Genomic DNA, 115,343 nt, shown 5'->3' on the forward strand with positions numbered 1-115,343 from the left:
ACTTCCCAATTTACGATCATAAAATAAATGTTTGTCTTTTATCAATCCAAATAATGAAAAAGGTAGCCCCATAGCACCCACTGTATCCCAAACACCTATAAAACTAATTGTTCCACTATTTGGGATGGAGTTATTCATCTTCCAATTGTTAGAAAACTCCCCATTTGGTGGGTGTTTGGTGTTTTTATATAAAGCAAATGCTTCTTCTACTTTATCAGAGTGTTCCCCTTTTAAGATATGGCAATTATTTAGTAAACCACATAAGCTCCTTACAGTGTATGCACCTCTACTAAAACCAAAAAGAAATATTTGATCCCCAGGTTCATAATTATGCATTATAAATCGATATCCATCCATGACATTTTTTTCCAAACCTTTCCCGAACGCTCCGCCAAGTGCTGAGTCATGATAAGAACCGATACCCCAATCATAAAAAACGACCTGCTTTACATCGTTTTCATCCTTTGGAGCAATACCTCTTGCAAATTTTAATACGTTTGTTGGGTAAACTTTCTTATTCAATTTCTCAGGACCATTCCATGTTCCATCTGAACAAATAATAATTCTTTTCATAGCAGTGAATTTTTTATTTTTGTCAATTTAAAAGTAAACTTTTTTTTAGTAAGCTATTTGTTTTTAGTAAGTTATTTCATAATTATATTCATATCATAAATATTTAACATATCTAAATTGAGTTTTATAAAAATAAGTTGGCAAAATTATATTATTGTTAGATACATTTTCACAAGACACTCTGATTCCACAAACATCCTCCCCCTACTCTACGACTTTCAATACGGTAAAAGTGTGTTCCATTACAAAGCATAACAGAAGTTTTAGTAAAAAACTTTTGAATATAGTTTTGTCAATCTTGGAACAAACTCACTTAACAACACTATACCAAGAACATAAAAACTTTTTTCAACCACATCAAAATCCTATATCTTATTTTGTAACGAACTCAAAATTAAAAACCTAACTAAGAAATAATTCTCAGTTAGGTTTTACAATTTATTACAACATAGAATCGTGTTTGAAAACTGACTACTATGGTATTATTTCCAAGTTACAATATCTTCAAAAGTTCTTCTTGATTTTCCATGTTCTGGGTCAGCTTTTCGGTATCCAAAAGCCGCCATAAATGACAAACCATATTTGTCAGTATCGATATCAAATTTTTCTCTTAATAAAGTTTCTGCTTTTTCTTGATGAAATCCTTCTATTGGGCAAGAATCAACACCGATCAAGGCAGCTGATGTCATCATATTCCCCAAGGCTATGTACGTCTGTTTAGAAGCCCAGTCGAATAATTTTTTATCAGTATCCAAATTAAAATCCCGCTCTTGAAACTCTCTATAAAATTTAGAATACATTTCAATCACATCAGCGGGTAGCTGTTTTACATCTTTCATCATATGCATGATATAATCCGAATCATGCTTTACCATGGGTGCTTTCATGCTCAAACCTAAAATAAAATGGCTCGCGGTATCCAATTTTAAGGGAGCCCCCCATGCCACTGTTTTTAAGAGCTCTCTTAGTTCTTTGTCTTGTACTACCACAAAATGCCAAGGTTCAAAACCAAAGGAACTTGGAGAAAGATTAGCGGTTTTTAAAATAAAAGTAATTTGCTCTTTGGTTAAGGTTTTAGAAGGGTCAAATTCTTTGGTTGCATGTCTGAAACTGAAGGCTTCTAAAATGTCTTTTGAGTCAATGTTTGGAGTATTCATAGATATTTATTTTTAAATATTTAAACTATCATTAGTATAGTGACAAAAATAAATATAGTTGTTGTCATTCGCAATAACGGTCAAATAGGATAGTATAAAATAAATAGTTAAACAACTGTGAATATGAAAGAAGTATCTATTGTGTAACTGCTAAAAAAGTATGCTTGAACCAAATTATCTAGAACCCTTTAAGGGAAAATTCATAGAAGTTACAGTTACCTGTATTGAAAAACAATTTGTTATTTGATAATAGGATCGGTTAATAATACATTCTAAAATCTAGAAGTTTACACATTTTAAAATGTCTTTGATGTAATTCCTCTACCACGTCCAACATATTTTCGTCCTCATTGAATAAATTAAAGAAAGCCATGTCTAGGTTTGAACTTGGTATCTCACCCAACTGTTTTCCATAACCAGAAATCGCTTTTGCTCCGGTGATGTCCAAAAAATATTGTGCTTCCTCCCCTTCTAGATCCAATACTTTAGCATTTGAGAAGTGTAAAATTTTCCCTTTCAATCTACCTTCAAAAATTTCTGCAATTTCTTGTAAGTTGTAATAATAATTATTGATGCAAATAGAATTGGATTCCCCTTTGATTACCAAATAAATTAACTCGTAATCCTTAAAATTATGATCTTCTAACACCAAGGCATTTAAGCAATTCTCAAGCCCTTCTATCGTATCACAAGTATTATAGATGCTGGCAACACCATAATCCATGGCCAGTTGTTCCATTTTCTTTTGTGTCTCTGTTCGTTTCTCTGATGAAACATCATGAACAGCTTCTAAACAGTAAATAAAATAATCTGTATCTAAAGAAGAATTTTCAGAAAATTGATGACTCTTTTGTAACAAGGCTAAAATTTTTATGACTTAATTATAAACAACAAAAATAAGATTTCTCAGCTATATTTTTTATAAGTTTTTTTTAAGATACTTTCCTTTTGAAAAGTAAGAATCAAAGTTGAAGTTATGATTGTTCCTACATTATATTCTTTATGAAGCAAAAAAAGGAGTAAAAGAAATTGTCTTTTACTCCTATCTTTCAAAAATAAAACTAATTATCCTTTCGGAGGTGTCAACACACAACCCCTATGGTTCACAGTAATCGAATCTATATTATAATTGTTTTGTAGCATAACCTCTGTAGATCTCAAAGAACCATTTACCCAACCTTGCATATCAGACCAAGATTCATTGCAAGTAAAAACATCTTCGTTTTCGAGTGGAGTTGCCATTCTAGTAATTACGGCACGATCATCAGCATTCAATGCCCACTGATGGTATGCATGTGGAAAATCATTTTCACCATCCCACGAACGGAAACTTGTCAATACAGGTTTTGGTATGTAATGCGTTGCAAATAATTTTTTTAATTGTTTAAGAGCTTCTTCTACAACTTTTTCAGAAGCCGGAAATAAGGTCTGTGGTGTTTTATCATGTTCTCTTTGCAGCTCGCTATCAAATTTTTCACCTACATTTTGTAAACCTTGCCAAAAAATGGTATTTGTATAATCACAATAAATGGTAAGTGCGGCTGGTTTTCCTTTATTTGGCTTTCCTGGTTCAGTTTGAACGGTATAGAATGGATAAATTGAATTTATTGGTAAATCCGTAAAAGAAGGACCTGCTAAAACATCAGGCTGTCCTGTGGATCCATCTGCCCACCATGGTCGATCAAAGTACAAGTTTATTTTTAGAAGACTCATGGATTGAATAGAATTGATATCCTTCCAAAAAGTACGCGCATTTTTGTTGCCGTTAAGGATTGGTGAAGTTGCAAATAAAACTTTCATAGCTTTACTTGGGATGGCCAAAATAAGTTGTTTCGACTCAAGAACATCGGATTTCGTATCCTGTTCAAAAACAAAAGCTGAATTTCCCTTATCGGCAATACTCACTTCTGTTTTATATGCTCCTTTTTGACCGTCAATTCTGTTGACATTGATTCCTGTTGCAATCACTCCTCCTAGAGCTTTGACCTTTTGCTCTAATTTCTGAATCAACGAACTAAAACCTCTTTTTAAAGTAAAATATTGTGGGTTTGCAGGAAAATCCTCAAGAATTTGCCATGCCTCTCCCGCATTTGGTAATCCTTGAAACGGTCCTCTAAAACCAAGTACTTCACTTAACATAGTAATGCATTCTTCAGAATACCCCATGCTTTTAATCAAACCTCCTAGTTGCCATTCATTTAAAGGAATTCCATCCCATTTAAAATCAAGACGAAATTTTTGCCAAAATTCTGGTGTAGGTTTTTCTGGAGGGGTTTCAACACCATTCACATTTAAAATTCGTTGATAAATAACCGTTAAAATTGCACCAGGACTCTGCTGTTGTTCAGCGGGCTCCAGGTCGTATAATTCTCCCCAAATAGCGTTGTTATTGGCATTAGATTCCTCTTCAGTAAAACTACGACCACGTACGTAATACCTATTTGTAGTCATAGGGAAATATACTGCATCCTTACAAAGATCTAAGACAGAAAATAAAGACATTAATTCCGCCATGGAATCTTCAAATCTCATACCTCCTTCTTCTTCTTTTACAATAGAACGTTTCTCATCATAAGGATCTTTAATAGTTACCAGATCAGAGTCAAGTCTTCCGCCAGTTCTATTCAAACGGTCTAAAACAACTACTTTTCTATTGGAATCTTGTTCTAACAATCTATATGCCGCATATAAGCCAGAAACACCGGCACCAACGATTAATATATCAGCATTGTTTATTTCATTTTTCATCATTCTTGTTTTTTATAAAAAGAAAGGCCCGAAAACAAATTGTTTGTTTTGAGCCTAACTTTAAGGTACTATTATAGTTTCATTTTTAAAGCTTATGAACGACGTTTGTGTCCCATCACTGGACAAACCGGTGGGGCTACATTTTCATTACTTTTTTCATGAGCTTCCGTTGGTAATTGTATTGACGGAAGACGTCTGTTTGCTGGAATGTCTTTTTCTCTACGCAAAGTGTTCACCTGAATATGAGGCCATTTTGTAGTGCCACCTGTAGACCCAAATTGGAATTCAAAATCCACAATTTGTTCATATTGCAATTGTTCAATAATACCTCCGTACTCTTCATCTTCAATTTCTTCTAACCACATACGAAAACGCATTCTAGTAACTTTACAATAGCGATTTACCATTGGGTTATTGATGGTTGCCCCCTGTAGCCCTGTATCATGGAAAGAATCCAACTCAATCAAGTCGTATCTTTTAAACTTCAAACCTTCGTTGGCTTCTGATAACTTTAAATTAGGCTGTACTGTGTAAGGAAATTTAGCTCCGAATTGATCGTAATTAAATATTTTTTCAAAATAAGCGCGCCCACTGTTCACACCCGTATTTCCGATCCCTCCATCAGGGTTTTGTGCTTCACGAGGCAATTTGGTCCAATCCGGTTTTTTTAAGGAACCAGGGATCAAATCTGTAGCAGGGTCAATTCCCATTGTTGGAGATACTGCCAAATATTGCTGTTCCCACAGCTGTGCTATTTTTGGGGCTTCTCCTTTATTATTTTCCTGAGAATTCCCTGTAAGATGGATCGTTGTTCCATGAGGAATCACTCCAGATCGAGAAATTTGATAGGGTGGTACAAATTGTGGACCCAATTCTCCCGGTCCTATCACAGGCTCTCCCCCATCTTCTTTTACAGACTCTTCAGTAGAAGCATGACTGAACATATTTGGAGGGTTTTGATAAGGATTTTTTTCGCTCCAAGGCATATTATTATCTCCTAGCCATAGGTACATTCCATCCTCAAAATGTTGTAATTCATCATTATTATCAATAATCGCAGTTTCATATTTAACAGCAGCATTGAATTGCTCATTAGACCCCGCTCGATTTCTTACAGGAGCATTTACTTGTGTGAATTTTAACTGTTCTCTGTATTCTTGAGATTTGAAATGAAACACACCAAAAATAGTTTCTGATGTAGTTCCAGGGGAAGGCATTGGTGTAGTGTGTAAACCTGTTGGACCATCTTTCCAGTTGACCCAAGTACCATGTAATTTTGATAAAATTCCAAACTGAGCACCATCATTCTTTCCTTTAGGTAAACCTTCTTCCCAAGGTAAATAGGGTTTTACTGATGATTTTTGTGGTTCTTTTGACATTTCTTTTTCGTTTTAATTATTATTTATTGTTACTAATGCAATTTTTATTTTGGGCAGATAAAAGGGTATTCTTTATCATCAATTAATTTTTCAATATTGAAAAAGTCATTTAGAACTGATTCAGCAGTACAGAAAGCTCCTTCTACCCAAGCTTGGTCATTTGAATACGTGGAACCTATGATAAATATATTGGTATCTTTCCCTTCTACTAAAGTGGATGGTTTTCTTATTTTTTGTTGAACATCACCAATATTATAGTGAGAAAAATATGCGTGGTATCCTGCATTAAATGGAGGTAATGACCAATCCATGTATTTAGTTTCCAGAGGTTCTGGAATTGCTGTATAATTTGCTTGATCTCCATAATGCAAACTTGCCAATTGTTTACGCAACATTTTTACCATGATTGGAGTTGCTTTTCGTGGCCCTTCTAAAGGTTGAGTGTCCTGTGACTCTGGTGTTGTTCTCTCACCCTCAGGTCCAATTTCTAAAGCCTTCCAAAAAGTTGTGTATTGGATATCATCATAGCTAGCTAAAATTCCGTAAACTTTTTTCCCTTTTGTATCACGTGCATTATCTCCAAAATAAACTACTTGTCTAATAGGCATATCTGTTGCACTCGGTCCAATAGTGTCTAAATGTGCAATGCTAATAATTTGCTCCTTTTCTTTATAGGTAAAAAGTGCTTCTGTTATGGATTCTGCGGCACTTAAAAATGCTGCTTCACTAGTATAGCTTACCTCTATCAATGAAGTAACGGAATTATCGTAGGCTTTCCCTCCTTTTTCCGCCTTTTGCTTTGCTTTTGCGGCTTCTGAGGCTGCTTTTTCAATTGCTTTCAGGTATTTTGTTGGGAATTTTTCTTTCTTCAATGTTTTCATCCCTTCCTGCGTCAAAAAATAACTATTTAGCTTTGCGGGGTATTTTGCAGGTGAAGGAATATCATCTCTCCACCATGGAGTGTCGAAAAACATTCCAATTTTGTACGAAGGTTGCATTAATACTGATTCTAAATACAATTGTACTTTTTCTTCGTTTAATACATCAAAATCATCTTCATTTTTATGAGCATATCTGGTGGCTTGTGCTACCTGATCAATAGCATATCTACCCATAGCTAAAAATGCAGCATTACAGGTTTTCGAATCCAATTCTTTAGAAGGATCTTTTCTACTAGCTGTTGTAAAATGGATGGTATCCCCTTTTTCTAAGATAGATCGTAGTCGGGTATTTGGGTGATATTCAAATTTAATTCCGTTCTCTTTTGCCAATGCAACTACTTCCTGAAAAAGAGTGGAAAAGATTCCTGAGTATCCAATCGTTAATGTTTTGTATAAAGTACCTGGTGTAAACTCATTGTTTACCTCAAAAGACTGGGTGGAATTACTATTGACTACATTGGAGGAATATCCATTTCCATCGGCTAAATATGCAAAGCCTTCTTGTCCTAATACATCATACGCTAAGTTCCAATATCCTATATCCTTTAATTTTTGCCCTTTTTTAAAAATAGATTCGTCTCCCATATCTTTCGTGATCCTTCCATGCTCGTAAAAATCACACCATTGCTTTCTTGTAGGTGGTAAGGCATCTTCAGAAACATTTATCCCAACGCTTTCTATTTTAGTAAAACCATCATCTGGAGCACTATCTGCCGTATAATTATTGGCGTTATAAGGAGCTGGATTGCTCGCGTTGATATCTGACGTATACATACTTTTCGCCCTCAAAGACAACAAAGGGTCACTTGCTTCATTGAAAGGAACGGCATATTTTTCTAACCCGATTTCGCTGATGGTTTTAGTAACCAATCTATGTCCTGGATTGTTGGCGTCGTTTGGATTAGGGTTGTTCTTGGTTTTTTTATAATCCCAAGCTGAATATCGCATCCCTCCTAGTTCTAAATACGAAGCTTTTGGGTCGTCCTTATAATGCCAAGTACATACTCTAGCGCCAGCTTCACGCGTTCCTTTTTCTTCTTTTGAGAATTGATATTTCCCCCAATCATAGAGTTCAAGAATATCACCTTCTTTTAAATTTTTTGACCTGTCTTTGTCATGTGCAGGTTTCCCGTTTAATAATCTCCATGCAGTGTACAATCCTGCAGCTCCAGCTCCAAAGATTGAATAGGTTTTCTGATCCATTTTTATTTTTATTAGTTTTTACAATTCATAATTTGTGGTGTCAGATTTTTCATCTGACCTGCCAAATCCTTTCTTGGAATAACAATTTCTACCAACGTTGGTTTATCCGTTGTTGTGGTGTTTATTTTGTGAAGTACTTTTTCTAATTCCTGAACTGTATTGGCTTTATATCCATGTGCACCATATGCAGTTGCTAGTGCCATATAATCCCACTTGGCTAAATCATCAAAACTATCAAAGGTACCATTGGGACAAAATGCATTTACATCCACAAAAACTTGTTCAATAGCATATACTTGATTGCTCATTACAAAAATGACGCTGTTTACTTTATACTTAGCTAATGTTGATAAAGATTGACAAATCATCATAAAGCCGCCATCTCCAGCGATGGTCCATGATTGTTTTTTGCTTCCTAATTGAGCTCCTAAGGCCGCTCCTGTTTCATAACCAATACATTGCCAAGCTGCAGAACTTATAAAGCTATTTTGCTTCATGCCGTATATATTGGTTGCCACGTACATAGCAGAACTAACCCCAAAAGTGAGGTTGATGTCGTTCCATAGGTTATTACTTTCAATATGTTTTACGGTATGTTGAAAAAAACGATTGTAGGTTAGCATATCCGGCTTGTCATTGTATTTTGCGTCTGATTGTGACTGCCATGGTTCAGGATATGTTGGTTGTTTTGGCGCTATATGCTTTAATGGATATGCATTGCTCTGCTCAAACCGTACCAATAAAGCCTCCATAAAATCCTTCATGGTTACTTTATTATATGTAAAATACCCTGCTCTTATTTCTGAGGTTGTTGCCAAAATCATCTCTGAGAATTTATTTTCTACAAACCATAAATAATCATCGGTTATGAGTGTTCCTAAAGACAAAAAACAATCAGATTCTTGTACGTATTTGGTTACATTTTCTATAGAAGCTGCATCTGAATAGGTTCCAATAAATTTATCTCCCTCTTCGTTTAAAACTGTTTTTCCTAGAGAGGTGGTCGTATACACAAAACCACTGGCATCAATTAATTTTTGTAACAAGTCAGACAAGCCATGACGTAAAATTTCTACCCCCGCGAAAATCATAGGCTGTTTGGCTTCCGTAAGTTGTTTCCATGCTTGATCTACCGCATTTTGTAGGGCAGCTTCTTTGCTTTTTTTTACTTTGGGTTTTAGTTTTTTGGAGGAAGGTTTTTCACAAGGTTCTCCCCAAACTTCACTGAAACAAGCAATGTAAACTGGTTTTTTGTATGTAATTGCAGCTACGATCAAATTGTCAATCTTTTTGGCTGCTCCAACTGAAGTACTCAACGTTACTGAAGCAACAGTAACATGCTTGTAGATTTCTTGATCTGCTTTTAAATTCCCTGTAGAATGATGATATATGACATTGTACATATCACCAATTTGACGATCGTTAGAACCAGGTGTTGCACTGATCACTACCATTGGACTCGATTCAACATAAGCTCCAGCAACCGCGTTTAAAGCACTAAATGTACTCACACCATATTGCAATGAAACCGCAGACAATCCTCTGGTTCTACCATAGGCATCTGCTGCATAGGAAGCATCTAATTCGTTGGTGGTTCCAATGGTTTTAATGCCTTCGAAATGCTCTAAAGCCTGTGTGAAATTTTTAACATAATCACCAGGAATTTGAAACAATTCTGTGACATCCAATTGTTGCAAGCGTGTTAAAAGATAATCTGCAACTGTAAAGGTTTTCTTTTCCATAATTTTGACTTAAGCTTTCTTTGAATTTAGATATCAGTGATACCCATTTCAATGAAATTATTTACAATCAAAGTTGTGGAAATATTAGATTTGGTTTTTATAAAAATCCATAAGCGTTGGAATATTAGTTACAAAAGTGTCTAATATTTTATAAATTAAAAATTCACTTTATTAGATTAAAAAAAATCAAGTCATAAAACTTAAGGCGTTTTATGGAAATACGCTGTTGTTTCCAACAAGAAAATTGATTTAAAGATGAAACAAAGTGGTCACTTAACCATTCTAGTTTTTCTCTAACAATTATCCTACAAATATTTTTTGAAATATTTTAGCACAATAACAGGGGCTAATATGAGGTCTACTGCTAAAGTTATCAATACAATCAAGCCTACTAAAACACCTAGGGTGTATATTTCTAAAGAAATAGATTGCATTAAAATAAAAAAGCCCCCCATTAAAATAACACTCGTAGCTAGAATGGCTTTGCCACATTCCGCAACTGCATTTTTAATAGATTGCTCTATGGTGTTGCCTTTTTTTCGTTCCCATTGAAGTTTACTTAATAAATGGATCGTATCATCTACAGCGATTACAAATCCTACTGTAAAAATAAGTGCAATTTCAGCACGAAGTTCAACACCAAAATAGCCCATTATCCCGGCTGTTATAATCAATGGAATCATATTTAACACAATTGCCAAAAAACCTAAAGCCATATTTTTAAAGACTAAACTAAGTGTTATGGAAACAATAATAATGGCAATCAACAAACCTATAAAAGTGTTTTTAATACTTTTCTCTTGAGAGATACCTATCAATAAATCAATGCCAGATAACTTCGGTTTTATTGGGTGTGTAGCAAGAATTCCAGAAACATTTTTTAAAATTTCTTTTTCTAATTCAGCTACTTTTTCTGAGCCCAAATCTTTCATTTGAGCACTAAATTTAAAACGAGTTCTATTGGCATTCGCTAAATAATCTTTGCTCATAAACAAAGCCAATTGCTTGTCATTCTTTTTTAAAGACTGTAGGTTTAATGTGGAGTTTGTGTTTTGCAGAAGTCTGTAATAATTTACCGGAGACTTTAATTCGTTCAGTTCCTTTTTTGAGGATAAGTATTTTTCAACTTTTAATACTTGTACAAACAAAGTACTGTCCAATAAACTTTGATTTTCTGTGCTACTTAAAATTAATTCAAAGGTTCTAGAGCCTCCAAATTTAGTTTCAAAGAACTGATAGCTATTATGTAGATCTGTGTTTTTTGGAATGGAATAGTGGCTACGATTGGTGCTTATAAATTGAATTCCAAAAAGGCTTATAAAAATAAGCACCCCAAAAACCATCATAACTTGACGTTCTTTTTTATAGACTACATTCAACCAGTTATTTAATATTGTCGCTAGACTTGTAAAATTTTCCCTAATCTGAAATAAATGAATATCTCTAATTTTGCTAAAATATATCGGTAGAAATATCAAAGTAAGTATAAAGGTTAATACAACTAAAAACGCAGATTCTATTCCGAAATGACGAATGGCTTTGATAGGAGAAAAATACAAAACCATAAAACCAACTGCCGTTGTAAAAGAAGTAATAAAAGTTGTAAAACCTATTTCAGACAAGGTATGCTGAATTGCTTTTTTTATGGGAAGCCCTTTTTGAGATTCTGAATCAAACTTAATGCATAAGTGGATTACATCTGACACTGCCACAATGAGTATGATAGTGGGTAACAGATTAGACATTGTGGTTAACGGCCTATTTAGGATTGCCATTCCACCTAAAAATAAAATAACTACCACTATAACTAACAGGATAGGAAACAAGATCGCAATAGGCCTTTTAAAAATTAAAAGTAAGCTGATGCATAGGAATAGAATCACCCAAAATAAAAACCTACCTATTTCCAGTACTAGAATATTTTTAAAGGTAACATCTACTACTTCCCTACCCCAAAGAAAAGTTTTTTGTGTTGTTTGATCACGTATGTTATTGATATCTGCAATTAGTTTCTCTAGCGAAAGAGGGTCTAAGTTTGGTGTAATTTCCATCCAAATAAACAATGCATCGTCTGCAACAAAACTTTTCATCAATGGATCATTGTGTATCTTTTTAGGATTGTATTGATACTCACCTTGTTTGTTTTTTGAAATATAAGGTGTAGGAATCAATCCAAAACTAGTTTTAATAGGATAAGAAACTGTAAGAATACTGCTTACCTTTTCAATAGATGGCAGTTCTTTTATTTTTTGGGAGATGTTGTGTAAAGCTACTAAGGAACTATGTTCCAAACATGAATCATTTGGTTGGAATCCTAATAGAATTACATCTTCCTGATTGGCGAATTCTGATTTTAGTTCTTGGTAAAATTCAAAATCCTTATCATCCTCATGAAAAAACTGAGCAATATCTGCATCTATTTTTATGGCAGGTATGTTTAATAGAGAACCTATCAACAAAACAAATAGAATTATAAAACTTATGTTTTTAAGATGCAGTAATTTATGAATCATTGTAGTTAGGTTGCATTTTTATGGAAAGATACGAACAGAATAAAAGGTTAGAAAGCGTTTGTATTAAAATTTGCAGCCTTTTGTTATCAGTATTTATTAGACGCAAAAAAAAGCCCAATCAATAAATGATTGGGCTTTTATATTTTATAGGTACTTTAGAATTAGTAATCTCCTAAAGTAGCAGGGTTTTGAGCTAATGCTTCTTCTAATTGAGCATCATTTGGCGCTTTACCGTGCCAAGCATGCGTGTTCATCATAAAATCAACACCATTCCCCATTTCAGTTTCTAATAAAATACAAACAGGTTTACCATTACCAGATAAGTCTTTTGCTTTTGCTAGTACCGCTTGAATGGCCTCAATATCATTCCCTTCTTTTTCTTCTAAAACGATCCATCCGAAAGCTTCGAATTTATCTTTAACAGAACCCATTGCTAATACGTGATCTGTAGTACCATCAATTTGTTTACCGTTTAAATCTACTGTTGCGATTAAGTTGTCTACTTTTTTAGCAGATGCATACATAATTGCCTCCCAGTTTTGACCTTCTTGCAACTCACCATCTCCATGTAAAGAGTATACCAATTTATCTTCACCGTTTAATTTTTTAGCCTGTGCTGCTCCAATAGCATTTGACATTCCTTGTCCTAATGAACCAGAAGCCATACGGATACCCTCTAAACCTTCGTGTGTAGTTGGGTGTCCTTGTAAACGAGAATTTAATAATCTGAAAGTTGCTAATTCTGATACTGAGAAATAACCACTTCTAGCTAAAACACTGTAAAAAACAGGAGAAATATGACCATTAGATAAAAAGAATAAATCTTCATTTAAACCATCCATGTCAAAACTCTCAGAATTGTAAGACATTACATCTTGATACAAAACTGTTAAAAACTCTGTACATCCTAAAGATCCACCTGGGTGACCAGAATTCACTGCGTGTACCATACGTAATATATCTCTTCTAACTTGTTGAGAAAAATCTTTCAATTCTTGCGTTGTAGCCATTCTAATAAATTTGTTGGCAAAAGTACATTATTTTATATGATGTTACAAAAATAAAATCTTATTAAATGATGATTATTTTTTGTTGTTTTTTTCTGCTATATCTGTCCCCCACATTTTGTCACCCCTGACTAAATTTAGTTGTTCGTATAATTCTTTTTCCTTTTGAAGTGCCGCCTTTGTGGGATCATTGTTGTCGTTGGGGTTATTGGGATCATCCACCAATAAATTATTTCTCTCCCCTGGGTCTTTTTTGAGATTAAATAACTGGCGCGGTTGTTCTCTTAGCACGCCCAATTTGAGGATTCTATTATTATCAGCATCAACAGTCGTAGCGTTCCCACCACCTCCTGTTCCATCAATTAATTTATAGGTGCCTTTTTTATCAACAAAAGCAAACTGTCCACGACTCGAATGTTCAATGATTCCGGCACGTGAATTTTTAGGTTTTCTTTTTCCTTTTAAAATTGGTAATAAGCTTTCTGAATCTGGTGCTTGGTTCGGTTTTAACTCATATTTTAAATAGGAAGCCATGGTTGCCAAGATATCTCCTTGCAAACAAATTTCATTAGTAACTTTAGGCTTTGCAACTGTTGGCCATCTGATCATAAAGGGTACTCTAGTGCCACCTTCATAATTATCTCTTTTGATACCTGCCCAAGGACCGTTGGCATCATGATTTTGCGCTAAACTTTTATAAAATGCCCTTTGTTCTGGGCCATTGTCACTGGTAATAAGGACCACTGTATTTGATGCTAAGCTGTTTGGATCTTTAGGATCGCCTAAAGCATCAATAATTTGACCGGCATAGTAGTCTGTTTGTACCAGATAGTCGCCGTATTCGTAGCCAGTGGTTCCTTTAAACTTATTTTGTACCGCATGAGGTTCGTGTGGGGCTGGCATTGGAATATACATCATAAATGGTGTTTTTTCTTTTTTATAATTGGCAATCAGATCTGTTACTTTTTGAGCTTGTATTTGCAAATAATCTTCAAAAATAAAACTAGGATCTTTTGCGCCACCTCGAGCATGGACTCCATCATTCTTTTTAAAATTCACAAAATCTTTATTAGAAGCGGGTTTTGCTAGAGAGAAATCAACTTGATCATTTTTTACAACAGCCCCTTTGTAAAGTACCTGTACAGTTCCGTTTTTAGATTCTAACCAGGCATAAGGAGGCATATCTAAAGAAGCTGGGGTACCAAACCAATAATCAAACCCTCTATGAGCCGGTGTATCAGTAACAGGTTTTGAAAAATCAACAAAACCACGTTCCATAACGTTCGGATCGTTTCCTTTTTTGCTATAGGGTTTTCCGTGTACATCATAAAAAGTCATTCCGATATGCCATTTACCTACCATGGCAGTTTGGTAACCATTATTTTGAAATAAGGTACCAATTGTAAAACAATCTTTTTGCATAAATGTAGGACTGTATCCACCGGTAACCCCTTTTTTAAGTTTTGTTCTCCATGAATACTTACCTGTTACAAGTGAGTAACGCGAAGGAGAACAGACACCATCAGAAGAATGTCCGTTAGTAAAACGTACACTTTGACTAGCAAATTTATCGAGATTGGGTGTCAATGTTTTTTTGTTTGGGTCGAGAAATTTACAATCTTTTGGTATTTGCAGTCCTGTTTTGCCATTGGCTCCTAAATCACCATACCCCATGTCATCAAAATATAGAATAATCACATTGGGTTTATCACTATTTAAATGAGTTGTTAATTGGGCAGTTACTTTTACTGTGAAGCATAAGATTAGAAGGGTCTGATATATTTTAATCATCATCAAATAAATTTTGTTTCTAGGTTTCAAGAAATAAAATTTATTCCAAAAATTCTTTTCTATGGGATTTTTTTGGGTATTTGAAACGGAGCTCCCCTGAGATTAGGAACATACCCCCTGTTGTGATGATTGAAGCAGATATTGTTACGGGTTTTATGCATAGGTAATCGTATAAAAACCACCAGATTTAAACCCACTCACCCCGTTTAAGTCGTCTTTTTTTCTTATCTTATAGTGATGAAAAAAAATAAAAAAACCGTAACAGTTAGCATCACAAATCATAGAAAAGAGCGAGTTTATTCTTTAAAATTTAGCTATGATCGTGATTTAATAGAAATCTGTAAAGACTCAAAAGCTAGGTGGAGTGCTACGAAAGAATTTTGGTATTATCCCACAAGTCTTATGGATATGGATAGGCTACGGCATTTGTTTGAAAACGAAGCACATTTAGATATAAATTCAAACGATGGATCTCTAAAATTAGGCTCCAAAGAAGTGCGCTTAAAAGATAAATTGAGTGCCAGTCAAAGAGATCATTTGAATCAATTTTATATATTCTTAAAAGGCAAACGTTTTAGTGAAAGTACCTTAAAGACTTATACTCATTTAATTGCGGAGTTTATATTGCTAAAAAGAAAGGATCAGCCGATTGACGCCAAAGCGATAGAAGCGCATTCTGAAACGGTAATGGCTGCTAAGAAAAGGGCTATAAGTACACACAGGCAATTTATTAGTGCCATGAAGCACTATTTGTATTTTATTGGGTCTGATATAGCGTTGGAATTTCAAGAATTTGCTCCACGAAAAGACAAACGTTTACCACAAGTATTGTCTCATAATGAGGTGATTGAATTGATACGAGTAACCAAAAATTTAAAACACAGAATTTGCATTGCGCTTATATATTCTTCAGGGTTACGTATTGGGGAGTTGATTAGTTTACAATTGAAGGATTTAGATTTTGATCGAAAAATGCTAAAAGTTCAGAAGGGAAAAGGACGAAAGGATAGGTATGTTCCTATAGCGGAAGTGATGTTACCGTTATTACATAATTACATGAACACTTATGAACCTTTGAATTATTTGATAGAAGGCACAGAGAAAGGCAGTCCATATTCTCCTGTTTCTATACGTAGTTTTTTAAAAAGGAGTTGTGCCGCAGCAGGGATTATTAAAAAAGTTACACCGCATACGTTACGACATAGTTATGCCACTCATTTATTAGAAAACGGAACTGACATTAGGTATATACAAGTATTATTAGGCCACAGCAGACCAGAAACTACGATGATTTATACCCATGTACAAAGTCAAGATTTAAAAAAGATTACAAATCCATTAGATTTAATTGTAAAACAGTTAGAGCAGCGAAAAAAAATTAATTAGTTTTACCAAAAAGAACACATCATATACATCGTTATCCCGTTACTGAAACTGATAAACGATGTATTTATGAAACATATAACTAGTTGGGCAAAACGGGGGACTTTATACAAAAGTCCTACTCACAGTTTATTAGAAGTTGTTTAGTTGCATTCCCCAGTACCGAAAATTTACTCTGAAAATATTTAGGAATTTTAATCATGTGAACTTATTAAATTCTCTCGATTTTAGTTTCTTACGTTGTGAATCTTTTACAAAAGAATATTCCTTATGAAATAGTACGAATTATCATTTCTTGTAAAAAAATCATGAATTATGGAATAGTGTGAATGCTCAACACGAATGAGAATTTTTACGCAAGAAAATACTCAGACTTTTAGCTACTTGCGGAATGAAAATATGTATCTGGAAATATTTTTTATCATGAAAACGAAAATTATGTAAACACGAAAGAATTCTTACTCAGTACGAAACTAAGCTGTGTGCCCGCAATGCCCAACACCGCATAAAGCCAATGTGGGCATTTCAATAAAACTGAAAATTTATTCTTATTTAAAACGTCCGCTTAAACTTATTCCCTATTTTTAAACTCAAATTAAAAAATGAAAAAGTTTAAGCTCAGTGCTCGGCTGAAAATCCGCGGATTTTAATCCTCCCACACTGCCCTTATACAAAACCGTTGTAAGCAAGGTCGTGAAAAAAAAAAAAAAAAATGAAAAAATCTAAAGAACAAATTCTAAGAAAACATAAATCTAATCCTGAATTTATAAAGAAGTTTAGTTCATTATTTTCAATTAAAATACTTCTTGGAAAATGTCTAATTAATAAAAACTATAAACCGAATAAAAAATTCGAAGATTTAATAGTACTTTCAGAATCAGGGCAAAATATTTTTGATGCTATTCATAAAAAAAATATTAATTCTCAATATATAGAAAACCTTAAATTAATAATATTTTTAGAGTTTTACCACTTTGAATTATTCATTGATATTGAGAAAACAGATTTGACTTCAATAGAGGAACTAATAAATGAAGAAGTAAAATCTGAAAAATTAAGATATCCTTGGATATATGGTAGAACACTATACAACAAGTACTTCAATGATTTCAAAAATCAGGCTAGTTACTTAAGTGATGAGGAAACGACTAAATTAATAAAAGACACTCCACAAGGAGTTTTTCAGGTAGGTAAATATATAGTTGGTCCAATTGGCTTACTCAAATCTGAATTTTCAAGACGAAATTTCCCTATAAGAAATATTAAAATTTATCACTGTTCCGACTCTTCATGTTCAGCGTTTCATAAAACACACCTAAATACAGAAAATATATTTGAAGATATACAAAATGAAATTATTAAGTTATTACCTAAAAAAGAGCCATCTGAATGGATTAAAATTTTTAGAGAAACAATAGAAAATGAAGATAGATATTTCGATTTTGATTTACTTGAGGAAATAAATTTATTAGTAGTAAATACATTTGGTGAAGATGAAATAAGACTACTTCTCTCTAATATTATATCAGATTCGACAAACTTTCGTGAAAAACTTCCTGAAGAGAAAAAGTATAAAGGCTCGGCTAACACAATTGTTAAAAAACTTTCTAAAGCTGAAATGTACCAACTTCTATTATTAGAGGAGGGGTCTGTAATCGTCGAATATTTAGAGAAAATGATTTCTGCAAATGAGATAGTTATTCCTGCTACGGAAATCAGAGAAGTAAAACATTTGAGACTCTCTGGTTTTTATAATATTTCTCATCAGTGTAATAAACTAGGTGTTCGCTCAATCAGCAGCAGTAACTTGGCAATTAATCGTCTTAACAAACTGATATTGGATGTAAACATTGATGAATCAGCCAAACAACTTTTGGATTGGAAACTCAGGTTTTATGAATATGATACTTTAAAAGAAAAAATTGAGAGTTATACCAGAGTAACTGAACCTGTTAAAGTTATTAAAGAAACTATTTTATCTGGCCCCTTACAGATAAATAAAGTATTTGAAAAATTATATGGACACTTTTCACTTCCATCCAATGAAGAAAGTGAAAATGAGTTAATTAATAAAATATTGTGGAAATTAGGTTTTGACATAAATATATATCCCGATACAATTAATGACTTTTGGAAGAAACTTGAAGACTTTAAAAATACCGTTAGAAGTGTTAAAAATTTAAATACATTAGAAAAAGACCAAATTCGTAGTTCTTCCGTAAACCTCTTTGTTGCACTAGAAGACATATTAGAACAATCATTAGCATTTACAACTTGGCTTTTACTTTCTGATCATTACTATGGAACAAAATTCAAATATGATTATGAAACGTCTCGACATTTTATGTGTTCAAAACTTGAAGGACAAATAGTTGGTTCCAATGAACCATTACGCTTCGATAAAAGTGGAAAAAACACTCTTTTCCCTCTTACAGAAGGATTTTCTGCATTAATTCAAATATGTGATAATTTACTTTCATCTAATAGAGACGAATATTTGCGTTCAAAAGATGAACTTCCTAGCTTTAATGGAAAAGCTAATTATACGACATTTCCGTTTTTACATAAAATTATGTTATTTGATTTAAAGAATAATAATTACAAAAATATAAAGGAAAATATTGTTAATATTTCAAGTGAATTTAATAAAAATTCTGTTTTATCTATTAGAAATAAATTACAACACAAAAGAGATGACTTCCCTAATACGGATGAGATATTACAAGCATGTTACTCAATAGAAGATGTTGTAAACAAACTTGAAATTAATAGCTTGTGGCCAAATGTTTATCTCTTCAAAACACTTAATTTTGATAAATACAAACGTCAAAATTTCGCATTTGAAGATTACAAGGGAAGGTCAATAAATTTAACTCCAACTTCTGAATTCATTGGCAGTAAGCTAATAGGAGTATATGAACCGCAGATTATACTACCTAATGTACATATCGGAAATTCTCTTGAAGTTCTTAGATTTAAATACAATGAACCATCCGAATATTTAAACTATTGGAAGGATTATCCATTAAAAAAAGCTAAGAATAAAATTGAAAACTCTGCTAAAGAAGACTAAACCCAGCTTACAACACCGTATAAAATTAATGTGGGTTTTTCGTTTTGCCCAAAGTTTTGTGTTTGTTTACTATGTCACTTATACTTATTTGAGTATTTTTCGGTCGACAAGATAAAAACATAAAATAAGTATAAGCTTGTGGCTCGGCTGACAATTCTTCGATTGCCTACCTCCCACACTAATCTTATACAAAACCGTTAGCATACATTATGAAAAAAAATATCGTATTTGTACTAATAGCCCTACTCTATTTACAGACAAATGCTCAATCCGAATTTGATGAAATTAGTGATTGTTATTTCTCCAATTGGGAAAATGGTTCAGAATTGATAACTGAAATACAAAAATTTGAAAGCTTTCTTATTTCCAAGAAAGTTCTAAAAGACAATTCAGCTGACTCCTATTACAATTTATTTAAAATCACATCATACAATAATGTACCTACTGAATTCGAATATAATTTCCAGGATTCAATTAAAAACATCAAATTGGAACCAATTGCAAAATGCGATAGAATTAACCAAAATCTATTAAATGATAATAATTCTAAGTCGTTTAAATTAAATGTCAGTATTTCTTCTCTACAAAGTGAATCTAATTTATCACCAGAGAAAGTTGCAGATAAATTGTTTTTAATTTTAGAACCTAGTGATTTCAATAACTTCTTGCAGAAACTAAAAACACTACTTTTGGTTAATAATTTCAATCTTAATTCATCTGATATTATAACAAAAAACTCTAATGAAAAATTTAACATGGATGAAAACACCAAAATTTTATTAGTTGAGATTGATGAAAAAAACAACGTATATATTCAAGGTAAATTGACTAAAATTGATATCTATTTTGACAAAATGATAATGGACGTTATTAACACTCAAAATCAAATCGTTGAATTAAAAACATCTAGAAAAACATTATATTCTGCTTATATTAAAATGGTTGAGAGATTAGAAGGATTAGACTTAATTGTTAAAAATAATTTTTCAAAAAAACAATTTGGAAAAAAAACAAACAAGTTAACTCCATTAGAAAAGAAAGAATTCGACAAATTATATGGGGTGAGAATAAAAACGTAAGCTAACACCGTATAAAATTAATGTGGGTTATTATGGTTTGCCAAAAGTTTTGGTTTATTTATAAAGTCCGCTTAAACTTATTTATCTATTTTTAGGTCGACAAGATAAAAACACAAAATAAGTATAAGCTCAGTGCCTCGGCTGACAAAATAAAGTTTGTCTACCTCCCACACTAATCTTATACAAAAACGTTACATGCTATTACCCGAAAAAAAATAAAAATGAATAATTTTAAGGAAACATTTCAGATAAAAACAGACCTCGAATTAAAAGAAATAATTACTGAAAAAGAAAAATATACAGAGGAAGCATTAAGTGCTGCTTTAGAGATTCTAGAGAATAGAAATGGTAGTTCACATGATTTAACAAAAGAAAAGGAAGAAATATTTCTATTTAAGAAAGAACAAAAACATAACGAAGAAGAAGAGAATAAGTCTCTCAGGAAAAAAGAAAAAAAATATATAACTGAAGATATTTCTCATCCTGAATTATATACTAAAACTGTTATCAGAGGATTTTCTCTGTTTTTTTCTACAATTTTTGGTGCTGTATTATTAATGCACAATTTGAAAAAAACTGAGAATTTGAGAGCAAGAACTATAGTTTTATTGTTCGGAATATTATATACAATTTCCGCTATATCGTTAATAATATATTTTGAGATTGAGCAGAATATAGGATTAATGATAAATTTAATTGGAGGAGTTATTCTAACAGAGATTTTATGGAATAAATACATTGGAGAGGAATACTTACATCGGAAAAAAAAATGGACGAAGCCCGCATTAATTTCAACCTTTATAATCGGTCCTATTATATTTTTAATAATATACCTACAAACCAACAGCATGTAACACCGTATATAAAAAATTGCTACACTCCTATTCTGTTGAATAATTCATTACTTTTATAAAAAAAGAAAATACTATGAAAAATCATGTTTCAAAAAACGCAACTTTTCATATACAAAAACGTTGTATAAAACGGGTGAATTCACACTGAATTCACAACACGCAATTTATTCCTGAAAATGTAAGCGAGACTCCAAGCATACAAAAAAACAGTTTGAAAGGAATTTTAAAGCTCCAAACGAACCGAAAAATCATTTTGAAAGTCTTACTCAAACCTGAAAGAAAACTCTTGGAGAAAAGCCTCGTGTCGAATTCTCACTCTGAACTGAATAGAAACGCTGAATGGAAAGCTAGTTACCGAGTTTACACTAAAAATAATTCTCGAAAATCGGAAAAATGAAAATACTCAGAATTCAAAATGAAAGGAAATTGAACGAATTAAAATGAGATGCAAATAATCTGAAAAATTAGAGTTTATAACGGCGAGAATATAAGCTGAATGGTAAAACTCATGCGTGTCCGCATTATACAACACCGTTTATAAAAAATTGCTAGAATTTTAGTTTTAATCAAAAATTCAACTAATTTTAAAACTTGAAAAAGAAAATGAAAATTGCGTAATGTTAAACCGCACCTTTTCATAAACAAAAACGTTGGGCAACACGGCGGACTTTACACAAAAGTCCTACTCACAGTTTATTAGAAGTTGTTTAGTTGCATTCCCCAGTACCGAAATTTACTCTGAAAATATCTGGAATTTAAATAGTTTAGAATTTTTAATTCCTCTTAGATCTTAGTTTCTTACATAGATAATCTTTGAAAAAAACTCTAACAAAATTGTACGAATAATCACTTCTTGTGAAAAAATCATGAATTATGGAATTGTGTGAATCCTCAGCACGAATGAGAATTTTTACGCAGGAAAATACTCAGACTTTTAGCTACTTTCGGAATGAAAATATGTATTTGGAAAAATTTTTCATCATGAAAACTAAAATTATGTAAATGCGAAAGAATTCTTACTCAGTCCGAAACTCGGCTGTGTGTCCGCAATGCCCAACACCGCATAAAGCCAATATGGAAAATAGAAAAAAATTGAAAATTATTTATTATTTAAAAACGTTCGCTTAAACTTATTCCCTATTTTTAATCACAAATTAAAAAATAAAAAAGTTTAAGCTAAGTGCTAGGTTGAAAATTCACGGATTTTAAAACCCACACTGCCCTTATGCAAAAACGTTGTAAAGCATAAAAACTAACGACAAAAACTATATTCAATTCGAAATTTCTTATTTTTGTTTTAAATATTTTAAGTATGGATATACAAGCTGAAAAATTAGAATTAATGAAGTTGTTACTTAATACAGACAACCCTACAATTCTTGAGTCTATAAAGAATGTTTTTAGAAGAGATAAAACATCAGATTTTTGGGATGAACTTAGTCAAGAACAAAAAGAAGAAATCAACATTGCTGATTTAGAAATAAGTCGTGGTGAAACAGTTAACTATGATTCTTTTATTGCTTCTCATAGATAATGGAGAAAACAGTTATTATATCAAAAACAGCAAAGAAAAAACTTGAAAAACAATTTGAGTATCTTCTTGAAAACTGGAATCCTAAAGTTAAGTCCGACTTTATTAAAAAGTTAGATCGAAATATAAACCTAATAAAGTCTAATCCTGAAAGCTTTCCTGAATCTGAAAAGAAAAAAGGAATGCATAAATGTGTAATTACGAAACACACCTCTCTTTTTTATAGATATTCAATTAAGACTATAACAATTGTTACACTTTTTGATACTAGACAAAACCCTAAAAAATTAAAAGGCGAATTATAAATACAAAAAACGCATTACAACACCGGCTATAATAAATTGCTACACTCCTATTCGCAGTCAAAATTATTTTTCTAAATTACGGTCTTATAAAAGCTATGAAACTCTAGGTACGCAGTTTTAAAACACTCATAATGTTTTGGCTCAAGTACTGGTCGGTTCGGTTCGCCAAAACAGGTCGTTTTAAAAATGCCAACCGCAACTTATCATAGCCAAAAACGTTAGCCACAATATGAAAAATTGTAAAATCCTGAAATAGGTTGACTAAAAATTAAACACTTTTAGTTAAACTATGGAGACAAACAAAAAACCACCCTGCCGAAAAAAGAGCTACAATAAAGTAGGCTTCGAACTCAAACTTTTCATCATTGATCAAATTCATAATGGTAGAATTTCTATCAATTATGCAGCTAAGAAATATGATATTTCTAGACCAACTATTCAGTACTGGATTAAAAAATATAGTACTTTAGAGCAAAAGAAATTAGGCATGAGTAAACAGGATGAAATTAAAAGACTTAAAGAGAAAATTGAGGAACTGGAATTTGTAAAAGACTTTCAACAAGATATAATTGCTGACATGGAACTTATTACAGGAGTCGATATGTCAAAAAAGTCATTGCCCAAAACATTAGCAGACGAGATTCAGAAAAAGAAGCAAAACCGTTTAAAAGAAAATGGTTAATACAATGTTTTGGGATTAGTAAACAAGCCTTCTATAAACGCTTAAAATCTCATCAAATTAAACAAAATAACGAGCTTATTTTAATTCAAATGGTAAAGCAATGTCGTAACCAGATTGGACAGAGATTAGGCGCTAAAAAACTATATCATGAACTTAAAGAAGATATCAAAAAACAAGGTATCAAAATAGGTAGAGATAAATTCTATGCATTCCTTAAAGTCAATAGACTACTGGTTCCTAGAACAAAAAGGTTCCATATAACAACCAACTCTAATCATCACTTTTATAAATACAAAAACCTAGTAACTAATAAAGTTCCAACCAGAGCAGAACAATTTTGGGTAACCGATATAACCTACATTAAAACGCAAAAAGGACACAGTTATTTGGCTTTAGTAACAGACGCTTATTCTAAGAAAATAATGGGTTATAAATTAGACGACAATATGAGAACATCTCTTTGTATAGATGCTTTAAAAATGGCTCTTAAAAATCGTAAATACCCAGGTAAAAAATTGATTCATCATTCGGATAGAGGAATACAATATTGCAATCCAACCTATACCCTATTTGCAGAATCAAACGGATTAACAATGAGTATGACAGAGAAATATGACCCGTATGAAAATGCTATTGCTGAGAGAATAAACAGAACTTTAAAATATGAATACGGACTAAAACTTACAATTAAAAACACTAAATTAGCACAGAAGATTACAAAAAGAGCTATTAATATTTATAACAATATTCGACCACATTTAAGTCTTGATTTAAATACTCCTAAACAGGTTCATCTAAATCAAAATATTGACTACAAATCGTATCGGAAAAATAAAAACAAACTGGAATTATTAACCATTTAATCATTAAAAAAAGGTCAACCTATTTCAGGACAATACAAATTGAGAATATGCCAAAAAAACAATTAGAAACTCAAATAAAAAAAAATATTACAACTTTTCTAGAAATAGATTTTGACATATTATATTCCGCAGAGCCTCCAAGAATTGCCCACGCAAACAATGATATAAAAGACATCAAACAATTAGTTGAAGATGATTTAAGAATGCTAGGACAATTAAACGAGAAACCTGAATTATTTAAACAATTCAATTTCACACATCTTAATGGTTTAAATACACATTTAAATAATTTTATTGCTCAATTCAATTCGATAAGTAAAATAGCAAAAGGCCAAATACGGAATCAGCACCACAATGTAATTAATCAATTAGAAAACATTAATAATTCACTTCGACAATCTGGTGTTTATAGTATTTTAACACCTAGCCTTGATATACCTCAATTGGAATCCGAACTTACCAAATTAAGAGATGAAGCAAGTGTAATTGTAAAACAAGCCGAAGACAATGCAGAAATAATTAGAGGTCTAATTCCTGAAGCCACAGCCACTTCTTTGTCTGTTGCAATAGACGACAGAGCAAAATCTTTAAAGTTGAGAGTTGATATATGGTTATCTGTCGTAATAATAGTTCTTATATCAACATCCATATTTTCATGGAATTTTTTAAATGCTAATAGCAGTAGTGAGAAAGAAACAGGTATAATTACGAAAATAGATAGTTTAAAAACGGTAGATTCTTTAAATATAAAATCAGATGTTAACAATAAATCGAAACCTAAAAAAACGAAAAATTCAGCGAAAAATTTAAATTCGAATGAATCGTATACCCTAGTTTATTGGATTAAGAGGCTTGTTGTTTTTCTCCCTCTTTTTTATCTAATTGTATTTTGTATCCGTCAATATAACAAGGAAAGGAAATTATTAGAAATTTATATTCATAAGAAAACAATTAGTCAAACACTTCCAGCATATATGAAACAGGCACAAAATGTTGACATTATGGATGAAATATTATTAAGAGGCTCTTCAATGATATTTACTCTGCCTGAAAATCCGGACTCTCCAATACAAGGGAGTGATGGAATTGCAATGAATGAACTTAAAAGTTTTTTAGACATAAAGGATAAATTAAAATAAACAGTGGCTAACAACGTATAAGGTTAATGTGGGTTTTTATGGTTTAGCCCAAAGTTTTGGTTTATTTATAAAGTCCGCTTAAACTTATTTATCTATTTTTAGATCGACAAGATAAAAACACAAAATAAGTATAAGCTTGTGGCTCGGCTGACAAAATAAAGTTTGTCTACCTCCCACACTAATCTTATACAAAAACGTTGTACACAAGCAGAAAAAATCATGAAATTCAAAAGTAGAAAAGATATTTATTTTAAAGTTTTTATAACAGTAATATTATGCTTATTGCTTTCGTTACTATTCCTCCAAATATTTTTTGTTGGGTTTGAAAAACCTATTAGCATATTTATGGTTATACTTATGTCTTCAGCAATTGGACTATTACTTTGGACATTTTTTTCTACGGAATATGAACTTACTGAGAATATACTGTCATATAAAAGTGGGCCAATAAAAGGAGAAATAACAATTAAGAAAATTAACGAAATAATAATCGGAAAAACTCTTTTTTCAGGAACAAGACCAGCAACAGCGATGAATGGATTGATTCTTAAAATCGGAAAATACGAAGAGCTTTATATATCTCCTGAATCAAATAAGTCTTTTATAGAGAAAATATTAGAATATAATGACAAAATTAAAATCACGAAATAGAACCTGAAGAAAAAAGCCAGTGCACAACACCGTATATAAAAAATTGCTGTACTCCTACTCTGTAAAAAAAATCAGTACTTTTATAAAAAACAAAATAGCATGAAAAATCGCGGTTCAAAAAACGCAACTTTTCATATACAAAAACGTTGCCAACAATAAGGAAAATTTGCAGATGATTCATAATTGGTGTATTTTTACATCAAAACTAAAATTATGGCAAGACAAAGTATTTCATTCACACAACCGAACGACGAATGGTTAAAATCTCAAGTAGATAATCATGAGTATTCCAGTAAAAGTGAGCTTGTGAACGACTTAATAAGACAAGCGCGAAAACAACAAAAACAAATTGATTGGATAAGTTCTAAGCTGGAAAAAGCTGAGAATAGTGGCTTTACGAATGACAGCAAAGAACAGATCTTAGCTCAATCAAAATCTTTACTTAATGGCTAAATATAAGCTGAGTAATTCTGCGAAAGAAGACCTTATAAGAATTCACCATTTTGGAGTTAAGAAATTTGGAATGGCACAAGCCGACAAATATTTCGAATCATTTTTTGAATATTTTGAAATCATAGCTGAACGACCATTCTCTTTTGAATCGGTTGACTTTATAAAAGAAAATTATAGACGTTGTCCATGTGGTTCTGACAATATATATTACAGAGTTAATAATGAAATTGTGGAAATTATGAGTATTGTTGGACGTCAAGATTTGAAAAATATATTTTAAATTCCAAAATTACTGTAGGCAACACCGTATAAAATTAATGTGGGTTTTTATGGTTTATTCAAAGTTTCTGGCTTATTTATTAAGTCCGCTTAAACTTATTTAGCTATTTTTAGGTCGACAAAGATAAAAACACAAAATAAGTATAAGCTCAGTGGCTCGGCTGACAAAATAAAGTTTGTCTACCTCCCACACTAATCTTATACAAAACCGTTGCCTAACATTCAAAATGAAAAGATTCGCTTCAATTATTATTTTTCTATTTATATCAAAATTTACTTATTCACAAATTGAAAAATATGACGGAATTGAAATAAGATTTGAATTTAATATTGGTGAATATCAAAAAGTAATATTAAAGAAAGATAGTAATCAAATTTTTAAAGGAAAAATAATTAATCATATAGAAATGTATGAACCTCAAAAAAAAAATATCTATGAAAAATTTCGAATAAAAAAAACACTTGTGAAAAAACTCTTCCTTAAACTTGATTCATTAAAAATTGAGACCATAAAAAAAATGACATTTAAAGATTGTCAAAACATATATTACTCGGAAAATTCAATAATTAAGGACAGTGTTACTACCTATAATAATTACTGTAAGTGTATTGATGAGAATGAATGGTCATGTCTTGATGGAAATAGTTCTAGGTTTAAACTAAAAATTGGAGATATTGATAATACTTTTGATTTCGAATGTTTAGAAATAAATGAAAAAATTTCATTAGAGAAACCTAAATCAAGAATACAAGCTATTAAAATCATCAATATTTTAGATAAGGAATTAAATTTAACGGAATTAAAAAACATATTCAACAAATCATTACGTAAAGGAAGATATAGTGGATATGGAACAAATATTATGATAAAACGTTAGGCAACACCGTATAAAATTAATGTGGGTTTTTATGGTTTAGCCTAAAGTTTTGGTTTATTTATAAAGTCCGCTTAAACTTATTTATCTATTTTTAGGTAGACAAAAATAAAAACATAAAATAAGTATAAGCTCAGTGGCTCGGCTGACAATCCACGGATTGTCTACCTCCCACACTAATCTTATACAAAAACGTTGTGCCACATTAAGAAAAAATAGATGGACTTAAATAAATTTCCTAGTTACAAGGATACTCTCGAAAAAATAGAAAATCTAAAAAAAATTGAATGGCCAAAATTCAATAATTCAATTACTATTGAAGAGCATTTAAAAAAAGTTGAAAATTTAGTATTTAATGAATTCGAATTATTTCCTAATCTTTTTAAAATTATAGAACATAAAAATTTTGAGATGCCTTTTTATAGGGTTCGAGAATTAAGCACATTTACAAATATAAATCTATTTACAGAACACAGTTATCCTCCTTTACATATGACTGGACTTGGGAGGTGTAATTTCCCTAAACATCCTGTTTTTTATTGTTCAGACAATCCTATGGTTGCTCTTTCGGAAGTAGTTAGAAATAACAATTTTCGTGATAAGACATTCTGTATTTCAAAATGGGAACCAATTAAGTCCGACAAAAAATTTACTTTTCAAACTTTTATACAAACAGACTTACATCCAGAAAACAATATTAATTTTCTTAAAAATAATGAAACAGAGGAATTAAAGAAGCCGATAGATAAAAGACTTAATTTAGACAAACAAGCAGGCCTCGTTGCATTATATAATTATTTACAAACTATTTTTCTTAATGATCACGAATATGGTTTTTCAGCTAGCTTAGCACATCGCTCACTATACGCTAACCATAATTTGGCAACTGACATCTTAATGTACCCAAGTATTCAAACAAATTATATGGGAACAAATATGGCAATGCATCCAAATTTTGTTGAAAACAATTTACAAGCAAAAAGATTTTATCAAATTAATATAGAAGACGTAAATAAAAAATCAGGAACGTTTAATATTAAAATATCCAAATATGGTTTTATTGATAAAAACGTAATAATTTGGAGAGGACTCAAACCAGATGATATGTTTTACAGAGAATTACTAATGGAAGATTTCAAATCATACTTAACTCCTGATTTTGAATGGGAGTTTAATCCAATTCCAAAATAACATGGCACAACACCGTATAAAATTAATGTGGGTTTTTATGGTTTTCCTAAAGTTTTGGTTTATTTATAAAGTCCGCTTAAACTTATTTATCTATTTTTAGGTCGACAAAAATAAAAACATAAAATAAGTATAAGCTCAGTGGCTCGGCTGACAAAATAAAGTTTGTCTTCCTTCCACACTAATCTTATACAAAAACGTTGTAGCACATACCTGTAAAAAATGAACGAAAATAGATTTATTGAAAAATTTAAGACAAAGTCTGATTCTGACTTAAAAAATATCATTAATCAAAAAGAAAAATATGAAAGTATTGCAGTAGATGCTGCAAATAAAATATTAAAAGAAAGAGGAGTAAATATTCAAATTGAGAAAAACGAAGAATTATTAGATGTTAGCACTAATGTTACTAATAATGAAAATATAGAAATTAAGTCTAAGACCGAGACTGAGACTGAGACTGAGACTGAGACTGAGACTGAGACTGAGACTGAGACTGAGACTGAGACTGAGAATATAAATCAAAAATATCTTCCTGAGATGTATTCAAAGAAAACTATATTTATATTTTCAACTTTATTTACTCCACTGAGTGGAAGTTTATTAATGTATAATAATCTAAAAAAAATACAGAATACAAATGGGCAAGCCATCGTTTTAATTTTTGGTATATTATTTAACAAGCTATGTTTTGAAGCTTTAGATTATTTAAATCTTGGTTTTAGTCTTTGGATATTTATTAATATTATTGGAGCAATTATTCTAACCAAATACTTTTGGAATTTATTAATCGGAGTTGACTTTGAATACTCAAAAAAAAGTAATAAAAATCCATTTTTAATTATCTTAGGAACAATTTCTGCGTTAATAATATTAGTTATTCTTGCAGTTGCTTTTAGTTAAATAATAACGTGCTACAACACCGTATATAAAAAATTGCTGCACTCCTATTCCATTGAAAATTTATTACTTTTATCAAAAAAGAAAATAGTATGAATAATTACGTTCCAAAAAACGCAACTTTTCATATACAAAAACGTTGTGTATCACGGTGGAATTTCCGCTGAAATTCTAACTCACAGTATATTTCAGAAAATCATTATGCGCTTCCGAGTTCGGAAAATTTTGGTTGAAAAATTATTTTTTATTCTAAATTCCATTTGGACTTTCTTTCGGAATTCACAATATGAATCGACATTGGAATCTGGAAAGAAATACTCTGAATTATCACTCAACTCTAAAAAGTTATACTCCGAATGTTTACTCAATTCTGAATACTTTTACTTTGAATTATTTTACAAGACAAAGCGACTCTCCTACTCTGAAAATTTACTTGGAACTTAAAGTTTTATGCACAACCTAAAAATATTTTTAATAAGAATCTAATGCAAGTAATACACGGAAAAAAATTGTACGAACGAATTGCCACTCAGACGAAAACTCACTGTGAGTCCGCAAAACACAACACCGCATAAAGCCAATGTGGGAAATCTCAAAAAGTTAAAAATTTATTTTTATTTACACCATACGCTTAAACTTATTCCTTATTTTTAAACTGAATTAAAAAATAAAAAAGTTTAAGCTAAGTGCTAGGTTGAAAATTTACGGATTTTAAAACCCCACACTGCCCTTATGCAAAAACGTTGTGTATCACGGTGGAATTTCCACTGAAATTCTAACTCACAGTATATTTCAGGAATTCATAATGCGCTTCCAAGTTCGGAAAATTTTGGTTGAAATATTATTTTTTATTCCAAATTCCATTTGGACTTTCTTTCGGAATTCACAATATGAATCGACACTCAGATCTTGAAAAACACTCTGAATTATCACTCAACTCTTAAAAGTTATACTCCGAATGTTTACTCAATTCTGAATAATTTTAATTATCCTACAAAACAGTGCGACTCTCCTACTCCGAATATTTACTTGCGACTTAAAGTTTTATGCGAAATCGAGAAATATTTTTAACGAGAATTAGTTCTACAATTCATAAAAAGAAAAAAAATGTACGAAGGAATTGCCACTCAGACGAAAACTCACTGTGAGTCCGCAAAACACAACACCGCATAAAGCCAATGTGGGAAATAGAAAAAAATTGAAAATTATTTATTATTTAAAAACGTTCACTTAAACTTATTCCCTATTTTTAATCACAAATTAAAAAATAAAAAAGTTTAAGCTAAGTGCTAGGTTGAAAATTTACGAATTTTAAAACCCCACACTGCCCTTATGCAAAAACGTTGCAAATAATTATGAAAAAACTAATTCTTTTATTAATTACACTTTCAACAATATATTCATTTGGTCAAAAAATACAATTTGTGAATGCTCCTAATGGATTAATCATTAGAAAAGAACCTAATAAAACATCCGAACGTATTGGAAAATTACAATATGGTGACAGAGTAGACATAATTAGAAAAACGGAGTTATCAATAAGTATAGTAGATGAAGGTTCAATTATAAACGGATATTGGACAGAGATTAAAGAAAATAATTATACTCCGACAGGTTTTATCTTTAATGGCTACCTTTCTACAAGTGTCATTAATAAAGGGAAAGAAACAAAGAATTTTTATCTAACAAAAATCCCACCCGTAATGATAAAAAATTACTGGTATAATATGATGAATTCAAAAGAGGCAAAAGCCGCAATTATATATCTAAGAAATAAGGAAAATGAAAGTATTTTTGACTTTTCAATTTCTAATCTTGAATCTTTCGAAAGTACAGATCTTTATGAATTAGGTAATAAGGGGTTGCTCAATGTCAAAAAAATAATCTCTGTAGCAATTAATTACAACTCTTGTTGCTCGAATCATTACTATACGCATTTATTACAAACTAATGAGAACAAAATAATCCAGCTGCCTGATTTTGATTATGTGCATTGCGACGGACCTGAACCTTACAAAGGTTATTTGTTTCCAGATGACACACACGGGAAAAAAGATAAAATATTATACGTAAAAATAAACCCATCAAATGATAGCATTCCTGAAAACGTTGAGATTTTAAAAACCTTTTCATGGAATGGGAAAAAACTAGTTCAAGAATAACTATTTACAACACCGTATAAAATTAATGTGGGTTTTTATGGTTTTCCTAAAGTTTTGGTTTATTTATAAAGTCCGCTTAAACTTATTTATCTATTTTTAGGTCGACAAGATAAAAACATAAAATAAGTATAAGCTCAGTGGCTCGGTCGACAATTCATGAATTGTCAAACTCCCACACTAATCTTATACAAAAACGTTGTACGCAATTCACGAAAAATGAAACAAGAAAAAGAAAATTTAATGGATTCTTTTATAAAAAAAAGCATTTCATTCTCTATTGATTCTATAAAACATTTAGGTGAAGAAAATGCCTATAAAACTTCCTTAGAAAATTCATTAATTAATAATTGTATATCTACTAGTGTTAAAAAAGACAGATACATAATTAAATTTATAATAGATGAGAAAATTGATAATCGTCTAATTAAAGAGGTTCGGGAAAAAACAATAAAAGAAAAAATTTCATTGTTAAAAAGTGACCAACAATTTATTATCAATGCAAATAGTACTAAAAGTATTAAAGAAACTTTAAGTACCCCTAGAATAATAGAAATTGAGGTTGAGAATTTTCAAAATGCTGATAATTCATTTTTTGACGATAAACAGCTAAGAATAATCATTCCAACAAGTAAAGAACCAGACTTTGATGTATTTGAAACTAAAGAATTAATTATTGAAAACACTACTATTTTCAGGGGATTAATTCAACTAAATATAAATAACAAATCATACGAATTATTCAAATATACAAATGAAGACACTAAAGAATCATTTTTGATAATTGATAGTATTGAAGAAAATGATTTTAACGAATTTAAAGATAATACTTCTTCAATATTATTAGCCTTCGGCTTCATTACGGGAAACTTATTTCAAGATGAATATTATTACCAAGTTATTGAGCACGACAATGTAACAATATCAAAAGCAACAGCATATTTCAAGAAAGAACCATCAATTCTTTCAAACGCTTCATTATTTGATCCACATGAATTTATTCAATACGTGGAACATATAAAACCTGAGCAGTCAATTGACCCAAAAAAATTATATTTAAGTTTTACTGGATTTTCAGAAATAGCAGAATTAATTAGTAGAAACTCGGAATTAAAAAGAAGTATTCAATTAATTTTAGAAGGACATCAAACAAAATTATTACTATTAAGAGCAGGAATATACTCAATCGCTTTAGAAACAATTACCGGTTTTATTTACGAAGAAAACAAGGAAAAATTAAAACCAATTAATGACAAAAAATTGGCAAAAAAAATTGTTTCAAAATTAAAAGAGTCTTTAGATGAATACGAAAGTTTTATTTCAGAGTATGGAAATAATGTTTTAAAATCCAAAATTGATAATTTAAACACTCCCACTAATGCAAAAAAATTATCAAAACCATTTGAATTATATGGGTTGAAACTATCTCCTGAAGAGTTAAAAATACTTAATCATCGTAATAAATTCTTACATGGTACATCGCCATTTGAGGAAACAGAATTGGCTGATAAAGAAAATGAAATTGCTTACATCACAAAAAAACTTCTTACTCTTAATAACTCTTTAATTTTAAAGTACTGTAACTATAAAGGACATTTGATAGATTACGGTGGATACCACCAATTAAATTGGGAAAACGAAGTAAAAGAACACCTTTTCAAAATAATATAAAACTGCGTACAACACCGTATAAAATTAATGTGGGTTTTTATTGTTTACTCCAAAGTTTTGGTTTATTTATAAAGTCCGCTTAAACTTATTTATCTATTTTTAGGTCGACAAGATAAAAACACAAAATAAGTATAAGCTCAGTGGCTCGGGTGACAATTCACGAATTGTCTACCTCCCACACTAATCTTATACAAAAACGTTGTAAAACATTGCGAAAAAAAATAGAATGTTAGAATTAATACTTTCAACTTTAGCGGAATTTGGCCTACTTCGTGAGGATTTTAAACATCATAAAAATATCACAAAGAAGGAAAAGGAAGATGGGATAAAAAGACCTGTACAAAGATATTTTTTACAACCCAGCTCTATTATAACAATTGCTGTATTTATTATAGGAATAATATCCGCAGCTATATTTGTACGATATCAACAAACATCAATTTTCCCGAAAAAGACTAAAAAAGAAATTGCAGAAATCTGTGAACGAATGGAAAGTTGGAATGAAAACCTTGGAAAATATCCAACTGAGATGAAAGAATTAATAGGAAACAATCCATTAAGACAAAATTGGAATAAAGACTCCTGGAATAGAGAGTATAAATTTATAGTTTCAGAAAACGGAAAAGAATTTTTAATAGCCTCCTCTGGCTCTGATGGAATATTTGGAACTGAGGATGATATAAAATCAGAAAAAATAAATTAAGAATAAAACCATAAGAAATTGGAAATCATAAAAAAAATTGTAACAATTATATTACTAGTAATTATTATATTCCTGTGGAATAAATATATTGTAACGTATATAGTATCTGGAGTAGTCAAATTTCATAAAAAGAATAATTCTCATAATCTGAATAAACAGCCTTTGAAAATTTTTGTAGACAACGAATCTGGAATAATAAAGTTCATGAGAATATTCTATTGGATAGGAGGAGTTTTAATAATATATGGAATAGCTAACGACTAAAACATTTTACAACACCGGCTATAATAAATTGCTTCGCTCCTATTCGCATTCAAAATTATTTTTCTAAATTACGGTCTTATAAAAGCTATGAAACTCAAGGTACGCAGTTTTAAAACACTCTGCATTGTTTTGGCTCAGCCCGGTTGCGGTTCGATTTCGCCAAAACGGTTCGTTTCAAAACCGCCAAACGCAACTAACCATAGCCAAAACCGTTGGGTGTAATTAAAAAAAAAGCTAACTAAATGACAGGAGAAAGAATAAACGAAAATTTACAGATATTTATTAAACACATTGATGCTATAAGAGATTCCCTTCCAATGACATTGCTTTTGTTAGAACCATATAATAAAAAAGCAAATGATGATTTTGAAGAATTTTTAAAAACAAACGTGAAAGAAATTGAGGATGACAACGGAGAGAAAAAATTAGTCGTCAAAGTTGAGGATTCACGAATTCTAGATAAATTAGAGAATAACGCTTCGACTTCTTCATTAGCTTATAAAATCATTCCTGAAAGTTTATTTGTTTCTCTTATTTCTCAATATGATGCTTTTCTAAATCGATTATTAAGGACTATTTATGAAATTAAACCTGAGCTACTAAACAATTCAGAAAGAAATCTAACTTTCTCACAATTAGTTGAGTTCAAAACAATAGAAAACGCAAGAGATTATATTATCGAAAAAGAAATAGACACAGTTCTTAGAAAAAGTCATTCTGAGCAATTTGATTACTTAGAGAATCGAATTGGTTTAAAATTAAGAGTTAATTTACCTATCTGGAAAACATTCATCGAAATTACAGAAAGGAGAAATCTTTTTGTACATTGTGATGGAGTAATATCAAATCAATACCTTAAAAATTGTTATGAACATAAGTGTAAAATTGAGAAACTAAAAGTTGGAGATAGATTAAGAGTTAGTCCTGAGTATTTTTCAGAAGCATACAAAGCTCTTTATGAATTATCTGTAAAACTTGCACATACAATTTGGAGAAAACTACTACTATCTGATTTAAAACAAGCTGATTTAAGACTAAACGATATATGTTATGAATTGCTTAATTCAAAATCGTTCAAATTAGCTGACATATTACTTACTTTTGGTTGCAAACAAAAAAGTCACTTTAATGAAACTATGAAAAATGTTTTAACAATAAATGCTGCTTTGTCAAAATATCTACAAAAAGAATTTAAAGAATGTAAAAAAATATTGGAATCAAAAGATTGGAGTGCTAGTAGCGATGATTTTAAAATTGCTAATGAGGTCTTATCAGACAACTATGACAATGTTTATGATCTAATGAAAAAAATAGGTAAAAACGGAGATATTGACAAGACAGATTATCGTGAATGGCCAGTTTTTTCAATCATTAGAAAAGAAGATGAATTTCAAAAAGTTTATAAAGAAATATTTGAAGAAGAATATGCAGTTTTAGAAACTCCTAAAAAACCAGTTCAAGAACTAGTTGAGAAAGAATTAAAGAAAAATAAAGAGCTTAAGGGTAAGACTATAAAAAAAGAAAAATCAGAAAAAGAGAAAAAAGCTGAAATGGAATAGTCAACTACACCCAACACCGTATAAAGTTAATGTGGGTTTTTATTTCTTGCCCAAAGTTTTAGGCTTATTTACTGTGTCACTTATACTTATTTAAGTATTTTTAGGTCGACAAGATAAAAACATAAAATAAGTATAAGCTTAGTGCTAGGCTGATAATCCTTCGATTATCAACTCCCACACTAACCTTATACAAAAACGTTGTATACAATTAAAAAAATGAGCTACACGAAAGAAATTTCTGATATTATTCAACATCGACTAATACGTAATGATGAAATTTTCGACTACTCGGAATTACCACTCGAAAGTCATTGCGATAAGCTTTATTTATATTATAAAAAATTAATTGAAAACAATTCAGATTTATATAATATTGAGCCTAATTTCTTTTTTTACAGAAATAAAAGAACAATTAATGCTAGGTAATATATCAAAGGGGAAAACACTTTAATAGGCATCAATATTGGAACAATAAATATGCTGAAAAATACATTTTTAGACAACGAAGAACGGACAGAAGAAATCTTCGGAAAACCAATTCAAAAGCTGAACGAAATTCTTATTGAAAAAAACAGTTCTGTTATGGAATTCATGTATTATTCTGCTATTATCTTTTTGATAAATCATGAAATCGGTCATTTAATTCAAAACAATGGAGAAAAAGATAAAAATTTTGATGAATCAATTAAAGATATAGAAGACTTTAATATTGAAAATCATATTTATGAAATTGACTCGGATGCATTCGCTTCTATGAAACTTACTCAAGACATTCATAATGTTTGGCTAAAGTTTGAAGATGAATATAAGACAGATGGATTTCTTTGTGACTTAATTTCTTTAGCGACTTCTGCAATTGGAATATTTAAGTTTTTCAATCTTAATGCAGAGAACGAAATTTACTATAAAGAAAAATCTCATCCACATGTTGCTATTAGATATATTTTAATACATGAAAATATCGTAAATTATATTTCCCATATTAGAAATTCGGAAATATCAGAGGAATTTAAAGATTCTATGATGTCTAATTCATTTTCTATGATAGATATTTTTAACAAATTTCATAAAGATTCATTTTTTGATAATTTCGCAAAAATATGTACTCAAAACTCAGATGATATATTTGAATATGGAATGTTTTTATTTAACGAAATAGCTAAAAACGAAAAAAGTGCATATTATAAAATGAAAGCTTTAGAAAAAAACTGTATACAACACCGGCTATAATAAATTGCTACACTCCTATAAGCATTTAAAATTATTTTTCTAAATTACGGTCTTATAAAAGCTATGAAACTCAAGGTACGCGATTTTAAAACACTCATAATGTTTTGGCTCAAGTACTGGACGGTTCGGTTCGCCAAAACGGGTCGTTTTAAAACCGCCAATCGCAACTTATCATAGCCAAAAACGTTGGGCAACACGGCGGACTTTACACAAAAGTCCTACTCACAGTTTATTAGAAGTTGTTTAGTTGCATTCCCCAGTACCGAAATTTACTCTGAAAATATCTGGAATTTAAATAGTTTAGAATTTTTAATTCCTCTTAGATCTTAGTTTCTTACATAGATAATCTTTGAAAAAAACTCTAACAAAATTGTACGAATAATCACTTCTTGTGAAAAAATCATGAATTATGGAATTGTGTGAATCCTCAGCACGAATGAGAATTTTTACGCAGGAAAATACTCAGACTTTTAGCTACTTTCGGAATGAAAATATGTATTTGGAAAAATTTTTCATCATGAAAACTAAAATTATGTAAATGCGAAAGAATTCTTACTCAGTCCGAAACTCGGCTGTGTGTCCGCAATGCCCAACACCGCATAAAGCCAATATGGAAAATAGAAAAAAATTGAAAATTATTTATTATTTAAAAACGTTCGCTTAAACTTATTCCCTATTTTTAATCACAAATTAAAAAATAAAAAAGTTTAAGCTAAGTGCTAGGTTGAAAATTCACGGATTTTAAAACCCACACTGCCCTTATGCAAAAACGTTGTGTGTAATTTTCAAACAAAATAAAGTTTCAATAATTTCTGAAAGTTTAAAAAGTTTTATCTATATTTGAATCATGGAATTTGAAGAGGCAAAAAATAAATACATACAAACCTGGGGTGCTTTAGGCTCACAATGGGGTATCAATAAAACTATGGCTCAAATTCATGCACTTTTAATGATTTCTGATGAACCATTGTCTATTGAAGAAATAATGGGAGAGTTACAGATTTCACGAGGAAACACATCAATGAATATTAGAGCATTAATTGATTGGGGAATTGTATTTAAAGAGTCAAAATCCGGTGAAAGAAAAGAGTTTTTTTCAGCTGAAAAAGACCTTGACAAATTAGCTGTTACAATTGCTCAAGAAAGAAGCAAACGAGAGATAAAACCTGCTTTGAGAATCTTAAAAGAAGTTTCAAGTATAAATACAAATCAAACGAAGTCGGAAAAACAATTCATTGAACAAACCGAACGATTATATAATTTCGTTTTAAAAGCTGATAATATGTTAGATAAAATAACTCAATATAAAGAAAATTGGTTGAGCAAATTATTTATTAAAATTTTGAAATAAAAAAAATTTAAAACAAAGTTTCAATAATTTCTGAAACTTCAAAAATAAAAAAAATGAATTATAACATTATAGGTTACATAATATATTTAATTCTTACTTCTGTAATAATTATCTATGTAGGAAATAGCTGTTATAAAAACGGTAATATTTTTATTAGAAACTTAATCAAAGAGGAAGTTGAATTGTCACTACAGATAAACAAAACCTTATTAATTGGATACTATTTGTTAAATATTGGTTACTCAGCAATAACTATAATTTCTTGGAATAATATTGATTCTTTCCATTACTTAATAGAAATAATATCTAAAAAAATATCAGTCATTATCTTAACGATAGCGGTATTACACTACTCAAATATATATTTGATCAAAAAATTCATTCACAAATTAATATAAACACAAAAAATATAAAATTATGGACACTACAAAAATTTTAATCGGTTATTCAGTTTATTTACCAATTGTAATATTTTTAACTCTTTATGTTTCTAGAACCCTTTTTAAAAATGGAAAAATTTATATGCTTGACATATTTAACGGTAGAGAAGAAATTGCAATGGCAACGAATAAATTATTTGAAACAGGGTTTTATCTTTTAAATATAGGATATGCTCTTCTTATACTCGAAATACAAATGACATCTAATAATTATCAAACACTCATAGAAAAATTAAGTTATAAAATAGGAGGTTTTTCAATATATCTTGGAATAATGCTTTTTATTAATCTATTTTTATTTTTTAGAGGTAAAAAGAAAACTTCTGAAAAAAGACAACAAACTACACACAACAACGTATAAAATTAATGTGGGTTTTTATTGTTTTCCCAAAGTTTTGGTTTATTTATAAAGTCCGCTTAAACTTATTTATCTATTTTTAGGTCGACAAGAATAAAAACATAAAATAAGTATAAGCTTGTGGCTCGGGTGACAATTCTTCGATTGTCTACCTCCCACACTAATCTTATACAAAAACGTTAGCATACATAAGAATTCAAAATATTATAATGACAAGAAATCTAATTTTTATTTTAAGCATATTTTTTTCGTATCAAAGTGTATTAGCCGACGATGCTCCAATTTGTTTTACTCATGGTGGAAATGTTAAACCTATTGAAAATAAGGACATACAAATGTATAGTGAGACTATAGATATAACATTATTCCCTACATATTATGAAGTTGAAGTAAATTATGTTTTTAAAAATAAAGGGAATGAACAAAAAGTAATTTTAGGTTTTCCTAGCAGTTCTAATTTTGACATGGATTTTAAAGCTTTCGATGGAGATGCAGAGCTCGAAATAACTAAAAGGAATTCAGATTGGGAATTTAAACCTAAAAACGGTCTGAGCTGTCAATATTTATCGAATCCTATAGACCAATTTGAATGCCATACAGTATTCTTTAAAAAAGGAGAAACAAAGTATATTAAGAATACATACCAACAAAGTTATGACCCTACATATCACAATGAACAAAAGAGCTCATTTTATTATATAGTAACGACTGGTGCATTTTGGAAAGATAAAATAACATCTATCGAACTCCGTGTAAATACAGAAAACGCTCCAAGAGATTTTGATTTGGAGAATGCTTTTATTAATCAATCTAAAACTTCAATTAAAAATTATTACAAAAAAATTGAGAATGTCGAACCTACAGAAGATTTTTATTTTGGAATAAAATACACAAGTAAATTAACAGCATACAATAGAACATCAACACTTTTTTCATCTGGTAATATCAATTATGGTATTGAAAACTTAGAAGATCAAGATGTAAGAACAGCATGGATTGAAGGTGAAAACGACTCCGGAATTGGTTCCGTTGTTAAATTTAAGAACTTTAACAAATCATCAAATTTAATAAATGGTATTGAAATAATTAATGGTTATGCAAAAAGCTATAATTCATTCATCGAAAACAATCGAGTTTCCATAATAAAAGTTACCGTAATTAATAAGTTTTATCATGAAGAATATGAGGTCATACAGGATTTTTATAATGGAAAATATAAAACAAAAGAAGAATACATATTTGCACTAAACGACACACCGTATATTCAATATCTTGAATTTGATTCACCTATTCAAGCAACAGAAGTGATATTTGAAATAATAGAAGTTTATAAAGGAACTAAATATGACGACACTGCTATTTCGGAAATTCACTTTTGTGAGAATGGAATTCGATACCAAGGAAAAACAAGTAATATTCCAATGCATATGTTTAAACAGAAGAAATAACGTATGCTAACACCGTATAAAATTAATGTGGGTTTTTATGGTTTCACCAAAGTTTTGGTTTATTTATAAAGTCCGCTTAAACTTATTTATCTATTTTTAGGTCCGACAAGATAAAAACACAAAATAAGTATAAGCTCAGTGGCTCGGCTGACAAAATAAAGTTTGTCTACCTCCCACACTAATCTTATACAAAAACGTTGGCAGTAATTAGGTGTGCCTAGCGTGTCCTCGGTATAAATCCCAACCAAAGTGCTTTTTTGCTTCCTCTACTGCAACGTCAATATCTTTATAATACCAAGGTTGGTCGTCTATCCCCGAAACAGCTTCAATATGTTTCCAGTATTTCTTGCCATACCAAGTTTTAAACTGTCTTTCAACAACCCAACCTTTACTATGTTTCTTTACCCTAACTTTAGGCATATTTACTAAGTGCATAATCAAAAATTAACTACCGCCAACACTATATAAAAATAATAGCTAAGGCAGTGTTTAACTATTATTTGTTTTCTATTTACTTACCATATTCCCGACGTCAGGCAAATGGTCTATTTATACGCTACTATTCTTATATTTTAACGTTGCCAACAATTATGAAAAAAAGCTGCATTTCATTTTTGACATTCTTGAGCCTAATTTTAATGAGTGGAACTTGTCCCAAAATTAAAAATACGGAAACAGGTTGGGCTGGATTCGAGCATATGATGACTGTCTCAACATATACTTTGCTTGTTGAGAAAATTGAAACAAAATCGGATAGAGTAATTTTTAGAGTTGTTAGAGATTATAAGGAAAATTACAACCGTAATCAATTAACAATTTTAGACGGAGATCCTTCGTATACTACAAATCATGCAATAGAAAGGCTGAGAAGCGGCGATAAGTGGTTATTGAACATAATTTCAATTGACAAAACTCAGGCAGAATTTTATTTATCTATATGTTGGGAAGATGCTATAAATGTATCGCATGAATTTACTACAGCTGTTGTAAACTCAAATAAACCAGATGATTTAAAAAAGTGGAGTATTAACGAATTAGAAAAAGAACTAAACATTACAATTATTAAAAATGATAATAATCTATATTTTTGGCTAATATTATTATTTGTAGGACTATTCACTATAGGAAAACGATTTTTATACCGAAAATAATCTGGACGTAAAAAACTGTAGGCAACACCGTATAAAATTAATGTGGGTTTTTATGGTTTTCCAAAAGTTTTGGTTTATTTACAAAGTCCGCTTAAACTTATTTATCTATTTTTAGGTCGACAAAAATAAAAACACAAAATAAGTATAAGCTCAGTGGCTCGGCTGACAAAATAAAGTTTGTCTACCTCCCACACTAATCTTATACAAAAACGTTGGGGTATATTAGAAAAAATGAATATAAAAATCACATCCATACTATTAATCTTAACCTTATTATTTCTTGGATTAATATATGGACTCCCCATTGAAGTAAGAATTCAGCCAGCATATAGAATTTTTCATTTAGGAGCCTCAATACTAATCGGAGTAACATTTTTTATATTAATTCTGATTGGATCGAAAATAAAACAAAAAAAATTAAAAGCTATATTACTTAGTCTTATAGGAATTACAGCTTTCCCCTTTGTTTGGGTAGGAATTTGGAATTTATCAAACTCTGCAAAAGACTTAGCTTTGCGAGATATATCCGAATATAAAAATGAAAACGGAGAAATTATAGTTAAACAATATCTAGAATTAAGTGGTTCAATTCATCATTATCAAAATAGAAAAATATTACATGACTTTAAAAACGGTATCCGGATTTCATATTTATACCCTGACAAAAACATAAATGGTATTTGGGAATATCACTCTTATGATTTTGAAAACGGATTTATTTCACAAAGAGACACTACTTATATTTCGGAATTTAAGAATGGGCGCGAGATAAAATAAACATACCCCAACACCGGCTATAATAAATTGCTTCGCTCCTATTCGCATTCAAAATTATTTTTCTAAATTACCGTCTTATAAAAGCTATGAAATTCAAGGTATGCAGTTTTAAAACACTCATAATGTTTTGGCTCAAGTACTGGTCGGTTCGGTTCGCCAAAACGGGTCGTTTTAAAAATGCCAACCGCAACTTATCATAGCCAAAACCGTTGTACAATATTACGAAAATGAATAAAAATCCTGAAATCGAATTACGTGGAAAAATCATTGCTTCTAGTTTGAATGTCGAAGATTCAATGACTCGAATTATTCATAATTTTTTATATCCTAAATCAAAGGACAAAGAAAGTCAAATGATTTATTTCAGTGAAATAATAATTCCATTAGGATTTAGCAAAAAGAAAGAAATTTTAAAAAAGATATTGAATACTGAACGGTATAAAACATTAATCACCCCTATTTTAGAAAACGAGAAATTAATTGGAAAAACAAAACAATTTAAAGATTACAATAGTTATACCTCATACATTATAAAAACCCTAGATAATGTCATCAAAGACCGAAATATAATTGCTCATGGATATGATTTTACTTTGGGTTTTCCATATTTAGCTTCAAAAGGAAATATAGTTTTAGCTAATAAAGCAAAGATGTATAAATACTCAGAAGAAAATATATCTGAGTTCTATGATAAAGCTGAAAAGCTTGTTTACTTTTTAAACTTATTACATATTGAAATATGAGTACAATTATACCAATTGATGAAAGGTTAATTAGGCATAGCCAACTAACTGAAAAAATATCCGAAAGCTTACTACTAATATTAGTTGAAAACTATAATTCTGATAATTTATCATTAGGCCATAACAACGGAGAAATAATTTCAGAAATTGAAATTTATTATACTTGTGTAGGTAGTGAGTTTGAAAATGAATTTTTAACTCTAAGATATAAAGACGTTGAATTTGGTTCACCATATGACATTATTTTTGAATGCCGAGGGAACGATTCAACTTCTGAATTAATTGTTAATTTATCTGACGATATGGTAAATCAACTTCCCGAAACAATGAAACTAAAAATGTCTGATAAAGTATTTGAAATCTTAACAGAATAAACATTGTACAACAACGTATAAAATTAATGTGGGTTTTAGGTTAACTCCAAAGTTTTGGTTTATTTATAAAGTCCGCTTAAACTTATTTCTCTATTTTTAGGTCGACAAAGAAAAAAACATAAAATAAGTATAAGCTCAGTGGTTCGGCTGACAAAATAAAGTTTGTTTACCTCCCACACTAATCTTATACAAAAACGTTACCTGCAAGCACCCTAAAAAATAAAAATGTCTACAGAAAATATTTTAAATGAAATGGACTTACCAGCATCTAGTCCAAACGTAGAATTAGAGACTATTTCTAGAGACAAATTAAGACCTCTTTTTGATTCTAAAAAATTCATTCTTAGAGATGAAGATGTTAGAGATAACGGAATTGACTTGTCAGGTGAAATTATTTACAAAAGTAGAGTGACTAACTTCAGGTTTGTAATCCAATTAAAAGCAACAGAAAGTATAAATTTTAATGTAGATAGTAGTTTTAGTCTGTCATTAAACACTTCGAATATAAATTATTTACTTAACAATGGTATGCCAGCATACTATATACTTTATTCAACAGAAAAGGATTTATTCTATTACGAGAATGTTGACTCTTTTGTAAAAGAATTAAACGAAAAAAAAAATAATTGGAAAGAACAAAAATCGCATGTACTAAGATTTAAAAAGATTTTAAATTATGAATCAATAGATGAAATATTTGAAACGACTAGGAAAAGAGGAGTTGCGCAAAGAAAAATAACTGAAAAAAACATACAATTATCAACAGCTATTGGTGAAAAAGGTAAAATTCATATCGATAAAAACTTAAACATCTATGATGATTCTGAAATTAGAGAATTAATTGAAAATGGTGGTTTTCAACTTATTAATCAAGGTAGGTGGCTAGATGTAATTAAACTTCACAATAGAGCATCTAACACCGTCAATTCCACTTCTATTTATAATGTTATTTTAGGCGTAAGCTATTATAATTCAGGTGATTTAATTAATGCCTATTCATTTTTAAAAAAAGCAAAAAAAATAAATACTGGTTTAAAGGAAGAAGTCAAACAATACTTAGAATATTACACTCATTCATCGAGATACTCATTGGGTCTAATAACTGAAGAAGAATACAATCAAGAAGTTAACAAGGTTGACTCTGAAAGCTTTTTCTATCCATATACAAAATTAGAAAATCTAAAATATAAATTCTCTCTAAAGGACCAACAATCGGAAGAAGAATACCAAAATTTATTAAAGGATATTGACTTAATAATTAACGACCCAAAGAATGATGATAATGTAAAAATATGTGCCTCGATTGAATATATATCTTATTTAGGCTCTTTTCTAAATATGTCGTTTTTTAAAAAAATTTGTCTCATGAATGCAAATCCTCTTATATACACAAACGAGCATAGAATAAGCGAAGCGAATAAGTTTATTGAAAATTATAATATAATTAATAGACAATATAGTCAGATTCAAAAAGAAGCTCTAGAATGTGATAATCTTTTTAATTATTTCATTTCTAAAAATAATTGTATCAAATTTAATTATGAATTAGACTACATGTCGAGTTATCTTATTCATAAAACAACTGAAAAACTTTATAAACCAGATTCAGATAAAAAAAACCAATTTACCGAATATCTAGAACAATTAGATAAAGCTTGTCAATTTTACGAAAGAGTTGGTCATATCCAAAATTTAAATGTTTCTTTATCTATCAAATTTGAATTATTAAAATACATTGGACAAGATAAACAAGCAACTATCATTAAGGAGAACATCAAAGATAACATAGAAGTCTACGAGTTAAACGAACAGAAGAAACGATTTGAATCCTTAATCAATGACGGTACGAGCCATGAGATATTTGCGAAATTTATAAACGATATTGATACTAAGAATCAAGCCAACAAAATAAAGTTAAAAAAAATGAGAAAGGAATTAGAATCATTCGATATTAGCGAAACTAATTCTGAAAAATTAGTGTATGAAAACACATATCAAATTCAATTGTTTCCAATTGGCTTTTTTAAGTTTCCTAAAAACAAAATGGATTTAGTATTTGAAATTTTAAATATTGCTGATACAGCTAAATCAAACTTTATATTTATGTTTGAAAACTCGATCATACCAATCGCAAATACATATTACAAACTTATAAAACATGAAGGCTCTCAAAATGGAAAACTAGCTTTAAAAGGATTCGAAAATTTTGAAAACATGTATCGAATTAGAAAAGCTTTTTTTGAAAACAAGTTTTACAGAATAGAAACAAAATAGCCAGCAGGTAACACCGTATATAAAAAATTGCTACACTCCTCTTCTGTTGAAAAATTCAGTACTTTTATAAAAAACAAAACAGCTTGAAAAATTACGTTTCAAAAAACGCAACTTTTCATATACAAAACCGTTGGCATTAATACTGAAAAAATGAAAATTAAAACGTCCGCAAAAACAATTAACGGTAAGCTTAGAGATAGCATTTTGAAAGGTTGGAGTGAGAAAGAGTCTAACTCATATGATTCAAACCTCACTAATAAAAATTATTATAAGAAACTGAGTTTACCTATACAAATTATGATTAAAGGACATAAAATAAATATTAGGTTCCCTTCAAAATTAGTTATTAATGAAAAAAATAATCAAATTATAATTAATCTTTACACCGATTTGAACAAGGCCTTTTTTATTGCTCTGCTAATAGGAGTAATTCCGTCATATTTATTTATGTATCTATATCAAGAAATTTTTTATTTCATTATATCTGGAATACTAATTTCAATATTTATTTTTGGAATAATGTATGCGAGAATTATGAAAATAAGTAAGAATTATATCAATAAGTTCTCGTTTTGAACTGATTGAAAATATATAGGTAGAATAACTAAAAATAATCGTACGAATAAAAGGTAAATTATAAAAAAGCACTAAATGCCAACACCGTATAAAATTAATGTGGGTTTTTAGTTTTTGTCCAAAGTTTTGGTTTATTTATAAAGTCCGCTTAAACTTATTTATCTATTTTTAGGTCGATAAGAATAAAAACACAAAATAAGCATAAGCTCAGTGGCTCGGCTGACAAAATAAAGTTTGTCTACCTCCCACACTAATCTTATACAAAAACGTTGTACTTAATTTACCAACTCTGCTGTAAAAATGACACCTAATGAATATAAAAATATTGCTCAGCATGAAATCATTTTTAAATTACGTTCTTTTTTTAACCTTAAATTTTGCAAAAAAAAGAGCAAATAAAATGCTGCATAACACATATGAGAAAAATGTTCAACTTGCATTTATATATAGACTTGCATTCATCATCTTTTTTTCTGCAATTTTTATCATTCTTAATTTTGCGTCTATTTTTAATTTTAAGTCGAATTACCTTGGTTACATCTGCGTATTCTTGTTTCTTATGACCATGATAGCAGTAGTGTTCGAGCCTTTCATAAACTTTAAAAAGATTGAGAATATCACTTTTGAAAATGAAGAAATACGAAAGAACCGAATTATCCTATGGACAATAATAACATTAGTCGCTATAAGATGTACTTTGCTTTTTATTAGTAAATAGTATTATGCACGAATAAGAACTACCGAATGAAATTATACTTTGACAAGAATAACATTAAAAGTTACATAAGAATATCCATTAGAAATAAGAACACTAAATGAGATCAAAAAACTAAGTACAACACCGTATAAAATTAATGTGGGTTTTTATGGTTTTTCCAAAGTTTTGGTTTATTTATAAAGTCCACTTAAACTTATTTATCTATTTTTAGGTCGACAAGATAAAAACACAAAATAAGTATAAGCTCAGTGGCTCGGCTGACAAAATAAAGTTTGTCTACCTCCCACACTAATCTTATACAAAAACGTTGTACACAATTAAATACCAAAAATGGACTATTCATTAATAATATCGATAATTGCAATCATCATCGCCGCGATATCTTTATATCAAACTTTTATTAAAAATACTTCAGACCGAAATATTGAAACTCATCTATTAAGGAACAGTCTTAGAGAAAACGTATTGCAATCAAGTTATCAAGTACGAAATCTTTTAAAAGAAATTTTAAATTCGGAAAACTTTAAAGAAAAAAATGAAATAATGTCTGAACTCATGAAAACTAGCAAAGGACTTGAAAAAATTCATAAGACTCTGAGTGAAGAAATAAATTCTAATACGAAACTAAATGCTAAAATTTTAATTGGATTAAATAGTATTTCTTCTTCTATGAATGAATTTAACATTGTGCTTTCACAAGCGCAAATAAATAATAAGAATAAAGATTATAAAATTTTATTGAGCTCAAGTAAAACATTAAGAGAAAGACTTTGGAATTCAACTAAGGACAAATAACAGTGTACAACATCGTATATAAAAAATTGCTACACTCTTAGTCTGTTGAAAAATTCGTTACTTTTATAAAAAACAAAATAGCATGAAAAATTGCGTTTCAAAAACCGCAACTTTTCATATACAAAAACGTTGGCGGTCAGCGAAAAACTACAGAGATATTGTTTATAAAACATAAAAATTGATATTGTCATGAATAAATTATTGATTCCATTTATTGTAATCTGTATTTCAATGTCTAATATTTACTCTCAGAAAAAAACTATTAGAGGAAAACTGATTTCTGAGAGTTTTGAAACTTTGCCAGGAGTTTCAATTATGATTGATAATGCTGTTGAAATTGGTAAAACAGATTTAAACGGATTTTTTCAAATAGACATCCCTATTTCCACGAAAAAAATATTATTTGAATTTGTTGGAATGGAATCAGAAACCATACAACTCGTGGATAAGTGTCATGAAATTGAGTTTGTAATGATGTACACCTATACTTATGATTTTATAACTTTAAAAAGAGCTGAAAGGAAGAGAAAAAAAAGATTTAAAAAACTTCCTAAAATTCATAAACAGGCATTTGAAAAAAATATATTCAAAACTGAGAAAGCATGTTATATTCGAGAGTTTGAATCATATTAGTTGAATTAGAATTCTCAAGAAAAATATGAAATCTCTTATTTGAGAGAATCAAATATATAAGCCAAGTAAGAAAAAACGCCGAACCGCCAACAACGTATAAAATTAATGTGGGTTTTTATGGTTTAGCCTAAAGTTTTGGTTTATTTATAAAGTCCGCTTAAACTTATTTATCTATTTTTAGGTCGACAAAGAAAAAAACACAAAATAAGTATAAGCTTGTGGCTCGGCTGACAAAATAAAGTTTGTCTACCCCCACACTAATCTTATACAAAAACGTTGTAGTTCATAAACTCAAATGTAAAATCCTGAAATAGGTTGACTAAAAATTAAACACTTTTAGTTAAACTATGGAGACAAACAAAAAACCACCCTGCCGAAAAAAGAGCTACAATAAAGTAGGCTTCGAACTCAAACTTTTCATCATTGATCAAATTCATAATGGTAGAATTTCTATCAATTATGCAGCTAAGAAATATGATATTTCTAGACCAACTATTCAGTACTGGATTAAAAAATATAGTACTTTAGAGCAAAAGAAATTAGGCATGAGTAAACAGGATGAAATTAAAAGACTTAAAGAGAAAATTGAGGAACTGGAATTTGTAAAAGACTTTCAACAAGATATAATTGCTGACATGGAACTTATTACAGGAGTCGATATGTCAAAAAAGTCATTGCCCAAAACATTAGCAGACGAGATTCAGAAAAAGAAGCAAAACCGTTTAAAAGAAAATGGTTAATACAATGTTTTGGGATTAGTAAACAAGCCTTCTATAAACGCTTAAAATCTCATCAAATTAAACAAAATAACGAGCTTATTTTAATTCAAATGGTAAAGCAATGTCGTAACCAGATTGGACAGAGATTAGGCGCTAAAAAACTATATCATGAACTTAAAGAAGATATCAAAAAACAAGGTATCAAAATAGGTAGAGATAAATTCTATGCATTCCTTAAAGTCAATAGACTACTGGTTCCTAGAACAAAAAGGTTCCATATAACAACCAACTCTAATCATCACTTTTATAAATACAAAAACCTAGTAACTAATAAAGTTCCAACCAGAGCAGAACAATTTTGGGTAACCGATATAACCTACATTAAAACGCAAAAAGGACACAGTTATTTGGCTTTAGTAACAGACGCTTATTCTAAGAAAATAATGGGTTATAAATTAGACGACAATATGAGAACATCTCTTTGTATAGATGCTTTAAAAATGGCTCTTAAAAATCGTAAATACCCAGGTAAAAAATTGATTCATCATTCGGATAGAGGAATACAATATTGCAATCCAACCTATACCCTATTTGCAGAATCAAACGGATTAACAATGAGTATGACAGAGAAATATGACCCGTATGAAAATGCTATTGCTGAGAGAATAAACAGAACTTTAAAATATGAATACGGACTAAAACTTACAATTAAAAACACTAAATTAGCACAGAAGATTACAAAAAGAGCTATTAATATTTATAACAATATTCGACCACATTTAAGTCTTGATTTAAATACTCCTAAACAGGTTCATCTAAATCAAAATATTGACTACAAATCGTATCGGAAAAATAAAAACAAACTGGAATTATTAACCATTTAATCATTAAAAAAAGGTCAACCTATTTCAGGACAATACACTTTACACGAAAGTCCTACACACAGTAAATTAGAAGTTGTTTAGTTGCCTTCCCGAGTACCGAAATTTACTATGAAAATATTCTGGAATTTTAATCATCTGTACTTTTAAAATTCTCTTGATTTTTAGCTTCTTACGTTGTGAATCTTTAACAAAAGAATATTCCTTATAAAATAGCACGAATTACCATTTCTTGTGAAAAAATCATGAAATATGTAATGGTGTGAATCCTCAACACGAATGAGAATTTTTACGCAGGAAAATACTCATACTTTTAAATAATTACGGTATGAATATATTTATCTGAAAATTATTTTCATCATGAAAACTAAAATAATGTAAACACGAAAGAATTCTTACTCAGTCCGAAACTCGGCTGTGTGTCCGCAATGCCCAACACCGCATAAAGCCAATGTGGGAAATAGAAAAAATTTGAAAATTATTTATTATTTAAAAACGTTCGCTTAAACTTATTCCCTATTTTTAATCACAAATTAAAAAATAAAAAAGTTTAAGCTAAGTGCTAGGTTGAAAATCCACGGATTTTAAAACCCCACACTGCCCTTATGCAAAAACGTTGGCAGCAAGTTTGACCAAATCAGAACGCGAATTGAAAAACCGAAAATGAAAAGAATTTTATCCCTAATTATTGTTTTGAGTTTAACTAGTTGCAGATATTTTAATGTTAGTCCTGTAAACGGAATAACAACTAAAAATTTGACTGATGAACCAACTCAATCGGAAATGATTGGAATTTGGGAAGTGGATAAATTCAGTTATGAATTAAATGAGCAAAAAGGATATGAAAAGAAAAAAATTGAACTAAATTTAAAGGAGAACGGAACTTTTAAAATTACCAACTTGCCGAATTATATCAATGTGTTTGACCAAACTGACGAAAAGTTTGTGAATACAAACGGAACTTGGAGAATTGGAAAAGACTTTAAAGGAGAGAAATGGGTTTTAAATATTAGATTTGACAAAAGCGATTTGTATAAAAATGGAATGACAACTTCATATGATTTATATTTACAAGACGATGGAATTATAATTTGGTATTTTATCGGAGACCCAGATTCTGGAGAAAGATTTTTGTACCGAAAAAAATAAAACCAGCTGCCAACACCGTATAAAATTAATGTGGGTTTTTATGGTTTAGCCCAAAGTTTTGGTTTATTTATAAAGTCCGCTTAAACTTATTTATCTATTTTTAGGTCGACAAAAATAAAAACATAAAATAAGTATAAGCTCAGTGGCTCGGCTGACAATCCACGGATTGTCTACCTCCCACACTAATCTTATACAAAAACGTTGGCTACTATACGAAATGAAGACAAAAATAATATTCCTTTCTATAATTCTTTGTGTTAGCATATCCTGTACAATAATGAGACAATTTAATGGATATTGGATTAATATAAAGAATGAAAGTATAGAGCACACTTTTATAGATTCAGCTCGAATGAATATTTTAAAAATTAAAGGAAATAAATATAAAATATATAGATCTGGAAAGAAAAATTCATTGACTAAAATAATGTCTAAAAATGTGTATGAAAAATTAATCTTTCATAAAAACGATAGTTTAATCATTCAAGATAAAAAATACTTGAGAACATATAGGAAACTTAATGACTCCCTTAAATTAGAGTCTTCGAAAAATTTATCATTGAAAAAAAGAGTTTTCACAATAAATAAAACATCTAACATTGACACTTTAAGGTTTTTAAATAAACGCCAAATTGAATATGTAAGTTCAAAAGGAAAATTTATTAGTGCATATAAACGAATAAAAGAAAATGGTTTCGACATCATACTTATTGATAATTTTTTTAAATCATTCGTAATAAGAAAAGTTATGGACCAAAAAATTAATATTACGACTTTATCAGATAAGAGTAAAAATTTTGAAATGAAAATAGTACAGTAGCCAACACCGTATAAAATTAATGTGGGTTTTTAGGCTAACTCCAAAGTTTTGGTTTATTTATAAAGTCCGCTTAAACTTATTTATCTATTTTTAGGTCGACAAAGATAAAAACACAAAATAAGTATAAGCTCAGTGGCTCGGTAGACAATTCACGAATTGTCAAACTCCCACACTAATCTTATACAAAAACGTTACCTGTAATTACCGTGAAAAAAGAAAAACTCATTGTTGGAATAACTGTTGGATACATGCTTAAAGTTATGAAATCCATTGAAGAAGAGATATCATACAAACGAGAATTCGCATCAATAAGACATGGGAATTTTCCTTTATTTATTTCCTATATAGAAAAGCCTATACCTGAAATGGTGATTTGGGACAAAGGTGAAATAAAAGTAAATCCAGAACCCGAAGAAAATAATTTTGATTTTATTGGATTATTTATGGCTGGTCCGTCAATGAAGGAATTTTATAATAAATGCGTGGAGCAATATGGGGTTATTATTGATAACGACATCTCAGATGAAGTTTTTTATAAACTAGCGTTATTTGAAATTTCTATTCGAATTCATGCAAATAATTTCCAAACATTAAAAATAGATGAAACGTTTCAAGATATAATTTCCAATCTTGGTAATTATATGAATTTAGAGCAAGAAGAAATAGATACTCTCCAAAAAGGAAGAAAATTATTAAATATAGTAAAACATGGTGAAAAAAATAATTATTCTTGGGAACAAGGAATAATAGATTTTGAAGAAGCTTACCAACTAACATTAGACAAAAAAATAACAACTATATAAACAAGATTAAATCTAAAAACAACTAAATTGGAATACACTAACATATTATTGTCTTTATTTCTAATTCTACATGGTCTATACTCTTTGTATGCAAGTTATAAGGGGAAAAAATCAATCCATTTCGAATTGCCTAGCACAACGTATTTATCAGAGAAAATATTTGGAAAACATTTTGACAAATGGCATAATTTTTTTTGGGGAATTGTTGAATTAATATTAGGAGTCGGATTATTGTTATTATATATCGAAACTTAAAACTACAGGTAACACCGTATAAAATTAATGTGGGTTTTTATGGTTTTCTCAAAGTTTTGGTTTATTTATAAAGTCCGCTTAAACTTATTTATCTATTTTTAGGTCGACAAAAATAAAAACACAAAATAAGTATAAGCTCAGTGACTCGGCTGACAAAATAAAGTTTGTCTACCTCCCACACTAATCTTATACAAAAACGTTACCTGCAAGCTGAAAAAATCCAACCACACAAAACAAAGAGTGCCGAAAAAGGCACACATTGTTTTTCTCCCACATAAAATTGGAAATCCAACAAAAAATCTTAAATTTGTCAAAAAATGACAAGTCTTATGAAAACCACATTTGGAGAATACATAAGGAAGTTAAGATTAGAAAACAATCTTACACTTACTCAATTAGCGGCTAAACTAAACTTAGATTCTGCAAACCTGAGTAAAATAGAGAATAACAAAAGAGATTTTGACGAAAAAAGGATTCCTTTATTGTCTGAAATATTTAAGTTAGATATTGAAGAACTTACAAATGAATATGTATCAGATAAAATCGGTAAAACAATTTATGAATATGATTGCTCTAAACAACTATTAAAAGTTGCGGAAGAAAAAGCAGAATATAGAAGAACCATTAAAGAAAAAGCATTATGAAGATAGTATCGTTTTTTGCAGGAGCAGGAGGTCTTGACCTTGGATTTGAAAAAGCAGGGTTTAATGTTATTTGGGCTAATGAATATGACAAAGAGATTTGGGAAACATATGAAAAGAACCATAAAAATACAATTTTAGACAAAAGAAGTATCGTCAACATTCCTGCCAATGAAGTACCAGAATGTGATGGTATTATTGGCGGACCTCCTTGTCAAAGTTGGAGTGAAGCTGGTGCAGCAAGAGGTATAAAAGATAAAAGAGGTCAATTATTTTACGATTTTATACGAATTTTAGAAGAAAAACAGCCAAAATTTTTTCTTGCAGAAAATGTAAGTGGAATGCTGATTTCAAAGCACACAGAAGCCTTAGAAGGAATAAAAGAAATGTTCAAGAACACAGGAATAGGATATGAACTTTCTTTTCAAATGTTAAATTCTTGTAATTATAATGTCCCACAAGACAGAAAACGTGTTTTCTTTATCGGAATAAGAAAAGATTTAGGTTTTAAATACCAATTTCCTACAGAAACATTTCCTAAAATTGATTTAGAAACAGCCATTAGTGATTTAAAAGAAGGTGTATTACCTGCACAAGAGTACAATAATACAAATGGAGATGAATGCAGTAAGCCAAATCACGAATATATGATTGGTAGTTTTTCTTCGATATATATGTCAAGAAACAGAGTAAGAGCTTGGGACGAGCAATCATTTACCATTCAAGCAGGAGGAAGACACGCTCCTATTCATCCACAAGCTCCAAAAATGAAATTTATTGAAAAAAATAAAAGAGTTTTCGTACCTGGAAAAGAAGATTTATATAGACGTCTAAGTGTAAGAGAATGTGCAAGGATTCAAACGTTTCCTGATAACTTTATTTTTCATTATAAAAAAATTGCAGCAGGTTATAAAATGATTGGAAATGCTGTTCCAGTAAATATGGCAAAGTTTTTAGCGGAAAGTATTAAAAAACAACTTAAAGCAAATGAACTTATTAAAAAAGTAAAGAAAACAGAAAAAACAATAAAAAAAGAACTTCATACAGTATGACCAATATTTTAGACGCAATATTCAATATCATTTCGTTTCCTGAAACAAAATTGAAAACATTTTATTCAGGAAGGAATAGAGCAAATAGTATGGGAGATGCTCTTGAAAATTACATAAAAGATTCATTTGCAAATACACTTCAGATAGAAGATGAAAAAGAAAGAATGAAAGTTTTTAATCAGGAATTTTCTTGGTTAGGTTCTCAAAACAACCCACCTGATATAATGATAAAAGGAGGAGATGCAATTGAAGTTAAGAAAACACAAAGTGCTGGTAGTAGTTTAGCATTAAATAGTTCTTATCCGAAAGCAAACATTCACTCAGATAGTCCAATGATTACAAAGGAATGTAAAGAATGTGAAAGCTGGACAGTAAAAGACTTGATTTATTGTGTTGGACACACAACTGATGTAGAATTAAAATCTTTGTGGTTAGTATATGGAAATATTTATGCCGCTAAACACGAGACATATCAAAGAATTAAAAATACAATTTCAGATGGAATAAAAACAATTCCTGATGTTGTATTTTCTGAGACAAAAGAGCTTGGTAGAGTTAACCAAGTCGACCCTTTAGGAATAACAAACCTAAGAATTAGAGGAATGTGGCAAATTGAAAACCCAAGAAAAGTATTTAATTATCTGCATACAACAGGAGAAAGTGAATTTGAAGTAATTTGTATAATACCGACTGAGAAATATCAATCATTTCCAGAAAAAAGTAGAATTAAAGTCGAGTCAATTAGCATTAAAGGATTTTCAATTGAAGATGTTGAAGTGAAAAACCCAAATAATCCTGCTAAATTAATAAACTGTAAACTAATAAAATATTTAAAATAGCCAACGCAAGTTCAAGCACATTTAAAGTTTGCTCGTGCCTCACAAATTTAAAAGAGCTTTCACGCCAACGCTAGCAAGTTTGTGGAAATAAAGCCAGCAGGTAACAATGTATATAAAAAATAGGGCGAAATTGCTTAAACGAAAGCTTGTGCTTATTGATGAAGTCCACCATATTTTTAATTTGTATTTTAGAAAACGAAAAGATAAAAATAAAATGAAAAATATGGCTCAGTGTATTAGTAAAAATAAGTTTTTATCAACCGCCCTACTTTTCATATACTTAACGTTGTACATAATGCAAAACGAAGCTCATCGATTCAATAAAACAATGAAAGAAAAACTAAATTATTTATTATTAACAACTTTGATTTTAATGAATATTTCGTGTAAAAATGAAAAGAAAAGCAATGTTATAAATTTAGAGAATAAAACTGAATTGATAACTGATTCTGTAGAAGCTTCTAATGAATTAGAAAATTCGGAGAATAAAAAAATAATTACAATTTCGGAATATAATACTGACAATTCAAAAATTGAAAATATTAAACGGCCAGAAAATACAATTATTCGGAATTTAACAGTTGACACAACTAAAGTATTCGGAATTTGGACTAAAGACCCAAATGGACCTCACGCAGACTTTTGGTTGACTAAAAAATCATTTTATGTAGTGGATTATGATGGAGATGGAGCAATGCCATATATTTTGGACAAAAATGAAATCACGATATTTTACAATGACTTTATTCAAAAAGGAATAATAACTTCAACCGAAAATAATATTCTGAAAATAAAGTGGTCAGATATTGATAAAGAAACTAAATATGTAAAATTTGAAAACTGAAAAAGCACTATGTACAACACCGTATAAAGTTAATGTGGGTTTTTATTTCTTTCCCAAAGTTTTAGGCTTATTTACTGTGTCACTTATGCTTATTTAAGTGTTTTTAGGTCGACTAAGATAAAAACACAAAATAAGTATAAGCTTAGTGCTAGGCCGATAATCATCCGATTATCAACTCCCACACTAATCTTATACAAAAACGTTGGCAACAATTTAAGAAATGACGAAATACATCAAAATATTAGTTCTGTTTTTAACTTTATCTGCTTGCGGACAAAATGCAACCGAAATGAAAACACCAGAAAATGCGAATGAAATGTTTGCGGAATTTCTCGCAAAGAAAAAATTTGTAGAAGAAATTTTTTATCCCGGAATTGCGGACGAAAAAATGCGACCAGTTTTTACGAAAAAAATAAATCAAATTGGAAATGATTTTAAATCTGTTGCGGAATCGGAAAAACCAACTGATAAAAAATATCAAGAAAAAATCGGAATTGGACTTTCGAGGTTTTCGAAAATTTATCTGGAATTAGATACTGAAGACCGAGAAAGAGTTTGTTCATATATTGAGGAATTAATGGACATTGTCGAATTGGAAAGTTCGAATGGACAATTAAATAAATTTATGTACGGATTTGACCCGAACAATTTCAAGAAAGAGAATTAAAATGTCTAATAAAAGAAAAGGTCAATTAACAACAGACTCTGAATGGCGAAAACATTTGAGAAAAATTGGAAAACGTTTCTTTTGGAAAGGAGAGCGTTTAGCCGAAAAGAAAATGATTGATAAGGAATTAGAAAAAAAAGAATAAAAACTGTAGCCAACACCGTATAAAATTAATGTGAGTTTTTATTGTTTAGCCTAAAGTTTTGGTTTATTTATAAAGTCCGCTTAAACTTATTTATCTATTTTTAGGTCGACAAGATAAAAACATAAAACAAGTATAAGCTCAGTGGCTCGGCTGATAATTCACGAATTATCTACCTCCCACACTAATCTTATACAAAAACGTTGCCCACAATTATGAAAAACGTCTTTTCGATAATAATTTCACTACTGATTGGACATTCTGTTTTTGGGCAGAAAACGCCAATATCATTCGTGAATAATGGAAGAGTAAAAGATAGTTCTTCAACCGGAATTGATTGGGATGAACGGATTAGCGAAATAACTCTTACATCACAAACCGAATTTGAATTTCGGAGTTTCCCAATGCCTTCAAGTTGCCTGACTTGGAGAGAATACAATGGAACTTGGAAAAAGAAAAATGACACACTTATTTTTTCTGACCATTATGAAGTTGTAGAAGAAGATGCACGATTTACATTCTCTACCAAAAATAAGAGTAAACAATTTCAACTTGATTTTAAAACAGACAAAAACTCAAAATTATCTGAAAAAAATATTGAAATTCAATTCGTTTACGATTATAATGCGAACCTAAAGGATATTAAGCGCAAAATGGAATTAGATAATAATTTTAGTTTAAAAATTCATTTCAATGACATTCCTAACCTGAAAAAATTAGCATCAATTAGATATGAATATTTTCTACCAAATGGTGAAAAAAGATATGGTTATATAACAGAAAATCAAACTGTAAATAAAAAAGAAAGTGACCTTCCAAATCAAATCGGAATTATACTAGTTGAGAAACCCGAAAAAGAAATTATTTACAGAGTTACAAAAGCGATTTTAATACATGATAAAATCAAAATAATCTCGAAAGAGAAAAGTAAATCTGATTTACTCGATTATACTGGAGAAATTAAATTTAAAGAGTTTTATGAAAAACTGAAGACAGAATAACTGCGGGCAACACCGTATAAAATTAATGTGGGTTTTTATGGTTTTCCTAAAGTTTTGGTTTAATTATAAAGTCCGCTTAAACTTATTTATCTATTTTTAGGTCGACAAAGATAAAAACACAAAATAAGTCTAAGCTTGTGGCTCGGCGGACAAAATAAAGTTTGTCTACCTCCCACACTAATCTTATACAAAAACGTTGGTAACAATGCTCTAAAAATGAAAATACCGTTTTTTAACACTAAAAACTCTACAGAATTAACTTTTGAAAAGTTGACTGAATTATTACATTCCAATAACCTGAAAAAACTTCAAAAGAAAAAGCAAAACGGAATTGACTTTAAAGTAACTGATTCTTATTACGGGAAAAACATACTCGAATACTACATCGAAAACGAGAAAGATTTAGATTATGATAAATTCGAAATTATTAATTTTTTCTCTGATTGCGGAATTGAAATAAATCATAAAGGAAATAAAAGAGCCGATGAAAATTCAGCGTTACATTTATCTGTTTATAATAAGGATTTAAATTTGATAAAAATTCTTCTAAGTCTAAATGCAGATATTGAAATCCAAGATAAATATGGAAACTCACCTTTGCTTAGAGCTGTTATGAATTATCGCGGAGAAAAAGAATTGAAAGAGATTATTATATTCTTAATTGGATTTGGAGCTTCTTTAGAACAGAAAAACTATCATGATGTTTCAGCTAAAGATCATATTTTGAATATTGGGGGTGGAATTGATGCAGGGTTTAACAATAAAGAATTGGATTTACGAGAAATAATGTAAACACAGTTACCAACACCGCATAAAGTTAATGTGGGTTTTTATGGTTTGCCCAAAGTTCTGTGTCTTTTTATTGTGTCACTTATACTTATTTAGTTATTTTTAGGTCGACTAAGATAAAAACAAAAAATAAGTATAAGCTCAGTGCTAGGCCGATAATCTAACGATTATCAACTCCCACACTAACCTTATGCAAAAACGTTGTGGCGCATAGCCGAGAACCGAAGTGCAATTGAACAATGAAAACAAGCTTGATAACATTAGGAATTATAATTGGCATAATCGGATTGATTTTTCTAATCTTTGTGTTTGGTGCCTATAATCGTAGACCAAAATTCAATAACAAGGGGTTTACTATTCTTGAGAAAACGCTTTTGAAAGTTTTTACTTCAATGTTTGACCCTAAATTGGCTGATAAGTTCAAAAAGCAGATTGACTATTTCGAGAATAAACGCAAATGGAGACAATATTGGGAAAAAAGTATGTCAATTGAACTATACGGAGACCAAGAACTATCAGCTGACTTGAAATACCCACGGAAAGACGAAAGCAAAATCGCAACGATTCGATTTAAGGTAAATGAAGAAAAATACAGCATTGAATTTGATTCTTACGATGGTCGGATTTGGGGGTGGAAAATTAGACCCAATCCTAAACAGATTCAGAAAATTGATACAGTTGAAGTAACAAGCAAGAAGATTAATAATGACCCAAATGAAAAAATTGAAATAAGGGTTAAAAAAACGGAAAGCAAACCGATTCCTGATTTTGGTGGAGTGATTGGAGAAATTGTGAAAGTAAAACCAATTGATAAAGCATATAATCCGCTGATTCCTGAACAGATTGAGATATTCAAGCAAAAAATTGACTCAAGATTACCAGATGGATATTTAAATATCATTGAGCAGGCCGAAGGGTTGGAATTCGAGGATTTTAGAATTTCTGGGATATCGGAAATTCAAAGGACAGGACTTGATGATGGAGATTATTTTCATTTGGTGGAATTCGATGATGGAGTGGTTACGACAAAAGAAAATGACATAAACGGAGAGCTTTACTTTTGCCATTATTCAGGTGGATTAATTGATGAATTAGGAACCGATTTTAATAAAGTACTGCTTGATAAAATATAAACTACGACGCCACAACACCGTATAAAATTAATGTGGGTATTTATGGCTTAATTCAAAGGTTTGTGTCTCTTTACTATGTCACTTCTACTTATTTAAGTATTTTTAGGTCGACAAATATAAAAACACATAATAAGTATAAGCTCAGTGGCTCGGTTGACAAAATAAAGCTTGTCTACCTCCCACACTAATCTTATACAAAAACGTTGGCATAAATTTAGAAATGACATTTTGACGATATGAAACTAAATAAATACTTAATACTAATAATTTTAATACTTTCTCTGTTATCCTGTGATAATCAACCTGAATGTTCTAGTAATGAAACTGTCAAGAGTGTAATAAAGTTATCTGAAAATATTTTAATTAGTAAAATAGCCTCGAACAAATATGTAGAATTAAACTCTGATATTGACCTGCATGAACACCCAGAAGAAATTTTATTTTTAATGGTTGAATCAAAAAATACTGAAATGGAAATTTTGAAGGAATTAAACGAAGGTATAAAAAAGGATTCTCAGTATGCTGAATTAATAAGTGAAGCTAAATCCGAATATAAAAATCAATACTTAAATCCAAAATTGACTAATATTAGAATCACTGAAATTCAAAAAGACATAAAAAAATGTTCATGTGAGGCGAACTTAAAAATTGAAAACGGAGATATAAAAGAGCTTCTTTATACTGTCCAGATAAACGAAAGTAATCACTCTTACATAGAAGTTCAATTCAAAAAAAACTCCTTAAACAAACAATAAAACTTATGCCAACACCGTATAAAATTAATGTGGGTTTTTATGGTTTTCCTAAAGTTTTGGTTTATTTATAAAGTCCGCTTAAACTTATTTATCTATTTTTAGGTCGACAAGATAAAAACACAAAATAAGTATAAGCTCAGTGGCTCGGCTGACAAAATAAAGTTTGTCTTCCTCCCACACTAATCTTATACAAAAACGTTGTAAAGCATAAAAACTAACGACAAAAACTATATTCAATTCGAAATTTCTTATTTTTGTTTTAAATATTTTAAGTATGGATATACAAGCTGAAAAATTAGAATTAATGAAGTTGTTACTTAATACAGACAACCCTACAATTCTTGAGTCTATAAAGAATGTTTTTAGAAGAGATAAAACATCAGATTTTTGGGATGAACTTAGTCAAGAACAAAAAGAAGAAATCAACATTGCTGATTTAGAAATAAGTCGTGGTGAAACAGTTAACTATGATTCTTTTATTGCTTCTCATAGATAATGGAGAAAACAGTTATTATATCAAAAACAGCAAAGAAAAAACTTGAAAAACAATTTGAGTATCTTCTTGAAAACTGGAATCCTAAAGTTAAGTCCGACTTTATTAAAAAGTTAGATCGAAATATAAACCTAATAAAGTCTAATCCTGAAAGCTTTCCTGAATCTGAAAAGAAAAAAGGAATGCATAAATGTGTAATTACGAAACACACCTCTCTTTTTTATAGATATTCAATTAAGACTATAACAATTGTTACACTTTTTGATACTAGACAAAACCCTAAAAAATTAAAAGGCGAATTATAAATACAAAAAACGCATTACAACACCGGCTATAATAAATTGCTACACTCCTATTCGCAGTCAAAATTATTTTTCTAAATTACGGTCTTATAAAAGCTATGAAACTCTAGGTACGCAGTTTTAAAACACTCATAATGTTTTGGCTCAAGTACTGGTCGGTTCGGTTCGCCAAAACAGGTCGTTTTAAAAATGCCAACCGCAACTTATCATAGCCAAAAACGTTGGGCAACACGGCGGACTTTATACAAAAGTCCTACTCACAGTTTATTAGAAGTTATTTAGTTGCATTCCCCAGTACCGAAAATTTACTCTGAAAATATTCTAGAATTATTAAACCCCCTTGATTTTTAGTTTCTTACGGAGTGAATATTTCACAAAAGAATATTCCTTATAAGATTGTACGAATTATCATTTCTTGTGAAAAAATCATGAATTATTGAATAGAGTGAATGCTCAACACGAATGAGAATTTTTACGCAGGAAAATAATCAGACTTTTATCTACTTGCGGAATGAAAATATGTATCTGGAAATATTTTTTATCATGAAAACGAAAACTTTGTAAACACGAAAGAATTCTTACTCAGTACGAAACTAAGCTGTGTGTCCGCAATGCCCAACACCGTATAAATCCAATGTGGGCATTTCAATAAAACTGAAAATTTATTCTTATTTAAAACGTCCGCTTAAACTTATTCCCTATTTTTAAACTCAAATTAAAAAATGAAAAAGTTTAAGCTCAGTGCTCGGCTGAAAATCCGCGGATTTTAATCCTCCCACACTGCCCTTATACAAAACCGTTGGGCAACATTAAGTGAAAATTCTGCTACAAAATATAATTCTAGGATTAATTTTAGTTTCTTGTAATAACCAAGAGATTAAAATATCTCTGCCAAAAATAAAAGATTCAATACCTCAGACGAAATCATTGATTTCTACAAAACAAATGTTAGAAGGAGGTTACTTGTTAATTGGATTTACACAAAATGGAAAAGATTTTAAAATCCAGAATTTGGATAAAAAAGATGACGAATATTTATTGAAATATTTTAAGTTTTTAGATTCAACAGAAAATAATCAAATATTAGATTTTGAGGAAATTATTGAGATAGAAGAATCTTCTAAACAGTTAGTAAAACCGAGAGTTCTTGAGGTAATTGAAAGAGAATACACTAAAAACAATAATTTAAAAATATATGTAGATACTACCCAAATTTTAAATTTACCTGACTACACAGATAACTTAAAATTAAATAGAAAAATAAAATCAGGAACGGGTGATATTATTGAATATTCTAATTCCATTAAAGAATCATACTCTAAATATTATTTACCTTCAGAAAAACAAAAACAAGCATATCCCTTATTAATTTATAACAAAACAGATTCAATTATTCCAATCGAGACAAAAGAAGGTTGGATTTATATGATACAGGAAGCTAAAGACAAACATGGAAAATGGAAACCTATTGAGTATTTTAATCCTCATACTTTCTGTGGAAATAGTTTTGGATTCAATAATTTGTTACCCAATCACTTTGTGATTTCTAAAATTTATAAATACTCGGGAGATTTTAAAACTAAGATTAGAATTAAATTCACAACTAATAAAAATGTATATTATTCTAACGAATTTATCGGTGAAATAAATTTAGAACAATTTGAATTACCTAATCAGTTAAGAAAAATTCCGATTAATAAGAGACATTATTATTTTTTCAACAACCGAAAGAAATAAACGTAGCCCAACACCGTATAAAATTAATGTGGGTTTTTATGGTTTTCCTAAAGTTTTGGTTTATTTATTAAGTCCGCTTAAACTTAATTATCTATTTTTAGGTCGACAAAGAAAAAAACACAAAGTAAGTATAAGCTCAGTGGCTCGGCTGACAAAATAAAGTTTGTCTACCTCCCACACTAATCTTATACAAAAACGTTGTGTATCACGGTGGAATTTCCGCTGAAATTCTAACTCACAGTATATTTCTGAAAATCATAATGCGCTTCCGAGCACGGAAAATTTTGGTTGAAAATTATTTTTTTATATAACTTAGATTTTCTTTCGGAATTCACAATATGAATCGCAACTCAAATCTGAAAAAAACACTCTGAATTATCACTCAACTCTGAAAAGTTATACTCCGAATGTTTACTCAATTCTGAATACATATACTTTGAATTATTTGCACAAAACAAAGCGACTCTCCTACTCTGAAAATATACTTGCGACTTAAAGTTTTATGCACAACCTAAAAATATTTTTAATAAGAATCTGTTCTACAATTAACAAAAAAGAAAAATGGTACGAACGAATTGCCACTCAGACGAAAACTCACTGTGAGTCCGCAAAACACAACACCGCATAAAGCCAATGTGGGAAATAGAAAAAAATGAAAATTATTTATTATTTAAAAACGTTCGCTTAAACTTATTCCCTATTTTTAATCACAAATTAAAAAATAAAAAAGTTTAAGCTAAGTGTTAGGTTGAAAATTCACGGATTTAAAAACCCCACACTGCCCTTATGCAAAACCGTTGGGTGCAATTAAAAATTTGACTTTTATACCAATTTTAGGTAACTTTGAATAAATTTATTTAAAATGGGAAAAAACACATCAATATCACTCGGAAATTACTTTGACGGATTTGTTCAAAATCGTGTTTCAGAAGGTCGATTCAAAAATGTTAGTGAAGTAATTAGAGCTGGTCTAAGATTACTTGAGGAAGAAGAATCTAAAGTTATCGCTTTGAGAAATTCTATCCAAGAAGGAATTAACAGCGGAATTGCCCACGATTTTAATCCTGAAAATCATCTGAAATCTTTAAAAGCTAAAAGATTATCGAATGACTAAATATTACTTAACGAACAAAGCTGTTGAGGATTTAACTAATATTTGGAATTATACTCTTGAGGAATGGTCTGAATCACAAGCTGACAATTATTACGAAATGTTGATTTCTAGTTGTCAAGAAATTGCCAAGAATCCAATGTTCGGAAAATCTTATGAAAATGTTACTCCTGACTTACTTGGAGTAAAAGCAAATAGACATATTATTTTTTATAGAAAAATCTCGGACGATAAAATTGAAATAACAAGAATATTACACGGAAGAATGGATTTAAAAAGACGGATTAAGGATTAAAAAAACTGCACCCAACACCGTATAAAATTAATGTGGGTTTTTATGGTTTTCCCAAAGTTTTTGTTTATTTATAAAGTCCGCTTAAACTTATTTATCTATTTTTAGGTCGACAAGATAAAAACACAAAATAAGTATAAGCTCAGTGGATCGGCTGACAAAATAAAGTTTGTCTACCTCCCACACTAATCTTATACAAAAACGTTGGCAGCAACTCGAGAACCGAAACTATAAAAATTTAATATTAAAAATTTTATTAATATGATTGGAGGATTAATTTTTCAAGTAATAGGAGCCACAACAGTATGGGCTTGCAAAGGTTTTAAAGGCAATTTCAATGATGAAATGGCTGGTCCAGAAGACAGAGGTTGGAAAAGATATCGAAACATTATTATTTCAATAATAATAGCATTATTAGCTATTGAATCATTCGATCATTAGCACAAACGACTTGACAAGGTTACTGAATTCTAATCTCTCTTTACATATTGAGTTTATATTATCAAAAAGCTAGAATCAGATAATTTGAATAATTCTGCAAAATTTAAAGAAAATAAACGCAGCGGCCAACACCGTATAAAATTAATGTGGGATTTTATTGTTTTCCCAAAGTTTTGGTTTATTTATAAAGTCCGCTTAAACTTATTTATCTATTTTTAGATCGACAAGATAAAAACATAAAATAAGTATAAGCTCAGTGGCTCGGCTGACAAAATAAAGTTTGTCTTCCTCCCACACTAATCTTATACAAAACCGTTGGCAAAAAGCAAAAAAAAAGATTTTACCGATAAAAAACAGTTGCAAAATTAGATTTTTGTATTTTTGAATAAATAATTTTATTATGGACATACAAGGTAGAAAGCTAGAGTTTATAGAAGAATTTATAAAAATTCAGAGTGAAGAAGCGTTAGCACGTTTTGAAAAACTTTTGAAAAAAGAAAAAACAGTTGAATTAAAACCTTTTTCTATTCAAGAATTAAACAATCGCATTGATAAATCTGAAAATGATTTTAGTAATAACAGATTCAAAACAAACTCTGAAATAATAGCTAAATATCAATAATGAATTATAAAATTATTTGGTCTAACTTTTCTGAAAAACAATTGGATGAAATTTTTATTTACTATTCCAAGAAAGTAAACAAAAGAACCGCTAAGAAAATAATAAAACAAATATTATCAGAAGCAATAATTCTTGAAACAACTCCTTTTGTCGGACAAATTGAAAATTTATTAACTGAGAGAAAAATATCATACAGATATTTAATTTGCAATAATTACAAAATTATTTATTCAATTGACGAAAATGAAAATCTGATAAAAATTTCAGACGTTTTTGACACTAGACAGAACCCGATTAAAATTACTAGAACTGAATAAAATGCCATTAGCCAACACCGGCTATAATAAATTGCTTCACTCCTATAAGCGTTTAAAATTTTATTTCTAAATTACGGTCTTATAAAAGCTATGAAACTCAAGGTACGCAGTTTTAAAACACTCACAATGTTTTGGCTCAAGTACTGGACTGTTCGGTTCGCCAAAACGGGTCGTTTTAAAAATGCCAACCGCAACTTATCATAGCCAAAAACGTTAGGCATTATTACCGCCGAAAAATCAGAATAAAACAACAATATCTTTTATTATCATAATATATACATATGTGGATTGCTAGAAAAAATGATTGGAATGAGTCACATACAGATTTAACAAAATACTTTATTGAAAAAATAAAACAGCGTGTTGATTACGAAGAAACTATATCTAATCGCCACAGAACAACAAATGGCTACACACTTGTTGCAGAAATTATCGAAGTGGCAATTCTTACTCAAAAAAGAATAAAGTCAATCCACAGGCTGCTTAGTTTAATTAACGAGGCTAATTCAGAAATATTAAGTTCTAGTTTAAAAAACGATTTTATATTACAAAAGTATCACTCAGATATTATTGAATATTACAAAAGTTTAAATATTAAAAAAATTAGAGAAAACGGTAACGCTCTTTTAGAACTAATTAACAAATCAAAAATTCATTTTTTAAGATTAAAAAAAGAGTATTATACAATCATACTCTTAGAAGTTAAAAAAATAGATTTTAAATCGGAAGAATTTAATAGGAATGCAATTCATATTGATTCTTTAATTGAGTCACTAATTCCATACCTTCTCCATATTGGATATTCCGTTACAAGTATTAGTGATATTTCATATTTAAACGTAAAAAGAGATAACGCCATTAAAAGCCCTTGGAGGATTATTAAAAAATTCTCTAATTCTGTTGGGAAATATTGTTTTTTAATTAAAGTTGAGTCCAAATACAAAGAAATAGATTCTATTTTAAATTATTTAAAATCTAGAAATATTGAATATAAAACAGTGACTAAGAAAGAAATTTCTAATTTTCTATTTAGCGACTTTCAAATTTTAGATTCAGAGGTTTTATATTTAATTAAACATTCAACTTTAGACCCCCATAATTATTTGAGAAACATATATGAAATGGGTTTGAAGAATTATGTATCTACAAAAGATAGATTTAGTTTACATTTCTTTACTGATTTCTTTGATAGAGTATATTGGAAATTTGATAATTCTACTCATATTTTTCAAAAATCGAATATAGCTTTAGACCCCATAAATGTACCTAAAAGAAAAAGCACATTATTTGAGACATTAGAAACTGTAAAACGTTCTTATGATTTTGAATTTGATTCTGAAATCGGTTTACCTAATATTAAAGAAATAAGAGATTCTTTGTATTATTATAATCTAGCTTTAGGTTCAAAATCTATTGAAAATTCATTATCGTTATTATGGACATCATTGGAAACACTATTACCTTACCGTTTAAAATCAAACGATATCGAAAATGTACAACATTTTGTATCAAAATCACTTAGTATAGGTTCATTAGGTAGAGAGATAACTTCTTTTGCTGTTCGTTATAAAGACACAAACTGGAATAACGACAACTGTTTTAAAGATTTAGAAATACTAACATCTTATATTAATTATAAGCCTGAAGGTATTGTGAAATGGATTTTATGGTTATCAACTGAGTTTGAGTCTAATAATGATCCTTATTATATTCTCAAAGAAAACTCAAATTTATTATGTCAAAAATTCTGCTTTTTAAATGATACTTTTTCAGGAAAAAACGAGAAAACAGTTGAATATTGGCTCAATAAAATTCAAAATTCACAAACATCTATCAAACATCAACTAGACAGAATTTACCTACATAGAAATCAAATTGTACACTCTGGTAAATTCATAAATGAATACTCCAATCTATGGAATCATTTAGAATGGTATGTAGGGAAATTACTTTCATTTGCAGTAATTAAGTATTTTGAAATACCAGACAAAACAAAATTTAATAAAGTGGACATATTCATGCAACTAGAAGCAAATGTAGACTCACTAACACATTTGTTGGAAAAGAATAAGGATAAAAAAATAAAAGATATTCCTTTTGCATTCACAGCAATTTGTAATGAATCTTGGCAGTTCTTTTAATAAATAACAATGCCTAACACCGTATAAAATTAATGTGGGTTTTTATGATTTTCCCAAAGTTTTGGTTTATTTATAAAGTCCGCTTAAACTTATTTAAGTATTTTTAGGTCGACAAGATAAAAACACAAAATAAGTATAAGCTTCTGGCTCGGCTGACAAAATAAAGTTTGTCTTCCTCCCACACTAATCTTATACAAAAACGTTAGGCATAATTAAAAAAAATGAGAAAATCAATTGCATTTTTATTGATAATAATATTTTCAACTACACAAATTACTTCACAAAATTCGGAGGAACAATGGGACACTTATATGGCAACATATGAAAATGAAAAACCTGGTTCTACTACATTAAGAATGGATTTAATCAATTCTACACCAATAAAAGAATATGATTTTGTTTTGGTTACTGGATTAACTTATGACACTTCAAAAGAAAACGGATTTCCAGAAAATGAGACTTTTAGTATTTTACACAAAGTTGCTGATGAACTAATTGAAATAATACAAAAAGAAACGGAATTTATTCTAGTTGGTTCGTTTATGTATAACAATGAAAGACTTGAATATTTCTATATTAAAGAACAAAAAAATATTATTTCAAAAATTGAGAATTTTTACAAAACTAATTATCCTGAATATAAATTTTACTTGAATTTAAAAGAAGATAAGGAATGGAAATATTATAGAGATTTCTTGTATCCAAACGAGGAAACCAGAAATTATATGGCTGACCAATCTGTATTACGAAATTTGGAGAATGCAGGAGACAATTTAACGAAATCAAGAAGAGTTGATTATTGGCTTTATTTTTCAAAAGAATCTGATATGAATAAATGTAAAGCGGATTTAGAAAAGTCAAATTTCAAGGTTCAAAACGCTGGAATTAATAAAGAAACGAACCTTCCATTTGAATTACAAATTTGGAGAATAGACAATGTGAATATTGATTCAATTTATCCAATTACGTCAGATTTAAGAAAAAGAGCGAAGAAATTTAATGGAGAATATGATGGATGGGAAACTTCGATTAAAAAGGAATAAAACTATGCCTAACAACGTATAAGTTTAATGTGGGTTTTATGGTTTATCCCAAAGTTTTGGTTTATTTATAAAGTCCGCTTAAACTTATTTATCTATTTTTAGGTCGACAAGATAAAAACAAGAAATAAGTATAAGCTCAGTGGCTCGGCTGACAAAATAAAGTTTGTCTACCTCCCACACTAATCTTATACAAAAACGTTGGCAAAAATTTCTTAAGAATGACAGATAGAAAAACATTATTGATAGAGGTATTAAAAACAAGATATAACTCGAAAGAAATAAGTGATTTCTTAAATTATAGATTAAATAAACACGATTTAGAATTCTTAAAAACTGTTATTACGGAAACGCTAAGAATGATTCCTCCAGACGCATACAATTGCGGAAATTTAAGCGCTCTTTTAGGCGCAATAATTATTGACAATTCTGAGATTAAAGCAAATATCATTACTGGTCATCTTGATTATAATGGAAAACGACTTTTTAATTGTAAAAATAATATCCCAACTAATAGTACTGACGAAATATGGAGTGGTCATTGCTGGATCGAATTGGCTGGTTATATTTTAGATATCTCTATTTTTAGAACGGTCTATTATACAGAAAATTTCCCTGAACTTATCAAAAATGAAATAATTAATAAATACGGTACAGGCAGAGGATCTTTAATGATACCTGTTGAATCTTGCGAGGATTATGGATTTACTTATACACCATGCTTTATATTAAGTGAGCAACAGATTAATGGTCTTGTATCAGGAACCAAAGAAAAATACTTGAGTAAAAACTAAAGCCAACATCAGCTCAAAAAAAGCTTTGCTCAGTTATAGGCTGACAATTTAATATTTGTCAAGCTCCACTTTTCTCTTAGCAAACACGTTAGAAAAACACCTATGAAAATAAGAAAATTCTTAGAAAGCCTAACACCCGAAGAAATTATAGACAAAAACGAACAACAAAATAAAGAGAACGATTTGTTTTTTTAAGAATTTAAAGATGCTCATGAAAAAAAATGTTGTGTCTTATGTGGTAATAAAATAGATTATTTTTCAGAAGATGAAACTTGTTACCATTGGTTTTTAATGCCTACTGGAATTAAAAAAAAACATTTCAAAAATTATCTATCTGAACCTATAGGTTTTGGAAAGTTAGAAAGTTATTTTAGATGGGTTGCAACATTAGAAAGTCCTTTAAAAAACATTAATGACTTATCTGACGAAAAATCGAATACCAAACTAAAAGAAATCACAATAAAATATAAGAATATAGAATGGTCTTTAAACTTTGGGAAAAGTGATTTAAACGGTCATAAAGATTCCAATCACGGAAAACTACCGCATTTTCATTTACAAATGTTAGTGGACAATAGACCATTTATAAGATTCAATGATTATCACATTCCATTTTCTAAAGAAGACCTTTTTAACTTTCAAATGATAGAAGAGGCTTCTGATTTAATTGGATTTGAACATGGAATAGCGGAAGGAATGTCTATTATTGAAGACAATGAAAATTTAATAGAACTTGATAAAGTAATGACACTTTCTGAAGATGAAAATAACGCTACTTTTAATACCACTTCCATGTTTCAAATGCCAGAAGGAAAAACCATGAATGGTGAAGACCTTGAAAATTACATTAAGGAGAGTAAGAAAACTAAAACACCTTTACGAAAAATCATAAAAGAAAAGATACCCGAAATAAAAATAGTTACAGAAATTAGACCTGGAAATTCAGTGCCAGAAATGAAAAAACGAACTTCAAGAAAATAACTTTTGCCAACACCGTATATAAAAAATTGCTGTACTTCTACTCTGTTGAAAAATTCGTTACTTTTATAAAAATAAAATACTATGAAAATTCGCGTTCCAAAAAACGCAACTTTTCATATACAAAAACGTTACCAGCAATATGAAAAATGATTAATTCTAAAAATTACAATAATTACAAAGACACGGTTTCTATTATAATTAAATTTATAAAATCAGAAAACAAACTCATTAAAGAACTGTTTGAATCTCCAGGGACTGACCCTATTGAAAATCTAAAGAAGTTAGAATTAAAGAGTGATAAAATAAAATTTAACAGTTTAAAAATAATGCTTTCTGACCTTATTATTTGGTTAAAAGATTTCCCTCAAGAAAGTATAAAAAACCTAAACACGGAATTATTAAAAAATAACTTTAACACGATTGAATTACTCACGAATGAACTAAAAAAAATTGATTTAAAAGTATTAGAAAGAGGATATATAAAAAACAATAATGAATATTATATTATCAAAAATGTCGTCGAGTATAAATCAGATTTAAAATTAAGAGAGTTATTAATCGATTACGAATTGAAATAAATAGCTGTGAAAGAAACATCAAGGAAATCCTTCATGAAAATTACCATTCCTATTTTCTCCATAGTTCTAATTCTTATTCAACTAAGCCTATCCATAAATACTCATTTAAATCATATTGAGTCTATTAATATATTGAAATCAGACAATCCTGATCTTTATGAATTAATTTGTTTTGCAACTAAATACAATTCTTTCTTTCTATTTGTACTAATAATCGGATTATAAGAAATTTCACTAAAACCAATTACTATTAAATATCTATTTAGAATATTTTTAATAATAGTCGGATTTAATTTCCCTCTATATATTCCCATAAAAGAGTTTTCATCCGGAGTATATAATACCGCTTGGTTTACAAGCATTATAATTTTAATTCTTATAAGAATACGAATAGGAAAATATAGTTATTCGAAGAAAATTGATAAACTGAATGAAAACAGCAGGTAACACCGTATAAAATTAATGTGGGTTTTTATGGTTTTCCTAAAGTTTTGGTTTATTTATAAAGTCCGCTTAAACTTATTTATCTATTTTTAGGTCGACAAAGAAAAAAACATAAAATAAGTATAAGCTCAGTGGCTCGGCTGACAAAATAAAGTTTGTCTACCTCCCACACTAATCTTATACAAAAACGTTGCCAATAATTATTAAGGAAGAATAATTTAGTACCATAATATATAATATGATAGAACACCTAAAATGTTTACTTTCCTCACTTGACACAGGAGAAACCATATCTCTAATTGCATTATTTATAAGTATTATTGCGATAATTTCTTCCTCAATTTACAATAGGAAAACCTATGATATAACAATAAAACACAATGTTTTATCTAATACCCCAATAATAGATACTAGCTACACATTTATTGAGGACAAAAAAAAAATTGAATTGAGGCTTTTAAACTTAGGATTAGGACCAGCAATTATTAAAAGTATAACTTTTGAATGCGTAGAAAAAAAATACACGAATTTCATAGATTTAATAGAAAACATAAAATTTATTCATAAAAAGCATGTTCGAATTTCAACGAATTACAGCATTGTTAATTTTAGCAAACAATTAGTAATACCAAATAATGATAATATTATTTTTTATGCAGTCACGTTAACTGATTATGAAGTTCTTGATATGGTTGAAATTTACAATTTAATAGGTAAATCAAAAATTGAGATTAATTACCTTGACATATACAATAATGAAAAAAAGTATATCGATAATATATCTGTAAATGAATTATAATTAACAAAAACTATAGGCAACACCGTATAAAATTAATGTGGGTTTTTATGGTTTCCCCAAAGTTTTAGTTTGTTTATAAAGTCCGCTTAAACTTATTTATCTATTTTTAGGTCGACAAGATAAAAACATAAAATAAGTATAAGCTCAGTGGCTCGGCTGACAAAATAAACTTTGTCTACCTCCCACACTAATCTTATACAAAAACGTTGGCAAACATATGAAAATATGTAAAATCCTGAAATAGGTTGACTAAAAATTAAACACTTTTAGTTAAACTATGGAGACAAACAAAAAACCACCCTGCCGAAAAAAGAGCTACAATAAAGTAGGCTTCGAACTCAAACTTTTCATCATTGATCAAATTCATAATGGTAGAATTTCTATCAATTATGCAGCTAAGAAATATGATATTTCTAGACCAACTATTCAGTACTGGATTAAAAAATATAGTACTTTAGAGCAAAAGAAATTAGGCATGAGTAAACAGGATGAAATTAAAAGACTTAAAGAGAAAATTGAGGAACTGGAATTTGTAAAAGACTTTCAACAAGATATAATTGCTGACATGGAACTTATTACAGGAGTCGATATGTCAAAAAAGTCATTGCCCAAAACATTAGCAGACGAGATTCAGAAAAAGAAGCAAAACCGTTTAAAAGAAAATGGTTAATACAATGTTTTGGGATTAGTAAACAAGCCTTCTATAAACGCTTAAAATCTCATCAAATTAAACAAAATAACGAGCTTATTTTAATTCAAATGGTAAAGCAATGTCGTAACCAGATTGGACAGAGATTAGGCGCTAAAAAACTATATCATGAACTTAAAGAAGATATCAAAAAACAAGGTATCAAAATAGGTAGAGATAAATTCTATGCATTCCTTAAAGTCAATAGACTACTGGTTCCTAGAACAAAAAGGTTCCATATAACAACCAACTCTAATCATCACTTTTATAAATACAAAAACCTAGTAACTAATAAAGTTCCAACCAGAGCAGAACAATTTTGGGTAACCGATATAACCTACATTAAAACGCAAAAAGGACACAGTTATTTGGCTTTAGTAACAGACGCTTATTCTAAGAAAATAATGGGTTATAAATTAGACGACAATATGAGAACATCTCTTTGTATAGATGCTTTAAAAATGGCTCTTAAAAATCGTAAATACCCAGGTAAAAAATTGATTCATCATTCGGATAGAGGAATACAATATTGCAATCCAACCTATACCCTATTTGCAGAATCAAACGGATTAACAATGAGTATGACAGAGAAATATGACCCGTATGAAAATGCTATTGCTGAGAGAATAAACAGAACTTTAAAATATGAATACGGACTAAAACTTACAATTAAAAACACTAAATTAGCACAGAAGATTACAAAAAGAGCTATTAATATTTATAACAATATTCGACCACATTTAAGTCTTGATTTAAATACTCCTAAACAGGTTCATCTAAATCAAAATATTGACTACAAATCGTATCGGAAAAATAAAAACAAACTGGAATTATTAACCATTTAATCATTAAAAAAAGGTCAACCTATTTCAGGACAATACAATACACCTAATACCTTTAATTGGTATTCTAATTTTAATGATTTCTTGTAAACAAAAAGAAATTCGAAAGATTGAAATTCCCAAACAAAATCCAACAACTGAATTAAAAGCAGAAATGGATAAAAGAGTTTCTGAAACCCCAATTTCTGAACAATATTTTGAAAGAGATAGTTTAAGAAATTTGTTAGAAACCGAATTTGGCAAACTTACTCTAAATTCGAAATTTGATTTAAAAAAAGATCCAAAAAGGAATAAACATAATGAGGCAATAATTGACACCATTAAAACATTAACTTTTGGTAACAGTAAAGTAGTTTCCTATATATCACAAAGCAAAGAGTTAATGTGTTCTGCAAAAATTAGAAGTTCTGAATTTATATTTCTGGAGTCTATCAAAATAGGAACAAAAAAACAAACACTTGAAAACATATTGAAAACGAAATTAAAATCTGATTTAATAAAGATTGGTGATTTAGAAGGTAATTCAGTTTTCATTTTTACATTTGAAAATAACATGCTGAAAGCTATTGATTATCAAGGTTACGTGGATTAAAATACGATTTGCCAACACCGTATAAAATTAATGTGGGTTTTTATGGTTTCCCCAAAGTTTCTCGCTTATTTACAAGGTCACTTATTCTTATTTGAGTATTTTTAAGTCGACAAGATAAAAACACAAAATAAGTATAAGCTTGTGGCTCGGCTGACAATTCACGAATTGTCTACCTCCCACACTAATCTTATACAAAAACGTTACCTGCAATAATAAAAGACACATTATATTTCATAAACAGAATATTTTAAGATAAATTTGTTTCATGATTAATCGCATTGAAATAAACGGATATAAATCCATAAAAGAATTACAAATAAATTTAGAGCGTATAAACGTTCTTATTGGAGCTAATGGTGTTGGTAAATCTAATTTCATTTCATTTTTTAAATTAATTAATGAAATATACGAGATGCGACTTGAAAATTATTCTATTAAAAAAGGTGCAGAAAGCATACTTCATTTTGGAAAAAAACACACTCCTGAATTATCTGGATATATTGAGTTTAATGAAACGAATGGATATAAAATATCTTTAGAACCTAATGATAAAAATGCACTTTTTATAAAAAAAGAACAAGCAACCTTTAACGGAAATAAAGGTATTTCTTTTAGAGAAAACACATGGTATGAACAAACACTAGGACATAACAATAGAGAAAGTCAGTTAAGCTCAAGTAAAGGAAGCATTCCAAGATTTGTAAGTGAATATTTATCTAGCTTTAAAATATATCATTTTCATGACACAAGCGACACCTCAAAATTAAGGACTCCCGCAATGCTAAGTGATAATATTTTCTTAAGAGAAGATGGAGATAATCTAGCGTCATTTTTATATTTTTTACAAGAAAAGCACTTTAAAAACTTTAAACAAATAGAAAGAGTTGTAAAATCTATAGCTCCCTATTTCAATAAATTCAGTTTAACACCAGATAGAATTAATGAAGAAAGAATAAATTTAGAATGGAATGAAGTAGGTAATGATGATTTCCCTTTTAATGCTAAACATTTATCTGATGGTACTATTAGATTTATTGCACTTACCACCTTGTTAATGCAACCAAACTTACCGGAAGTTATAATAATTGATGAACCTGAATTAGGCCTACATCCAGTAGCTATTAATAAATTGGCTGGCTTAATGAAAAAAGCATCTCGTCATTCACAAATTATTATTTCTACACAATCAGTAAACCTTGTAAATAATTTTGAAGCCAAAAACATTATTACTGTTGATAGACAAAATAGTCATTCTAAGTTTGAAAAATTAGATAGTGACATCCTAGAAGATTGGTTGTCTAATTTCTCACTTGGTGACTTATGGTTAAAAAATTTAATTAAAGGACAGCCTTATTAATATGAAAAGATTGCATTGTATAGTTGAAGGACAAACAGAGGTTGCTGTTTTCACCTCTTTGCTCACACCATATATTTTTGAAAAAACAGGAGCATATTGTTTATTTACTCCTATAAAACATACTGGAGGAGGAATAGTTCAGTTTTCCAAAATATTGCCTGAGTTAAGGGAACACCTAAAAGAAAAAAAAATCGTTACCACATATTTTGATTATTATGGTATCCATGAAAGCCATAATTTCAAATTCTATAATGAAGCAAAGATTGAGCAATCAAATGCTCAAATTGGGGTTGAACTACTTGAAAAAGGGATGTCCGAAACTCTAGTTGAAAATGGTATTAATACTAGATATTTTATACCATACATTCAACTTCATGAATTTGAAGCTTTACTGTTTTCATCTTCAGATAGTTTTGAGCTAGTATATGAAAATAAAAAAATAACAGAAGAAATACAAAAAGTCAACAATCGATACCCTAACCCAGAAGATATCAACGACAGTCCAAAAACGGCACCCTCGAAAAGGATAATTAAAATAGTTGAAAAGTATCATACGAGTTATGAAAAAGTTGTTGACGGAGAAGATTTAGCTACTTTAACAAGCCTTGATACGATAATGGATAAATGTCCTAGATTCAAAAATTGGGTGAATAAAATAATAATTGAACTAAACAAACTTTAAAGCAGGTAACACCGTATAAAATTAATGTGGGTTTTTATGGTTTAATCCAAAGTTTTGGTTTATTTATAAAGTCCGCTTAAACTTATTTATCTATTTTTAGGTCGACAAGATAAAAACACAAAATAAGTATAAGCTCAGTGGCTCGTCTGACAAAATAAAGTCTGTCTACCTCCCACACTAATCTTATACAAAAACGTTGTAAGCAAGCACCGAAAAAAAATAAATTAAAACAATATAATATGAGTTTTGGAGGATCTGTTGCTGGAATGCTTGCTTCGTTAAAAGCTAACAAGAGAAGTAAAAATGATAATTTATTTAAAAGAGAAAAGTCATATTATAAAGACAAAATAAATATTGACAAACTACTTGAAAAAAAAGCTACTCCTGAACAACTTGAATCTATTCGACGAAATTTAATTATAGAAAACAGAAAGAATCAAATTAAAAATATTAAGCTTGTTTCTATAGTTTCTATTCTAATCATTATTATATATATGATTAGTGAAAAATTGATTCTTAATAATTAAGATTGCGATATGAATAATGAAAATAGTTTTTATATTAAACAAGAAGAAAACTTTAAATTATATATTCCATTAAAGGATCAAATAATGTTTGAATCCGAAATGTTTAAAAACGGAATTGACTTTTATTCCAATCTAAATGAACAGCCTTTTATTGACGAAGGAATCAGATATTTTTTATTAGAAAAAGACAAAATAAGAATTGATGAAATAATTAAAGAAAATCGAATACTTTCAGGAATTGAATCAACAGGAATTGTAGACTATATTGATACTAAAAAAATGTATAATCTTAATCTCAAAATGTTTTCAATGATATTTCTCCTATTCAGTATTCTGGGAGGAGTTCTATATCTCTATGACAAATTAATAACATAACTCAAAAGCCAGCTTACAACACCGTATAAAATTAATGTGGGTTTTAGTCATAGCCGAAAGTTTTAGATTATTTATAAAGTCCGCTTAAACTTATTTATCTATTTTTAGGTCGACAAAAATAAAAACACAAAATAAGTATAAGCTTAGTGGCTCGGCTGACAAAATAAAGTTTGTCTTCCTCCCACACTAATCTTATACAAAAACGTTGTAAAATATTACCGAAAATAAAATGTTAGAATTAATACTTACTACTTTAGCAGAATTCGGTCTAATTCGTGAAAATTTTAAACATCACAGAAAAATCACAAAGAAGGAAAAAGAAGACGGTAAAAAGAGACCAGTAGAAAGGTATTTATTTCAACCAAGTTCTATCCTAACAATTGCTGTTTTTATTATAGGAATAACTATTGCTGCAATATTTGTACGTCTTCAACAAACATCTATTTTTCCTAAAAAAACTAAAAATGAAATTTCAGAAATTTGTGACAGAATGGAAAACTGCAATGAAAACTTAGGAAAGTATCCAACAGAGTTAAAAGAGTTAATTGGAAATAATCCACTAAGACAAAATTGGTATAAAGACTCGTGGAACAGAGAATATAAGTTCAATATATCAGAAAACGGGAACGAATATTTAATCACTTCTGCTGGTTCCGATGGAATATTTGGAACTGAGGATGATATAATATCAGGAAATATAAATAACCAATAAAATCACAAGAAATTGGAAATAATAAAGAAAATCGGGACAATTATTTTACTAGTGATTATTATATTATTGTGGAATAAATATATTATAAAGTATATAGTATCCGGAGTAGTCAAATTTCACAAAAAGAATAATTCTAATAATCTGAATAAACAACCTTTGAAAATTTTTGTAAACAATGAATCTAGAATAATAAAGTTTATGAGAATATTTTATTGGATCGGTGGAGTTTTAATAATATATGGAATAGCTACCGATTAAAACATTTTACAACACCGTATAAAATTAATGTGGGTTTTTATGCTTTAGCCCAAAGTTTTGGTTTATTTATAAAGTCCGCTTAAACTTATTTATCTATTTTTAGGTCGACAAAAATAAAAACATAAAATAAGTATAAGCTCAGTGGCTCGGCTGACAAAATAAAGTTTGTCTACCTCCCACACTAATCTTATACAAAAACGTTGGCAAAAATTATGAAAAACATTTATTATTCGTTTTTAATGATAGTATTAGCATCTACTTTGAATCTAAATGCTCAAATTAAGGAAGAGAATATTCTGAATGTGGAAAATCACCAACTTGATTCTTGGCAAATAGAAATATCAAAAAAAGAAACTAAAAACATACTAGACTATTATCTCTTACTTCCAAAACAATTATTCGAAACTGAAATACCAATATTTAATGACTCTGAAGAGTTTAGAAAAAAAGCTATTAGAGGAAAAGTAAATGGTGAAATCGTAACGAAATATGGATTTTTAATAGCTCAGCCATTCGATAATATTGAAATGGCATTATTTAAAGACAGAACAAATAACATCGATATAATTGGTTTTGTTTTAGGATGCGGTCAGCCTCCAATTCAGTCTTGTTCATATGGGTTTATCGAGTTTAATAACATTACTAATACATGGAGAAACCGCTATGACATATTTCCTTGGAAGGAATACTATAAAAAATGTGAAATCCTTAGAAAAGACAGTGAATCGAAATCTAAAGAAGGTTTTTGGCCTAATTTAATTTTACCAGAAAGAGGAACTACAATTGAAATAATTGATGTATATGGAATTACGAATATAAATTTCAAGGCTCTTTGGAATGGAACAAAATTTATTATTAAATAACTTTAGCCAACACCGTATAAAATTAATGTGGGTTTTTAAGGTTTAACCAAAAGTTTTGGTTTGTTTATAAAGTCCACTTAAACTTATTTATCTATTTTTAGGTCGACAAGATAAAAACACAAAATAAGTATAAGCTTGTGGCTCGGCTGACAATTCACGAATTGTCAAACTCCCACACTAATCTTATACAAAAACGTTGTACACAATTAAAAAAATCAAGTTTTTAAATAAAAATTTCGGTAAATGATTATATCTTTGATAGTATCAAAAGATAGTATCAAATGAAACCACCTTACGAAATAACAACTAAGATTTTAAATTACATTACTTCAATTTCTGAAAAAATCGGAGAAGTCAATGCCAATTATTTAAATCGTCCTTCTCCACAATTAAGAAAGCAGAATAAAATAAAAACTATACATTCTTCATTAAAAATTGAAGGGAATACTTTAACTGAAGAACAAATAACTGCATTGATAGATAATAAACATGTTTTAGGACCTCAAAAAGACGTTAAGGAGGTTTTGAACGCTATAATTATTTATGACAACTTAAAAGAGTTCAAATCAAGTAATGAAAAATCATTTTTAAAAGCTCATAAAATATTATTATCCGAATTAATCGAAAATTCAGGTAAGTATAGAACTCAAGGAGTAGGAATTGTAAAAGGATCAAAAGTTGAACATTTAGCACCTCCAGCTGAAAATGTTCCGTTTTTAATGAAAGATTTGTTCGATTATTTAAAAAACACAGAGGAAATTGAACTTATAAAAAGCTGTGTGTTTCACTATGAAATGGAGTTTATTCATCCGTTTATTGATGGAAATGGAAGAATGGGTAGATTATGGCAAACTTTAATTTTAATGGAAAAATACCCCGTTTTCGAATATCTACCTTTTGAAACTCTTATAAGTAAAGACCAAGAAGAATATTACAAAGCGTTATCGGAAAGTGATAAATCAGGAAAATCTACAAAATTCATAGAATATATGTTGAGCGTTATTGATTCCTCGATTTCAGAATTATTGAATTTTAATAATCGTACATTCACTGAAAAAGAAAGATTAGAATATTTTATTTCTTTAAACAAGTCTGAGTTTACTCGGAAAAATTATATGGATGTTTTTAAAGATATTTCTTCAGCAACAGCAAGTCGAGATTTAAAAAAAGGTGTTGAGAATGGTTTTTTCAATAAAACAGGAGAAAAAAATAAAACAAAATACATTCTAAATTAACAGTGTACAACACCGTATATAAAAAATTGCTGTACTCCTAGTCTGTTGAAAAATTCATTACTTTTATAAAAAACAAAATAGCATGAAAAATCGCGTTTCAAAAAACGCAACTTTTCATATACAAAAACGTTGGGCAACACGGCGGACTTTATACGAAAGTCCTGCACACAGTTAATTAGAAGTTGTTTAGTTGCCTTCCCCAGTACCGAAAATTTACTCTGAAAATATTCTGGAATTTTAATCATCTGTACTTTTAAAATTCTCTTGATTTTTAGCTTCTTACGTTGTGAATCTTTCACAAAAGAATATTCCTTATAAAATAGCACGAATTACCATTTCTTTTGAAAAAATCATGAAATATGTAATGGTGTGAATCCTCAACACGAATGAAAATTTTACTCAGGAAAATACTCAAACTTTTAAATACTTACGATATGAATATATTTATCTGAAAATTATTTTTCATCATGAAAACTAAAATAATATAAACACGAAAGAATTCTTACTCAGTCCGAAACTCGGCTGTGTGTCCGCAATGCCCAACACCGCATAAAGCCAATGTGGGAAATAGAAAAAATTTGAAAATTATTTAAAAACATTCGCTTAAACTTATTCCCTATTTTTAGACTCAATTAAAAAATAAAAAAGTTTAAGCTAAGTGCTAGGTTGAAAATTCACGGATTTTAAAACCCCACACTACCCTTATGCAAAAACGTTGGGCAACACGGCGGACTTTACACAAAAGTCCTACCCACAGTTAATTAGAAGTTCTTTAGTTGCCTTCCCTAGTACCGAAAATTCATTCTAAAAATATTTTGGAATTTTAATCATCTGAACTTGTTAAATTCTTTGGATTTTTAGTTTCTAACGTTGTGAATCTTTTACAAAAGAATATTCCTTATGAAATAGTACGAATTACCATTTCTTGTGAAAAAATCATGAATTATGGAATAATTTGAACCCTCAACTCGAATGAGAATTTTTACGCAAGAAAATACTCAGACTTTTAGCTTCTTTCGGAATGAAAATATGTATCTAGATTTTTTTTATCATGAAAACGAAAATTATGTAAACACGAAAGAATTCTTACTCAGTCAGAAACTAAGCTGTGTGTCCGCAATGCCCAACACCGCATAAAGCCAATGTGGGAAATCTCAAAAAATTGAAAATTTATTTTTATTTACAACGTACGCTTAAACTTATTCCCTATTTTTAAACTCAATTAAAAAATAAAAAAGTTTAAGCTAAGTGCTAGGTTGAAAATTCACGGATTTTAAAACCCCACACTGCCCTTATGCAAAAACGTTGTAAGCAAGCACCGAAAAAAAATAAATTAAAACAATATAATATGAGTTTTGGAGGATCTGTTGCTGGAATGCTTGCTTCGTTAAAAGCTAACAAGAGAAGTAAAAATGATAATTTATTTAAAAGAGAAAAGTCATATTATAAAGACAAAATAAATATTGACAAACTACTTGAAAAAAAAGCTACTCCTGAACAACTTGAATCTATTCGACGAAATTTAATTATAGAAAACAGAAAGAATCAAATTAAAAATATTAAGCTTGTTTCTATAGTTTCTATTCTAATCATTATCATATATATGATTAGTGAAAAATTGATTCTTAATAATTAAGATTGCGATATGAATAATGAAAATAGTTTTTATATTAAACAAGAAGAAAACTTTAAATTATATATTCCATTAAAGGATCAAATAATGTTTGAATCCGAAATGTTTAAAAACGGAATTGACTTTTATTCCAATCTAAATGAACAGCCTTTTATTGACGAAGGAATCAGATATTTTTTATTAGAAAAAGACAAAATAAGAATTGATGAAATAATTAAAGAAAATCGAATACTTTCAGGAATTGAATCAACAGGAATTGTAGACTATATTGATACTAAAAAAATGTATAATCTTAATCTCAAAATGTTTTCAATGATATTTCTCCTATTCAGTATTCTGGGAGGAGTTCTATATCTCTATGACAAATTAATAACATAACTCAAAAGCCAGCTTACAACACCGTATAAAATTAATGTGGGTTTTAGTCATAGCCGAAAGTTTTAGATTATTTATAAAGTCCGCTTAAACTTATTTATCTATTTTTAGGTCGACAAAAATAAAAACACAAAATAAGTATAAGCTTAGTGGCTCGGCTGACAAAATAAAGTTTGTCTTCCTCCCACACTACCCTTATGCAAAAACGTTAGGCATAATTAAAAAAAAAGCTTGCGTACTCAAGAACTTAACGCAACAAATCTAAATTGATAGATTTGTAATTATGGTACGTAAAAAAAATGGTCGACTTACACTCAAAGAAAGAATACAAATAGAGACTCTTTTAAATGAAAATAAGTCTAAAGCTTACATCGTTAAAACTCTTAAAAGAGCTCGTTCTACTATCACCAGAGAAATTAATAAATTTGGTATATCTGACAAAGTAAAGTACTCTGCTGAACTTGCTCAATGGCATGCCAAGGATGATTATTTAAACAAAAGAAATACTGATAAAATATCCAACCATAAAAGACTTCGAATCTATGTCTTTAAAGGACTTTTGTCTGAGTGGACTCCTGAACAAATTTATGGTAGACTTAAAGATGACTTCCCTAATGATCCCATTATGTCTATTTCTCACGAATCTATTTACAGATTCATTTATACACATCCTCAGGCTAGTTTAAATAAAAAACTAATCAAACTACTCGTACGTAAAAAAACAAGACGTAAACCCTCTAAAAAAAGACGTAAAACGGGAAGTAAAATCATTAACCAAGTCAGTATTGACCTAAGACCTAAGTATATTAATCTGAGACAAGAAATTGGACATTGGGAAGGGGATTTAATGATTGGTAAAAACCAAAAATCTGCAATTGGGACTATCGTAGAACGAAAATCTAGATACACTCTAATCATCAAATTAAAAGCGAGAAACTCTAAAGAAATTGCAAAAATGTTTTCTAAAGAATTAAATAAACTAAACCCTATTTTCAAAAAAACAATGACTTACGACAACGGAATTGAAATGGCCAGACATCAAGAAATAACAAACAAAACAGGAATGAAAATATACTTTGCTCACCCCTACTCGTCATGGGAAAGAGGAACCAATGAAAACACAAATGGACTCATTAGAAGATACCTCCCAAAGGGAACTGATTTTAATTTAGTAGATAAAAAAACACTCTTCGAAATTCAAGAAAAGCTAAACACTAGACCTCGAAAAATAATTGGTTTTAAAACACCTAAAGAAATTATGCAAAATGAACTTAAAATTGTAGCTTAGACTCATATTTAAAAAGCAACGTTTGTTGCGTTACAACCTTGAATGCAGCGTAAAATCCTGAAATAGGTTGACTAAAATTTAAAAACTTTTGTGAAACTATGGAGACAAACAAAAAAACACCCTGCCCAAAAAAACTACAATAAAGTAAATTTCGAACTCGAGCTTTTCATAATTAATGAAATTTGAATTAGCTGATTGATTTCTTCAGTAAGAACTTCTTCATTTTTATTACAAAAAAATGACCTTGCTATAATTGTATTCCGTTTTAGACAAAAGGATATTGTTAATGATTGGATACAACATAATTCACAAAAAAAACAGTCCTTCTAAGAACTGTTCTCTATTATTATAATCCAAGATTAATATTATTGAATCATCAAGCTGTGTAACTCTTGAGTATGTTGAGAAATAATATGTACTGTATACAGACCTGATTCAAAACCATTCACATCTACTTGATGGGATGTTGTATTTATATTATCCATGCTATAAACTGTAACCCCATTCATACTTACAATTCTCACAGAGGAATTTGTAAGACCATTTAAATTAATTGTTACGAAAGAGTTAGAAGGATTTGGATATACTGAAGTTTCATTAGAACTTTCCATATTTAATTCTAAAACTTCATTAGTACCATCAGGAATGATTTCAACTTTAAAAGCCATATCAAAATCTAAATAGTCTCTACCACAAGATGAGGGCCTTGCGCTTAAAGATCCTCTTAAACAACCGTATATTTGATTTTGGTTACTGTATTGCACTTTCCATTCTTCACCAGAATCAGAAGTAATAGAAATATAATATGTGTGTTCTCTGTCTAAAATAAGATCTTCGGCAAAAATTACTTTGTTTTCTCCTTCAACCACGGAACCTAATGTTTGACTATACATTGCAGTATCTTCAACAATACCTTCATTGTTAATAACACCTTCACAATTAGGCCCATTGTAGACAGTTAAAGTAAAAGAAGTGTTCACGGTAGAAGCTGAATAGAAAGTAAAACTAGACAATTTACCAAAATGATTAGGCTTAAAAGATTGCCCCCAACTAACAGTAGCACTAGAAGTACTCGTACCCTCAGCCTCGATGATAGTAGGAGAATTGTTTACCTCATTTAAACTCGCTGTATTTGTTTTATTAGTTAATAATTGAAAATTATCAAATACCAGATTACCATGATCTAACAGACCTTGCGGAGCAAGATGGGTTTTGTCAGCTTTTAAAAAACCAACCATTGAGGTAAACTTTATGTTTGGGTCTTCTTGAGCAATTTTCTGATGAGCTGTATGTACAATTGGATTTTCTAGAATATTTGGATGTTGTTCATCCACTCCTAAAATAACCGGTAGTTCAGGTTTGTTAGTAAAGTCACGTACGTCATTTATTAATGTAGTAAGCCTTTGGTAATACAAGTGGGGTTGGTTGTCTACTGCAGGCCTGTTACCAGTTTCTGGAGTTACTTGTGCATCTGTCTCGCCTTGAATCCATATAAAGCCTCTATAAGCAACTCTGTATCCTTGGTCTAATAATTCTCTTCGAGCAAATTTTAATTTTTCTATCATCGCATCATAGTTCCCTCCGTCACCGGGAGCACCCCATTGCACATAAATACTACTAGACCCCTCTCCAAACTTAAAAATAGCAGGATCGTATCCGTTCAAAACTAAATTTCTACTGAATGTAACTTCAAGACCAAAATGACCAATAATTTTAGAAGGATCTTCAAGTGATGTATTCCAGTAACCATCCTGTATCTGCATGGTTGTCCAACCATTTGTGGTGAAAGGAGTATCTGGGTTTCGTTTTCGCACAAGAGTTTGATTCAATCTAATTGAGCTATCCAAGTTCTCTAGATCATCAGGGTAATAATTACCATCACCTGCTAGTCCAACAGCATTAGATTGTCCTGCAACAATAAATAAATCAATTACAGGTAACTTTTGGGAGAAAGAGTGATTAAGTACTCCTACAAGCATTGTAAATAATAAAAAAGTGTTTTTTTTCATAAGGGGGTGTTTTTAGTGATTTTTTGGTTAAAAATACGGACTAAACAAAACCATATTCTGTACCGTTATTTGTTAATTTGATGCAAATAAATTTTTATTGATTAATATTCGATTAATATATCATTAAGAAGAAATCTTACCAATGACAAAACTAAAAGTAAATGAACCATTAAGGATTGAATTTCTAATACTCTATTAAATTAATTCACAGTTTAATAAAACCATATACAGCGTCATAATGGAAAATTTATTTTTATTATTCATTTATTTTTTGAGTGCCAAGATAAAAACACAAAACAAGTATAGGCTGAGTGCCTCATCAAGTAATCCTTCTAAACTAAACCGCTACTCTACGCCAAAAAAGCCTGTTTGTCAATCACAATAAACATTAAAACAACATTCTAAATCTAAAAGAAAAAAATTATCATTTTTTTCATAAAACTATTAAGGGTTTTTATAAGTCTTTGCGCTATTAGAAGTATAGAGACATATACAAACATAAAATAGAATATTATGAAAAACTTAAAAAACAACTTAATGATTGCCCTGACAGTAATCGGGATGAACCTTACAATTTTTGCTCAAAAAACAGAAATTAGCAATATAAAAATACCAAAGGTAGAAGTAAAAGGTGGTGTGTTTTATTTGGAACTGGATGCTAAAACACCTTATGAGAGAGGATATCAACATGGTGCAGCAATGAAATATGTAATAACAAAAACAATTGTACAATTTGAGAAATGGTTAGCAGATAATGCCAATGAAAAAAATCCGGAAAAACTAATTCATGATTTTGCTAAAAATACAGGTCATATAAATTCAGTTAAAAACCATCTTCCTAAATTATATGATGAAATGCATGGAATAGCAGATGGAGCAAATGTAAATTTCAATAAATTATTTGTATACCAAAGCTTTGATGAACTATTTCTTTATTTAATGAATACTGGAAAAATTTCTTTAAAAGACGGACATTGTACAACCACCGCAGTGTATGGCAGACAAAACTTGCCAAATTACATTACACATAACAACGATATACCTACTTATCATGAAGGTGCTGTTACTGTATTAAAAATTAAATACCCTAATTCTGATTTAGAAATTCTACAACAAACATTTGCTGGTCAAATTGGACAAAATGGTGTCAATAACAAAGGGGTAAGCGTAGGTGTAAATACAATCGCAAACCTACCAACAACAGACTATGGAATACCTGTATCATTTAACGTTAGAAAAATTTTAGAAACAGAAACTGCTTCAAAAGCTTATGAATATCTCCAAACTATTACTGCAGGAACAGCAATGAATTATATGATCGGAGATCGAGAAACAGTGATATCTGTAGAAACATGGGAAAATAAGGCTGAGATTGTAACAGGTTATGGTGACTACTATGCTGTTCATACCAATCACACCCTTTTAAAAGAAGCACCTATTACCTTTAAAATGGATGCAGCATCTGGTGGTGGAAGTTACGGATACACACATCAAAGATTGAATTTGGCTACTGAAATTCTAAATTCTAAAGCAAATACAATGATTTTTAATGGTGTTCGTGAAATGAAAACTAAAAAACCAATATTAGTATATCCAGGCAGTCCAACAGGAAGAACTATCATGTGTATGATCATTGAAATACCGAAAGAAGGAAGTCCAATCCTATATACTACTCCTGATTCACCAAATATATTTGAACATGTGAAATTTGAATTTTAATATAAAACTATCTTAAATAAAATCATCCATAGTCAATCTATGGATGATTTATTAGTTAATAATAATTCAAATAAAAAGATTGAATCCAATTAATATATAACGACTCCCCTACTTATTATAAAAGCTATGTCATAAAAATGAATTAGGAAATTCATCAAACTCTTCTATATTCAATTTTACAACTCTTGGTATTGATAAGTATTTATATCATTCCAATCTAAATTTTGTGATTCAGATAATTGAAATAACATAAAATTTCAAATTTATTTTAGTTTTAGTAACCGTATTATAGTTTATAAATAGTTAATTTTAAAACTAAAAGATGTTAAAAAGAGCTCTTTACATTATTATTGGATTTTATATTCTTCAAACTGCATCCTCTTGTTGTGATTGTCCAGATGAAAAAGCAACAGAAAAAGAATATTTTGGATTCGAATTAGAGGTTGTAGATACCTCCGGATTTAATTCAACAGAAATAAAAAACCCTGTTTATAAAAACGCTATCGGAATACAAATAGAAATGACAACATATGAGCATGATTATTCATTTTTATCATTTCCTGTGAAGGCATTTTCCTTCCATAAAACGTATGCAATATTATGTGAATGCCTGACTGATGTAATTATTACAAATAATATTAAAGGAATAAATATTTATGGTCAAGAGACACTACAGCATGAAAAGAAAAATATTTCAGATCTATTTAGAATTGTAACCTATAACAATGAACAATTAAAAATTGATGATTTTTTTCATGAAATTCAGCTACAAGAATTCTTTAAGCTAGAGTTAGTAGACTTTAATAACTTGCCCAACAAAATTGTATTTACCGTAGAAATTGTTTTGGAAGATGAAACGAAACTTCAACGAACCTCTGAATCTATTGAATTTATAATTTGATAGAAACATCTCGAATTATTTAAGTAATCCCATATTCAAGTAGATTTTAAAATTCTTTTTCTAAATTACATAACTATAAACAGAATGAAAATTATGATCTCGAAGAATAATTCTCAGAATACCTCTTAGATAAAATCTTTCAATAGAATTTCATATTTATTTGATAGCGACAACGTGGATCATGATCTCGTTTTAAAAACCAATCTAACAATAACAAAAAAAATCAAAGCCTTTATTTAATTATGACCAACCAAGATGAAAAAATCTCAAAAATGACATTTGCATCTATATACCCTCATTATCTATCAAAAATTTAAAAAAAAGGCAGAACAAAAGAAGAGTTATATGCAGTAATTCAATGGCTTACGGGTTATGATGATATTGCATTAATGGAGCAAATCAAAAATAATGTTACATTTGAATCCTTTTTCCAAAATGCCAATCTTAACAAAATGGCCCATCACATTACAGGAAAAATTTGTGGTTATAAAGTGGAAGAAATCGAAAACACTTTAACACAACAAGTAAGGTATTTAGATAAATTAGTAGATGAATTAGCCAAAGGATGGAAATTAGAAAGGATTTTAAAAACAATTTAAACCGCCATCAATATCATTAACAACATGATAACCATTAAAATAGGATCACATCATTTTCTTTAATTTTTAAAGCTCAACCATGAAACTAAATAAATTAACTTTGATTTTTATGATATCAATTTGTCTAACCTCGTTTATAGGTTGTGCAAAAGACAATAGTAAACCAATATTTATTCTAGTCCATGGAACCTTTCAATGGGGTGGTCAATGGAACTTATTGAAGAATGATCTTATTTCAAAAGGTTATAAAGTTTATAACCCTACACTCACTGGTTTGGGAGAAAAAAATCATTTATTATCAAAAGAAACTGGAATAACAACCCATATAAATGATATTGTAAATTTTATAGAATGGAACAATTTTGAGAATATTATCCTTGTCGGTCATTCCTATGGTGGACCTGTGATTTCTGGTGTGGTTGATAAAGTTGGAAACAGGGTTATTCATCAAGTGTATGTTGATTGTGCTCCCGCAGACCATGGAGAAAATACTTTAGATGTCTTTGGTCCAGAAGTTGCTCGAATTTCTTTAGAGTCAGCAAATAAAAATGGTGATGGTTGGTTAATCACTGCCGATGCATTAAGAGAACCCATTCCCACAATGTCTAAGCACCCTTTAAAATCATACACAGAAAGAGTGGAAATCATTAATGATGTCAAAACTAACGGAACAATTATATTGGCTACAGAAGGCATGTCAATTTTTGGATTCATGAGAACAAAAAGTGCACCGAAAAAAGCAAAGGCAAGAAACTGGAAACTTATTACAATTGAAGGCCCACATACCTTACAAGAGCAAGATCCAACTATGTCTCAATTATCCAATATACTAACTCGTATTTATAACGATTTATCATACTAAATCTACAATAAATATAATATGCTCTAGAATGGTAAATTCCTTTCATTTGTCTAGTATTCGGTATGATTTTTGCAGAAATCAAGAAAAATTAAACAATATCTAAAACCAATCAAATGAAATCAAAAACGTTAAGTGTAATCGCTCTCCTGGTTATATCTTCAATTGCTACGGCACAGAAACAAAAAAAAATTAACTCAGATCAAATCAACGTCAAAGCCAACATCTGGGAAACCAAAGAAAACGGTGTAGGCGATTTTTTTCCTAATTTTACTATTGATGGTGATCTCTCTTCTAAATCAAGTTGGAGAGGAGAAAGAATAGAAGGTACTAAGCCTTGGATTCAATACAACCTTGGAAATCCAACAAACATCTCCTTTATAAATCTAGCTTTTTTCAGCGGAAATAAACGTAATTACTTCTTTGAAATTGCTATTTCTAAAGATGGAGAGCATTGGAAAAGTGTTTTTAATGGCCAATCGAATGGTACAACCCTGGATTTTGAAAAATTCGAAATAAATGAGAAAAAGGTACGCTATCTTAAAATCACTGGCAATGGAAATAATCATGATATCTATTTTAACTGGACCAATATTACAGAAATAGAAATTTACAAATCGTAATCATTCTTAAAAAAGCTTTTCTGATTTTAAATGTTAGAAAGTGCCTAAATTATTTTTAGTGATACTAACAAAAAAAATCCGTTCCAAACTTGGAACGGATTTTTTAATTTATAGCTACTTTTAAACTATGCTTTAAAAGTAATTTTTCGCATTCTTAAACTCTCTGGAGTTACCTCAAGATATTCATCAACTCTAATATACTCCATACATTCCTCTAATGAGAAATCAATTTTCGGAGCAATTTTCATTGCATCATCCGTACCAGATTTTCTCATATTTGTCAATTGTTTACCTTTGATTAAGTTTACAGACATATCTTCTGCTTTACTGTTTTCTCCAATAACTTGACCAATGTAAATTTCTTCATTAATATCAATAAAGAATTTACCTCTATCTTGCAAACGGTCTAAAGCATAAGCAGTAGCTTTACCAGCAGCGGCAGAAACAATTGCTCCTTTTTCCTCTTCTGTAAATTCTCCTTTGTAAGGACCATATTCACTAAATCTATGATTGATAATTGCCTGTCCAGCAGTCGCTGTTAAAATCTTATTTCTTAATCCAATCAATCCTCTAGAAGGAATTGTGAATTCTAAATGTTGCAAATCACCTTTAGGCTCCATAACCATTAGATCTCCTTTTCTCAAAGAAACTAAGTTTACGGCTCTCGAAGCTACATCTTCAGGTACATCAATAGATAAAGTTTCGTATGGTTCACATTTTTTACCATCAATTTCTTTTAAAATAACCTGTGGACGTCCAACTTGTAACTCATAACCTTCACGACGCATTGTTTCAATCAATACTGATAAATGCAATACACCACGACCAAATACGTTAAACTTGTCTTCAGAATCTGTAGTTTCAACTCTAAGAGCTAAATTCTTTTCTAATTCTTTAAACAATCTATCACGTAAATGACGAGAAGTTACAAATTTACCTTCTTTACCAAAGAAAGGAGAATTATTAATCGTAAACAACATACTCATCGTAGGTTGATCAATCTCTGTTCTAGGTAATTCTTCTGGGTTTTCTAAATCAGCAATAGTATCACCAATCTCGAAACCATCAATACCTGTAATTGCACAAATATCACCACAACGTACTTTATCTACCTGGGCTTTCCCCATTCCTTCAAATACGTGTAATTCTTTAATTCTTACTTTTTTCTTTGTCCCATCAGCTTTACATAACATGTAGTCTTTTGCAACTTCTAAATCTCCACGGAAAATACGTCCGATAGCAATTCTTCCTGTAAATGAAGAAAAGTCTAATGACGTAATTTGCATCTGCGGAGTTCCTTCATTGTATGGAGATTCTGGAATAGAATCTAATACCGCATCTAATAAAGGTACAATATCTTCTGTTTGATTTTTCCAATCAGTACTCATCCAGTTGTTCTTAGCAGAACCGTAGATCGTTGTAAAGTCTAACTGCTCTTCTGTTGCTTCTAAAGCAAACATCAAGTCAAATACTTTCTCATGTACAATATCAGGAGTACAGTTTTCTTTATCAACTTTATTAACAACAACAATTGGAGTCAATCCTAACTCTAACGCTTTTCCTAATACAAAACGTGTCTGAGGCATTGGTCCTTCAAAAGCATCTACCAATAATAAAACACCATCTGCCATTTTCAATACACGCTCAACCTCACCACCAAAATCGGCATGGCCAGGAGTATCAATAACGTTAATTTTTGTTCCTTTATAATTAACAGAAACGTTTTTAGAAAGAATCGTAATTCCTCTTTCACGTTCCAAGTCATTGTTATCTAACAAAAGATCTGTTCTTTCCTTTCTTTCGTCCAATACCTTTGCTTGGTCGATTATTTTATCAACCAAGGTAGTTTTACCGTGATCGACATGGGCTATAATAGCGATATTTCTAATTTGCATACGAGAATTTTAAGGTTGCAAAAGTACTATTAATAATTGAATATAAAACAGTTATTGAGGTTATTTTATTGTTACACTCTTTTTATGCCCTAAACACATCTAGGCCAAAAATTAGTTAAATTATCATTGCATGAATTATAGTTAACCTTCTCTATTTTAAGGCGTTTTATTTTATCAATAACTTCATTTTATTATTTTTTTGTGTTATATTTAAAGTAAACTCGCTGCTATGAAAAAGAAAACCGACTTCTCCCCTAGGAGAATTAAACTCGTATTTATTCTGAGTTTATTAACCTCAACAGTCTCTTTTATTTGGGCTGGAATTGCTTATTATTTAGAAATTGGTCATTTATCTACCTATATTTTAATTGCTGCAATTACATTTTTGATCTCTGCTATTGCTTCCAAATCAAATAAACTTTTGATAGCAAGAATTCTCTATATGTTCAATTTTATCATAAGTGTATCTATGACAGCCTCATTCATAGGTAAACCTGGTAGTGTTGAATTTGTACTTATGTTTGCACTTGGACTTCCCTTTTTGATATTTTCTTATAGAACAGAACGCTTGTTGGTATACTTCTTCTCTGGTGCCACTAGCATAGTTTGGTTTAGTTTATACTTAACCGATTTCAATTTATACACCAGCACTCATATGGATCCTGTAATAGCCGCAAACATTGTCTATCCGGTCTCTATTGGAACCACCATTATTTTAACTGGATACCAACTTGTGGTTTTTTCACATTTAAATATTGGATATTATACCAAAATACACAACAAAAAAGAAGATGCTATAATTGCCTCTAATGCAAAATCACAGTTTTTAAGTACGATGAGCCATGAAATCAGAACTCCATTAAACGCAATTATTGGACTATCTCATATCTTAAATGACAACAACCCAAAACCTGACCAAGTTGAAAATATAGAAGCACTAAACTACTCAGGGAAAATATTACTAAACCTTTTAAATAACGTACTGGATTTTAGTAAAATGGAATCAACAAATATTACACTAACCCCAGTATCTACGGATATTGCCCTAGCAATAAAGCAATTAAAAAAGATTTATGAAGCAAACTGCCTTAGAAAAAACATTTCTATGCATGTTGATATTCAAGAAAACATCCCTACCGTACAAATTGATATTGTTAGATTTAACCAAGTTATCAATAACTTAATTTCAAACGCTATAAAATTCACGGATAATGGAAGTGTAACTGTTAAAATCCGTATTGACAATGAAACGGATACTAGTATTGATCTAACAACTGAAATTATAGATACAGGAATCGGACTAACTGAAGAGCAACAAGCCGTCATCTTTGATGCTTTTACACAAGCTACAGAATCAACAACAAGGTTATATGGAGGAACTGGACTTGGTTTATCGATTGTGAAAAAAATTATAAAAGCAATGGATACAGAAATTCATATTGATAGTAAAGTAGGTTTTGGAAGTAATTTTTATTTCAAAATCAATTTACAGAAGGCACAAGACACTGTCGAAAGTACTGTAAATTTAAAGCAAAGAACCAAACTTAAAGGGAAAAAAGTATTGCTTGTAGAAGATAATCAAATTAACATTATGGTTGGAAAACAAATACTAGCAAAAGAACAAATGGATATTGATATAGCTTTAAATGGTCAAATTGCAGTTGACAAAGTTAAAGAGAATACATATGATATTGTTTTGATGGATATACAAATGCCTATCATGGATGGCTATACAGCAACTCGCGAAATAAGAAAATTTAATACTAGTATTCCAATACTTGCGCTATCTGCATCCGTTTTTATGGAAGTGAAAAATAAAATTTTAGAGAGTGGTATGAATGGCTTTATCTATAAACCTTTTGAACCTGAAGATTTACTAGCAGAACTAGATAAACAAATTCATGGTCCAATTAACGAACTACAGACAAATAAAGAGGCTTCCTAACAAAAGGTTAACTGAGATTAATAAAACATACATAAAGACACCGTATAAATTACCAAAAGCAACACAGGCCAATATACCAATTTTACGATCAAATTATTTTTATATTCTAACCAATTGTATTTATCCGTTTTTACATACAATAAAATCCCTGCTGATACAAAAGCAATCACTCCATACATTACAAAATAAAAAGTTTCTAAATAAGACAAATCTGGGGTTAACAAACTCCTTCTTAATTGTATATGTGACAATAACAAAACAAAGAAGAACCCTCCAGAGGCTTGAATTACAGACAAGGCATTTCCTTCTTTCAATTCCCCATCTTGTTTTGTAACAGTAAACAACAATAAAAAAATCAAAATAGCAATAACGAATATCGGTAGTATGTTTGATATCACAGGATTAATAATCTTACGCTTTATCATCATATTGTACACCAAAACCGGTGCTTGCGTAGGCCCGCTATAAGCTGTATTTCCTAAATTTGAATTAAAATCTCTATTTGAAAAACTAAAATAGCTAGATGTTAAGTTTGCTTCTGGAATATAAATATCAGTTTGAATTCCTGGTCTGTTTCCAGGGTTTAACAAACGATAACCATCCAGGTCGGGTACTAAAATTCTGTTATCATGAATATCCGGATACATCAATTCTAAATTTAACAACCTAAAGTCTAACGGGTATTTTGTATAATCAAAATCAAATTTTAGTGTTGCTGTATAGTTATACCTATACAGCCAATAATCCTCTATATGTGTTTTTGAAACAACTGAAGTTCTTACGGAAATTCCGTTTGAAGATTTTTGAGGGAAAACGAAATTTTCATCGTGTAAAATCTTAATGGAATCATTAAATTTTTGCCAGATCTTACCGCTAAAAGAAACCTCATAAGCATTTTTGAAAGTAACATTATTGATAAAAATTCCAGTCGGTATTTCTATAGAGCTTGGGTAGCCAATCTTCTTTAATTCTTCATTTCTTTTTGAAATAAAATTTTGAAGCGCAGTATTATTAGTAATTTTTAAATGATTAATATCTTCTCGAGTAGACTTCATTTCAATATTCACATACCACATCAAAACAATATTTAATAATAAAAGAAGAGATAATCCAATTGAAAAACTCCATAGATTTTCTGTTTTAGTATTGTAAACCTTACATATTAAGGTTAACATAAATAATAACAATACTGAAAACCAAAATGCCATTCCTATTATTTTATTGTCCAATTCTTTGGTCGGTCCTACCAAATCAACAGAGTTAAAAACAACAGAAATAATCCAATCATTCTTTAGCGTAGAAAAATAAATATCAGATTCCTGAAAGGTGTAATTACTAAATATTTTAAAATGTCCCTCTTTCTCAGACTTAAAACGATTGAAATTTGGTTCCTGATTCACCGCTTTTTTAACCAACTCAGGGTGAATCAAATAAGACAAATTTGGATGTGTAACCAATTCTAGGTTTCTTGTAGCTATGTATCCAAATCCAGAGGCTCCTAAGCTAATCTTATTCACAAACTTAGACAAGCTCTCAAGCGATAAAGTATAAGACACTACTCCTAAAATTTCTGAATCACCTGAAGGACTTTTATGAAATATTGGAACTCCATAATCTGCTACAAGTTGCTTTGCTCCTTCTGCATAATACGGTGCACTCCAAACAGCTTGTTTTGATGCAACCACTTTCGTATACCATTCTGTAGAGGGAATTCCCTTTTCTTGATAATTATATAAAGCTCCAATGTCAATTACTTTCCCCAACCGTTTATCATAATACGGAGAAAATAACGGAGCATCTTTAAACTTAAATGGCTCATATGCCACCGTTACCCCTAAACCCACATCATGTAAAATCCTGAAATAGGTTGACTAAAAATTAAACACTTTTAGTTAAACTATGGAGACAAACAAAAAACCACCCTGCCGAAAAAAGAGCTACAATAAAGTAGGCTTCGAACTCAAACTTTTCATCATTGATCAAATTCATAATGGTAGAATTTCTATCAATTATGCAGCTAAGAAATATGATATTTCTAGACCAACTATTCAGTACTGGATTAAAAAATATAGTACTTTAGAGCAAAAGAAATTAGGCATGAGTAAACAGGATGAAATTAAAAGACTTAAAGAGAAAATTGAGGAACTGGAATTTGTAAAAGACTTTCAACAAGATATAATTGCTGACATGGAACTTATTACAGGAGTCGATATGTCAAAAAAGTCATTGCCCAAAACATTAGCAGACGAGATTCAGAAAAAGAAGCAAAACCGTTTAAAAGAAAATGGTTAATACAATGTTTTGGGATTAGTAAACAAGCCTTCTATAAACGCTTAAAATCTCATCAAATTAAACAAAATAACGAGCTTATTTTAATTCAAATGGTAAAGCAATGTCGTAACCAGATTGGACAGAGATTAGGCGCTAAAAAACTATATCATGAACTTAAAGAAGATATCAAAAAACAAGGTATCAAAATAGGTAGAGATAAATTCTATGCATTCCTTAAAGTCAATAGACTACTGGTTCCTAGAACAAAAAGGTTCCATATAACAACCAACTCTAATCATCACTTTTATAAATACAAAAACCTAGTAACTAATAAAGTTCCAACCAGAGCAGAACAATTTTGGGTAACCGATATAACCTACATTAAAACGCAAAAAGGACACAGTTATTTGGCTTTAGTAACAGACGCTTATTCTAAGAAAATAATGGGTTATAAATTAGACGACAATATGAGAACATCTCTTTGTATAGATGCTTTAAAAATGGCTCTTAAAAATCGTAAATACCCAGGTAAAAAATTGATTCATCATTCGGATAGAGGAATACAATATTGCAATCCAACCTATACCCTATTTGCAGAATCAAACGGATTAACAATGAGTATGACAGAGAAATATGACCCGTATGAAAATGCTATTGCTGAGAGAATAAACAGAACTTTAAAATATGAATACGGACTAAAACTTACAATTAAAAACACTAAATTAGCACAGAAGATTACAAAAAGAGCTATTAATATTTATAACAATATTCGACCACATTTAAGTCTTGATTTAAATACTCCTAAACAGGTTCATCTAAATCAAAATATTGACTACAAATCGTATCGGAAAAATAAAAACAAACTGGAATTATTAACCATTTAATCATTAAAAAAAGGTCAACCTATTTCAGGACAATACATCAGATATTTTGCTCGCCTCTATGATTAAATTCACAAGGTCTTCTTCAGAATAATTCGAGTTTGCAACTTTATCCGCTAAGTTCTGAGTTATTTCTTCAAATTTTCGAATGTGCTTATCTATCACCAAACGAACTTCGTTGTTCTTCTCTTTTCCTAACGCTTCAGCTGCATCTTTTTTACTATGCTGGTAATGATAAAAATCAAAAACTGAGTAAATAAAAACAGCAGTAGTTATAAGAATTAGAATTTTATATACTTTGGATGATTTTAAGACCGAGAACATTTATAAGAAGGTTTACTAGCTAAATTAGGAAAAACTATTGAATCTAAAAATTCAATAGTCCACACCATCAAAGGACCGAAACTAATTAAAACCGAAATAACGCAAAGGATCCACATTATCGATTGATAACTTTCTTCCGAGTTCAATACCTATTGAATCACTTGCTTCTTCAACCCATTGTCCGTAAAGTATATTATTTGATAGAATTTGATAAGTAACCATTCCTGAATACTCTATATCGTCTTGTTCATACATGAAATTCAAGGATAAAATATTATTAATAAATAGACCATATCCGGTTTGAACGTCTTCACCTTCAATCAACCAATTCGCATAAATTTTATTATCCTCATACCTTAATGTTAGCATACCAGAATATCCTTGCTCTGAATTTTCAGAATTTGCACCTATAATTTGATAAACACCTTCAATATCTGAAATACTTAAATTGGAAGTAAAACCCATTGCATCACTAACCGCCTCTCTCCTTAAATTAAGTTCCTCAATGAAATGATTAGATTTTTCACTAGAAACATCAATTCTTGCCTTTAATAACTTCGTTGATACCTCGAGCCATTTACTCAGTTTTGAATCCATTCGCTATCCTTTTTTTAGCTCAATCACTGTAATTTCAGGCCACATTCCTACTCTACCAGGAAAGCCTAAAAATCCAAAACCTCTATTTACATATAAGTACTGTTTCGCCTCTTCATACAATCCAGACCACCTCGCATATCTATATTTAACCGGACTCCATTTAAATCCTGGAATATCAACCCCAAATTGCATTCCATGCGTATGTCCAGCCAGAGTCAAATCAATATGATCGGAATGAGGTACCGTTTTTAAATCCCAATGAGTCGGATCATGTGATAATAAAATTTTAAAATCATCCTTATCAACGCCAACAAGAGCTTTGTCTAGATCCCCTTTTTGTTTGAATCCTTTACCCCAATTTTCTACTCCAACCAAGGCTATTTCTTGATTCCCTTTGGTCAAACGTATGTTTTCATTTTTTAAGAGATGAAAATTCATTTCTTTATGATATACATCCATTAAATCTGCATTCTCTTGTTTTGCTTCCTTTGATGACCACTGATTATAATCACTATAATCATGATTCCCTAAAATGGAATACACCTGCGGTTTAATATTCTTAAAAGTATTGATAAAGGGTATTATTTCTCTTGAATCACCATTGACTAAATCTCCAGTAAACATAACAACATCCGCGTTCTGCGCATTTATTAAATCGATTCCTCTTTGAACATCTGCAATACTGTCGAAACTACCAGAGTGTATGTCTGATATTTGAACCAACTTATATCCATCAAAAGATTTAGGAAGATTTGGGAACGTAAGACTTAAGTTTTTCACCTTATAATTATACTTCCCTTTAGTTATACCATAAAGCATTGAAGCAAAAGGGATACTTGCGACCCCCAAACCTAATTTCACTAAAAACTTTCTTCGTTCTTCAAAATCGGCTTCTGGTGTATATCCTAAAAACTTAGCAAATACCTGAAAGATGTAATTTAAAATTCTTAAAACATCATCAATAACCAAAAACCCGAAAAATATGATTTTAAAAATGATAAATGCAAAACTTGTACCTATCAATAAATTCCTTCCTAGAGTAGCATTCAAAGTTCGCTCTTGAAAATATTGAATCATCACATAAACTCCTATATAAGAAATCAGTGCAAACACCAAATACGCTGCTAATACATATACTTGGATTTTACTTTTATCATAAACTGATCGAAGCCCCATAAACAAATAGGCATCTAAAAATACAAGTACTGCAATAAAAATAAGTAAACGGGTCATTATTCAAACAATTTATAACTACAAAGAAAAACTAAAAACTAGTGCAACTTGCCAAGAACTTCATAAATAAATATTAAAATTATTTTATTTAGAGATCACAACTTTTTTTGACACCGTTCCTTGGTCTGTTTGAATTTGAACTATATATACTCCAGAATTTAAATAAGGAACCTCAAGATTTCCCGAATTCTTTAACCCATCAAATTTCTGACTCTGAAGTAAATCTCCTGTTAATGAAAAAATATTGGCATTTGTCACATCAGCCTCAAAAGAATTAAACATAATGGCTTCTTTGCCTTTGTGATAGTATAAATAAACACGTTTATCCAAAACCTCATCATTAGACAAACTTTTTGAATCTTTTAAAAGAATACTAAACCTACCACTATGTAAATCACCACCTAATGTTATCACAGCTTTATCCACAGACAAATCTACTATTTCGGCAGTCTCTTTATCCAAAAGATACACATCATTCGAATAATTTTGAAGGGCATCTAACAATATCGTTACTTCAGTTTCTTTTTCTAAAACAATTGCAAGTGGTATCTCAAGATTTTCTACTAAAAATGGTACACCACTTATTACATATCTCAAATTATCACCAAAATCCCAAAACATATCATTGGCATAATTATCAAACATCGGAGCATCAAAACCACGATCAACATCTAAACTCAAACCTCTCGGAGATGTCACCAATTGACGATGAAAAATACCAGTCGGCGTTTTGTATTCAAAACCTATTCTAATAATCTCCAAATCATCTTTAGAAACTTTTTTCTTTTTACCATTTGATTTAAAGAACACCGTTGATCCGGATTCACGAAATGAATTTTTAAAACTAATTTCAGCACCATTGGACTTTCCAGCAACCATAAAACCTTGCCCCACAGCAATATGTTCTGTTGGGACTTTTGTGAAATTTATAGTATTTCCATCCACTACAATAGATGCCGCTGGACTCGATAATTCCCCTGCTCTTGTCGCATACCCTCCTTCGTAAGCTGCTTTATAATGTGAATCTCCCGACGGTTGATCCCAAAAATACAGATAACCATTTGTAATGTTATTTGTCAAATGATACTCATTAAAATCGTCGGCATTTATCGTCGAAGGGTAGGGATTTCCTAATAGATAATAATTATTCTCATCTAAATCTAAATTTATATCTCCGTTGGTTGGTCGCCCTACAAAAACATAATTCGTGGCAGTTCCAGTCCCTTTCATTGTAAAACCTTCTCCTTTTGGTTTGTCTGTATTCTCATTGATCGAATTCCATCCCAAAGCATTACTAAAATCATACAACCAATAACTACTAATCGTATTTGTGCTCCCATCAACACCACCAGTATAGGTAGGAGTTGTCAAAGAAGAAAAATCATTAGGATCTGAAGCAATTGATAGATTGGTTGCTAAATTATATATACCTGCGTTACTCACCGGAGCCCCCCAGTAATTAAATCTATGGATAGAGGAAGTACCATCTTGAACCATTTTATAAATATTACCGGATCCTGTATTCAAATCTGTTCCGTCCAAAGTTTGAATCAATTGGGCATCTCCATATAAGTACATGTCGCCTTCTAATTCTAGAACATCGCTAACCGTTAAATTCTTACCATCTTCAACAGTTAAAACAGCTCCGACTACAACCTCCATACATTTACAATTAGAGGTTGTAGGTAATACAACAGACTCTCTTATTTGCACTGATTTTAATAAATCTATAGAAGAATCATCCAACACGCCGCCAGCATTTCCCCCAGTCCAAGAACTACTTTCATAAATAATTTGTGCATCTGCATTATCACGAATCAATGTAAAAACCTCACCATCAGCAATATCAATATTAGAAAAAATTAAATTATTACCTGATAAAATACCGTTGTTTACAATCCTATGAACGCCATCAGAATAATCTGCATTTCCATCTTCATCAATCAAAAGATTAAATTCACTTGGATTCGCAAAACCTGTCATGTCAAATTGAAGAGTTACTCCAGTTACATTACCAATATTTTTTACTTTCCAATCTCTATCAAAACCTATATACCCATACTCACAAACACTAATTTCTGGAATTAAAGTAGGGAATGACAATTCACTAATAATAGCGTCTGAATCATTATTACCAACAGCAAAAAAATCCAAATCATTATTGAAAGAATTCGTGTTTGCATTATTTGACACAGCAACAGCACTCCCTAAGGCAACTGTCAATATTCCATCGGCATTAGTAGATTTAGACTGCTTTTGATTCAAACTTGAACTTTCATCTTTACCTATAACAACAATATCATTCCAAAAAGTTAAATCATCCCATATAGTAATCATGGCATCAGATGCAATATATTTTAATGAGGATGTATTTAGGGTAATTCCATACTTTATTGCCAAATAAGACTCTATCTTATTGATATTTTCTGCTGTAATAATTTGATTCTCATAATAAATAACTTCAGAGATTGAACCATTATAATAACCATTGTTTGCTGCACTATCAAATGTTCCTGCCTCAGAACCATCTCCCACATACCCGAAACGTGTGGTACTACTATTAATGGGCTGATCGGTAACATCAACAGATAAATCTTCATTACCATTCACACGTAATTTGGTTTCTTCTGTTATACTAGTATCAAAAATAAAACCACCTAATTTAGCCGTACCATCATTAGTAACTTCTACACCATAATTATCTTTAATCCCACCAGAATTATATCCAAATTGCAAAGTACCATCACCGTGAATAGAGGCATTGAACCACTCACTCCTATCAAAGTCTAAGAATGCCCAATTGGAGGTGTCTAGACTTCCAGAAGTGTTAGAACTCGAAAAATCAGTATTATACACCGTCCATACATACACCTGGTTTAGATTATCTGTACTTGTATAATTTTTATCCTTTATAGGCATTCGATCACTACTTCCATCAAAAGTCAAATTGTCATTAAAGTTTGTCATAGAAGAATTAGATGGCTGGTTAGACGTATTTGTTTGAGATAAATCATAGCCTTGAAATGTTTGATCTACAACATTTGTTACAGCGCTTCCCGAAGCAGTTACACCAGTATCTGATCTAAACCATAATTCTAATCCAGGAGCAACACCTCCAGGAGCTTTTGAAGATTGCGTCATTACAAATGACACATAAGAATTATCAGGTATATCAACTTCTCTATAATAATGTGTTCCTCCTTCTGTCATAGTATACCTTGTATCACCTGAATCAAATGTTGCATTATCACTAATGATTAAATCTACAGATTCTCCCGTAAAAACAGATTTTTCCATGGCGACAAACACATCTCCAACGTTTCCATTTTTTTCTTGAAACAACCATGTTTTACCAAAAAGAAACTCACTTCCAGACGAACCAAATGGACTAAATCCATCTGGGGAATTATTATGACCAAAAATTAAAGATTTACCATCTCCTACTGATGTCCTACTGACATCGCTATTGGATGACGAAAAATCAGCATCCATAGCTACAATGAATTTCTCATAATCATTTGATCTTGATATTTTTTGGTTTAAAGCCCCAGCGTCATCTTGAACGATACCAGCAACTCCATTCCAATAACCAGATATCGTATTGTCCCACAAAGTTAAATTAGAGCTATTAACGTAAGAAGTACCGCTTACATCCATGGTTATTCCATATTTCAGAGCTAAATATGATTCAATTTTTTTAACATCTTCCGTGCTTAAATCACCTTTATCGTAAAATATTATTTCAGCAATTTCACCATCATAATAAATATTATTTTTAGAACCATTAAATTCAGTGGCTTCGGAACCATCACCAATAAAACCATATCTATTTGCACTAACTGATATATCAATGCTAGTATTATCACCTGAGTAGTCTTGAAAACCATCCAGTCGCATAATAGATTCGTTTGTAATTGCTCCAGTTATATCATCATTATTATCAAATAAATAAGTGGCCATATGCGGAATTCCATCATTAGAAACACTTGTTGCTACTAAATCTTGTGTTCCTCCTGATTGATAAGACATTGCTAAACGCCCATTTCCATGAATATAAAAGTTAAAAGATTCGCTTCTATCAAAATCTAAAAAGGACCAGTTGCCGGAATATGATGAATTGGAAAAATTTGTTGCATAAACAACAAACATGGAAAGGTCTGTCAGATTTTGACCATTGGTATAATTTAATCCTGAAATAGCAAATCTATCACTGTTACCATCAAAAGTAAAAGTTTCATTGAAATTAAATAATTTAGATTGCTGGGGTTTTTCTGATTCTGTTGGCTGCAAAGCATGATTATCATCTGAACTTCTATCATCCCAAGTTAAAGTACCTAAATCTTCCACACCATGATCACCACTATACCATAGTGACATCTTAGTTGTGGGAACCCCTCCTGGTGCTTGAGCATAACTTGCTCCCCAAACGGAGATAAGCGCTATATATACCAATAACTTCTTCATTCTTACAAATTTATGAAGAAACAACACTTAAACTCCTTAAATAATGTTTAGGATTATTGGACACAAAAAAAGCCAAAAACTTTCATTTTTGGCCCTTGGTATAAAATTTAAGTAACTTATTTTTTCAAAGTATAGTAGATACCTACATTAAACAATGGCTGCTGTGACATATTAAAATCTAAAATAAATTCTTCATCTATTTGCCCAATAGAAGCCACTCTACCTACTACCCCCCATCGATCAGCTAATGCGTAAGAAAACCCTAAATCAATAAAAAAATCAGTATAAGAAGAGGAAACACCTGCCGTGTCTGTACTTGCATATCTTATATTAGCTCCACCATACACCGAAAACTTTTCACCTAAAGGAAAGAATTTCCTTAAATAAACATGCGGCTTGAAAGTTTTTACATCAGCTCCAGCAAATTTATCACTTTCATAAGAAATTACAGCTCCTAATTGAAGAGATTCTTGAAGCCAATATCCTGCTTCAGGTGCTATTTTAAAATAGTCTTCTTTAAACCCAATGGCTCCACCTGCATAAATACTCCCTTTTTGAGCGAATAAACTTGTTGTCGCGACAAATACTACTGCAATAATCAATAATTTTTTCATAATATATTTTTTGGTTAGTATGATAAATATAAAAAAAAATCAGTACTTCATTTTTATCTCAAGGTAAAGTTAACATCCATAAAAATGATTTTAAATCCTTATTTCAAATTCGCTATTAAATATGTAATATTGCATTTCAAATAAAATCACATGAAATCCATACAATCTACTAGCTGTCAGGTCCATTTTCAAGAGAATTCTTACAAAGAATTGAATCACTATTTAGCCAATAGCAATCATTCGTTAATTTTTGTTCTTGTTGACGAAAATACAAATAGAGATTGTTTGCCTAAATTAATGGCGGAAATGGCTACGGATCTCACGATTGAGATTGTTGAAATTGAATCAGGTGAAATCAATAAAAATTTAGACACTTGTACAGGTCTTTGGAATGTTTTAACAGAGCTTGGTGCAGATAGAAAAAGTTTAATGATTAACTTAGGTGGTGGTGTTATCACAGATATGGGAGGTTTTGTTGCATCCACATTCAAAAGAGGGATTACCTTTATCAACATCCCAACTACGTTATTAAGCATGGTAGATGCTTCTGTTGGAGGAAAAACAGGTGTAGATCTAGGGGTCTTAAAAAATCAAATTGGAATTTTCTCTGATCCTGAAATGGTATTGATCGATTTAGACTTTTTAAAAACAGTACCTGAAGAAGAAATTATCTCTGGGACTGCAGAAGTTATAAAACATGGGTTGATATATGATCTTGATTTATACAATGATGTTAGAAACAATAATTTAAAAAACGTTGCTTATTTAATCCATCGTTCAGTAGAAATTAAAAATGAGGTTGTACTTGCAGATCAAAAAGAAAGTAGCCTACGTAAAATATTAAACTACGGGCATACGATTGGGCATGCTGTAGAATCATATTTTTTAGAATCTGATCATAAAAAAACACTAACACACGGACAAGCGATTTCATTAGGAATGGTTACAGAAGCTTATATCTCTAATAAGTTATTTGGTTTTCCGGAAGAAATAGTAGCAGATTTAAAATCTTATGTACTGGATTTATTTGGTAAAGTGCCGATTACAAAAGAAGACTTTACAGCAGTTTTTGAATATTTAAAACATGACAAAAAAAATGTTGGTGGACAAGTAAACTTTGTATTATTAGAGGCAATTGCCACCTATAAAATTGATTGTAAAGTTTCTATTGAACTGGTAGAGGAATCTATCAATTATTACTTAGAATCGTGATCTTTATACTCTTAGAATAACCTAAAAAGAAAATCATTATAAGATTTTCTTTTTTTTTTGAAATAAAACATGAAAAAGAAATTCCTAACATTAATTATTGTATTCATTTCGTTTATCGTTGGCTTATCGGCTCAAAGTCATTACGAGAACGGTTATTTAATTTTAAATGATAATTCAAAACTAGAATGTCTTATCTTAAACAAAGATTGGCTTGACAACCCTACAACCGTTACTTATAAAATAAAAGATAAAAAACAAACAGACTCTATTAAATTCATTAAAGAGTTTTGTATAAATGGTAAATCGAAATACATACGATTTCATGGAGATATAGAACGTTCTGATAACAATTTGTCCAATTTAACGACTCAAAGAAATCCAAAATTCAACAATGAAATAATATATTTACGAGTCCTACTCGAAGGACCTGGTTCATTATATGAATATATCGATAACGGAATAACAAAGTATTTTTTCAAGACGCCAAATAACAACATTCAACAATTGATAAAAATTGAATATCTATCAAATGATGGAGGTGTAAAAACAAACAACATGTTTAGACAACAATTATCTAATCATTTAATTTGTGAGAGCATTCATCAAAAAGATTTAAAATGGCTCGATTACAACGATCATTCTTTATCTAAAATATTTAAGAAATATAATAATTGCATAGAACCCCAATCTCAACTATCAGATGAAGCAATAAAAAACACAAATTTTATTGATGTCAAAAAAAAGCGTAGTAAAACCAGATTCACCGTTACCGCTGGACCTACCTTTAATAAACTAGAGGTTCTTACCGACGATCAATATTACATCGGTCAAACGGAACTTGAAGTTGGTTATCGAATTGGAATTGAAGCTGAATTTACAATACCGTATTTCCATAATCAGTTCAGTCTACTTTTAGAACCTGTATTTTATAGTTTTTCATATAACGGTACTTTTCCACCAAACCCAGATTATTTTTATAGATTTAGTGCTACTAACACTTTTAAAGGTAGTTATTCAAATATTGATATCAATGTTGGTATTCGATACAAATATGTTTTCAATAAAAAAACTACAGTTTTTACAAACCTAATTTTATCCAACTCCTTGCCTCAAGATGCTGAGAAACCAGGAGTTATTTTAAATGATAGTGGTAGTAGTTATTTAACTTATCACGATTCTTTTTTATCTTACTACTCCTTAGGACTAGGATACAAATTAAATGATAAATTTTCATTAGAGGCTAGGCTTTCTAGAAAAAGAAGAATTGTATATAATTATGCTATCTCCGGAGCTGACCTTAGCTCAAGTTCACTTATTTTTGGCTATACGTTTTAAGTTCAACGAATCTTTTGATTGAGATGCACTTCGTATTTTTAAAATACAAAAATCTTAAAAAAACTAATTACATAACCTTTAATTTTTTGTTCTTACCAGATAACTAAATTCTATTTGTTTTAACACGGATATTTAAAATACTATATGAGTTACATATCAATTCAAACCTCTATTTCGTAAAATCTATTTGTAATTATATCTAATAACTTGCACTCATAACAGATTAATTTATCTTTGTCATAAAAACATGGCACTTACTGCATCAAACCCTTTTGAACTCCGTAAAAAAGCACCAGATTTCAATTTATTAGATACTGTATCAAATTTGAATATTTCGTTACAAGAATCGAAAGGAAATAAGGGAACTTTGATCCTATTTATTTGTAATCATTGCCCCTATGTAATTCATATCAATCCCTTTTTAGTTTCATTAGCCAACGAATACCAAGCAAAGGGAATCAATTTTATAGCCATTAGTAGTAACGATATTGAAAACTACCCACAAGACAGTCCTGATAAAATGAAGAAACTAGCTCGTGAAATTGGGTACCCTTTTCCTTATCTATTTGATGAAACACAAAAAGTTGCCAAGGCTTATGATGCCGCTTGTACACCAGACATTTTCTTGTTTGATAAAAATTTAGAAATCTTTTATCATGGTCAATTAGACGATTCTCGTCCTGGAAACGATATTCCTGTCACCGGAAAAGATCTTATTTCTGCGATGGATATCATGCTGAAAGGAGAGGTATATTCAAGAAAGGTATTACCTAGTATGGGGTGTGGTATAAAATGGAAAGAAATTTAGACGTAAAAAAATTATAAAAACAACCTTATTAATAGTTTAAATTAAAACAATCCATTCATTTACAGAATAATTTGTTCTTATTTTTTTTTATTTTTTCGAATGTAAAACTGATTTAAACTCTGAAAGACTTTTGTCTATTTCAACCAAAGGTAATTCATCCTTTTTAACAGGCTCTACATTTACAAAATTACATTTTTTGCAAAAATCTGGGGTTTCATTAGCATACCACATGGTTCTAAATTCCTGATAACTTTCAGAATTTAACATATCAATCACTTTATGACTAAAAACATTTCCAAAATTTAATTCCTTCGGAAAAGGTTTAGCACAGCAAGGTGGAATATAACCATCCCAACTAATATAGAAATGGCTCCAAGGTAGCGGACATTTTTGAAAACTATTTTCTGTTTTGAAATTTCTTTGCAACACCTCCACCGTTTTTACTTCATCAGCGATAAGATTCAATTCCTTAACTGATTTTAAAAATGTTTCACTTTTGTACAGCTCATAATACGATGTATCAATATCTGTTACTGATGCCAAATTAAATAAGGAAAAATCCATATATTTCACTCCTGAATTCTCGGCATATAAAACAAGTTCTCCCATTTGATGATGGTTCTCTTCAGTAACAACCATATTTAACATTAACTCAGTTTTGGTACCAGCACATAAATTAGACATTAACTTTATGTTTTCATCTAGCTCGTTAAAATCAGCATTGATCCTAATAGAATCATATACTTCATTTAGTCCATCTATAGAAATTTGAATCGTATCTATTTTCCCAATAACCTTTTTAACCAATTCAATAAAGTTAGGCAATACAGCATTTGTTGAGACTGAAATAATTATTCCTTTATTTTTCGCTTTGATATAATCAACAATCTCTTCTATCTCTTTATAGATAAAAGTCTCTCCCATTCCTGTCAAACCAACGGAGTCTAAATAAGGCCACATTTCATCAATAATTTCTTTTGCCCTAGCCATATCCATTCGACCTTTATCCATGTCTTTCCCATAATCGTACTCCCTTGGACATGTAGTACAAGCTAAGTTGCAATGATTATTTAACTCTAGCATTATAGTAGAGGGATATGCCACTTTCTTTGATTTAATCAATTTCAAATAGAAGTGCTGAATTTTGTTAATTAAATAATAAATCAAATATTTATTTCTTGGTAACAATGAGATTCTTCTCAATGCCATACCAACTCTCCTTCTGTTCATTGTAATTCAATATCTATTTTTGGTAAAATTATCATTTTTATATTTAAATCGCACTATAGAGCAACAACAAGTTAATAATTAAATAAATTCTAATAACACTATTTAAAAAAGCTATCGTAAAAGCATTATATTCGTTGCCTTTCTGATACACATCAAAAAAATTCATTATGTCAAAAAACACCCAACCTACTCCAGTAAAAGACAGAATTATATTTTTAGATATATTACGCGGATTTGCTCTATCAGGAATTCTTTTTGCGAATATTCTTAGTTGGAGCGGTTATAAATTTTTGCCGCAAGAGCTTATTGATCAACTCGGAAGTACTGAAACAGATTCTAACATTTATTATTTCCTTAAGTTTTTTATTGACACCAAGTTTTATACAATTTTCTCCATTTTATTTGGTATCGGATTTTACATGCAGGTAAGTAAAAACAGAGATAACCCGCTTTTTCCTCCGTTATATTTTAGAAGAATGTGTTTGTTATTAGTCATAGGCTTATTCCATGCAACATTTTGGTCAGGAGATATTCTAACGTTATATGCATTAACGGGAATGATTCTTTTGTCTATGAGAAATGTAAACCCTAAATTGCTACTACACTATTCAGCAATATTTTACTTTACTCCAGTATTATTAGACATTATTTACATGTATAGTTTTGCTAATGCATTACCTGACTTAAGCAAAAATGCTTTGAAACAATACCCAGATATGACACCATCGGAAGTTGTTACAACATTTCAAAGCCCGTATTTCTTAGACGCCATAAAAATAAATTTGCATAATTTAATGTGGCGCTGGTATGATTTTATTCCTTCAGGAAGGCCTTTTAAAATCCTTGGACTCTTTTTTCTCGGATCTCACCTATACAATACTAAGTTTTTTACAACAGGTGCCTTAAAATTTAAAAACACGCTTCTTTTTGGTGTTATAGGAATAACTCTCACTTATCTTTCAACGTATATAAAAGGAAATGCAGCAGAGTTTTCTAAAAATTGGTATCAGGTTGGAGCCAGGTTACTACATGAAACTGCACAGATAAACCTAAGCATGTTTTATATTTGTTTTCTCGCTATATTGGTTCACAAATGGCCTACATTTTTTGTGTTTAACGGACTTAAAAAATATGGTAGAATGTCATTAACCTCATACATTGGGCAAACCGTATTGGGAATATTAATTTTTTATCCTTTTGCTCACACCTTTCAACTCTTTGGATTATTATCTTTAGAATCTATTTATTATATTGGATGCGCAATGCTAATCTTTCAGTTAGCATTTAGTAACTTATGGTTTCGTTTTTTCAAGTTTGGCCCAGTTGAATGGTTATGGAGATGTGCTACCTTAAGAAAATGGTTACCAATAAAAATAAATGCTAAAATTTAGTCTGAACCTTACGCTATGAAATACCTATCAAAGTTTTCAACCCTATTTATTTTTCTTTTCGTCTGTTCCTCACAAACTACAATTGCACAAAATGGGAGCACATCCACTTCAAAGGATTCTACATCTGTTGTAAAACCTACATTTATTGAAACTATAAATATTGTAGATAAAATTGAAAGTGAAAAAGAATCCTTAAAAAACACTCAAAACGAACTCAAAAAAAATAAAGATTTAGCGTTGATAGACTCTTTATTACCGATCTATTCTAAATTTATAAAAGACCAAAGAAAAGACACAGAAGCTTTCATAAAAGCCAACCCTAATCGTTTAAAAATAAATATTTTAATAAAAAAATGGAATGGATATATAGACTATTTAAATATCTGGCAATCTGATGTAAATAAATTCGCTAAAAACAATAATAGAATTAAGGAAAAAGTTTCCTTTGATAAAGAAACTTGGAAACTAACTTATGACAATTCTAAAGAAAATAAAATTCCATATGAAGTTTTAAAAAATGTTAAAACTGTTTTAGATGACGTAAGTAAATTAGAAAAAAACATCATCAATGAAAACAATGACTTATTAAAACTTGAATCTAAAATAAGTAAACAAATAGCAAGTTCTAAAGATGTTATTGTTCAACTAAATGACCTTAAAAATTCAAATGTTTATAACCTTTTTTACTTACGACATGAACCTTTATGGAAAGTAAGTTTTAAATCTACTAAAAATCAAAAAATACGGAGAGAAAACTCAGAATCTATTACGAAAAACATAAAAGATTTCTTACAACTTCTTAAAAACAGCGAAGAACAACTGAATCTTTTCACTTTTTTAGTGATTTTTCTATCTCTATTAATTCTATACATTAAAAGAACCTTATCCAAAAGTAAAATTTATGAAACTGGCTTTGAAATCACCAGAGCTAGAGATAATCTTAAAGATTTTACATTATCAACCATCTTGTTTGCTGCTATTGTAACAGCAAAATACACCTTTATAAATACACCAAAACTATTTGATGATTGCTTATCCATTTCGGTATTAATAGTCATTATTCCTTTGGTTAAAGCAAACCTAAACCCACACTATTACAAGGCGCTTTATTTTATTGTTGTTATCTATATATTAGATCTTTTAAAGACCTATTTATGGCTCACTATCGGTCAGTATAAATTGTATTTGTTAGCAATGAGTTTGTTAGTAATAATTGCCACTTTCATCATCAGACCTGATAAAATTACTGCAAGGAAGATGAAGATTGGATATTTTAGTCGATATCTTCAAAAACTAACCCCTACACTATATGTTATTGCCACAATAGCAATCATCTCAAATGTGTTAGGATATACTAATTTAACAGAAACCACTTTAAAAATATGTATTAGCGGAGCAGTAATCACGATGCTTTTCTACTACATACTACTCATCATCAACAGTATCTCTGTTATTGTGATTCATAGACACTACAACAGACAAGCTGGATATGATGTAAAGCTCAAAAAGAAAAGTCAAAGAAAGGCCTCTAAAATTATTAGAATCATCATGACTATTTTAGGAAGTCTTATATTCTTAAAATTGATAGATGTCCTAACCTATGTAATAGATTTTTTTGATGATATTTTGTCTGATCCCTATAAAATTGGTGACCTAACTTTTACGCTCGGTGCAGTGGTTAGCTTTATTTTAATCCTTAGCGGTTCTTTTATCATAACAAGGCTTGTTTCTTTTACCTTTGGAGAATCAGACAGGTTATTTAATATCATAAAACTACCTAAAGGTGTGCCAGCTGCGATTTCACTAGTGGTAAGATACTTTATTATCGCTTTCGGTATTATGCTTGCATTGTCTTCCTTAGGAATCGACCTAAGCAAATTCAACTTGATGGCTGGAGCACTTGGACTGGGTATTGGTTTTGGTTTACAAACGGTGATTTCTAATTTTGTTTCAGGACTTATTCTTGTTTTCGAACGTCCTATTTTCCCTGGTGATACTGTGGAAGTAGATAATCTTTTAGGAACAGTAAACAGAATTGGTGTTAGATCTTCTAGTATCACCACTTTTGATGGTGCTGAGGTTGTGGTTCCAAATAATAACTTGATTTCAAATAACCTTATCAACTGGACCCTTTCAAACAAGGTAAAAAGATTAGAAATTGTTATTGGAACTACTTATGCTGCTGATCCTAATGAGGTAATAAAAATTTTAGCGGACGCTGCCTTAAGTAGTGATAAGGTATTAAGAACCCCTGCTCCTCTTCCTTTATTAAACGACTTTGGAACAAGCTCTTTAAATTTTAAACTTAGATTCTGGGTTCAGAATGAAAATGGATTGAGTGCACGAAGTGATGTTTCTATTGCCATTTATAATAAATTCAAGGAAAACGGTATCGAAATCCCATATCCTCATCAAGATGTTTACATCAAAGATTTACCAAACAACATATTTCCTAAAAAGCAAGAGGAGTAAAACATACATACAAAATGAAAATTGTAATAGCTTACAAAAATAAAATTCCTGTTTTTTTATACGGAGGAACCGAAAGAGTTATTTGGGCATTAGGTAAAGAACTCACCAAACAAGGTCATGAGGTAACGTTTTTAGTTGGAAAAGGTTCTACTTGCGACTTTGCTAAAGTAATTCACATCAATCAAGATATCTCTATACTAGAACAGGTACCGAAAGATACTGATGTCGTACATTTTAATTTTGAACCTGAAGGATTAAGAACATTTGACATTCCATATGTGATTACCATGCATGGGAATATCAACGTGCAACATGAATTTGACAAAAACACTATTTTCGTTTCAAAGAATCATGCTGAAAGATACAATTCACATTCCTTTGTCCATAACGGAATGGACTGGGATACTTATGCAAAACCC

Annotated in this window: 108 protein-coding genes and 1 pseudogene (2 of these 109 running past the window's edge); 88 read left to right on the top strand and 21 right to left on the bottom strand. The window is 30.1% G+C overall.

Going from position 1 to position 115,343, the window contains the following annotated elements; all coding sequences use genetic code 11:
• The 10 genes from AC2DGP_RS03450 to AC2DGP_RS03495 all read right to left on the bottom strand — a co-directional run.
• Positions 1-573 carry the 5' portion of a DUF2235 domain-containing protein gene (locus AC2DGP_RS03450; RefSeq protein ID WP_484491636.1) on the bottom strand. The gene continues 459 nt to the left of window position 1, outside the view, so only the first 573 of its 1,032 coding nucleotides appear in the window; the start codon lies at positions 571-573; its stop codon lies beyond the left edge, outside the window.
• A gap of 482 nt (positions 574-1,055) precedes the next feature.
• A complete protein-coding gene (locus tag AC2DGP_RS03455) occupies positions 1,056-1,730 on the bottom strand; it encodes an NAD(P)H-dependent oxidoreductase (protein ID WP_484491637.1) in 675 nt (224 codons plus the stop codon).
• Between the two features lie 259 nt (positions 1,731-1,989).
• The gene (locus AC2DGP_RS03460; protein ID WP_484491638.1) at positions 1,990-2,589 is read right to left on the bottom strand and encodes a DUF6642 family protein; all 600 of its coding nucleotides are present in this window, start codon (positions 2,587-2,589) and stop codon (positions 1,990-1,992) included.
• A 206-nt stretch (positions 2,590-2,795) separates the two neighbouring features.
• Complete coding sequence (locus AC2DGP_RS03465) at positions 2,796-4,478, bottom strand: flavin monoamine oxidase family protein (RefSeq protein WP_484491639.1); 1,683 nt, start codon at positions 4,476-4,478, stop codon at positions 2,796-2,798.
• Between the two features lie 92 nt (positions 4,479-4,570).
• A complete protein-coding gene (locus AC2DGP_RS03470; RefSeq protein WP_484491640.1) occupies positions 4,571-5,857 on the bottom strand; it encodes a peroxidase, FMP-type in 1,287 nt (428 codons plus the stop codon).
• 44 nt (positions 5,858-5,901) lie between these two features.
• On the bottom strand, positions 5,902-8,001 hold the full coding sequence (locus AC2DGP_RS03475; RefSeq protein ID WP_484491641.1) for a flavin monoamine oxidase family protein: 2,100 nt from the start codon (positions 7,999-8,001) through the stop codon (positions 5,902-5,904).
• 11 nt (positions 8,002-8,012) lie between these two features.
• Entirely contained in the window at positions 8,013-9,743 is a 1,731-nt protein-coding gene (locus tag AC2DGP_RS03480) for an alpha-keto acid decarboxylase family protein (RefSeq protein ID WP_484491642.1), read from the bottom strand.
• A gap of 305 nt (positions 9,744-10,048) precedes the next feature.
• Complete coding sequence (locus AC2DGP_RS03485; protein ID WP_484491643.1) at positions 10,049-12,256, bottom strand: efflux RND transporter permease subunit; 2,208 nt, start codon at positions 12,254-12,256, stop codon at positions 10,049-10,051.
• A gap of 161 nt (positions 12,257-12,417) precedes the next feature.
• Entirely contained in the window at positions 12,418-13,266 is an 849-nt protein-coding gene (locus AC2DGP_RS03490; RefSeq protein ID WP_484491644.1) for a transketolase, read from the bottom strand.
• 72 nt (positions 13,267-13,338) lie between these two features.
• Positions 13,339-15,057: a sulfatase family protein gene (locus AC2DGP_RS03495; protein WP_484491645.1), complete on the bottom strand. Its 1,719-nt coding sequence runs from the start codon at positions 15,055-15,057 to the stop codon at positions 13,339-13,341.
• Positions 15,058-15,291: 234 nt separating this feature from the next.
• Between AC2DGP_RS03495 and xerA the strand changes: the two genes are divergently transcribed.
• The 24 genes from xerA (at position 15,292) to AC2DGP_RS03615 (ending at position 41,492) form a co-directional block, all read left to right on the top strand.
• Positions 15,292-16,440, top strand: coding sequence for a site-specific tyrosine recombinase/integron integrase (gene xerA, locus AC2DGP_RS03500; RefSeq protein ID WP_484491646.1), 1,149 nt, complete (start codon positions 15,292-15,294; stop codon positions 16,438-16,440).
• Between the two features lie 709 nt (positions 16,441-17,149).
• Positions 17,150-19,510, top strand: coding sequence for a hypothetical protein (locus tag AC2DGP_RS03505; protein WP_484491647.1), 2,361 nt, complete (start codon positions 17,150-17,152; stop codon positions 19,508-19,510).
• Positions 19,511-19,719: 209 nt separating this feature from the next.
• The gene (locus AC2DGP_RS03510; protein WP_484491648.1) at positions 19,720-20,589 is read left to right on the top strand and encodes a hypothetical protein; all 870 of its coding nucleotides are present in this window, start codon (positions 19,720-19,722) and stop codon (positions 20,587-20,589) included.
• A gap of 221 nt (positions 20,590-20,810) precedes the next feature.
• Positions 20,811-21,443: a hypothetical protein gene (locus tag AC2DGP_RS03515; protein WP_484491649.1), complete on the top strand. Its 633-nt coding sequence runs from the start codon at positions 20,811-20,813 to the stop codon at positions 21,441-21,443.
• Positions 21,444-22,755: 1,312 nt separating this feature from the next.
• The gene (locus AC2DGP_RS03520) at positions 22,756-22,977 is read left to right on the top strand and encodes a hypothetical protein (RefSeq protein ID WP_484491650.1); all 222 of its coding nucleotides are present in this window, start codon (positions 22,756-22,758) and stop codon (positions 22,975-22,977) included.
• Positions 22,977-23,279 carry a type II toxin-antitoxin system RelE/ParE family toxin gene (locus AC2DGP_RS03525; protein ID WP_484491651.1) on the top strand — a complete coding sequence of 101 codons (303 nt, stop codon included), beginning with the start codon at positions 22,977-22,979 and terminating at the stop codon, positions 23,277-23,279. The genes AC2DGP_RS03520 and AC2DGP_RS03525 overlap by 1 nt, the downstream gene beginning before the upstream one ends.
• A gap of 289 nt (positions 23,280-23,568) precedes the next feature.
• Positions 23,569-23,961: a transposase gene (locus tag AC2DGP_RS03530; RefSeq protein WP_484491652.1), complete on the top strand. Its 393-nt coding sequence runs from the start codon at positions 23,569-23,571 to the stop codon at positions 23,959-23,961.
• Positions 23,962-23,975: 14 nt separating this feature from the next.
• Positions 23,976-24,824, top strand: a complete 849-nt coding sequence (locus AC2DGP_RS03535; protein ID WP_484492479.1) for an IS3 family transposase — start codon at positions 23,976-23,978, stop codon at positions 24,822-24,824.
• A gap of 47 nt (positions 24,825-24,871) precedes the next feature.
• Positions 24,872-25,963, top strand: a complete 1,092-nt coding sequence (locus AC2DGP_RS03540; protein ID WP_484491653.1) for a hypothetical protein — start codon at positions 24,872-24,874, stop codon at positions 25,961-25,963.
• 345 nt (positions 25,964-26,308) lie between these two features.
• Positions 26,309-26,614, top strand: coding sequence for a PH domain-containing protein (locus AC2DGP_RS03545; protein WP_484491654.1), 306 nt, complete (start codon positions 26,309-26,311; stop codon positions 26,612-26,614).
• A gap of 213 nt (positions 26,615-26,827) precedes the next feature.
• Entirely contained in the window at positions 26,828-27,067 is a 240-nt protein-coding gene (locus tag AC2DGP_RS03550; RefSeq protein WP_484491655.1) for a ribbon-helix-helix domain-containing protein, read from the top strand.
• Positions 27,060-27,347, top strand: coding sequence for a type II toxin-antitoxin system RelE/ParE family toxin (locus AC2DGP_RS03555; RefSeq protein ID WP_484491656.1), 288 nt, complete (start codon positions 27,060-27,062; stop codon positions 27,345-27,347). Before AC2DGP_RS03550 ends, AC2DGP_RS03555 begins: the two co-directional genes overlap by 8 nt.
• 226 nt (positions 27,348-27,573) lie before the next feature.
• Positions 27,574-28,224 carry a hypothetical protein gene (locus AC2DGP_RS03560; protein ID WP_484491657.1) on the top strand — a complete coding sequence of 217 codons (651 nt, stop codon included), beginning with the start codon at positions 27,574-27,576 and terminating at the stop codon, positions 28,222-28,224.
• Positions 28,225-28,440: 216 nt separating this feature from the next.
• Positions 28,441-29,412: an RES domain-containing protein gene (locus tag AC2DGP_RS03565; RefSeq protein WP_484491658.1), complete on the top strand. Its 972-nt coding sequence runs from the start codon at positions 28,441-28,443 to the stop codon at positions 29,410-29,412.
• A 219-nt stretch (positions 29,413-29,631) separates the two neighbouring features.
• A complete protein-coding gene (locus AC2DGP_RS03570) occupies positions 29,632-30,312 on the top strand; it encodes a hypothetical protein (protein WP_484491659.1) in 681 nt (226 codons plus the stop codon).
• Positions 30,313-31,664: 1,352 nt separating this feature from the next.
• Complete coding sequence (locus tag AC2DGP_RS03575) at positions 31,665-32,471, top strand: SH3 domain-containing protein (RefSeq protein ID WP_484491660.1); 807 nt, start codon at positions 31,665-31,667, stop codon at positions 32,469-32,471.
• 216 nt (positions 32,472-32,687) lie between these two features.
• Entirely contained in the window at positions 32,688-34,139 is a 1,452-nt protein-coding gene (locus AC2DGP_RS03580) for a hypothetical protein (RefSeq protein WP_484491661.1), read from the top strand.
• A 226-nt stretch (positions 34,140-34,365) separates the two neighbouring features.
• A complete protein-coding gene (locus AC2DGP_RS03585; protein ID WP_484491662.1) occupies positions 34,366-34,842 on the top strand; it encodes a type II secretion system protein GspG in 477 nt (158 codons plus the stop codon).
• Between the two features lie 506 nt (positions 34,843-35,348).
• Positions 35,349-36,665, top strand: coding sequence for a hypothetical protein (locus AC2DGP_RS03590; protein ID WP_484491663.1), 1,317 nt, complete (start codon positions 35,349-35,351; stop codon positions 36,663-36,665).
• Between the two features lie 216 nt (positions 36,666-36,881).
• Positions 36,882-37,091 carry a hypothetical protein gene (locus AC2DGP_RS03595; RefSeq protein ID WP_484491664.1) on the top strand — a complete coding sequence of 70 codons (210 nt, stop codon included), beginning with the start codon at positions 36,882-36,884 and terminating at the stop codon, positions 37,089-37,091.
• Positions 37,092-37,142: 51 nt separating this feature from the next.
• Complete coding sequence (locus tag AC2DGP_RS03600) at positions 37,143-37,895, top strand: hypothetical protein (RefSeq protein ID WP_484491665.1); 753 nt, start codon at positions 37,143-37,145, stop codon at positions 37,893-37,895.
• Positions 37,896-38,742: 847 nt separating this feature from the next.
• Positions 38,743-39,246 carry a GbsR/MarR family transcriptional regulator gene (locus AC2DGP_RS03605; protein WP_484491666.1) on the top strand — a complete coding sequence of 168 codons (504 nt, stop codon included), beginning with the start codon at positions 38,743-38,745 and terminating at the stop codon, positions 39,244-39,246.
• 417 nt (positions 39,247-39,663) lie between these two features.
• Complete coding sequence (locus tag AC2DGP_RS03610; protein WP_484491667.1) at positions 39,664-40,047, top strand: hypothetical protein; 384 nt, start codon at positions 39,664-39,666, stop codon at positions 40,045-40,047.
• A 206-nt stretch (positions 40,048-40,253) separates the two neighbouring features.
• Positions 40,254-41,492, top strand: coding sequence for an NADase-type glycan-binding domain-containing protein (locus AC2DGP_RS03615; protein ID WP_484491668.1), 1,239 nt, complete (start codon positions 40,254-40,256; stop codon positions 41,490-41,492).
• A gap of 207 nt (positions 41,493-41,699) precedes the next feature.
• On the opposite strand, the gene AC2DGP_RS03620 is transcribed toward AC2DGP_RS03615, so the two are convergent.
• Positions 41,700-41,927, bottom strand: a complete 228-nt coding sequence (locus tag AC2DGP_RS03620) for a hypothetical protein (protein ID WP_484491669.1) — start codon at positions 41,925-41,927, stop codon at positions 41,700-41,702.
• A 203-nt stretch (positions 41,928-42,130) separates the two neighbouring features.
• Between AC2DGP_RS03620 and AC2DGP_RS03625 the strand changes: the two genes are divergently transcribed.
• The 36 genes from AC2DGP_RS03625 to AC2DGP_RS03800 all read left to right on the top strand — a co-directional run bounded on the left by AC2DGP_RS03625 (position 42,131) and on the right by AC2DGP_RS03800 (position 72,872).
• Complete coding sequence (locus AC2DGP_RS03625) at positions 42,131-42,643, top strand: hypothetical protein (RefSeq protein WP_484491670.1); 513 nt, start codon at positions 42,131-42,133, stop codon at positions 42,641-42,643.
• A gap of 231 nt (positions 42,644-42,874) precedes the next feature.
• On the top strand, positions 42,875-43,420 hold the full coding sequence (locus tag AC2DGP_RS03630) for a hypothetical protein (protein ID WP_484491671.1): 546 nt from the start codon (positions 42,875-42,877) through the stop codon (positions 43,418-43,420).
• A 227-nt stretch (positions 43,421-43,647) separates the two neighbouring features.
• Positions 43,648-44,163, top strand: coding sequence for a hypothetical protein (locus tag AC2DGP_RS03635; protein WP_484491672.1), 516 nt, complete (start codon positions 43,648-43,650; stop codon positions 44,161-44,163).
• A complete protein-coding gene (locus AC2DGP_RS03640; RefSeq protein WP_484491673.1) occupies positions 44,160-44,537 on the top strand; it encodes a hypothetical protein in 378 nt (125 codons plus the stop codon). Before AC2DGP_RS03635 ends, AC2DGP_RS03640 begins: the two co-directional genes overlap by 4 nt.
• A 225-nt stretch (positions 44,538-44,762) precedes the next feature.
• Complete coding sequence (locus tag AC2DGP_RS03645; RefSeq protein WP_484491674.1) at positions 44,763-46,811, top strand: DUF4365 domain-containing protein; 2,049 nt, start codon at positions 44,763-44,765, stop codon at positions 46,809-46,811.
• A gap of 1,624 nt (positions 46,812-48,435) precedes the next feature.
• Positions 48,436-48,900, top strand: coding sequence for a hypothetical protein (locus tag AC2DGP_RS03650; RefSeq protein ID WP_484491675.1), 465 nt, complete (start codon positions 48,436-48,438; stop codon positions 48,898-48,900).
• A 189-nt stretch (positions 48,901-49,089) separates the two neighbouring features.
• Positions 49,090-49,533, top strand: coding sequence for a carboxypeptidase-like regulatory domain-containing protein (locus tag AC2DGP_RS03655; protein ID WP_484491676.1), 444 nt, complete (start codon positions 49,090-49,092; stop codon positions 49,531-49,533).
• 347 nt (positions 49,534-49,880) lie between these two features.
• Positions 49,881-50,273 carry a transposase gene (locus AC2DGP_RS03660; RefSeq protein ID WP_484491652.1) on the top strand — a complete coding sequence of 131 codons (393 nt, stop codon included), beginning with the start codon at positions 49,881-49,883 and terminating at the stop codon, positions 50,271-50,273.
• 14 nt (positions 50,274-50,287) lie between these two features.
• Complete coding sequence (locus tag AC2DGP_RS03665) at positions 50,288-51,136, top strand: IS3 family transposase (RefSeq protein ID WP_484492479.1); 849 nt, start codon at positions 50,288-50,290, stop codon at positions 51,134-51,136.
• Between the two features lie 660 nt (positions 51,137-51,796).
• Entirely contained in the window at positions 51,797-52,282 is a 486-nt protein-coding gene (locus AC2DGP_RS03670; RefSeq protein ID WP_484491677.1) for a hypothetical protein, read from the top strand.
• Positions 52,283-52,634: 352 nt separating this feature from the next.
• On the top strand, positions 52,635-53,102 hold the full coding sequence (locus AC2DGP_RS03675; protein ID WP_484491678.1) for a hypothetical protein: 468 nt from the start codon (positions 52,635-52,637) through the stop codon (positions 53,100-53,102).
• Between the two features lie 206 nt (positions 53,103-53,308).
• Positions 53,309-53,905, top strand: a complete 597-nt coding sequence (locus AC2DGP_RS03680) for a hypothetical protein (RefSeq protein WP_484491679.1) — start codon at positions 53,309-53,311, stop codon at positions 53,903-53,905.
• A gap of 27 nt (positions 53,906-53,932) precedes the next feature.
• Positions 53,933-54,160 (top strand): hypothetical protein, encoded by a 228-nt coding sequence (locus AC2DGP_RS03685; RefSeq protein WP_484491680.1) that lies wholly within the window; start codon positions 53,933-53,935, stop codon positions 54,158-54,160.
• 329 nt (positions 54,161-54,489) lie between these two features.
• Positions 54,490-54,804 carry a helix-turn-helix domain-containing protein gene (locus AC2DGP_RS03690; RefSeq protein ID WP_484491681.1) on the top strand — a complete coding sequence of 105 codons (315 nt, stop codon included), beginning with the start codon at positions 54,490-54,492 and terminating at the stop codon, positions 54,802-54,804.
• Complete coding sequence (locus tag AC2DGP_RS03695; protein WP_484491682.1) at positions 54,801-55,853, top strand: DNA cytosine methyltransferase; 1,053 nt, start codon at positions 54,801-54,803, stop codon at positions 55,851-55,853. The genes AC2DGP_RS03690 and AC2DGP_RS03695 overlap by 4 nt, the downstream gene beginning before the upstream one ends.
• Positions 55,850-56,692: an NgoPII family restriction endonuclease gene (locus tag AC2DGP_RS03700; protein WP_484491683.1), complete on the top strand. Its 843-nt coding sequence runs from the start codon at positions 55,850-55,852 to the stop codon at positions 56,690-56,692. The genes AC2DGP_RS03695 and AC2DGP_RS03700 overlap by 4 nt, the downstream gene beginning before the upstream one ends.
• A gap of 328 nt (positions 56,693-57,020) precedes the next feature.
• Positions 57,021-57,536: a hypothetical protein gene (locus tag AC2DGP_RS03705; RefSeq protein WP_484491684.1), complete on the top strand. Its 516-nt coding sequence runs from the start codon at positions 57,021-57,023 to the stop codon at positions 57,534-57,536.
• A 220-nt stretch (positions 57,537-57,756) separates the two neighbouring features.
• Entirely contained in the window at positions 57,757-58,203 is a 447-nt protein-coding gene (locus tag AC2DGP_RS03710) for a DUF4844 domain-containing protein (protein ID WP_484491685.1), read from the top strand.
• A gap of 1 nt (position 58,204) precedes the next feature.
• Positions 58,205-58,348, top strand: coding sequence for a hypothetical protein (locus AC2DGP_RS03715; RefSeq protein ID WP_484491686.1), 144 nt, complete (start codon positions 58,205-58,207; stop codon positions 58,346-58,348).
• 212 nt (positions 58,349-58,560) lie between these two features.
• Positions 58,561-59,346 (top strand): hypothetical protein, encoded by a 786-nt coding sequence (locus AC2DGP_RS03720; protein WP_484491687.1) that lies wholly within the window; start codon positions 58,561-58,563, stop codon positions 59,344-59,346.
• A gap of 216 nt (positions 59,347-59,562) precedes the next feature.
• Entirely contained in the window at positions 59,563-60,138 is a 576-nt protein-coding gene (locus tag AC2DGP_RS03725) for an ankyrin repeat domain-containing protein (protein ID WP_484491688.1), read from the top strand.
• Between the two features lie 236 nt (positions 60,139-60,374).
• Positions 60,375-61,268, top strand: coding sequence for a hypothetical protein (locus tag AC2DGP_RS03730; RefSeq protein WP_484491689.1), 894 nt, complete (start codon positions 60,375-60,377; stop codon positions 61,266-61,268).
• Positions 61,269-61,504: 236 nt separating this feature from the next.
• Positions 61,505-62,023, top strand: coding sequence for a hypothetical protein (locus AC2DGP_RS03735; protein WP_484491690.1), 519 nt, complete (start codon positions 61,505-61,507; stop codon positions 62,021-62,023).
• A gap of 274 nt (positions 62,024-62,297) precedes the next feature.
• Positions 62,298-62,519 (top strand): hypothetical protein, encoded by a 222-nt coding sequence (locus tag AC2DGP_RS03740; protein WP_484491650.1) that lies wholly within the window; start codon positions 62,298-62,300, stop codon positions 62,517-62,519.
• The gene (locus AC2DGP_RS03745) at positions 62,519-62,821 is read left to right on the top strand and encodes a type II toxin-antitoxin system RelE/ParE family toxin (RefSeq protein ID WP_484491651.1); all 303 of its coding nucleotides are present in this window, start codon (positions 62,519-62,521) and stop codon (positions 62,819-62,821) included. The genes AC2DGP_RS03740 and AC2DGP_RS03745 overlap by 1 nt, the downstream gene beginning before the upstream one ends.
• Before the next feature lie 810 nt (positions 62,822-63,631).
• Positions 63,632-64,555, top strand: a complete 924-nt coding sequence (locus tag AC2DGP_RS03750; protein ID WP_484491691.1) for a hypothetical protein — start codon at positions 63,632-63,634, stop codon at positions 64,553-64,555.
• An 862-nt stretch (positions 64,556-65,417) separates the two neighbouring features.
• A complete protein-coding gene (locus AC2DGP_RS03755; protein WP_484491692.1) occupies positions 65,418-65,669 on the top strand; it encodes a type II toxin-antitoxin system ParD family antitoxin in 252 nt (83 codons plus the stop codon).
• On the top strand, positions 65,662-65,961 hold the full coding sequence (locus AC2DGP_RS03760; RefSeq protein ID WP_484491693.1) for a type II toxin-antitoxin system RelE/ParE family toxin: 300 nt from the start codon (positions 65,662-65,664) through the stop codon (positions 65,959-65,961). Before AC2DGP_RS03755 ends, AC2DGP_RS03760 begins: the two co-directional genes overlap by 8 nt.
• A 258-nt stretch (positions 65,962-66,219) precedes the next feature.
• Positions 66,220-66,399, top strand: a complete 180-nt coding sequence (locus AC2DGP_RS03765) for a hypothetical protein (RefSeq protein WP_484491694.1) — start codon at positions 66,220-66,222, stop codon at positions 66,397-66,399.
• Positions 66,400-66,799: 400 nt separating this feature from the next.
• On the top strand, positions 66,800-67,021 hold the full coding sequence (locus AC2DGP_RS03770) for a hypothetical protein (protein ID WP_484491695.1): 222 nt from the start codon (positions 66,800-66,802) through the stop codon (positions 67,019-67,021).
• On the top strand, positions 67,021-67,338 hold the full coding sequence (locus tag AC2DGP_RS03775) for a type II toxin-antitoxin system RelE/ParE family toxin (RefSeq protein ID WP_484491696.1): 318 nt from the start codon (positions 67,021-67,023) through the stop codon (positions 67,336-67,338). The genes AC2DGP_RS03770 and AC2DGP_RS03775 overlap by 1 nt, the downstream gene beginning before the upstream one ends.
• Before the next feature lie 281 nt (positions 67,339-67,619).
• Positions 67,620-69,479: a hypothetical protein gene (locus AC2DGP_RS03780; protein ID WP_484491697.1), complete on the top strand. Its 1,860-nt coding sequence runs from the start codon at positions 67,620-67,622 to the stop codon at positions 69,477-69,479.
• A 221-nt stretch (positions 69,480-69,700) separates the two neighbouring features.
• Positions 69,701-70,522: a DUF695 domain-containing protein gene (locus AC2DGP_RS03785; RefSeq protein WP_484491698.1), complete on the top strand. Its 822-nt coding sequence runs from the start codon at positions 69,701-69,703 to the stop codon at positions 70,520-70,522.
• A gap of 218 nt (positions 70,523-70,740) precedes the next feature.
• Complete coding sequence (locus tag AC2DGP_RS03790) at positions 70,741-71,313, top strand: hypothetical protein (RefSeq protein WP_484491699.1); 573 nt, start codon at positions 70,741-70,743, stop codon at positions 71,311-71,313.
• 291 nt (positions 71,314-71,604) lie between these two features.
• On the top strand, positions 71,605-72,294 hold the full coding sequence (locus AC2DGP_RS03795; protein WP_484491700.1) for a hypothetical protein: 690 nt from the start codon (positions 71,605-71,607) through the stop codon (positions 72,292-72,294).
• A 146-nt stretch (positions 72,295-72,440) separates the two neighbouring features.
• A complete protein-coding gene (locus AC2DGP_RS03800) occupies positions 72,441-72,872 on the top strand; it encodes a hypothetical protein (RefSeq protein WP_484491701.1) in 432 nt (143 codons plus the stop codon).
• Between the two features lie 155 nt (positions 72,873-73,027).
• On the opposite strand, the gene AC2DGP_RS03805 is transcribed toward AC2DGP_RS03800, so the two are convergent.
• Positions 73,028-73,234 (bottom strand): hypothetical protein, encoded by a 207-nt coding sequence (locus tag AC2DGP_RS03805; RefSeq protein ID WP_484491702.1) that lies wholly within the window; start codon positions 73,232-73,234, stop codon positions 73,028-73,030.
• A gap of 320 nt (positions 73,235-73,554) precedes the next feature.
• Between AC2DGP_RS03805 and AC2DGP_RS03810 the strand changes: the two genes are divergently transcribed.
• The 14 genes from AC2DGP_RS03810 to AC2DGP_RS03875 all read left to right on the top strand — a co-directional run bounded on the left by AC2DGP_RS03810 (position 73,555) and on the right by AC2DGP_RS03875 (position 85,542).
• Positions 73,555-74,115 (top strand): hypothetical protein, encoded by a 561-nt coding sequence (locus tag AC2DGP_RS03810; protein WP_484491703.1) that lies wholly within the window; start codon positions 73,555-73,557, stop codon positions 74,113-74,115.
• A gap of 277 nt (positions 74,116-74,392) precedes the next feature.
• Entirely contained in the window at positions 74,393-74,785 is a 393-nt protein-coding gene (locus tag AC2DGP_RS03815; protein ID WP_484491652.1) for a transposase, read from the top strand.
• A gap of 14 nt (positions 74,786-74,799) precedes the next feature.
• Positions 74,800-75,648, top strand: coding sequence for an IS3 family transposase (locus AC2DGP_RS03820; RefSeq protein ID WP_484492479.1), 849 nt, complete (start codon positions 74,800-74,802; stop codon positions 75,646-75,648).
• Between the two features lie 73 nt (positions 75,649-75,721).
• Positions 75,722-76,237 (top strand): hypothetical protein, encoded by a 516-nt coding sequence (locus AC2DGP_RS03825; protein WP_484491704.1) that lies wholly within the window; start codon positions 75,722-75,724, stop codon positions 76,235-76,237.
• A gap of 265 nt (positions 76,238-76,502) precedes the next feature.
• Positions 76,503-77,594 (top strand): AAA family ATPase, encoded by a 1,092-nt coding sequence (locus tag AC2DGP_RS03830; RefSeq protein ID WP_484491705.1) that lies wholly within the window; start codon positions 76,503-76,505, stop codon positions 77,592-77,594.
• Between the two features lies 1 nt (position 77,595).
• Positions 77,596-78,276, top strand: a complete 681-nt coding sequence (locus tag AC2DGP_RS03835; protein WP_484491706.1) for a DUF4276 family protein — start codon at positions 77,596-77,598, stop codon at positions 78,274-78,276.
• Between the two features lie 239 nt (positions 78,277-78,515).
• The gene (locus tag AC2DGP_RS03840) at positions 78,516-78,803 is read left to right on the top strand and encodes a hypothetical protein (protein WP_484491707.1); all 288 of its coding nucleotides are present in this window, start codon (positions 78,516-78,518) and stop codon (positions 78,801-78,803) included.
• A gap of 9 nt (positions 78,804-78,812) precedes the next feature.
• Positions 78,813-79,178, top strand: a complete 366-nt coding sequence (locus tag AC2DGP_RS03845) for a hypothetical protein (protein ID WP_484491708.1) — start codon at positions 78,813-78,815, stop codon at positions 79,176-79,178.
• Positions 79,179-79,407: 229 nt separating this feature from the next.
• Positions 79,408-79,890 (top strand): type II secretion system protein GspG, encoded by a 483-nt coding sequence (locus tag AC2DGP_RS03850; RefSeq protein ID WP_484491709.1) that lies wholly within the window; start codon positions 79,408-79,410, stop codon positions 79,888-79,890.
• A 470-nt stretch (positions 79,891-80,360) separates the two neighbouring features.
• Entirely contained in the window at positions 80,361-81,011 is a 651-nt protein-coding gene (locus tag AC2DGP_RS03855; protein ID WP_484491710.1) for a hypothetical protein, read from the top strand.
• A 281-nt stretch (positions 81,012-81,292) separates the two neighbouring features.
• Positions 81,293-82,246: a Fic family protein gene (locus AC2DGP_RS03860; protein ID WP_484491711.1), complete on the top strand. Its 954-nt coding sequence runs from the start codon at positions 81,293-81,295 to the stop codon at positions 82,244-82,246.
• Positions 82,247-83,540: 1,294 nt separating this feature from the next.
• Positions 83,541-83,882: a hypothetical protein gene (locus AC2DGP_RS03865; RefSeq protein WP_484491712.1), complete on the top strand. Its 342-nt coding sequence runs from the start codon at positions 83,541-83,543 to the stop codon at positions 83,880-83,882.
• A 9-nt stretch (positions 83,883-83,891) separates the two neighbouring features.
• The gene (locus tag AC2DGP_RS03870) at positions 83,892-84,257 is read left to right on the top strand and encodes a hypothetical protein (RefSeq protein WP_484491708.1); all 366 of its coding nucleotides are present in this window, start codon (positions 83,892-83,894) and stop codon (positions 84,255-84,257) included.
• A gap of 280 nt (positions 84,258-84,537) precedes the next feature.
• A complete protein-coding gene (locus tag AC2DGP_RS03875) occupies positions 84,538-85,542 on the top strand; it encodes an IS30 family transposase (protein ID WP_484491713.1) in 1,005 nt (334 codons plus the stop codon).
• A gap of 365 nt (positions 85,543-85,907) precedes the next feature.
• Here the strand turns inward: AC2DGP_RS03875 and AC2DGP_RS03880 are convergent, their stop codons facing one another.
• The gene (locus tag AC2DGP_RS03880) at positions 85,908-87,551 is read right to left on the bottom strand and encodes a T9SS type A sorting domain-containing protein (protein ID WP_484491714.1); all 1,644 of its coding nucleotides are present in this window, start codon (positions 87,549-87,551) and stop codon (positions 85,908-85,910) included.
• 513 nt (positions 87,552-88,064) lie between these two features.
• On the opposite strand from AC2DGP_RS03880, the gene AC2DGP_RS03885 reads away from it, so the two are divergent.
• The 5 genes and pseudogenes from AC2DGP_RS03885 to AC2DGP_RS03905 all read left to right on the top strand — a co-directional run bounded on the left by AC2DGP_RS03885 (position 88,065) and on the right by AC2DGP_RS03905 (position 92,252).
• Positions 88,065-89,270, top strand: a complete 1,206-nt coding sequence (locus tag AC2DGP_RS03885; RefSeq protein WP_484491715.1) for a C45 family autoproteolytic acyltransferase/hydrolase — start codon at positions 88,065-88,067, stop codon at positions 89,268-89,270.
• Between the two features lie 322 nt (positions 89,271-89,592).
• Positions 89,593-90,171, top strand: coding sequence for a hypothetical protein (locus AC2DGP_RS03890; protein WP_484491716.1), 579 nt, complete (start codon positions 89,593-89,595; stop codon positions 90,169-90,171).
• Positions 90,172-90,500: 329 nt separating this feature from the next.
• Positions 90,501-90,770, top strand: a pseudogene (locus tag AC2DGP_RS03895) (DUF2200 family protein); the annotation flags it as partial.
• A 109-nt stretch (positions 90,771-90,879) separates the two neighbouring features.
• Entirely contained in the window at positions 90,880-91,632 is a 753-nt protein-coding gene (locus tag AC2DGP_RS03900; protein WP_484491717.1) for an alpha/beta fold hydrolase, read from the top strand.
• A 113-nt stretch (positions 91,633-91,745) separates the two neighbouring features.
• On the top strand, positions 91,746-92,252 hold the full coding sequence (locus tag AC2DGP_RS03905) for a discoidin domain-containing protein (RefSeq protein WP_484491718.1): 507 nt from the start codon (positions 91,746-91,748) through the stop codon (positions 92,250-92,252).
• Between the two features lie 125 nt (positions 92,253-92,377).
• Here AC2DGP_RS03905 and typA read toward each other — a convergent pair whose 3' ends face one another.
• Entirely contained in the window at positions 92,378-94,147 is a 1,770-nt protein-coding gene (typA, locus tag AC2DGP_RS03910) for a translational GTPase TypA (RefSeq protein WP_484491719.1), read from the bottom strand.
• A 229-nt stretch (positions 94,148-94,376) separates the two neighbouring features.
• Here typA and AC2DGP_RS03915 point away from each other — a divergent pair, with 229 nt between their 5' ends.
• Complete coding sequence (locus AC2DGP_RS03915) at positions 94,377-96,092, top strand: response regulator (protein WP_484491720.1); 1,716 nt, start codon at positions 94,377-94,379, stop codon at positions 96,090-96,092.
• A gap of 17 nt (positions 96,093-96,109) precedes the next feature.
• Here the strand turns inward: AC2DGP_RS03915 and AC2DGP_RS03920 are convergent, their stop codons facing one another.
• Positions 96,110-97,936: a PDC sensor domain-containing protein gene (locus AC2DGP_RS03920; protein WP_484491721.1), complete on the bottom strand. Its 1,827-nt coding sequence runs from the start codon at positions 97,934-97,936 to the stop codon at positions 96,110-96,112.
• Between the two features lie 55 nt (positions 97,937-97,991).
• Between AC2DGP_RS03920 and AC2DGP_RS03925 the strand changes: the two genes are divergently transcribed.
• Together AC2DGP_RS03925 and AC2DGP_RS03930 are read left to right on the top strand one after the other, a co-directional pair.
• Positions 97,992-98,384 carry a transposase gene (locus tag AC2DGP_RS03925; RefSeq protein WP_484491652.1) on the top strand — a complete coding sequence of 131 codons (393 nt, stop codon included), beginning with the start codon at positions 97,992-97,994 and terminating at the stop codon, positions 98,382-98,384.
• 14 nt (positions 98,385-98,398) lie between these two features.
• Positions 98,399-99,247 (top strand): IS3 family transposase, encoded by an 849-nt coding sequence (locus AC2DGP_RS03930; protein WP_484492479.1) that lies wholly within the window; start codon positions 98,399-98,401, stop codon positions 99,245-99,247.
• 24 nt (positions 99,248-99,271) lie between these two features.
• On the opposite strand, the gene AC2DGP_RS03935 is transcribed toward AC2DGP_RS03930, so the two are convergent.
• The 5 genes from AC2DGP_RS03935 to AC2DGP_RS03955 all read right to left on the bottom strand — a co-directional run bounded on the left by AC2DGP_RS03935 (position 99,272) and on the right by AC2DGP_RS03955 (position 106,476).
• Positions 99,272-99,568, bottom strand: a complete 297-nt coding sequence (locus AC2DGP_RS03935) for a hypothetical protein (RefSeq protein WP_484491722.1) — start codon at positions 99,566-99,568, stop codon at positions 99,272-99,274.
• Positions 99,569-99,649: 81 nt separating this feature from the next.
• Positions 99,650-100,165, bottom strand: coding sequence for a hypothetical protein (locus tag AC2DGP_RS03940; RefSeq protein ID WP_484491723.1), 516 nt, complete (start codon positions 100,163-100,165; stop codon positions 99,650-99,652).
• Between the two features lie 3 nt (positions 100,166-100,168).
• Entirely contained in the window at positions 100,169-101,398 is a 1,230-nt protein-coding gene (locus AC2DGP_RS03945) for a metallophosphoesterase (RefSeq protein ID WP_484491724.1), read from the bottom strand.
• 84 nt (positions 101,399-101,482) lie between these two features.
• A complete protein-coding gene (locus AC2DGP_RS03950; protein ID WP_484491725.1) occupies positions 101,483-105,862 on the bottom strand; it encodes a DUF8202 domain-containing protein in 4,380 nt (1,459 codons plus the stop codon).
• Between the two features lie 116 nt (positions 105,863-105,978).
• A complete protein-coding gene (locus tag AC2DGP_RS03955; protein WP_484491726.1) occupies positions 105,979-106,476 on the bottom strand; it encodes an outer membrane beta-barrel protein in 498 nt (165 codons plus the stop codon).
• Between the two features lie 150 nt (positions 106,477-106,626).
• On the opposite strand from AC2DGP_RS03955, the gene aroB reads away from it, so the two are divergent.
• The 3 genes from aroB to AC2DGP_RS03970 all read left to right on the top strand — a co-directional run bounded on the left by aroB (position 106,627) and on the right by AC2DGP_RS03970 (position 109,831).
• Positions 106,627-107,688: a 3-dehydroquinate synthase gene (aroB, locus tag AC2DGP_RS03960; RefSeq protein ID WP_484491727.1), complete on the top strand. Its 1,062-nt coding sequence runs from the start codon at positions 106,627-106,629 to the stop codon at positions 107,686-107,688.
• 69 nt (positions 107,689-107,757) lie between these two features.
• Positions 107,758-109,023: a hypothetical protein gene (locus AC2DGP_RS03965; RefSeq protein ID WP_484491728.1), complete on the top strand. Its 1,266-nt coding sequence runs from the start codon at positions 107,758-107,760 to the stop codon at positions 109,021-109,023.
• Positions 109,024-109,270: 247 nt separating this feature from the next.
• Positions 109,271-109,831, top strand: a complete 561-nt coding sequence (locus AC2DGP_RS03970) for a thioredoxin family protein (RefSeq protein ID WP_484491729.1) — start codon at positions 109,271-109,273, stop codon at positions 109,829-109,831.
• An 87-nt stretch (positions 109,832-109,918) separates the two neighbouring features.
• Here AC2DGP_RS03970 and AC2DGP_RS03975 read toward each other — a convergent pair whose 3' ends face one another.
• The gene (locus AC2DGP_RS03975) at positions 109,919-111,061 is read right to left on the bottom strand and encodes a radical SAM protein (RefSeq protein ID WP_484491730.1); all 1,143 of its coding nucleotides are present in this window, start codon (positions 111,059-111,061) and stop codon (positions 109,919-109,921) included.
• A gap of 167 nt (positions 111,062-111,228) precedes the next feature.
• On the opposite strand from AC2DGP_RS03975, the gene AC2DGP_RS03980 reads away from it, so the two are divergent.
• The 3 genes in view from AC2DGP_RS03980 to AC2DGP_RS03990 are tightly spaced (at most 15 nt apart) and all read left to right on the top strand, a layout consistent with a single transcriptional unit that may run on beyond the window.
• Positions 111,229-112,452 (top strand): DUF418 domain-containing protein, encoded by a 1,224-nt coding sequence (locus AC2DGP_RS03980; protein ID WP_484491731.1) that lies wholly within the window; start codon positions 111,229-111,231, stop codon positions 112,450-112,452.
• A gap of 15 nt (positions 112,453-112,467) precedes the next feature.
• Positions 112,468-114,924 carry a mechanosensitive ion channel family protein gene (locus AC2DGP_RS03985; protein WP_484491732.1) on the top strand — a complete coding sequence of 819 codons (2,457 nt, stop codon included), beginning with the start codon at positions 112,468-112,470 and terminating at the stop codon, positions 114,922-114,924.
• 14 nt (positions 114,925-114,938) lie between these two features.
• Positions 114,939-115,343, top strand: the 5' portion of a protein-coding gene (locus tag AC2DGP_RS03990; protein ID WP_484491733.1) for a glycosyltransferase. It continues 585 nt past the right edge of the window; 405 of the gene's 990 nt are visible here — the first part of the coding sequence; the start codon lies at positions 114,939-114,941; the stop codon falls past the right edge of the window.

The sequence above is a fragment of the Flavicella sp. IMCC45537 genome, from assembly GCF_057197705.1.

Excerpts from the sequence above, each read along its gene's own strand:
- AC2DGP_RS03455 (WP_484491637.1), bottom strand. The coding sequence starts at position 1,730 with ATGAATACTCCAAACATTGACTCAAAAGACATTTTAGAAGCCTTCAGT.
- AC2DGP_RS03465 (WP_484491639.1), bottom strand. The coding sequence starts at position 4,478 with ATGAAAAATGAAATAAACAATGCTGATATATTAATCGTTGGTGCCGGT.
- AC2DGP_RS03470 (WP_484491640.1), bottom strand. The coding sequence starts at position 5,857 with ATGTCAAAAGAACCACAAAAATCATCAGTAAAACCCTATTTACCTTGG.
- AC2DGP_RS03475 (WP_484491641.1), bottom strand. The coding sequence starts at position 8,001 with ATGGATCAGAAAACCTATTCAATCTTTGGAGCTGGAGCTGCAGGATTG.
- AC2DGP_RS03480 (WP_484491642.1), bottom strand. The coding sequence starts at position 9,743 with ATGGAAAAGAAAACCTTTACAGTTGCAGATTATCTTTTAACACGCTTG.
- AC2DGP_RS03485 (WP_484491643.1), bottom strand. The coding sequence starts at position 12,256 with ATGATTCATAAATTACTGCATCTTAAAAACATAAGTTTTATAATTCTA.
- AC2DGP_RS03490 (WP_484491644.1), bottom strand. The coding sequence starts at position 13,266 with ATGGCTACAACGCAAGAATTGAAAGATTTTTCTCAACAAGTTAGAAGA.
- AC2DGP_RS03495 (WP_484491645.1), bottom strand. The coding sequence starts at position 15,057 with ATGATGATTAAAATATATCAGACCCTTCTAATCTTATGCTTCACAGTA.
- xerA (WP_484491646.1), top strand. The coding sequence starts at position 15,292 with ATGAAAAAAAATAAAAAAACCGTAACAGTTAGCATCACAAATCATAGA.
- AC2DGP_RS03505 (WP_484491647.1), top strand. The coding sequence starts at position 17,150 with ATGAAAAAATCTAAAGAACAAATTCTAAGAAAACATAAATCTAATCCT.
- AC2DGP_RS03510 (WP_484491648.1), top strand. The coding sequence starts at position 19,720 with ATGAAAAAAAATATCGTATTTGTACTAATAGCCCTACTCTATTTACAG.
- AC2DGP_RS03515 (WP_484491649.1), top strand. The coding sequence starts at position 20,811 with ATGAATAATTTTAAGGAAACATTTCAGATAAAAACAGACCTCGAATTA.
- AC2DGP_RS03520 (WP_484491650.1), top strand. The coding sequence starts at position 22,756 with ATGGATATACAAGCTGAAAAATTAGAATTAATGAAGTTGTTACTTAAT.
- AC2DGP_RS03525 (WP_484491651.1), top strand. The coding sequence starts at position 22,977 with ATGGAGAAAACAGTTATTATATCAAAAACAGCAAAGAAAAAACTTGAA.
- AC2DGP_RS03530 (WP_484491652.1), top strand. The coding sequence starts at position 23,569 with ATGGAGACAAACAAAAAACCACCCTGCCGAAAAAAGAGCTACAATAAA.
- AC2DGP_RS03540 (WP_484491653.1), top strand. The coding sequence starts at position 24,872 with ATGCCAAAAAAACAATTAGAAACTCAAATAAAAAAAAATATTACAACT.
- AC2DGP_RS03545 (WP_484491654.1), top strand. The coding sequence starts at position 26,309 with ATGGTTATACTTATGTCTTCAGCAATTGGACTATTACTTTGGACATTT.
- AC2DGP_RS03550 (WP_484491655.1), top strand. The coding sequence starts at position 26,828 with ATGGCAAGACAAAGTATTTCATTCACACAACCGAACGACGAATGGTTA.
- AC2DGP_RS03555 (WP_484491656.1), top strand. The coding sequence starts at position 27,060 with ATGGCTAAATATAAGCTGAGTAATTCTGCGAAAGAAGACCTTATAAGA.
- AC2DGP_RS03560 (WP_484491657.1), top strand. The coding sequence starts at position 27,574 with ATGAAAAGATTCGCTTCAATTATTATTTTTCTATTTATATCAAAATTT.
- AC2DGP_RS03565 (WP_484491658.1), top strand. The coding sequence starts at position 28,441 with ATGGACTTAAATAAATTTCCTAGTTACAAGGATACTCTCGAAAAAATA.
- AC2DGP_RS03570 (WP_484491659.1), top strand. The coding sequence starts at position 29,632 with ATGAACGAAAATAGATTTATTGAAAAATTTAAGACAAAGTCTGATTCT.
- AC2DGP_RS03575 (WP_484491660.1), top strand. The coding sequence starts at position 31,665 with ATGAAAAAACTAATTCTTTTATTAATTACACTTTCAACAATATATTCA.
- AC2DGP_RS03580 (WP_484491661.1), top strand. The coding sequence starts at position 32,688 with ATGAAACAAGAAAAAGAAAATTTAATGGATTCTTTTATAAAAAAAAGC.
- AC2DGP_RS03585 (WP_484491662.1), top strand. The coding sequence starts at position 34,366 with ATGTTAGAATTAATACTTTCAACTTTAGCGGAATTTGGCCTACTTCGT.
- AC2DGP_RS03590 (WP_484491663.1), top strand. The coding sequence starts at position 35,349 with ATGACAGGAGAAAGAATAAACGAAAATTTACAGATATTTATTAAACAC.
- AC2DGP_RS03595 (WP_484491664.1), top strand. The coding sequence starts at position 36,882 with ATGAGCTACACGAAAGAAATTTCTGATATTATTCAACATCGACTAATA.
- AC2DGP_RS03600 (WP_484491665.1), top strand. The coding sequence starts at position 37,143 with ATGCTGAAAAATACATTTTTAGACAACGAAGAACGGACAGAAGAAATC.
- AC2DGP_RS03605 (WP_484491666.1), top strand. The coding sequence starts at position 38,743 with ATGGAATTTGAAGAGGCAAAAAATAAATACATACAAACCTGGGGTGCT.
- AC2DGP_RS03610 (WP_484491667.1), top strand. The coding sequence starts at position 39,664 with ATGGACACTACAAAAATTTTAATCGGTTATTCAGTTTATTTACCAATT.
- AC2DGP_RS03615 (WP_484491668.1), top strand. The coding sequence starts at position 40,254 with ATGACAAGAAATCTAATTTTTATTTTAAGCATATTTTTTTCGTATCAA.
- AC2DGP_RS03620 (WP_484491669.1), bottom strand. The coding sequence starts at position 41,927 with ATGCACTTAGTAAATATGCCTAAAGTTAGGGTAAAGAAACATAGTAAA.
- AC2DGP_RS03625 (WP_484491670.1), top strand. The coding sequence starts at position 42,131 with ATGAGTGGAACTTGTCCCAAAATTAAAAATACGGAAACAGGTTGGGCT.
- AC2DGP_RS03630 (WP_484491671.1), top strand. The coding sequence starts at position 42,875 with ATGAATATAAAAATCACATCCATACTATTAATCTTAACCTTATTATTT.
- AC2DGP_RS03635 (WP_484491672.1), top strand. The coding sequence starts at position 43,648 with ATGAATAAAAATCCTGAAATCGAATTACGTGGAAAAATCATTGCTTCT.
- AC2DGP_RS03640 (WP_484491673.1), top strand. The coding sequence starts at position 44,160 with ATGAGTACAATTATACCAATTGATGAAAGGTTAATTAGGCATAGCCAA.
- AC2DGP_RS03645 (WP_484491674.1), top strand. The coding sequence starts at position 44,763 with ATGTCTACAGAAAATATTTTAAATGAAATGGACTTACCAGCATCTAGT.
- AC2DGP_RS03650 (WP_484491675.1), top strand. The coding sequence starts at position 48,436 with ATGGACTATTCATTAATAATATCGATAATTGCAATCATCATCGCCGCG.
- AC2DGP_RS03655 (WP_484491676.1), top strand. The coding sequence starts at position 49,090 with ATGAATAAATTATTGATTCCATTTATTGTAATCTGTATTTCAATGTCT.
- AC2DGP_RS03660 (WP_484491652.1), top strand. The coding sequence starts at position 49,881 with ATGGAGACAAACAAAAAACCACCCTGCCGAAAAAAGAGCTACAATAAA.
- AC2DGP_RS03670 (WP_484491677.1), top strand. The coding sequence starts at position 51,797 with ATGAAAAGAATTTTATCCCTAATTATTGTTTTGAGTTTAACTAGTTGC.
- AC2DGP_RS03675 (WP_484491678.1), top strand. The coding sequence starts at position 52,635 with ATGAATATTTTAAAAATTAAAGGAAATAAATATAAAATATATAGATCT.
- AC2DGP_RS03690 (WP_484491681.1), top strand. The coding sequence starts at position 54,490 with ATGAAAACCACATTTGGAGAATACATAAGGAAGTTAAGATTAGAAAAC.
- AC2DGP_RS03695 (WP_484491682.1), top strand. The coding sequence starts at position 54,801 with ATGAAGATAGTATCGTTTTTTGCAGGAGCAGGAGGTCTTGACCTTGGA.
- AC2DGP_RS03700 (WP_484491683.1), top strand. The coding sequence starts at position 55,850 with ATGACCAATATTTTAGACGCAATATTCAATATCATTTCGTTTCCTGAA.
- AC2DGP_RS03705 (WP_484491684.1), top strand. The coding sequence starts at position 57,021 with ATGAAAGAAAAACTAAATTATTTATTATTAACAACTTTGATTTTAATG.
- AC2DGP_RS03710 (WP_484491685.1), top strand. The coding sequence starts at position 57,757 with ATGACGAAATACATCAAAATATTAGTTCTGTTTTTAACTTTATCTGCT.
- AC2DGP_RS03715 (WP_484491686.1), top strand. The coding sequence starts at position 58,205 with ATGTCTAATAAAAGAAAAGGTCAATTAACAACAGACTCTGAATGGCGA.
- AC2DGP_RS03720 (WP_484491687.1), top strand. The coding sequence starts at position 58,561 with ATGAAAAACGTCTTTTCGATAATAATTTCACTACTGATTGGACATTCT.
- AC2DGP_RS03725 (WP_484491688.1), top strand. The coding sequence starts at position 59,563 with ATGAAAATACCGTTTTTTAACACTAAAAACTCTACAGAATTAACTTTT.
- AC2DGP_RS03730 (WP_484491689.1), top strand. The coding sequence starts at position 60,375 with ATGAAAACAAGCTTGATAACATTAGGAATTATAATTGGCATAATCGGA.
- AC2DGP_RS03735 (WP_484491690.1), top strand. The coding sequence starts at position 61,505 with ATGAAACTAAATAAATACTTAATACTAATAATTTTAATACTTTCTCTG.
- AC2DGP_RS03740 (WP_484491650.1), top strand. The coding sequence starts at position 62,298 with ATGGATATACAAGCTGAAAAATTAGAATTAATGAAGTTGTTACTTAAT.
- AC2DGP_RS03745 (WP_484491651.1), top strand. The coding sequence starts at position 62,519 with ATGGAGAAAACAGTTATTATATCAAAAACAGCAAAGAAAAAACTTGAA.
- AC2DGP_RS03755 (WP_484491692.1), top strand. The coding sequence starts at position 65,418 with ATGGGAAAAAACACATCAATATCACTCGGAAATTACTTTGACGGATTT.
- AC2DGP_RS03760 (WP_484491693.1), top strand. The coding sequence starts at position 65,662 with ATGACTAAATATTACTTAACGAACAAAGCTGTTGAGGATTTAACTAAT.
- AC2DGP_RS03765 (WP_484491694.1), top strand. The coding sequence starts at position 66,220 with ATGATTGGAGGATTAATTTTTCAAGTAATAGGAGCCACAACAGTATGG.
- AC2DGP_RS03770 (WP_484491695.1), top strand. The coding sequence starts at position 66,800 with ATGGACATACAAGGTAGAAAGCTAGAGTTTATAGAAGAATTTATAAAA.
- AC2DGP_RS03775 (WP_484491696.1), top strand. The coding sequence starts at position 67,021 with ATGAATTATAAAATTATTTGGTCTAACTTTTCTGAAAAACAATTGGAT.
- AC2DGP_RS03780 (WP_484491697.1), top strand. The coding sequence starts at position 67,620 with ATGTGGATTGCTAGAAAAAATGATTGGAATGAGTCACATACAGATTTA.
- AC2DGP_RS03785 (WP_484491698.1), top strand. The coding sequence starts at position 69,701 with ATGAGAAAATCAATTGCATTTTTATTGATAATAATATTTTCAACTACA.
- AC2DGP_RS03790 (WP_484491699.1), top strand. The coding sequence starts at position 70,741 with ATGACAGATAGAAAAACATTATTGATAGAGGTATTAAAAACAAGATAT.
- AC2DGP_RS03795 (WP_484491700.1), top strand. The coding sequence starts at position 71,605 with ATGCCTACTGGAATTAAAAAAAAACATTTCAAAAATTATCTATCTGAA.
- AC2DGP_RS03800 (WP_484491701.1), top strand. The coding sequence starts at position 72,441 with ATGATTAATTCTAAAAATTACAATAATTACAAAGACACGGTTTCTATT.
- AC2DGP_RS03805 (WP_484491702.1), bottom strand. The coding sequence starts at position 73,234 with ATGCTTGTAAACCAAGCGGTATTATATACTCCGGATGAAAACTCTTTT.
- AC2DGP_RS03810 (WP_484491703.1), top strand. The coding sequence starts at position 73,555 with ATGATAGAACACCTAAAATGTTTACTTTCCTCACTTGACACAGGAGAA.
- AC2DGP_RS03815 (WP_484491652.1), top strand. The coding sequence starts at position 74,393 with ATGGAGACAAACAAAAAACCACCCTGCCGAAAAAAGAGCTACAATAAA.
- AC2DGP_RS03825 (WP_484491704.1), top strand. The coding sequence starts at position 75,722 with ATGATTTCTTGTAAACAAAAAGAAATTCGAAAGATTGAAATTCCCAAA.
- AC2DGP_RS03830 (WP_484491705.1), top strand. The coding sequence starts at position 76,503 with ATGATTAATCGCATTGAAATAAACGGATATAAATCCATAAAAGAATTA.
- AC2DGP_RS03835 (WP_484491706.1), top strand. The coding sequence starts at position 77,596 with ATGAAAAGATTGCATTGTATAGTTGAAGGACAAACAGAGGTTGCTGTT.
- AC2DGP_RS03840 (WP_484491707.1), top strand. The coding sequence starts at position 78,516 with ATGAGTTTTGGAGGATCTGTTGCTGGAATGCTTGCTTCGTTAAAAGCT.
- AC2DGP_RS03845 (WP_484491708.1), top strand. The coding sequence starts at position 78,813 with ATGAATAATGAAAATAGTTTTTATATTAAACAAGAAGAAAACTTTAAA.
- AC2DGP_RS03850 (WP_484491709.1), top strand. The coding sequence starts at position 79,408 with ATGTTAGAATTAATACTTACTACTTTAGCAGAATTCGGTCTAATTCGT.
- AC2DGP_RS03855 (WP_484491710.1), top strand. The coding sequence starts at position 80,361 with ATGAAAAACATTTATTATTCGTTTTTAATGATAGTATTAGCATCTACT.
- AC2DGP_RS03860 (WP_484491711.1), top strand. The coding sequence starts at position 81,293 with ATGAAACCACCTTACGAAATAACAACTAAGATTTTAAATTACATTACT.
- AC2DGP_RS03865 (WP_484491712.1), top strand. The coding sequence starts at position 83,541 with ATGCAAAAACGTTGTAAGCAAGCACCGAAAAAAAATAAATTAAAACAA.
- AC2DGP_RS03870 (WP_484491708.1), top strand. The coding sequence starts at position 83,892 with ATGAATAATGAAAATAGTTTTTATATTAAACAAGAAGAAAACTTTAAA.
- AC2DGP_RS03875 (WP_484491713.1), top strand. The coding sequence starts at position 84,538 with ATGGTACGTAAAAAAAATGGTCGACTTACACTCAAAGAAAGAATACAA.
- AC2DGP_RS03880 (WP_484491714.1), bottom strand. The coding sequence starts at position 87,551 with ATGAAAAAAAACACTTTTTTATTATTTACAATGCTTGTAGGAGTACTT.
- AC2DGP_RS03885 (WP_484491715.1), top strand. The coding sequence starts at position 88,065 with ATGAAAAACTTAAAAAACAACTTAATGATTGCCCTGACAGTAATCGGG.
- AC2DGP_RS03890 (WP_484491716.1), top strand. The coding sequence starts at position 89,593 with ATGTTAAAAAGAGCTCTTTACATTATTATTGGATTTTATATTCTTCAA.
- AC2DGP_RS03900 (WP_484491717.1), top strand. The coding sequence starts at position 90,880 with ATGATATCAATTTGTCTAACCTCGTTTATAGGTTGTGCAAAAGACAAT.
- AC2DGP_RS03905 (WP_484491718.1), top strand. The coding sequence starts at position 91,746 with ATGAAATCAAAAACGTTAAGTGTAATCGCTCTCCTGGTTATATCTTCA.
- typA (WP_484491719.1), bottom strand. The coding sequence starts at position 94,147 with ATGCAAATTAGAAATATCGCTATTATAGCCCATGTCGATCACGGTAAA.
- AC2DGP_RS03915 (WP_484491720.1), top strand. The coding sequence starts at position 94,377 with ATGAAAAAGAAAACCGACTTCTCCCCTAGGAGAATTAAACTCGTATTT.
- AC2DGP_RS03925 (WP_484491652.1), top strand. The coding sequence starts at position 97,992 with ATGGAGACAAACAAAAAACCACCCTGCCGAAAAAAGAGCTACAATAAA.
- AC2DGP_RS03935 (WP_484491722.1), bottom strand. The coding sequence starts at position 99,568 with ATGTTCTCGGTCTTAAAATCATCCAAAGTATATAAAATTCTAATTCTT.
- AC2DGP_RS03940 (WP_484491723.1), bottom strand. The coding sequence starts at position 100,165 with ATGGATTCAAAACTGAGTAAATGGCTCGAGGTATCAACGAAGTTATTA.
- AC2DGP_RS03945 (WP_484491724.1), bottom strand. The coding sequence starts at position 101,398 with ATGACCCGTTTACTTATTTTTATTGCAGTACTTGTATTTTTAGATGCC.
- AC2DGP_RS03950 (WP_484491725.1), bottom strand. The coding sequence starts at position 105,862 with ATGAAGAAGTTATTGGTATATATAGCGCTTATCTCCGTTTGGGGAGCA.
- AC2DGP_RS03955 (WP_484491726.1), bottom strand. The coding sequence starts at position 106,476 with ATGAAAAAATTATTGATTATTGCAGTAGTATTTGTCGCGACAACAAGT.
- aroB (WP_484491727.1), top strand. The coding sequence starts at position 106,627 with ATGAAATCCATACAATCTACTAGCTGTCAGGTCCATTTTCAAGAGAAT.
- AC2DGP_RS03965 (WP_484491728.1), top strand. The coding sequence starts at position 107,758 with ATGAAAAAGAAATTCCTAACATTAATTATTGTATTCATTTCGTTTATC.
- AC2DGP_RS03970 (WP_484491729.1), top strand. The coding sequence starts at position 109,271 with ATGGCACTTACTGCATCAAACCCTTTTGAACTCCGTAAAAAAGCACCA.
- AC2DGP_RS03975 (WP_484491730.1), bottom strand. The coding sequence starts at position 111,061 with ATGAACAGAAGGAGAGTTGGTATGGCATTGAGAAGAATCTCATTGTTA.
- AC2DGP_RS03980 (WP_484491731.1), top strand. The coding sequence starts at position 111,229 with ATGTCAAAAAACACCCAACCTACTCCAGTAAAAGACAGAATTATATTT.
- AC2DGP_RS03985 (WP_484491732.1), top strand. The coding sequence starts at position 112,468 with ATGAAATACCTATCAAAGTTTTCAACCCTATTTATTTTTCTTTTCGTC.